The 90,227-nt window shown below is 40.4% G+C and carries 86 protein-coding genes, 1 tRNA gene and 1 pseudogene; 36 read left to right on the top strand and 52 right to left on the bottom strand.

Going from position 1 to position 90,227, the window contains the following annotated elements; translation table 11 throughout:
- Nucleotides 1-785: cellulose binding domain-containing protein (locus XEN7305_RS21725; RefSeq protein WP_006511676.1), on the bottom strand; the 785-nt coding region annotated here is incomplete at its 3' end.
- A 701-nt stretch (nt 786-1,486) separates the two neighbouring features.
- Here XEN7305_RS21725 and XEN7305_RS21720 point away from each other — a divergent pair.
- On the top strand, nt 1,487-2,863 hold the full coding sequence (locus XEN7305_RS21720; RefSeq protein WP_006511675.1) for an NAD-dependent malic enzyme: 1,377 nt from the start codon (nt 1,487-1,489) through the stop codon (nt 2,861-2,863).
- 56 nt (nt 2,864-2,919) lie between these two features.
- A complete protein-coding gene (locus XEN7305_RS21715) occupies nt 2,920-3,744 on the top strand; it encodes a D-alanyl-D-alanine carboxypeptidase family protein (protein ID WP_006511674.1) in 825 nt (274 codons plus the stop codon).
- 171 nt (nt 3,745-3,915) lie between these two features.
- Here XEN7305_RS21715 and XEN7305_RS21710 read toward each other — a convergent pair whose 3' ends face one another.
- The gene (locus tag XEN7305_RS21710; RefSeq protein WP_040899059.1) at nt 3,916-4,803 is read right to left on the bottom strand and encodes a DNA adenine methylase; all 888 of its coding nucleotides are present in this window, start codon (nt 4,801-4,803) and stop codon (nt 3,916-3,918) included.
- A 240-nt stretch (nt 4,804-5,043) separates the two neighbouring features.
- On the opposite strand from XEN7305_RS21710, the gene XEN7305_RS21705 reads away from it, so the two are divergent.
- Complete coding sequence (locus XEN7305_RS21705; RefSeq protein WP_006511672.1) at nt 5,044-5,658, top strand: triacylglycerol lipase; 615 nt, start codon at nt 5,044-5,046, stop codon at nt 5,656-5,658.
- A gap of 1 nt (nt 5,659) precedes the next feature.
- Here XEN7305_RS21705 and XEN7305_RS21700 read toward each other — a convergent pair whose 3' ends face one another.
- On the bottom strand, nt 5,660-6,601 hold the full coding sequence (locus XEN7305_RS21700; RefSeq protein WP_006511671.1) for a 1-acyl-sn-glycerol-3-phosphate acyltransferase: 942 nt from the start codon (nt 6,599-6,601) through the stop codon (nt 5,660-5,662).
- A gap of 90 nt (nt 6,602-6,691) precedes the next feature.
- Between XEN7305_RS21700 and XEN7305_RS21695 the strand changes: the two genes are divergently transcribed.
- On the top strand, nt 6,692-8,329 hold the full coding sequence (locus XEN7305_RS21695) for an ABC transporter substrate-binding protein (protein ID WP_040899054.1): 1,638 nt from the start codon (nt 6,692-6,694) through the stop codon (nt 8,327-8,329).
- A 94-nt stretch (nt 8,330-8,423) separates the two neighbouring features.
- On the opposite strand, the gene XEN7305_RS21690 is transcribed toward XEN7305_RS21695, so the two are convergent.
- Together XEN7305_RS21690 and XEN7305_RS21685 are read right to left on the bottom strand one after the other, a co-directional pair.
- Nucleotides 8,424-9,419: a phosphoribulokinase gene (locus XEN7305_RS21690; RefSeq protein ID WP_006511669.1), complete on the bottom strand. Its 996-nt coding sequence runs from the start codon at nt 9,417-9,419 to the stop codon at nt 8,424-8,426.
- A 275-nt stretch (nt 9,420-9,694) separates the two neighbouring features.
- Nucleotides 9,695-10,216 carry a DUF2656 domain-containing protein gene (locus XEN7305_RS21685; RefSeq protein WP_006511668.1) on the bottom strand — a complete coding sequence of 174 codons (522 nt, stop codon included), beginning with the start codon at nt 10,214-10,216 and terminating at the stop codon, nt 9,695-9,697.
- 162 nt (nt 10,217-10,378) lie between these two features.
- Here XEN7305_RS21685 and XEN7305_RS21680 point away from each other — a divergent pair, with 162 nt between their 5' ends.
- From XEN7305_RS21680 to XEN7305_RS21665, 4 genes are all read left to right on the top strand, one after another.
- A complete protein-coding gene (locus XEN7305_RS21680) occupies nt 10,379-11,713 on the top strand; it encodes an adenylosuccinate synthase (RefSeq protein WP_006511667.1) in 1,335 nt (444 codons plus the stop codon).
- A 47-nt stretch (nt 11,714-11,760) separates the two neighbouring features.
- Entirely contained in the window at nt 11,761-12,366 is a 606-nt protein-coding gene (locus tag XEN7305_RS21675; RefSeq protein WP_006511666.1) for a 50S ribosomal protein L25/general stress protein Ctc, read from the top strand.
- A gap of 202 nt (nt 12,367-12,568) precedes the next feature.
- A complete protein-coding gene (locus tag XEN7305_RS21670) occupies nt 12,569-12,988 on the top strand; it encodes a hypothetical protein (RefSeq protein WP_006511665.1) in 420 nt (139 codons plus the stop codon).
- Nucleotides 12,989-12,992: 4 nt separating this feature from the next.
- Nucleotides 12,993-14,237 (top strand): glutamate-5-semialdehyde dehydrogenase, encoded by a 1,245-nt coding sequence (locus XEN7305_RS21665; RefSeq protein ID WP_006511664.1) that lies wholly within the window; start codon nt 12,993-12,995, stop codon nt 14,235-14,237.
- Between the two features lie 15 nt (nt 14,238-14,252).
- Here XEN7305_RS21665 and XEN7305_RS21660 read toward each other — a convergent pair whose 3' ends face one another.
- The 4 genes from XEN7305_RS21660 to XEN7305_RS21645 all read right to left on the bottom strand — a co-directional run bounded on the left by XEN7305_RS21660 (nt 14,253) and on the right by XEN7305_RS21645 (nt 17,196).
- Entirely contained in the window at nt 14,253-14,477 is a 225-nt protein-coding gene (locus tag XEN7305_RS21660; protein ID WP_006511663.1) for a LapA family protein, read from the bottom strand.
- Between the two features lie 66 nt (nt 14,478-14,543).
- A complete protein-coding gene (locus XEN7305_RS21655) occupies nt 14,544-15,242 on the bottom strand; it encodes a hypothetical protein (RefSeq protein ID WP_006511662.1) in 699 nt (232 codons plus the stop codon).
- Nucleotides 15,243-15,279: 37 nt separating this feature from the next.
- The gene (locus XEN7305_RS21650) at nt 15,280-15,738 is read right to left on the bottom strand and encodes a hypothetical protein (protein WP_006511661.1); all 459 of its coding nucleotides are present in this window, start codon (nt 15,736-15,738) and stop codon (nt 15,280-15,282) included.
- A 60-nt stretch (nt 15,739-15,798) separates the two neighbouring features.
- The gene (locus tag XEN7305_RS21645; protein ID WP_040899052.1) at nt 15,799-17,196 is read right to left on the bottom strand and encodes a MotA/TolQ/ExbB proton channel family protein; all 1,398 of its coding nucleotides are present in this window, start codon (nt 17,194-17,196) and stop codon (nt 15,799-15,801) included.
- 341 nt (nt 17,197-17,537) lie between these two features.
- Between XEN7305_RS21645 and XEN7305_RS21640 the strand changes: the two genes are divergently transcribed.
- From XEN7305_RS21640 to XEN7305_RS21630, 3 genes are all read left to right on the top strand, one after another.
- Nucleotides 17,538-18,206, top strand: a complete 669-nt coding sequence (locus tag XEN7305_RS21640) for a pentapeptide repeat-containing protein (RefSeq protein ID WP_006511659.1) — start codon at nt 17,538-17,540, stop codon at nt 18,204-18,206.
- A 188-nt stretch (nt 18,207-18,394) separates the two neighbouring features.
- Nucleotides 18,395-19,540: a citrate synthase gene (locus XEN7305_RS21635; RefSeq protein WP_006511658.1), complete on the top strand. Its 1,146-nt coding sequence runs from the start codon at nt 18,395-18,397 to the stop codon at nt 19,538-19,540.
- Nucleotides 19,541-19,837: 297 nt separating this feature from the next.
- The gene (locus XEN7305_RS21630) at nt 19,838-21,898 is read left to right on the top strand and encodes a peroxidase family protein (RefSeq protein ID WP_006511657.1); all 2,061 of its coding nucleotides are present in this window, start codon (nt 19,838-19,840) and stop codon (nt 21,896-21,898) included.
- Nucleotides 21,899-21,952: 54 nt separating this feature from the next.
- Here XEN7305_RS21630 and XEN7305_RS21625 read toward each other — a convergent pair whose 3' ends face one another.
- The 4 genes from XEN7305_RS21625 to XEN7305_RS21610 all read right to left on the bottom strand — a co-directional run bounded on the left by XEN7305_RS21625 (nt 21,953) and on the right by XEN7305_RS21610 (nt 26,163).
- Entirely contained in the window at nt 21,953-22,390 is a 438-nt protein-coding gene (locus XEN7305_RS21625) for a PIN domain-containing protein (RefSeq protein WP_006511656.1), read from the bottom strand.
- A complete protein-coding gene (locus XEN7305_RS21620) occupies nt 22,387-22,641 on the bottom strand; it encodes an AbrB/MazE/SpoVT family DNA-binding domain-containing protein (RefSeq protein ID WP_006511655.1) in 255 nt (84 codons plus the stop codon). The genes XEN7305_RS21625 and XEN7305_RS21620 overlap by 4 nt, the downstream gene beginning before the upstream one ends.
- A gap of 75 nt (nt 22,642-22,716) precedes the next feature.
- Complete coding sequence (locus tag XEN7305_RS21615; RefSeq protein ID WP_006511654.1) at nt 22,717-24,843, bottom strand: pentapeptide repeat-containing protein; 2,127 nt, start codon at nt 24,841-24,843, stop codon at nt 22,717-22,719.
- A 15-nt stretch (nt 24,844-24,858) separates the two neighbouring features.
- A complete protein-coding gene (locus XEN7305_RS21610; protein WP_006511653.1) occupies nt 24,859-26,163 on the bottom strand; it encodes an ABC transporter substrate-binding protein in 1,305 nt (434 codons plus the stop codon).
- A gap of 221 nt (nt 26,164-26,384) precedes the next feature.
- Here XEN7305_RS21610 and glcD point away from each other — a divergent pair, with 221 nt between their 5' ends.
- Nucleotides 26,385-27,866, top strand: a complete 1,482-nt coding sequence (gene glcD / locus XEN7305_RS21605) for a glycolate oxidase subunit GlcD (protein WP_006511652.1) — start codon at nt 26,385-26,387, stop codon at nt 27,864-27,866.
- A gap of 25 nt (nt 27,867-27,891) precedes the next feature.
- Here the strand turns inward: glcD and XEN7305_RS21600 are convergent, their stop codons facing one another.
- The 3 genes from XEN7305_RS21600 to XEN7305_RS21590 all read right to left on the bottom strand — a co-directional run bounded on the left by XEN7305_RS21600 (nt 27,892) and on the right by XEN7305_RS21590 (nt 30,557).
- A complete protein-coding gene (locus XEN7305_RS21600) occupies nt 27,892-28,317 on the bottom strand; it encodes a DUF6691 family protein (protein ID WP_006511651.1) in 426 nt (141 codons plus the stop codon).
- Complete coding sequence (locus XEN7305_RS21595; protein ID WP_006511650.1) at nt 28,314-28,736, bottom strand: YeeE/YedE family protein; 423 nt, start codon at nt 28,734-28,736, stop codon at nt 28,314-28,316. The genes XEN7305_RS21600 and XEN7305_RS21595 overlap by 4 nt, the downstream gene beginning before the upstream one ends.
- Nucleotides 28,737-28,835: 99 nt before the next feature.
- The gene (locus XEN7305_RS21590) at nt 28,836-30,557 is read right to left on the bottom strand and encodes a hypothetical protein (protein WP_006511649.1); all 1,722 of its coding nucleotides are present in this window, start codon (nt 30,555-30,557) and stop codon (nt 28,836-28,838) included.
- A 248-nt stretch (nt 30,558-30,805) separates the two neighbouring features.
- Between XEN7305_RS21590 and XEN7305_RS21585 the strand changes: the two genes are divergently transcribed.
- Together XEN7305_RS21585 and XEN7305_RS21580 are read left to right on the top strand one after the other, a co-directional pair.
- Entirely contained in the window at nt 30,806-32,164 is a 1,359-nt protein-coding gene (locus XEN7305_RS21585) for a hypothetical protein (protein WP_006511648.1), read from the top strand.
- Between the two features lie 19 nt (nt 32,165-32,183).
- Entirely contained in the window at nt 32,184-32,678 is a 495-nt protein-coding gene (locus tag XEN7305_RS21580) for a DUF427 domain-containing protein (RefSeq protein WP_040899011.1), read from the top strand.
- A gap of 112 nt (nt 32,679-32,790) precedes the next feature.
- Here the strand turns inward: XEN7305_RS21580 and XEN7305_RS21575 are convergent, their stop codons facing one another.
- Nucleotides 32,791-34,299, bottom strand: a complete 1,509-nt coding sequence (locus XEN7305_RS21575; RefSeq protein ID WP_006511646.1) for a UbiD family decarboxylase — start codon at nt 34,297-34,299, stop codon at nt 32,791-32,793.
- 206 nt (nt 34,300-34,505) lie between these two features.
- On the opposite strand from XEN7305_RS21575, the gene XEN7305_RS21570 reads away from it, so the two are divergent.
- Nucleotides 34,506-35,531, top strand: a complete 1,026-nt coding sequence (locus tag XEN7305_RS21570) for an AI-2E family transporter (protein ID WP_006511645.1) — start codon at nt 34,506-34,508, stop codon at nt 35,529-35,531.
- An 88-nt stretch (nt 35,532-35,619) separates the two neighbouring features.
- Here the strand turns inward: XEN7305_RS21570 and rsmA are convergent, their stop codons facing one another.
- Together rsmA and XEN7305_RS21560 are read right to left on the bottom strand one after the other, a co-directional pair.
- On the bottom strand, nt 35,620-36,468 hold the full coding sequence (gene rsmA / locus XEN7305_RS21565) for a 16S rRNA (adenine(1518)-N(6)/adenine(1519)-N(6))-dimethyltransferase RsmA (protein WP_006511644.1): 849 nt from the start codon (nt 36,466-36,468) through the stop codon (nt 35,620-35,622).
- Nucleotides 36,461-37,360, bottom strand: coding sequence for an alpha/beta fold hydrolase (locus tag XEN7305_RS21560; RefSeq protein ID WP_006511643.1), 900 nt, complete (start codon nt 37,358-37,360; stop codon nt 36,461-36,463). The genes rsmA and XEN7305_RS21560 overlap by 8 nt, the downstream gene beginning before the upstream one ends.
- Nucleotides 37,361-37,620: 260 nt before the next feature.
- Between XEN7305_RS21560 and XEN7305_RS30080 the strand changes: the two genes are divergently transcribed.
- On the top strand, nt 37,621-37,743 hold the full coding sequence (locus tag XEN7305_RS30080; protein WP_255325076.1) for a hypothetical protein: 123 nt from the start codon (nt 37,621-37,623) through the stop codon (nt 37,741-37,743).
- 186 nt (nt 37,744-37,929) lie between these two features.
- Here the strand turns inward: XEN7305_RS30080 and XEN7305_RS21555 are convergent, their stop codons facing one another.
- The 3 genes from XEN7305_RS21555 to XEN7305_RS21545 form a co-directional block, all read right to left on the bottom strand.
- The gene (locus tag XEN7305_RS21555; protein WP_006511642.1) at nt 37,930-38,160 is read right to left on the bottom strand and encodes a DUF433 domain-containing protein; all 231 of its coding nucleotides are present in this window, start codon (nt 38,158-38,160) and stop codon (nt 37,930-37,932) included.
- 33 nt (nt 38,161-38,193) lie between these two features.
- A complete protein-coding gene (locus tag XEN7305_RS21550) occupies nt 38,194-38,649 on the bottom strand; it encodes a hypothetical protein (protein ID WP_006511641.1) in 456 nt (151 codons plus the stop codon).
- A 191-nt stretch (nt 38,650-38,840) separates the two neighbouring features.
- Nucleotides 38,841-39,050 carry an NblA/ycf18 family protein gene (locus tag XEN7305_RS21545; RefSeq protein ID WP_006511640.1) on the bottom strand — a complete coding sequence of 70 codons (210 nt, stop codon included), beginning with the start codon at nt 39,048-39,050 and terminating at the stop codon, nt 38,841-38,843.
- 447 nt (nt 39,051-39,497) lie between these two features.
- On the opposite strand from XEN7305_RS21545, the gene XEN7305_RS21540 reads away from it, so the two are divergent.
- Complete coding sequence (locus XEN7305_RS21540; RefSeq protein WP_006511639.1) at nt 39,498-41,189, top strand: SulP family inorganic anion transporter; 1,692 nt, start codon at nt 39,498-39,500, stop codon at nt 41,187-41,189.
- Nucleotides 41,190-41,265: 76 nt separating this feature from the next.
- On the opposite strand, the gene nadA is transcribed toward XEN7305_RS21540, so the two are convergent.
- From nadA to XEN7305_RS21510, 7 genes are all read right to left on the bottom strand, one after another.
- The gene (nadA, locus tag XEN7305_RS21535; RefSeq protein ID WP_006511638.1) at nt 41,266-42,225 is read right to left on the bottom strand and encodes a quinolinate synthase NadA; all 960 of its coding nucleotides are present in this window, start codon (nt 42,223-42,225) and stop codon (nt 41,266-41,268) included.
- Nucleotides 42,226-42,373: 148 nt separating this feature from the next.
- On the bottom strand, nt 42,374-44,404 hold the full coding sequence (locus XEN7305_RS27895; RefSeq protein WP_006511637.1) for a YegS/Rv2252/BmrU family lipid kinase: 2,031 nt from the start codon (nt 44,402-44,404) through the stop codon (nt 42,374-42,376).
- Between the two features lie 229 nt (nt 44,405-44,633).
- A complete protein-coding gene (locus XEN7305_RS29385; RefSeq protein WP_006511636.1) occupies nt 44,634-44,789 on the bottom strand; it encodes a hypothetical protein in 156 nt (51 codons plus the stop codon).
- 484 nt (nt 44,790-45,273) lie between these two features.
- Nucleotides 45,274-45,612 carry a hypothetical protein gene (locus XEN7305_RS21525; protein ID WP_006511635.1) on the bottom strand — a complete coding sequence of 113 codons (339 nt, stop codon included), beginning with the start codon at nt 45,610-45,612 and terminating at the stop codon, nt 45,274-45,276.
- Nucleotides 45,613-45,684: 72 nt separating this feature from the next.
- On the bottom strand, nt 45,685-46,299 hold the full coding sequence (ureG, locus tag XEN7305_RS21520) for an urease accessory protein UreG (protein ID WP_006511634.1): 615 nt from the start codon (nt 46,297-46,299) through the stop codon (nt 45,685-45,687).
- A gap of 118 nt (nt 46,300-46,417) precedes the next feature.
- Entirely contained in the window at nt 46,418-47,089 is a 672-nt protein-coding gene (gene trmD, locus XEN7305_RS21515; RefSeq protein ID WP_006511633.1) for a tRNA (guanosine(37)-N1)-methyltransferase TrmD, read from the bottom strand.
- Nucleotides 47,090-47,100: 11 nt separating this feature from the next.
- A complete protein-coding gene (locus tag XEN7305_RS21510; RefSeq protein ID WP_006511632.1) occupies nt 47,101-47,406 on the bottom strand; it encodes a Uma2 family endonuclease in 306 nt (101 codons plus the stop codon).
- Between the two features lie 84 nt (nt 47,407-47,490).
- On the opposite strand from XEN7305_RS21510, the gene XEN7305_RS21505 reads away from it, so the two are divergent.
- From XEN7305_RS21505 to XEN7305_RS28285, 3 genes are all read left to right on the top strand, one after another.
- Complete coding sequence (locus XEN7305_RS21505; RefSeq protein ID WP_006511631.1) at nt 47,491-48,351, top strand: cyanophycinase; 861 nt, start codon at nt 47,491-47,493, stop codon at nt 48,349-48,351.
- Nucleotides 48,352-48,495: 144 nt separating this feature from the next.
- Entirely contained in the window at nt 48,496-51,132 is a 2,637-nt protein-coding gene (gene cphA / locus XEN7305_RS21500; RefSeq protein WP_006511630.1) for a cyanophycin synthetase, read from the top strand.
- Nucleotides 51,133-51,151: 19 nt separating this feature from the next.
- Complete coding sequence (locus XEN7305_RS28285) at nt 51,152-53,077, top strand: Neurotransmitter-gated ion-channel ligand binding domain protein (protein WP_006511629.1); 1,926 nt, start codon at nt 51,152-51,154, stop codon at nt 53,075-53,077.
- Nucleotides 53,078-53,154: 77 nt separating this feature from the next.
- Here the strand turns inward: XEN7305_RS28285 and XEN7305_RS21490 are convergent, their stop codons facing one another.
- The 5 genes from XEN7305_RS21490 to rsmI all read right to left on the bottom strand — a co-directional run bounded on the left by XEN7305_RS21490 (nt 53,155) and on the right by rsmI (nt 57,508).
- Nucleotides 53,155-53,916 carry a DUF3887 domain-containing protein gene (locus tag XEN7305_RS21490; RefSeq protein WP_006511628.1) on the bottom strand — a complete coding sequence of 254 codons (762 nt, stop codon included), beginning with the start codon at nt 53,914-53,916 and terminating at the stop codon, nt 53,155-53,157.
- A gap of 325 nt (nt 53,917-54,241) precedes the next feature.
- Nucleotides 54,242-55,090 (bottom strand): globin family protein, encoded by an 849-nt coding sequence (locus tag XEN7305_RS27000; protein WP_006511627.1) that lies wholly within the window; start codon nt 55,088-55,090, stop codon nt 54,242-54,244.
- A 169-nt stretch (nt 55,091-55,259) separates the two neighbouring features.
- Nucleotides 55,260-55,553 (bottom strand): cupin domain-containing protein, encoded by a 294-nt coding sequence (locus XEN7305_RS21480; protein ID WP_006511626.1) that lies wholly within the window; start codon nt 55,551-55,553, stop codon nt 55,260-55,262.
- 75 nt (nt 55,554-55,628) lie between these two features.
- The gene (locus tag XEN7305_RS21475) at nt 55,629-56,621 is read right to left on the bottom strand and encodes a glutathione S-transferase family protein (RefSeq protein WP_006511625.1); all 993 of its coding nucleotides are present in this window, start codon (nt 56,619-56,621) and stop codon (nt 55,629-55,631) included.
- A gap of 38 nt (nt 56,622-56,659) precedes the next feature.
- Complete coding sequence (gene rsmI / locus XEN7305_RS21470) at nt 56,660-57,508, bottom strand: 16S rRNA (cytidine(1402)-2'-O)-methyltransferase (protein ID WP_006511624.1); 849 nt, start codon at nt 57,506-57,508, stop codon at nt 56,660-56,662.
- A gap of 144 nt (nt 57,509-57,652) precedes the next feature.
- Here rsmI and XEN7305_RS21465 point away from each other — a divergent pair, with 144 nt between their 5' ends.
- Together XEN7305_RS21465 and XEN7305_RS21460 are read left to right on the top strand one after the other, a co-directional pair.
- The gene (locus XEN7305_RS21465; protein WP_006511623.1) at nt 57,653-58,417 is read left to right on the top strand and encodes a hypothetical protein; all 765 of its coding nucleotides are present in this window, start codon (nt 57,653-57,655) and stop codon (nt 58,415-58,417) included.
- 135 nt (nt 58,418-58,552) lie between these two features.
- A complete protein-coding gene (locus XEN7305_RS21460; RefSeq protein ID WP_006511622.1) occupies nt 58,553-59,038 on the top strand; it encodes a hypothetical protein in 486 nt (161 codons plus the stop codon).
- Nucleotides 59,039-59,083: 45 nt separating this feature from the next.
- Here XEN7305_RS21460 and tmk read toward each other — a convergent pair whose 3' ends face one another.
- Nucleotides 59,084-59,704, bottom strand: a complete 621-nt coding sequence (tmk, locus tag XEN7305_RS21455) for a dTMP kinase (protein ID WP_006511621.1) — start codon at nt 59,702-59,704, stop codon at nt 59,084-59,086.
- A gap of 3 nt (nt 59,705-59,707) precedes the next feature.
- Nucleotides 59,708-60,265 carry a hypothetical protein gene (locus tag XEN7305_RS21450; RefSeq protein WP_006511620.1) on the bottom strand — a complete coding sequence of 186 codons (558 nt, stop codon included), beginning with the start codon at nt 60,263-60,265 and terminating at the stop codon, nt 59,708-59,710.
- Between the two features lie 162 nt (nt 60,266-60,427).
- Between XEN7305_RS21450 and XEN7305_RS21445 the strand changes: the two genes are divergently transcribed.
- Nucleotides 60,428-61,198 (top strand): SDR family oxidoreductase, encoded by a 771-nt coding sequence (locus XEN7305_RS21445; protein WP_006511619.1) that lies wholly within the window; start codon nt 60,428-60,430, stop codon nt 61,196-61,198.
- A 1-nt stretch (nt 61,199) separates the two neighbouring features.
- Here the strand turns inward: XEN7305_RS21445 and XEN7305_RS21440 are convergent, their stop codons facing one another.
- Nucleotides 61,200-62,000: a creatininase family protein gene (locus tag XEN7305_RS21440; protein WP_006511618.1), complete on the bottom strand. Its 801-nt coding sequence runs from the start codon at nt 61,998-62,000 to the stop codon at nt 61,200-61,202.
- A 346-nt stretch (nt 62,001-62,346) separates the two neighbouring features.
- Here XEN7305_RS21440 and XEN7305_RS21435 point away from each other — a divergent pair, with 346 nt between their 5' ends.
- The 4 genes from XEN7305_RS21435 to XEN7305_RS21420 all read left to right on the top strand — a co-directional run bounded on the left by XEN7305_RS21435 (nt 62,347) and on the right by XEN7305_RS21420 (nt 65,855).
- Entirely contained in the window at nt 62,347-62,943 is a 597-nt protein-coding gene (locus XEN7305_RS21435) for a COP23 domain-containing protein (RefSeq protein ID WP_052035220.1), read from the top strand.
- A gap of 139 nt (nt 62,944-63,082) precedes the next feature.
- Nucleotides 63,083-63,847, top strand: a complete 765-nt coding sequence (locus XEN7305_RS21430) for a serine protease (RefSeq protein WP_006511616.1) — start codon at nt 63,083-63,085, stop codon at nt 63,845-63,847.
- A 34-nt stretch (nt 63,848-63,881) separates the two neighbouring features.
- Nucleotides 63,882-64,829: a serine protease gene (locus XEN7305_RS21425; protein WP_006511615.1), complete on the top strand. Its 948-nt coding sequence runs from the start codon at nt 63,882-63,884 to the stop codon at nt 64,827-64,829.
- 138 nt (nt 64,830-64,967) lie between these two features.
- Nucleotides 64,968-65,855: a DUF4344 domain-containing metallopeptidase gene (locus XEN7305_RS21420; protein ID WP_006511614.1), complete on the top strand. Its 888-nt coding sequence runs from the start codon at nt 64,968-64,970 to the stop codon at nt 65,853-65,855.
- A gap of 47 nt (nt 65,856-65,902) precedes the next feature.
- On the opposite strand, the gene XEN7305_RS21415 is transcribed toward XEN7305_RS21420, so the two are convergent.
- The 6 genes from XEN7305_RS21415 to XEN7305_RS21390 form a co-directional block, all read right to left on the bottom strand.
- Complete coding sequence (locus tag XEN7305_RS21415) at nt 65,903-66,208, bottom strand: DUF2499 domain-containing protein (RefSeq protein WP_006511613.1); 306 nt, start codon at nt 66,206-66,208, stop codon at nt 65,903-65,905.
- Between the two features lie 51 nt (nt 66,209-66,259).
- Entirely contained in the window at nt 66,260-67,699 is a 1,440-nt protein-coding gene (locus XEN7305_RS21410; protein WP_158500430.1) for a DUF4335 domain-containing protein, read from the bottom strand.
- Between the two features lie 76 nt (nt 67,700-67,775).
- The gene (locus XEN7305_RS21405) at nt 67,776-68,357 is read right to left on the bottom strand and encodes a DUF3038 domain-containing protein (RefSeq protein ID WP_006511611.1); all 582 of its coding nucleotides are present in this window, start codon (nt 68,355-68,357) and stop codon (nt 67,776-67,778) included.
- A 30-nt stretch (nt 68,358-68,387) separates the two neighbouring features.
- On the bottom strand, nt 68,388-68,873 hold the full coding sequence (locus XEN7305_RS21400; protein WP_006511610.1) for a hypothetical protein: 486 nt from the start codon (nt 68,871-68,873) through the stop codon (nt 68,388-68,390).
- Nucleotides 68,874-69,022: 149 nt separating this feature from the next.
- Nucleotides 69,023-69,286, bottom strand: coding sequence for a cell division protein SepF (locus tag XEN7305_RS21395; RefSeq protein WP_006511609.1), 264 nt, complete (start codon nt 69,284-69,286; stop codon nt 69,023-69,025).
- Nucleotides 69,287-69,532: 246 nt separating this feature from the next.
- Nucleotides 69,533-70,663, bottom strand: a complete 1,131-nt coding sequence (locus XEN7305_RS21390; protein WP_006511608.1) for a 5-(carboxyamino)imidazole ribonucleotide synthase — start codon at nt 70,661-70,663, stop codon at nt 69,533-69,535.
- Between the two features lie 198 nt (nt 70,664-70,861).
- On the opposite strand from XEN7305_RS21390, the gene XEN7305_RS21385 reads away from it, so the two are divergent.
- The 3 genes from XEN7305_RS21385 (at nt 70,862) to XEN7305_RS21375 (ending at nt 74,684) form a co-directional block, all read left to right on the top strand.
- Nucleotides 70,862-70,935 (top strand) — tRNA-Pro (locus tag XEN7305_RS21385).
- 472 nt (nt 70,936-71,407) lie between these two features.
- Nucleotides 71,408-73,486 carry a mechanosensitive ion channel family protein gene (locus XEN7305_RS21380; protein ID WP_006511607.1) on the top strand — a complete coding sequence of 693 codons (2,079 nt, stop codon included), beginning with the start codon at nt 71,408-71,410 and terminating at the stop codon, nt 73,484-73,486.
- Between the two features lie 127 nt (nt 73,487-73,613).
- Nucleotides 73,614-74,684 (top strand): transporter substrate-binding domain-containing protein, encoded by a 1,071-nt coding sequence (locus XEN7305_RS21375; protein ID WP_006511606.1) that lies wholly within the window; start codon nt 73,614-73,616, stop codon nt 74,682-74,684.
- 89 nt (nt 74,685-74,773) lie between these two features.
- On the opposite strand, the gene XEN7305_RS21370 is transcribed toward XEN7305_RS21375, so the two are convergent.
- Together XEN7305_RS21370 and sds are read right to left on the bottom strand one after the other, a co-directional pair.
- Entirely contained in the window at nt 74,774-75,235 is a 462-nt protein-coding gene (locus tag XEN7305_RS21370) for a hypothetical protein (RefSeq protein WP_006511605.1), read from the bottom strand.
- A 208-nt stretch (nt 75,236-75,443) separates the two neighbouring features.
- The gene (gene sds, locus XEN7305_RS21365) at nt 75,444-76,415 is read right to left on the bottom strand and encodes a solanesyl diphosphate synthase (protein ID WP_006511604.1); all 972 of its coding nucleotides are present in this window, start codon (nt 76,413-76,415) and stop codon (nt 75,444-75,446) included.
- An 845-nt stretch (nt 76,416-77,260) separates the two neighbouring features.
- Between sds and XEN7305_RS21360 the strand changes: the two genes are divergently transcribed.
- Nucleotides 77,261-78,178, top strand: a complete 918-nt coding sequence (locus tag XEN7305_RS21360; protein WP_006511603.1) for a histone deacetylase — start codon at nt 77,261-77,263, stop codon at nt 78,176-78,178.
- Nucleotides 78,179-78,226: 48 nt separating this feature from the next.
- On the opposite strand, the gene gyrA is transcribed toward XEN7305_RS21360, so the two are convergent.
- Both gyrA and XEN7305_RS21350 read right to left on the bottom strand, forming a co-directional pair.
- Nucleotides 78,227-80,791, bottom strand: a complete 2,565-nt coding sequence (gene gyrA, locus XEN7305_RS21355) for a DNA gyrase subunit A (protein ID WP_006511602.1) — start codon at nt 80,789-80,791, stop codon at nt 78,227-78,229.
- Between the two features lie 195 nt (nt 80,792-80,986).
- Nucleotides 80,987-83,281, bottom strand: a complete 2,295-nt coding sequence (locus tag XEN7305_RS21350; RefSeq protein ID WP_006511601.1) for an IMS domain-containing protein — start codon at nt 83,279-83,281, stop codon at nt 80,987-80,989.
- A gap of 285 nt (nt 83,282-83,566) precedes the next feature.
- Here XEN7305_RS21350 and XEN7305_RS21345 point away from each other — a divergent pair, with 285 nt between their 5' ends.
- The 3 genes from XEN7305_RS21345 (at nt 83,567) to XEN7305_RS21335 (ending at nt 87,539) form a co-directional block, all read left to right on the top strand.
- Nucleotides 83,567-84,910, top strand: coding sequence for a four-carbon acid sugar kinase family protein (locus XEN7305_RS21345; protein WP_006511600.1), 1,344 nt, complete (start codon nt 83,567-83,569; stop codon nt 84,908-84,910).
- A gap of 275 nt (nt 84,911-85,185) precedes the next feature.
- The gene (gene ftsH3, locus XEN7305_RS21340) at nt 85,186-87,036 is read left to right on the top strand and encodes an ATP-dependent zinc metalloprotease FtsH3 (RefSeq protein WP_006511599.1); all 1,851 of its coding nucleotides are present in this window, start codon (nt 85,186-85,188) and stop codon (nt 87,034-87,036) included.
- Nucleotides 87,037-87,377: 341 nt separating this feature from the next.
- Nucleotides 87,378-87,539, top strand: coding sequence for a hypothetical protein (locus XEN7305_RS21335; protein WP_006511598.1), 162 nt, complete (start codon nt 87,378-87,380; stop codon nt 87,537-87,539).
- Nucleotides 87,540-87,561: 22 nt separating this feature from the next.
- Here the strand turns inward: XEN7305_RS21335 and XEN7305_RS21330 are convergent, their stop codons facing one another.
- Entirely contained in the window at nt 87,562-87,933 is a 372-nt protein-coding gene (locus tag XEN7305_RS21330; RefSeq protein ID WP_006511597.1) for a type II toxin-antitoxin system VapC family toxin, read from the bottom strand.
- On the bottom strand, nt 87,923-88,189 hold the full coding sequence (locus tag XEN7305_RS21325) for a hypothetical protein (protein ID WP_006511596.1): 267 nt from the start codon (nt 88,187-88,189) through the stop codon (nt 87,923-87,925). Before XEN7305_RS21325 ends, XEN7305_RS21330 begins: the two co-directional genes overlap by 11 nt.
- A gap of 211 nt (nt 88,190-88,400) precedes the next feature.
- Between XEN7305_RS21325 and XEN7305_RS21320 the strand changes: the two genes are divergently transcribed.
- Together XEN7305_RS21320 and XEN7305_RS21315 are read left to right on the top strand one after the other, a co-directional pair.
- Complete coding sequence (locus tag XEN7305_RS21320) at nt 88,401-88,838, top strand: hypothetical protein (protein ID WP_006511595.1); 438 nt, start codon at nt 88,401-88,403, stop codon at nt 88,836-88,838.
- Complete coding sequence (locus XEN7305_RS21315) at nt 88,839-89,459, top strand: NB-ARC domain-containing protein (protein ID WP_202951313.1); 621 nt, start codon at nt 88,839-88,841, stop codon at nt 89,457-89,459.
- Here the strand turns inward: XEN7305_RS21315 and XEN7305_RS30405 are convergent.
- The 3 genes and pseudogenes from XEN7305_RS30405 to XEN7305_RS21310 form a co-directional block, all read right to left on the bottom strand.
- Nucleotides 89,456-89,656 (bottom strand): KTSC domain-containing protein, encoded by a 201-nt coding sequence (locus tag XEN7305_RS30405; protein WP_006511593.1) that lies wholly within the window; start codon nt 89,654-89,656, stop codon nt 89,456-89,458. The genes XEN7305_RS21315 and XEN7305_RS30405 overlap by 4 nt on opposite strands.
- A 234-nt stretch (nt 89,657-89,890) precedes the next feature.
- Nucleotides 89,891-90,019, bottom strand: coding sequence for a hypothetical protein (locus tag XEN7305_RS30075; protein ID WP_255325074.1), 129 nt, complete (start codon nt 90,017-90,019; stop codon nt 89,891-89,893).
- A gap of 47 nt (nt 90,020-90,066) precedes the next feature.
- Nucleotides 90,067-90,227: pseudogene (locus XEN7305_RS21310) on the bottom strand (IS982 family transposase); the annotation flags it as partial.

Below are 90,227 nucleotides of genomic sequence, written 5' to 3'. Positions count from 1 at the left end.
ACTGGAGGTTCAACAACTGGAGGTTCAACAACTGGAGGAGTAGGTGGTGCCGAGCCATCATTCAAAGTAATATATTCAAATTCAGGAGTAGCATCTAAAGTATTAAAGCCGAAGGAATGTTTTTCTCCAGGAGCTAGATCCTCATTCCAATCCAAATCCAGCACATACTCATATTGTCCGTCGATGGGAGTTTCACTAATAATTCGGGCACTCCAAATATCAGTATCTAAGTCTTTAATGGCAAAATCAGATCTAAACTTAATTTCAGCACCGGAGATTTCTGATTCTCCTACATTTTCTACTTCTAGATGCACAGTAGCACCAGAGTTATGAGACCAGGGATCGATTTTGATATCAACCTCAATTTCGCCATCACTTGTCGGCTCTACGGGAGGTTCTACGGGAGGTTCTACGGGAGGCTCTACCGGAGGCTCGACTACTGGTTCTTCTGGAATACTAAAAATAATACTATTAAATTCGGGAATTTCTTCTGCATCCCAAGCAGCATTAAAGGTAATAAAAACAGATTCTTTATTGTCTAAAGCTGCATTATAGTCAAGGGGTTCAACAATATAGCGGTAGGTACCATCAGCGAGAACTTCTTCACTAATTATTTCAGCTCCCAGGATTTCATAGTCTCCATCTTGCTGATTAATCGCATATTCCGATTCCAAGACAGCTTGCCATGAATCGACAGCTTTTCCTTTATTTCTTACCTTTAGAATGCCTGTAAATCCATTTTCCCAAGATCTAGTTTGGAATGTGTATTTTATCTTATTTGTCATGATTTTTGCTTTTGCTTACAAAGAAAACTGTTGAAAGAATATTTTGATGCTTAAAAAATATTTGCTTTTGTTCTCAACTTCATTCCCTTTATAATTTGCTTATAATACATAAGTCTTGGGAGCAAATGCTGAATTATAAAATACTTTTTCTTGCTCTATTAGTGTTTAAAACTAGATGAATCGCGATCAAGGATCTCAATCATGATTGATGATGTTTTAGATCACAAGTGAATCTATACAATCACTGTCTAATTGTGATTTTGATCTCTAATAAACAAGGATCTCAAGATATCAATTACTAAGAAAAAATAAAGAGCAATTAATGTTTTGCAAATAAATTAAGATTTTCTCTAGAAATACTCAATATTTCAAGAGGTATTTGTAATATCTTAACTTTGTGATCGCGCTTCTGAGGAGAAAAAGTTGACAATAGTTTTTGATTGGCAAAAATGCCCGTAACTACACTACAAAATTTTTAAAGGAAAGATGAAAATTCGGGATTTACTAGGTTGTAAATACTTGATTGTGACTCTTGAATATTAAGGAGAGATATAGTTCCCGTAATCATGTGGAGAGCAAAAAAGACGAATTTTTCAATAATTATCTTACAAAGACATTACATGAAGGAAATGATCTATGAAGAAAAATCAGTTTAAGATAAAGATTGTTGTTGTTTCCCTATCAAATTACTCGATTGTGGCATGGTAAGTTTAAATCCTAGTTCGAGCTTTAGTTTAAAAATTCAGATTGAAATTCCCAATCGACCTGGGACTTTAGCCTCAGTTATGAGTGCGATCGCATCTAAAGGGGGAAGTTTAGGCGATATTTCCCTGTTACAGCGAAATCACAAATACACGCAACGAGAACTTACAGTAGATGCTTCTAGTGATGAGAATGCCGAAGCAATTATTCTGGCGCTAGAAAGCCTGCCCAAAGTTAAGGTAATCAGCTATAGTGATCGCACATTTGCCATTCACCAGGGAGGAAAAATCAGTATTGAGAGTAAACTACCCCTCAAATCTCAATCAGATCTGGCTATGGCCTATACTCCTGGGGTGGGCAGAATCTGTCGCGCGATCGCATCTGAGCCCGAACAGGTTTTTGCCTTAACAATCAAGAGTAATACAATCGCAGTTATAACTGATGGTAGTGCAGTATTGGGGCTAGGAAATTTGGGACCCGAAGCGGCATTGCCCGTCATGGAAGGCAAAGCTTTATTATTTAAAGAGTTCGCCGGATTAGATGCTTTTCCCATTTGCCTGGATACCCAGGATACAGAAACTATTATTGAGACCATCAAAAATATTGCGCCAGTTTTCGGGGGGATTAATATTGAGGATATCGCCGCACCTCGTTGTTTTGAAATTGAGAAAAGACTCAAAGAAGAACTAAATATTCCCGTATTTCACGATGATCAACATGGGACGGCGATCGTGGTTTTAGCTGCCTTGTATAATGCTCTAAAACTAGTAGGCAAGGATCTAGAAGAGATTAGGATCGTGATTAATGGTGCCGGGGCAGCAGGGATTGCGGTAGCTCGATTATTAAAAAAAGCAGGAGCCAAAACCATTGCCCTTTGCGACTCCAAAGGGATTATTTCTCAAGAACGCGAAGATCTTAATCCACAAAAAAAAGAATTTGCTACCGCTAAAGCTGGCAATTTGGCTAATGCTTTGGATGGTGCTGATGTTTTCTTGGGGCTGAGTGCACCAGGAGTTGTTAATCCAGAGATGATCTATTCTATGTCCAGAGATGCGATCGTGTTTGCCATGGCCAATCCCATTCCTGAGATTCAGCCAGAGCTGATTTATGATGATGTGGCAGTTATGGCAACAGGACGCAGTGATTATCCCAATCAAATCAATAATGTTTTAGCTTTTCCGGGAATATTCCGTGGTGCTCTCGATTGCCGAGCGACAGAAATTACGATTAATATGTATCTGGAAGCATCCAAGGCGATCGCAGCTTTAGTTGACGACAAGGATTTGGATCGAGAACATATTATTCCTTCGGTCTTCGATCCTAGGGTTTCTAAGGCTGTGGCTAATGCAGTCTCTTCGGTTATCCACCAGCAGTAAACTTTATCAGTTATCAGTTATCAGTTATCAGTAAACAGTTATGAGTCGTTAGAATAATGCTCGATGATACTCCAGATATCCCAGACATTCCAGATATTCCTGAAGCAACCAGGGAAACTATTGCTACCCAAAGTTCTTCACGGTTTCCTTTGCTATGGCTGGGTCTGGGGGGAGTTGTCCTGGCTGCGATCGCAGGGTTGCTGTTTTTTGTAGTTCGCTCTGACAACCCAATAGTTGAGTCTATTTCCGAGGAAGTCGTGACTCCTGAATCTATTCCCGACGAGCCAATAACCTCAGAATCTAATTCAGAAGTGTCAGAACCAGAGGTTGCAGAAGTCGCCCAAGTGGATAATATTTTAGGACATTTGCCCTATGAACAGGTTGCTGAATCAGAATTATCACCGGTCACCGCTGATGGCAGTGTTCGCTTGCATAAAGCAGCCGCCGCTAAATTCCAGCAAATGCAGGCAGCGGCCAGAAATCAGGGCATAATTTTGACTGCTATCTCGGGATTTCGCTCGGTAGAGGATCAAGACTATTTATTTTTTAATATCAAAGAACAAAGAGTCCAGGATGCTACCAAGAGAGCAGAAGTGAGTGCGCCTCCTGGTTATAGCGAACATCATACCGGTTACGCGATCGATATTGGAGATGGCAAGGTTCCTGCGGTTAATGTTAGTCCCAAATTTGCCAATACTGCTGCTTTTCGTTGGTTAGAACAAAATGCGGCTCGTTATAGTTTTGAATTATCTTTTCCCCCCGATAATCCCCAAGGAATTAGTTATGAACCTTGGCATTGGCGGTTTGTTGGCGATCGCACAAGCCTGGAAACTTTTTATAAGGCACGGAAATTGGAATTGAAAATTGACGAGCGACCCTGATGCCCTAAAGGATACACCTTCGGATAAGTTTCACACATCTTTCACTCATCTAAGGAACGGCGCGAGTTTGAAAATTGCAAACAAGACTTAGTAATCTATAGTCTAGTCAAGACTGGTGTTGGGTTTTAGGTGGTAGGTTTTAGGTTGAAAAAAATTATATTTTAAGCCCAGTCAATTTGTAATCAAAAGTTCGCTTAATTGTCCTCGTTGAGAAGCCTTGGAGTTAATACTTCTGCGAGCAAGAACCCTATTTATCTGATAGCTTTGGTACAATTCATCAAAAAAATTATCTTCAGGATTTTTTCCTTTAACATCAGAATTACTTAGCATCCACTTAGATTTCAACAAATCCAGTTGATCGCAAAACTTCTTAAGTCTTATTTGTTCATCATCATTAAACCTAGTCTTGGCATAGGAATTAAAGTTTGATGTGTTGCTTAAGGGTTTATAGGGCGGGTCAAAATAAAAGAAACTATTTTCTGTTGCGTAAATAAGAGTTTTTGCAAAATCACCATGCAATATTTCAACATTCCTTAAAGCTTTACTGACTGCTATTAGATTATTTTTGTCACAAATCAATGGTTTTGTATAACTGCCGATAGGTACATTGAATTCATTCTTTTTATTAACTCGATACAATCCATTAAAGCAGGTTTTATTCAAAAAAATAAACAATGCTGTTTGTTCAATTTCTCGACATATTCTTTGATTAAATAGTGCTCTTTTGGCGTAATAATATTCTTTTTTTAACTTTTGCTTACTAGAAAAAGCATGATATTCTGCTTGCCATTTCTCTAAAATATCAATGAGAACTTTAATATTTGTCTTAATTGTCTGATAAGCATTGGTTAAATCAATATTGATATCATTAATAATGACTTTCTCCAAATTAGGATAGTTATTTAAAACCCAAAATAAGACAGCTCCACTGCCGACAAATGGTTCAACATAAATAAATTGATCATTATTTTTATAATAAAATTCAGAGCCAATAACTGTTAATAATTGCGTTTTGCCTCCAGCCCATTTCAAAAATGGTTTTGCTTGTTGATCCGGCATTTTATAAATATCTTCGTGAAAAGCGAAATGTTGTGAGTACAAAAATTCTGGTCCTGTGGGGACCACAAAGCGGATCTCTTCGAGATCGCAAGCCAACTAAGACATTAGTCTAATAGTTTAATTATACTCATCTCATGTTACTTCACTATTTTATCTAGAGAGAACTGAACACTCAAAAGTCAAAATTAATTATTAAAAATTAACCTCATACAATATAGATAGAAACCTTAAAGAATAGTGATGAAGATATTGTTAATTCATGGACTTAGTAGAACACCCTTATCACTGCTCAGTCTTGAATGGTATTTACAACAAAAAACGGGATGGAAAACTGAACAGTTTAGCTATCTAGCTTTTTCGGAAACTTTTGATCGTATAGTTGTGCGATTACGAATGCGCCTCCAAGAACTGGCCAACCAAGGACCTTATGGGATTATCGCCCATTCTCTCGGCGGCTTATTGACGCGGGCAGCTCTCGGCTCAGATGCTATTGCAAAGCCTCATCACATTGTTATGCTGGGCACCCCAAATCAATTACCTCGTTTGGCAACTCAGGCTTGGCGAATAGCGCCTTTTAGATGGTGGACAGGTCAATGTGGGTTTAACTTAACTGATCCAGCTTTTTTTGCCTCTCTTCCAGGCATTGAATCGACCTACACAATAATAGCAGGGACGGTTGGTCCCAGAGGTATCTGGAGTCCCTTTGGAGATGAACTCAATGATGGGATTGTCTCGCTCAGTGAAACTCGCCTATCAGCTCAGGATCATATAGTCAAACTACCAGTCATGCACAGTTTCATGATGAATAACTCTAGAGTTCAAAAGACAGTACTGAAGGCTTTTAGTGGATTTTAATTTAAGGCCAACATGTTTTGCCGCTAGACTTATTTGTTTCTTCTTGAACCAATCGATCTAGTTCTCGTTGCATCTGTTCACAAACGAGATCGTAGCAATGATTAACATATTTGCGATCGCGAGCTGCCTCTTCCCCAGAGCGCTCGAAGGTGATCTCAGGGCAGACCCGAGTATGCAATGGCACAGGCAAAGGAATATTCGGCAAGGGTCCAAAGGCAACCAGCCAAGGCAAGCCCAAGTAAATCGGAAATACCCCAGGATCGATATCCCCCAACCAGGGCATCCCCAACTTATGTAATTGTTTCAATTGGGGATAAATATCTGCCAGGACAATCAAGGTAGAATGAGCTCCATAGGAAATAAACGGAATAATTGAAGCTTCCTCTTGCAAGGCTAGTTTGATAAATCCTTTATGACCGTGGAAATAGATTTTGTTGCGCATAGAATAGGGTCGAAATACATCTTTTGCTCCACCGGGATAGATTAAAACAGCAGCACCTCGACGTAGTGCCGCCCTGGCCAGCTTAGGATGGGGTTGAATTGTGCCAACTTGGGTTGCCAAGCGAGCCAAACCCGGTAGTACTTGCCAAATTTTGGGTTCCATTAAAGCGTAGGCCAAGCGATCCGTGCCAAATTTTTGGAACAAATCATAAGTCATCATAACGGTATCAGGAGCTGCCAATCCTCCATTATGGGAGCCTATCAGTAGTACTTTGCCTGTTTTGGGAATATTTTCCCAGCCATCGGTTTGCACTCGAAAATAATTTTTATATATCCAGTCAAAAAAAGGTATTAATTTTTCAATTATCTGAGGATCTCGATCATCCAACGACCAACCAGTGAGTGTGTTGGCGCTCGAATAGTAAGCTTTGAGATATAACTCTGCACAAATTATCGCAGATTGGATCATAGAGATTAGAGTGGGGAGTTGTCGATTGTTCATCAAGGGAAGAGCAAGAAAACCTGGCATCTTGATAATATAGCTCCGTGCTATACCTGAACAGAAGCAATGCGCTATGACAGAATTCAAAATATGAGCCACAATCGACTTTTCCGAATCCTTCTCCAATTTAGTAAATATATTAGTTTATTTCTACTTTGCATTACTTTAGCGATCGCCTGTAATAGCAATCAACCCCAGTCAACAAATCCCACCACTGTCGATAATAATCGTATTTCCATTGGGACAACGCTCAAACCAAGAACTCTTGATCCCGCAGATAGCTACGAACTCTCAGGATTAAATATTATTTATAACGTGGGGGAAAGTCTTTATACTTACAAATTAGGCACCACAGAAATTGAACCCTTACTCGCGACGGCTATGCCGACAATTAGCGAGGATGGCAAAACTTATACAATCCCTTTGCGTCAGGGAGTGACCTTTCAAGATGACGCACCCTTCAATGCCGAGGCTATGGCGTTTTCCCTCAATCGTTTTATCAGTAATGGCGGTAAACCTGCTTTTTTACTTTCAGATGTGATCGATAAAGTGACCGCTACGGGAGAATATGAACTCACGATTACTTTAAAACAACCTTTTGCCGCTTTTCCTGCTCTACTAGCTTTTCCTGGTGCCTGTGCGGTATCTCCCCAAGCCTATGAAATTGGCTCGGGAAAATTTAACCCCAACACTTTAATTGGCACAGGAAAATATAAATTGAAAGAGTTCAGTAGCGATTCTATTAGTTTAGATATCAACGAAAATTACTGGGGAGATCAACCGTCCAACGAAGGGATTAACCTCCAAATTTATGCAGGGAATTCAGCAAACTTATTTAATAGTTTTCGTACTCGGGAGATTGATGTTGCTTATCAGTCTCTAGATCCCAATCAAATAACCAATTTACTCGCTGGAGCAGAAAAACAACAATGGCAGGCGATCGAAGGTTCGGGAACAGTTGTTAATTATCTAGTCTTAAATCTTAATCAAGAACCCTTAAATAAACCAGAAGTTCGGCAGGCGATCGCGGCAATAATAGATCGCGGATTAATTAACCAAAGAGTTTTGCAGGGACAGGCTGAACCATTGTATAGTTTGGTCCCCACGACCTTTGATGTTTATCAACCTACGCTACAAACTCTTTATGGTGACGCTAATACTACTAAAGCGAAAGAATTATTAATCCAAGCGGGATATTCAGCTAGCAACCCCGCAATTATTGAAATTTGGCATCCTTCGGGATCAATCACAAGAGGAATTGTCGCTGAGACCTTAAAAGCCTTAGTAGAACAAGAATTAGATGGTTTAATGCAATTTGTGCCTAGTAATGTAGAGTCGGCTTCTTTCTTTAGCAATCTCAGCAAAGGAGTCTATCCTGCGGCGTTAGTAGACTGGTACCCTGATTTTCTCGATGCTGATAACTATATTCAACCTTTTCTTAGTTGTAGTCAAGGATCACAAGCGACAGGTTGCCAAGCAGGAGCTGCTGAGAGTAGAGGTTCTTTTTATTATAGCGATCGCGTTAATCAATTAATTAATCAACAACGTCAAGCAACCGACCCCGAAATCCGTAAAGAAATCTTTGCTCAGTTGCAAAAAACTCTAGCTGAAGATGTTCCTTATATTCCTCTATGGCAAACTAAAGATTATGCTTTTGCCCAAAATAATCTTAATGGCGTCGTTATCAATCCCAGTCAGAATTTCCCTTTCTGGACCATTAATCAGTGATCGCTTAGCAGTTAGCAGTAAAAAAATACGAGAGCCTAACTGCAGCTCTCGCAAATTCTTATCTGTGTTTCTAAAACCCTAGAAACCGAACCCTCTATGCAGTTACAGCTTCTTTAGCTACAGTTAGTTTGTCATAGGTTTCACGCATTTTAAGTCCCACCAAAACTTGGAATAAACCAGTTCCATTATTGGAACCTGGGTAATCTTTATGCTTGAGCAACAACTCAGTCATTTCACCGTAATGCTTAGTTCCGGTTTTACTAAGATGGCTTTCGATGTAAATCATCTCTTCAAGATTGTCAAATTGACCATCTACTTCTAAAACAGAAACTTCATTACCAAAGATATTATCAGGGCCATAGTACATTTTGATACCAGGATAAGCACAAGTTAGCTTACGACCACAGGGTCTCCAATCAATAGTAGAACCTTCATCAAACAGATAAGCAGTCTCGAAGTTTTCGATTCCTTCTTTCTGAACCAAACGAACTCTTAGTAAATCGCTCTCTTTATCATCAGTCAACTGAGTGGGTAGTACTTGAATTACTACATCAGCAAATGCTCTTTGTACTTCGATGTAAGCTGAGAAATCAGGTTTTCTAGCTTCAATAGAAGCCAAAATATCTTCATAGGTATGGCCTCTTTCTGCCATATCTCTTTGAATTTTCCATTGGATTTTCACTTCATCGCTAATATCCAAATAAACACTGAAATCAATTAGCTCGCGAACTCTTGCATCATATAAGGGATGAAGACCTTCAATGACAACTACTTTATTGGGTTCGACTTTTTCTGGGGGATCAAGTTCGCCAGTTTCATGATTATAAATTGGCTTATCAATCGCGTTACCTTCTTTGAGAGCTTTAATTTGCTCATACATCAAGTCAAAATTATTGGCTTTAGGATTTAATGCGGTAACACCTGCTGCTTTTCTTCCCTTGCGGTCTAGACTATGATAGTCATCCAAGCAAATAACAGTCATGAACTCTTCGCCAAATAGGTCAGTTAAGCGACGAAGAAATGTTGATTTACCACACCCGGAGTCTCCCGCAACTCCTATAAGTACCACGCGGTCAAGATCGGCAGACATAGTTTTCCTCTATTACAAAAAATGATTAACCTATTATTTATTAAGTTAGCTCAGGTTGGCAGCATTTAAACAAATCTATCTGCGACCAATCAACTCTGCTTGTGGTATACATAAGGAGAGAATATGAATCAGGACGTTTAGATTATTTAAATTAGTTAAACTCAACTTTGAGCTATTTTTACGTAAGTATTTGATACTGACTATTAACTTTCTTTGACAAATATTACCAGATGCTACCGACCTCTACAAGAGATAGGAGAGGCTTTAATTTCCATTTAATTTCCATTTAGTAGCTCAATTTTAAATATATTTTCTACTGCCCGAGTATAAATGCGTTCCTCCCAGCGAATAGCAGTTAAAAAAGTTGATACCGAAGCAGTTTCAACCACATCGACACCCCATTCCCCTGGTTGTAAGGAAGTGGGAGCATTATTAATGGGTGGGGTGGTTTTTTTCCCTGCTAAAATTAGGATGTTAGGGATCGTTGCCGTTTCAGTTTTCTCCTGTAGACGTTTCTTTTTCAGCGCTTGGGCGCATAGTTCGCCAATCTTTTGTGGGGTAAATTCACTCATAGAGAACCGAATTTCCACATTCCAATGAGGATTATCGATAAAACCAACCTCAATCTGTTCTTTGCTGTTTAGTTCATCAATAAATACTTGGGCAAATTCTTCCCCAGTTAATTCTTCAAATACTTGGTCATATAAATCGAAGTTGTGGGAGAGTAACATTCTCCCTGCCATATATTCACCCACGGTAATCGCCCAATATAAAAAATAATTTTGCTTTCTCTTCACAAGGCAGCTAAAACACAATAATTAAAGATACTAACGGAAAATTAGCTCGAAGGACTCAGCGTTCTGACGGGTTTGCGCTGGCGGCCCTTATTTTAAACTTGACATGAAATCCCTAAAAGAACGATAATCAGAGTTTGTGTAAACTGTAATTTTAATAAACCCTTGGCTAACGTTATCGTTATCGGAGCCCAGTGGGGTGACGAAGGAAAAGGAAAAATAACCGATTTACTAAGTCGCTCGGCGGATGTTGTAGTGCGCTCTCAAGGAGGCGTAAACGCAGGACATACGGTTGTCGTTTCTGGGCAAACGTTCAAACTGCATTTAATTCCTTCGGGTATTTTATACCCAGATACGCAGTGTATCATCGGTTCGGGCACAGTAATCGACCCAGAAGTTCTGATTGAAGAGATGGAGCAACTCAAAGCTCTAGATGTTACGACAGATAATCTTCATATCTCTCAAACTGCCCATGTAACTATGCCATATCATCGTTCGATTGACATGGCATCAGAGGAGAGACGAGGAGACTACAAGATCGGCACCACAGGAAGGGGTATTGGTCCCACCTATGCTGATAAATCAGAAAGAACGGGGATTCGAGTTCTAGATTTGATGGATTCGAAACGCCTCCACGAAAAACTTACTTGGACAATAAACTATAAAAACGTAATTTTAGAAAAACTATATAATTTACCTCCTCTGGATGAGAAGGAAGTGATAGAAGAATATCTGAAATACGCAGATTATTTACGTCCTTATGTCATAGATAGCTCTCTAGAAATATATCAAGCAGTACAAAAGAAAAAAAATATTCTGTTTGAAGGTGCTCAAGGAACATTACTGGATTTAGATCACGGGACATATCCTTATGTCACCTCTTCTAATCCGATCGCTGGTGGAGCTTGTGTCGGTTCAGGAATTGGCCCGACTATTATTGATCGAGTAATTGGGGTTGCTAAAGCCTATACAACTCGGGTGGGAGAAGGACCATTTCCTACAGAATTGTCAGGAGATGTTGGTGAGCAGTTGGGCAATCGCGGAGCTGAATTTGGAACAACCACTGGGCGGAAGCGTCGTTGTGGTTGGTTTGATGCCGTGATTGGTCGTTATGCAGTACGTATTAACGGCCTAGACTGTCTAGCAATTACCAAGCTGGATGTTCTAGATGAACTTGCAGAGATTAAAGTTTGTACTGCCTATGAAATTAATGGGGAAACTTGCAATCATTTTCCCAGCAATGCTAGTGATTTTGCTGATTGTCAACCTGTTTATCAAACTCTTCCAGGATGGCAACAAGATACGACCCATTGTCAGTCTCTAGAGGAACTGCCTCCCCAAGCTTTAAACTATCTTAAGTTTTTAGCCGAGTTGATGGAAGTCCCCATCGCCATTGTTTCTTTAGGCCCTGGTCGTAATCAGACCATTATTGTCGAAGATCCCATTCATGGCCCCAAAAGAGCTTTGCTCGGCGCGGACGGTGTACCAGTAAGCGCTTAAACTATAAAACCCAAAACCTAATTCAATAACCACTGAGTAAAAAAATTATGTCTCTTACTGTTGAATGTAAAACAAGAACGGTCGGTAGTAAATCTAGGGCTTTACGTCGCGAAGGCCTAATTCCTGCTGCTTTATACGGCCACAAAGGAGCAGAATCTATCTCCTTGACGATGAATGCTAAAGAAGCTCAAACTTTACTAAAAAAAGCAGCTGTTAACAACACATTGGTTGATCTAAACATTCCTGATATCCCTTGGAGTGGCAAAGCGATTATTCGTGAAGTTCAAGCTCATCCTTGGAAAAGAACTCTTTATCACCTTAGCTTTTTCTCAGCAGCTGGCGATAAAAAATTAAACTTAGTTGTGCCTATTAAGTTACTAGGAGAAGCTAAAGGCATTAAGCAAGGTGGCATTTTAGAGCAGATCTTTACTGAATTACACATTAGCTGTGCGGCAAATAAGATTCCCGAACATATTGATGTTGATGTTAGTAACTTCGAGATCGGCACCAATCTTACGGTAGGAGATGTCGTGCTGCCTGAAGGTGTTACTGTGCTTGATGATGCGGAACAAACATTATTTTCAATTGTAGCTCCTGCCAAACTTTCTCTTTCCGATGAGGGTGAGACAGAAGAAATGACAACAGAAGAGTAAGCCAAAGTGAAACCCACTACGGGCAAAATTCTCAATTGCCTTCAGAAAATAGGGGGATAGAATAAAATACGTCCCCCTAACTATAGATTAATCAAAAGGCCGAGAGTCAAAAAAGAGTAACCAAGCTAACATAAATAATTCACATCAAGCGTATATTAGTATTAGTATATTTAAATCCTGGATTTTTATTCAATTATATTAAGTGCTACCTCGCAGAATACGTAAAATTGATCTACAAAAAAATTACCCTTGCCCTTCTTGTCGGAAAGGTTCTTTAAATCTTATTTTCTTAACAGAAGCCCTGGGTTGCGATCGCTGCCAGAAAATTTTTGTAGTTAAAGATAACTATCAAATAATCGAACAATTATCTTCTTTTGAACATACAAAAGCTTGGTATTGGAATGGTTCTAGTTGGTCTAATCTTTATAAAGGACTAACCCCAAATACTCTATCTGCTTTATTGATTACAATGGTTTTGTTCCCGATGCTGATGGCAATATTTTTGTCCCTATTGTTGCAGCGAGTTCCTTTGACTAGTATGATGCTAGGCGTAATAGTCTGCTTTGTACTAATGATATTCGTGGGATTAATGCTTTGGATAGCCTATCGACATAGAACATAAAAAGATGGATAGTTCTTCAAACTTGATATTAACTGCTCTCCAACAAACAAGAGGAGCTGCTCATCAGTTGGCTATGGCTTCTGGTTCAACCCGCAGAAGGGTTATCATGCTACTAGCACAGATGCTAGAAACTAGTTTTGATCAAGTATTGGAAGCCAACACTTTAGATCTTGAGATTAGTCGCGAAATGGCAGTTTCCGAATTGGTAGTGGAATGGCTAAAGCTAACACCCGAACGCTTGGAAGCAACAGTTGGGTTGTTAAAGCAACTAACTCAGTCGGCAGATCCCACGAAAAAACTTATCAAAGCAACTTATCAGTTAGAACCCTGTCAAACCTATAGTCAATTAAGACCATTGGGGACGATCGCCTTAGTTTATGAGGCTTTTCCCGAGTTGGCGTTAATCGCAGCAGGAATGTGTATTGCCACAGGAAATGGTCTGATACTGAGAGGCAGTAGCACTGCTGCTAATTCCAATCAGGCTACAACTAACATAATTCATCATGCCTTAGCTGAGCTCGATTTACCTCCTGATTGTATCAATAATATTTCCCCTGATGGCGAATCTTCGATTCAAGAATTAGTGACACAAGACCGTTATTTAGATTTGATTATTCCCTATGGTCGTCCCAGCCTAGTTCGCAAGGTCACAGAACAAGCTACCGCTCCAGTATTGCGGACTGCTATTGGTAATTGTTATCTCTATTGGTCATCGACAGCTGATTTGGAGCTAGTGCGCCAGATGATTATTGATAGCCATCGAGGAGAACCAGATGCTGTCAATGCGATCGAAAAAGTTTTAGTTCATAAGAATGTTAAGTCTTCATTATTAACATCTCTTTTCAGTAGTCTTCAGGAGCAAAATTTTCAACTACGAGGAGAAGCACAATTGGTTGAAGATTTTCCTGAATATTTACAACCTATGAAATCTGCTGAGTGGCGACAGTTTTATCTGAAGCGAGTAGTTGCTTTTAAATATATAGATACTTTGCCAAATGCAATCTCTTGGATTAATCGCTACAGCAGTGGTCATGCAAATTGTTTGGCCACCGAATCTTATGAGGAAAGTCGTAAGTTTGCGCAAAATATCGACGGTGCTCTAATTTACGTTAATACTTCTCCCCGTTTTTGTCGTAATCCTAATTGTGGTGAAGGAGTTTTCTTAGGCATGTCCAACCAAAAGGGATATCGTCAAGGATTAATTGGTTTAGAGACTTTTACGACAGTAAAACAAATTGTTCAAGGCTGATTTCAAATTATTACACTAATAATCGACTTTATTTCTTGGCCATAATAAAGGCAAGAAAGCCCCTAAAATCATTCCAATGCCTGCACAAATAGCGAGTAATACCCCCACCGGAATTTGGATTGATTGCCAAAAAACGAATTTAACTGACACTAATTGAATGTTCTGGATCGAAAAAATCGCGATCGCACTTACCCAGATAGCCGAGATCAAAGAACTAACGAAATTAGCAAATACCCTCATGACTTGTTACTTATTACTTGTTACTTATTACTTGTTACTTATTACTTATTACTTATTACTCAATCTCTACTGTACTCCGATCGCTCTTCCTCCAGAACCAAAAACAATAGGAGCTTCTGTTTTATGAGGTTCCCAGCCCACCTGAAAATTTTGGCCCCAAGCTTGTTCCCTCGCCGCTCGGAAGGAAGAAAAACTGTCAGGACGAACGATAAAAGCCAAATAATCCTTCTGGGGATCTAACTCGGCCAATACCTGATTGAATTTGGAATCAGCAAGATTAAATTCTTCGGGATTTTCCCCTAATTTATTAGGAATCGGGTCGTAACGCATTGTGAAACTTCGGGCGTCTACCATTGTTACATCATAAAATTCCGTCTGCGTGCGAAAATTGATGAGACGATTGGCTCGGTTTTGCACACAAGACTTATAGAATTGCATTCCTGACAAATATGATGCGCTCTCTGTGTCGAGATCAAAATCGGGTTTGTTACAAGAAGGTAAATTTCCCACCACCGTATCCATTGCTTCTCCCACCTGCTGATCATTCAGGTAAGTAACTTTATTCTCGCGAATTTCAAAAAAGCGAGCTGTCTTTTTAGTTTCTGAAGCTAAAGGAGTTTTGACAATAGAGTCAGCTTCTACAGCAATGAGAGTTACAAAGAGGCTAATAAACATTAACACCCCAACTGTATTAGTCAAAATATCCAGAAAAGAATCTAAATTTTGGCCGGGCTTGGAATTATGACGTCTTCTTCTAGTTCTCATGATTCTTCATCTCAAACATTAAAAATTAATTATCAAATTACTCAGGAACTTTTAGTTGCCAATTCGCATCAATGGGTTCATACCCAATATCAATTTTTGCCCCTTCTACAAGGTTTCTTACCAGATTGAACGTATCAATACCATTAGATCTGACAGCAACAATCAGATATTCGCGATCGCGATTCTCCTGAACTTGAGCAATCAGTTTAGTCATGGCGGAATTGGGATTATTTAACTGCGACTGAGGGACGAATTCTTCTCCAGGATAAAGGACAACCCCATCAGCTTTGCATTCAATATATCGGGGATTTTTACTTTTATTAACTCCATTTTCTCCTTCAGTTGTAGCAACAATCGTTACTTCTTGTTTATTTAAAGCTTGCGTTGTCAAGACAATAATTAAAAGAATTAGAGTACCAATAGTACAAGCCAATATAGAAAGAAAGGGAAATAACTCGACTTCTGTTGTTTGTCGAGAAACACTACGCCTACGCATCAGTTTACTTCTTTAAATAATTTTTATGGGTCAAATAAACGAACTATCTACTCATCACATTCATGAGTTGCCATTTCTACTTCCCTGAATCTGTTCTTTCTCCAATAGAGCAAGTCGCTGTTGAATGCCTTCTAGAACTTTTGTTAACTCTGAAGGACTATCTGAGGTAAGCAAACTGTTATTTGTTCCTGATGGTGATTTTTGAGAACTGACAATTTTACTCGCAGTTTTATCTAAAGACACAATATTTTTTTCGAAAGCTTGGGCAGCTTTTTCCAGCTTTTCAGTTATTGCTTTGGCCTGAGCATTAAGGCCATTAGACATCGCATAATTTTTATTTTTAATCTCCTCGACAACTGTTTTTATTTGTGTAATTGCCTGTTGGTTTACCTGTTGCTGTTGAGCGAAAAACGTCATGAATTCTTGACGATCTTTATTTGCCAGGGCTCTCACTTCGTCCACTTGGGAGATGACTTGCGAACTCACATCTTGCACTTTGCCAATTTCTTTTAAAAATCCTTCCGCTAAAGAATTCGCTGCTCTTTCAGCATAGGAATGAGCTGGCGCGATTAATTTTTCAGGATTGGGAAAATGTTGGTTAATAGCTTCACCCACCATATGAGAAATCATCTCTTCGTTAACATTTTGATTCTTTTCTCTTAATCTGGGCAGCAGCTTATCGTTGATAAAAATATCAATACCCAGTAATAAACGAGATTCGTAACGTTCGATTAATACAAGAGGAATCATCACTAAAACACTAAGCAATAAAGCCAAAAGAGTAGTGTCAAATGCCACAGCCAAGCCACCTGTAACGGTCCCAATTCCCTCTTTAATTTGTTCAACATCCCCCGCATCTTGAAGAAATCCAGAAAAACCATTAACAGCTTTACTAATACCAACTACTGTTCCAATAAAACCTAATAAAGGAATTGCCCAAACTAAAATTCTTGGCACTGAATAAGACGATTCGGACGCGCTTTGATAAAAAGATGAGTCATCAAGGGCAAATTCCGTAGCTTTATTGCGATCGCCAGATTTGATATAAGAGTCCAACACACGACTACAACGAGTTGCAATCAAACTGCCATCAGCTGCCAATCTCTCTTGAAGATTGAGGACTTCTGGCGCCCCAGGATTTTCTAAGGGAATATGTTCAGCAATCCAAAGTTTAGTTAGGGAGCGATATTCCGGCTTCAATTTCAGAAATTTTAAGACCGTTGTGGCGACTACCATTGCCGCGAGAATCATAACAATGATTTGCGTAAATCCTCGCTCATATAATAAAGTCCCAATAGTTGATTCGCGAAAAGGGATTAAAATGCCATAAGCTATTGCCACTATCACAGCTGCGATCGCCGAAACTAGGAAAAAACCCACTTCTAGCTCTTGGCGTTTCGAGCTACGATGACGGGGTTGGCCTTGAAATTTATGAACTTTTTTAGTAAATTTTTGCATTTTTATGAAATTTAAGGGGACTAAGAGATTGCTTTTTCTATTGTTTTTTATTACCTCAATCTTTCCAGGCATTACTCTTTAATGAAAGCCTAGACTCATAGTGTTTGATTCTTTTTTTTTATAACCTATAGTTTAAAATTTTCAATTAAGGCTTATGCAAAGTATAGTACGAAGATTTTGTTATGTAAATTTATCGATACAATCTTCAAGTAAATATTATAAAGACCCAAAACTTGATGAAGCCTTTATAAAAACATCGGTATTTTAAACAGCTATTGGTTCTGAGCTCTAAGCTCAATAGCCTGGGTTTTGCGATCGCTTTAAGTTGGTCAAGGATAATTATGACAAAACTTGGCAAAATTAAGGGAAATGTTGGAAACAAGTTGTCCAGATTGGATCTTCAGCAAATCCCAAAAAACGATAACCCCAACGATGATAGACGCCCTAAAGTTATAAAATGCTTTATAACTCTAGCATTCTTCAATATTATGGACGGTGACATGATGGGCAATAAATTGCTGAAATTAGGATTAACTCTGATGCTATTTTTAGTTGTCAGTATCGGGACTCTAGGAATCGCAAAACCAGCTATTGCCCAGGATAATTCGGTAAATTACACTTATAGTGAACTGAGAAATGAAGATTTATCCCATCGGGATTTCTCGGGGGGAGTATTTGCTGCGGCGGATGTTCGGGGAAGTAATTTTGAAGGTTCTGATTTAAGCAATTCTATCTTGACCAAGGCAATTTTTACTGATACAAATCTGTCAGGAGTCGATTTAACTAACTCTTTTATGGATAGGGTTGATTTGAGTAACTCAAATTTGTCTAATGCGATTTTGCAGGATATAATCGCTACTAGTACCAACTTCTACAATACAGATATTACCGGGGCTGATTTTTCTGGAGCAATTATTGATCGCTATCAAACCTATGTTCTTTGCCAAAGAGCCGCAGGAGTGAATCCCGTGACGGGAGTGTCCACAAGATACAGTCTTGGATGCCAATAAGATCTAAGATTGACGTTAAAATATCCCAGGGCTGTTTTGTCCCCAGAAAAACTCTAAAATAATGGGTAATTAGGGAGATTGGAAATTAGGGAGATGGGGCATTAGGGAGATAGGGCATTAGGGAAAATCAAATGCAAAAAAATAGACCAAATAAATACAATACTTTTGCGTGAGAATAGAAAATACTTATGACAACGACGTTTTTTTGTGAATATAAACCTGGTTTAGAAGGGATTCCTGCGACAAAATCTAGCATTTCTCATGTAGATGGTAATCGCGGCATCCTGGAATATCGCGGTATTAGAATAGAAGAGCTTACTGCTAAGGGGTCTTTTTTAGAAACTGCATACCTATTGATTTGGGGGAGATTACCTAATCAAGAAGAACTAAAAGGATTTCAAAAAGAGATTTTATATCATCGTCGGATTAAATATCGGATTCGAGATATGATGAAATGCTTTCCCGAGACTGGACATCCTATGGATGCTTTGCAAACCTCCGCTGCAGCTTTGGGATTATTTTATTCTCGTCGTGCTCTTGATGACCCGGCATATATTAGAAAGGCAGTAGTTCGGATTCTGGCTAAAATTCCCACAATGGTTGCCGCATTTAATCAAATGAGGAAAGGGAATGATCCGATTCAACCTAATGATGAACTTGATTACGCGTCCAATTTCCTTTATATGCTGACCGAACGAGTTCCTGATCCTTTGGCTGCAAGGATTTTTGATGTATGTCTAACTTTGCATGCCGAGCATACGATTAATGCTTCTACTTTCTCTGCCATGGTAACAGCTTCTACCTTAACCGATCCCTATGCGGTGATTGCTTCTGCGGTTGGTACTCTAGCGGGGCCGCTTCATGGAGGAGCAAATGAAGAAGTGTTGGTGATGTTAGAAGAAATTGGTGCAGTGGAAAATGTTCGTTCCTATGTAGAAGAGAGGATCGCAAATAAGCAAAAGATTATGGGTTTTGGCCATCGTGTGTACAAGGTCAAAGATCCTCGGGCAACTACCTTGCAAGAACTAGCCGAAGAATTATTTAAAGACACTGAGAGCGATCGCTACTATGAAATTGCTTTAGAACTAGAAAAAGTAGTAGAAGGTGAATTGGGAGCCAAAGGAATTTATCCTAATGTGGACTTCTATTCTGGGTTAGTGTATCGCAAGCTAGGTATTCCCAGCGATTTATTTACTCCTATTTTTGCTATCTCCCGGGTCGCTGGTTGGTTGGCCCATTGGAAAGAACAAATAGGAGTAAACCGTATTTTTCGTCCAACTCAAGTTTACACAGGAGAACATAATGCTCTTTATGTTCCCATGGAGGAAAGATAATAAATAAAGCTTTTTAGGTTTTAATTAATTAAAATGTAAATTTTTAATGGCTACAATATAAAAATTGCTTGGGTTCAGAAGTTTAAGGATAGCTTCTGAACTTTTTTCGGTTATGGTCGTAAATATATTATAAATCGACTAAATACTCAAGATTCTTATTATCTCTTCCGAAACACAAAAAATATTTAAATATTTTTATATTAGTTGGAAAACTTAAAACAAGACAGTTTAAAAAATGGAGGAAGTCAATAAGATAATAACTTTCTTGGAGAATTTATAATCTAAAAAGAAAATATTATGACTAATAACCTTATTGATAATAATCCGTTTGACTCAGAAAATTTTGTAGTTCGCTCCATCGATGGGATAGGGAATAATCTACAACATTTTGATTATGGTTCTGCGGGAACTCCCCTTTTAGATATTGCAAATACCGACTATAGCAATGGTTATTCTACTCCATCAGGTGGCGATCGCCCCAATCCTCGCACTATTAGTAATGCGGTTGCCTTACAAGTAGGTGATGTCGCGAGCGATCGCAACTTGAGCAACTTTATTTGGGCTTTTGGCCAATTTGTCGATCATGACTTGGACTTAGTCCCAGAGGGCTCCAACGAAGAACTAGAAGCCGCAGGAATTGCTGTCAATATTCCCGTCTCCCCAGGAGATCCTTGGCTCGATCCTCAAGAAACCGGAACCGTCATCATACCCATAACAGATTCGGCATTTATTCCCGGTACGGGAACTTCTCCCGACAACTATCGCCTTTTGCCTAACAATATTACTTCTTGGATTGATGGCTCTAATATTTATGGTTCGGATACTCACAGAGCTAATTTTTTAAGAACCTTTGAGAACGGAGAGCTTAAAGTAAGCGAAGGTGATTTATTACCCTTCAATGACGGTTCGATTGACAATGATGACCCTAGAGGTGGCGATCCCACAAGTTTATTTGTCGCTGGGGATATCCGTTCTAATGAAAACTCTGTTCTTGTTGCGATGCATACTCTGTTTGTGAGAGAGCATAATCGCTTAGCAGAGCTTTTAGATGATGCTCATCCCGACTGGAATGACGAACAAATCTACCAAAGAGCGCGCAGCATTAATATTGCCCAATACCAGTCTGTTATTTACAACGAATACTTACCATCTTTACTGGGAGAAGATGCCGTTCCTGACTATAGCGGCTATGACTCTAGCATCAATCCTAATATTAGTCGGACTTTTGCCTCTGCTGCTTTTCGTTTTGGACATAGTCAACTTAGTACAGTAATTCCTCGCTTGGATACCCAAGGAGAGGTTATCGAAGCAGGTAATCTTACCCTCTCAGAAGTCTTTTTCCGTTCTGCAGATGTTGTTCAAGAAGCAGGAATCGATCCTATTCTTCGTGGTGTGGCCTCTTCTGTGAGTCAGAACGTGGATACTCAAATCATTGACGATGTCCGTAATTTACTATTCCGTTTTGGCCCCGATGCGATCGGGAGAGATTTATTTGCCATTAATTTGCAAAGAGGTAGACTACATGGTCTCGCTGACTATAATACGATTCGGGAGGCTTTTGGGCTGGAGCCAGTTCATAGTTTTGATGAGATTACCTCCAATGAAGAACTGCAACATCAATTAGAATCTCTCTATACAGATATTGATAATATCGATGCTTTTGTCGGATTATTGGCCGAGGATCATCTTCCTGGTTCGTCAGTGGGAGAAACTATACAGACTGTATTATTACAACAGTTTATTGCTTTGCGAGAAGGCGATCGCTTTTACTATGAAAATCAGTTTTCTGCTACGGAAATAACCGAGATTGAGGAGACTAGTCTTTCAGATATCATTCTCAGGAATACTGACACAACAGTTATTCAAGATAATGTCTTCTTTTTGCCTGAAGAATCTGCCCCTGATTTTGATACTGATATTTTCCGTTTTCGCCAAACTGTTGATGGTCAATCCTCTTATTTATATGTAGGAAACACCGAATCCGAGAATCTCCGCGAGAATTATGCCGATACTTTTGTCGAAGAAGGTTATGCTTTCAAGGTATCTGACGAACCCCATGAGGATTTGATTGATTTATATCGTTTCCGTAGCGATCGCGGAATCTATCTTTATGTAGGCGAAGCCGAGCGTCATAGCATTAATGATGATCCCAATTTGGCAAATGTCTTTACCTATGAAGGTTGGGCTTTCTCTGTCTATGGTGTTGGAGCAGGAGCCGGGACAGAATTTTACCGTTTCCGCGATCTCAATAGTCCTAATAATTATCTTTATGCCACAGGCACAGAGGCGGAGGTCATTCGGACTGAATATGCTAATACTTATCTTGAAGAAGGAGTCGCCTTTGAAGCTCTAATTTAACTTTCATTGTTGAACGGATAACAACTACAAGCTACCAGCTTAATCAATTTAATTTTATGTTGGGACTTTCACTAATTGTGATATTTCTTCTCCAAGACGCATGAAATGTTTAGGATTTAAAGTGAATAACTGATCTATCTCTGCTTTAAAAACAACTTGAGTGATCAAAGCATCATAAATCGCTCCTCCTGTTAAATTCAAAGTTACCATTTTATTAATGACAGTTTGATAATCTTCAGCAGAGAGAGAAATCACTTCAAATTCTGCCAAATTTTCTCTTATTAATTGTTGTGCAAGTTGGGGCGAAACAGTAGTTTTTAGAGGAAGGCGTGTCAAAACGGAATAGAGCTCTGCTAAAGTGTGAGTGCAAATTATTCCCTTAAGATTTCCAGATTTAACTTTTTTCAATAGTGAAAGACAAGCTGAATGTTTGGGGTGATTAGTCCATAGTGCAGCGACTAAAACACTCGTATCAAATAAAGTCTTTATCACGATGTTAATTCGTTAGTTCTTTCTGTTCTTAACTCATCAATGATTGTTGTTGCATTGCCTATTGGTTCAGCTTTGAAGACTAGTATTCCATCTTCATAGTAGGTTTCTAGTTCTGATTTTAAGGGCTTAATAATAAGTTGACCATTCTCCACTTTTAAGGACAACTTGGTTTCATGGTTAATCCCCAATTGTTGACGTATTTTTTCAGGAATTTCGACACAACCAAATTGATCGAGGGTGATTTGTTCCATCTATAGTATTTTTTTCTAATCTCGTTTTAGTATAGCAAATGGGTTGATGCTTTGCATTTTATTAATACTTTTAATTTAAAGGCTACCAGCTTCATTCAGAAGTTGCCGTACCTGTTCTGTATCATCCTGAGTAAGCAGCCTATGTTCAACTATATGTTCCTCGTAGACCTCACCGGCTATTTCTCCACGTAAAACAGCGATCGCTCTTTCCGTGGCCTGTTTGCCCGTCTGAACTCCCGATTGATCAATAATCGACTGGAGGGGGTTGCTTGAATCCAACAGCCGCTCCGCCTGTTCTCGGGAAAGATCGAGAATGCCAAATACGGCAACTTCCTCCTCAAGACCAAGTATTTCTACTGCTTCAACTGCCACTCTGGTTGCTAGATTAGAGCCTCCCCACAAAATTTGGATGTCGGGATAGGCCTCCAAAATCTCTATGACCTTGTCCGTATCATAGTGATCTGTGACCCCCACTGAAGCTAGGGTTTTCCAGGATAAACCGGATTTATCTATGGCGGCTAAAATCCCCTGAAGATAGGGATAGTTGCGATCATAAACAGCCCCATCTACTAGTGCGATATGAATTGGTTCTGCTTTGGAAGTTTGCCGAGGGACGATATTCTTTTGCACCCATTTAGTCAAATAGATGCCAGAATCATAGCCCATCTTTTCACTATCTGTATCAAAACAGGCGATCGCCACATCTTCTGCTACTTCTCGCTCTAGACAAGAGTCAACAGTGATAATTACCAGCCCAGCTTCGCTGGCTTTTTTAAGAGCAGGCAAAGAACCGACCGGATCATTGGGACGAAGGATCACCGCATCCATTCCTAGCTCAATCATCTGGTCAATAGTTGCCGCTTCCCCCGCAACACCTTCTTGAGAATCAAAGCCCCAAATATCGACTCGTCGATTGGCAGCTCGACGCATCCCCAGCTCATAAGCTTTAAATAAGCTACTCTTTTCCCGAGGCTTAATTAAACCAATGCGTAATGCGGCTAGCATTCCCAAGGTTACTTTTTTCTCCCATTTAGGAGCTAATATCGTTGATTGCCAGTCTTGACCTCGCTTAATTTGAAAGATATTCTCCCATTGCGCTCCCCAAAAATCAGCACCTCCCAACTGGGCCCCCAGAAACCTCGTACGACCCTGCAAGTCTGTAAAACGTAGGGAGGCATCTTCAAGATTGACCTTATAAAAATCCGCATTATTCAGACTTGCTCGATTAAAATTAGCTTTTTTCAGACTTGCTCGATAAAAATTGGCTCCTTCAAAATGACTCCAGAGAGCTTTGGCATTGACTAAACTTGTCTTGGCAAAGTTTGCTTGGGATGCTGTAACACCATAGAGATTAGCGTTATCTAAGACAGCACCTTCTAAATCTGCATTGACGAGATTCGCCCGAGACAAATCCGCATCTGTAAGGTTAGCTCCTCGAAGGTTAACGCCGCTGAGATTTGCCTTATTTAAATTTATGCCCCGCAGATCACTACCTTCAAGATTAGCGCCAGATAGCTGAGCGTTACTAAGATTGGCTCCTGTTAAAACAGAATAAGATAGATCCATCGGTTCCCAAGAACGGAAAGAATCTTGATTAAATAGATTGCGAAGAGACCAGCGATGACAGCCGAGAATTTCTAGGTTGGCTAAATGGGCATTGGGTGCAACCAAGCCGGGATTTCCTGCACATTGAGCATCAAGGGCATTAAGAGCCGTAATCCGTGAGTCGTCATATTCTCGATCGCTAGATTGGAGGAGAATTTCCCGAGCTTTCTGAACTCTTTGTTGTTGACGTATGGGTATAGTCACAATGTAAGACACCATGGCAAATAGCAGCGCACTTTCACCCAAAACAGTTGCTAATTTTACCAGGGAAACTTCTTTGAGTGAATCTACAAAATCTGAGACCTTAGCATCTAAAAGAGAAACTGGCTTTAGCAAAGGAGATACCGACGCTGGAGGAGCAGACACGGTTTCTTCCGCAGTGAGATCTGCTTTACTGCGAAGATAATTCTGCAACTGTTTCTGATAAGAGGTCTCAGATAGTTTAAATGCCACAGAAGCCTCGCGAATTTTCTGCTGGCGGACTTCTTCTTCTGCTAAAGCGGCAATTATCTCAAAGCTCTGGAATAGTTGCTCCATATTCCGAGAAGAACTTTCAAAATGCTCAGATTGGTCAGAGGACTTAGATGGAGAGGTCATAGGCGAATCGGTAAATTACTGGAGAATGGAGGTAAAATCGGCGAGACTCATGGCAGAAAATCCTTCCGATGTGAGTTTGCAGACGATCACTAGATCAGATCCCTGGTTATCTCCGTCGGTGAAGTCAATGGTAATTCCTCCCAGATCGAATTTTGACTGGGACACCTCAGCGAGAAAATTTTCACGGGTTATTTCTCCAGGAACATTTCTCATAATTTTCAGGAGCATTTTGCCTAGGACATAACCTTCTAAAGAAATCACCCCAAACTCTTCTTTGAGGGCAGTTTTGGCCTCCTCAACAATGGGTAAGTTGGCGCTTAATAAGGGAACAACTTGAGTTAAGATCACACCATCGAGTAAATTATATTCTTCGAGATCCCAGCGCAGTTCATCGGCACCGGTAAATGAAAGAGCAGAAATCAGCCAATTTTCACCTTCGGAGCGAGCCATTCCCACAAAGTAAGACAAATTGCGATAAGTAGCTGCGGTTATTACAAGTTTACAATCGACTCCACCCTCAGATTCCCATTTTTTTAAGGAGTCATATCCTGGCCTGCTATAGGGAGTATTGCGAGTGTAAACCCCAACAGGCCCCAGGTTATTGCGATCGCCATTACTTGACAAAATCTTTTCGTAGCGCTTGATAATATCCTGACTGGCTCCGAGCTTGGTCAGAATTTGCTTGAGATTTTCGAGGGCATCGAGTCCGTAACCATCGTTTTGGACATAGGCACAAATTTCAGCAGGAGTCACACCTGCGGCGATCGCCATTTCGACAACAGCCGCGATTTCCTGACCATAGCCAGCTCGATAATTTACAATAGGCCCTCTTGCATCTTCTCGTAATAGTTTGGCCCCAGTAAAAAAACCCACAGCAGGAATATTTTGCTGTGCCAAAATTGGTAGTGTTACCTGGGCAGTTGGTGTGCCGACATTGCCGAGGGCAATAAAAATATCTTGGGCTTCGAGTAATTCTTCCGTTGCTTTGCGAGCACTAGCTGGTTCGTAATAATCATTTTTGAAGGTAATTTCTAGCGATCGCCCCTGCACTTTTTCCCCCACCAGAGCAGATTCGAGTCCCAGACGCATCCCATTGCCAAGGGCTTCATCTTGTCCCTGAAGCACTAATACCGAACCTAAGCGAATCGTATTTGGGGTAACACCAGGGGTGGATGAAGAGGCATTGCCCCGACAGCCAGTGAGGAGACAAGCTGATGCTAGTAAGTACCAAGCCGTTAGCAGTCTCGCCTTAAAAAAAATCTTACGAGATCGTAAAAAATTACATTGTTTGAGATCAAGGAATGAAAGCAAAAACCTCATGAAGTTGATTGGCTCATTCGATAGAATAACCCTATCTAATGTCTATAGATTTACAATCATTCAAGGCTATTCGCTATTTACTAGTAATGTCCATAATACAGTCGTAAAGTATTACTTATTGTTACTTCTTAGAGCCTTGAATTTCAGAAAATAACTGAGGAGCAAAAGAAATATCAATAAAAATTGTAGAATCGAAGAAGGCAACCTCTACTAATAAGTAAATGATTCTTCGCAACCTCCTCTCTCCTAAAACCGATAAATTGCAACCGATTATCAAGCAATTGGAAACTGCCATTGGGAAAGATGGGGTAGTTCGTCGTAAACAAGAATTACTGACCTATGAATGTGACGGTTTAGCTAGCTATCGTCAACGCCCAGGAGTTGCCGTCTTGCCCCGCACGACAGAAGAAGTGGCCGCAGTAGTCAAAATTTGTCACGACAATGATATTCCCTGGGTAGCTAGAGGCGCAGGAACCGGTCTTTCTGGTGGAGCACTACCGATAGAAGATTGTGTTTTGATTGTGACAGCGAGGATGAAACAGGTTCTCGATATTGATCTGGAAAATCATCGTATTACTGTACAACCAGGAATTATTAACAATTGGGTGACTCAAACCGTCAGTGGTGCCGGATTTTATTATGCTCCCGATCCTTCCAGTCAGATTATCTGTTCCATTGGGGGTAATGTCGCCGAGAATTCAGGGGGAGTTCACTGTCTTAAATATGGGGTCACGACCAATCATGTTTTAGGTCTAAAACTAGTAGTAGCAGATGGCTCTATTATCGATGTTGGGGGCATGGTTCCCGAAATGCCGGGATATGATCTGACGGGGGTTTTTGTGGGTTCCGAAGGAACTTTGGGTATTGCGACCGAAGTCACTCTCAAGATTCTGAAACGACCGGAAGCAGTCTGTACCGTACTAGCAGATTTTCCCAGCATCGAAGAATCTGGGGCGGCAGTGGCCGGAATTATTAGTGCGGGAATTATCCCGGCAGGCATGGAAATTATGGATAATTTCACGATTAATGCTGTGGAAAAAACTGTCAAGACTGGTTGTTACCCTACTGATGCAGCAGCTATCTTGCTAATTGAATTGGATGGGTTGGCCGTAGAAGTAAAATCCAATAAACATAAAGCCGCTCAAATTTGTCGCGATAATGGGGCAAGGAATATTACTTGGGCCAATGATGAAGCGACGCGGATGAAACTTTGGAAGGGCAGAAAATCAGCTTTTGCCGCCGCAGGAAATATTAGTCCCGATTATTTTGTCCAGGATGGGGTGATTCCCCGCACCAAGTTGGCTTCGGTGTTGCAACAAATTAATGTCTTAGGCGATCGCTATGGCTTTAAAATAGCAAATGTCTTCCACGCCGGGGATGGCAACCTCCATCCTTTGATTCTTTATGACAATAAAATAGCAGGGCAATTTGCCAAGGTAGAAGAGCTGGGAGGAGAAATCCTCAAATTATGTGTGGAATCGGGCGGCAGTCTTTCGGGAGAACATGGTATTGGGTCAGATAAAAATTGCTATATGCCCTATATGTTCAACGAAATTGATCTCGAAACTATGGGTTATATTCGCAATGCTTTCAACAGCAAAGGACTGGCTAACCCTGGCAAAATGTTCCCAACTCCCCGCACTTGTGGGGAAAGAGCTAACGCCCAAAAAACAGCAAATGTTAAAGGTGCACAGTTGTATTGAAGCTGTACTAAAAATAGTATAAAAGCTACTTATGCTTGTCTAACAGACTTATCCTGTCACTAAGAAAAGAGCCGATAATCAGAGCCGCTAAAAAAAGAGCTGGATTGGCTGGATCGATCACCAAGGCAGTAATTGCCGGGCCGGGGCAGTATCCAGCAATTCCCCAACCGATCCCAAATATGGCAGCGCCGATAATTAGAGCTCGATCAACAGTGGTATTAGTTGGCAAATAAAATTTTTCTGACCCAATGGGCTGGCGTAAACGCAAAACAAAACGAAAAGTTATCACCGTAACGCCAACCGCACCACCTAAGACAAATAATAAGGTCGAGTCCCAATTCCCCGCAATGTCTAAAAACCCCAAAATGCGATCGCGATCAATCATCTGGGAGAGACTTAACCCCAAACCAAAAAGCAGACCGCAAAATAGGGCAACCAAATTTTGTTTCATAACCCTAATAAGTGATGAGTAATCCAGACTGTAATGATAGCTGTAGCCATAAAAGTGATAACTGCAATCAAGGAGCGGAAAGATAATCGACCTAGACCACATACTCCATGACCACTAGTACAACCATTTCCCATTCTGGTGCCAAAGCCAACTAATAAACCTCCCAGCAGCATTGGCCAGGGAGTCAAAGATGATGACATTGCCAATTCAGGAAATAGGACAGTTTTATAAAATAAACCACCTAGTAGCATCCCCAAAATAAAGAACCAACGCCAAGGAACTGGCTGTTTAAATCGAATTGCTCCATTGACAATGCCACTGATCCCCGCAATCCGACCAGTAAAAGCAAGTAAAACAGTGGCACTCAGGCCAATCAATATCCCACCAGTCAAAGCTACTATCCAATTAAACTCTGTCATCACAATTACATTGCAAATTATTTTAGTAATTGAAGGTCCAAAACTCACTCATGAAAGATATTCATGGAGCAAGTTTTACCATCATAGACCAACCCATCTCTATTTTTTGCGCACTGATGCACCATGTATGTCACTATGTTCACTCCCTGTATATTCGTGACCTCCTGGTGCGCTCATTGGCGAATTGTCAACAATATTTGTAGTTCGCAGCACACCCACCAAACGTCCAGAGGCTCCGCCATCGAGAAGCTCGATAATGCCAACACCAGGGCAACTGCCTTGGGCTGCATGGGCAACGGAGACAGGAATTGGCCCGCGTAAGGCAACTACAAGATATTTTCCATCTGGGGTGTTCTCGATTAGATCTGGCGCTGGATCATTTTGGGGCAGGTTAGGGTCATCTGTAACTGAAGCTTGAGCGCAGGGGCCCACTCCGTTACCCTGACCATCTGCCGAGGTTAAGTCATAGGTAGTGCGTGTCAGGGTCTTGGTATCAAAAACCTCGACATTATTTTGGATGCGATCGACATTATGGATATGGGAACCAGACAAAGTGCGTGCCATACCATGGGCATCACGACGAGTAGTGGTACCTGGTAGCTGTCCAGTCAGATTCTCGTTCGAGTTGCCATCATCGTTACCAATGGTTGTCGTATTCGTCGAATCCTTGAAAATCACCGTGGGACTAGGCGTGTTGAGAGCATTGGCGGTTTTGCCCAACTGAGAATCGTCAATGCTGTACATGGTAAAGGTTGACTGAGTAGCACCTGCTTTAGAGGCAGAAACTCCTGCATTTAACCACATTTCATTGCCAACTTGAACTCCACCACAGCCGGCACCGTTAATGGTTTTGTTATCATATTCGGCAATAATCTGCATCGGAGTGGTTTTAATATCTGCAATCAAAAGACCACCACCACCAAAGGTAATATAAGCATGGTCATTATTGGAAGTAATCGGACAGATAATAAGGTTATTCGCCCGACCAGCAGGTGTCTCGTTAGAATTATCAGTGCATTCGTTTTCTTTGCAGATACCGTTGGGTGTCAAGTTGCCAAAATCAGCTTCTTCATAACTACCTGAGATATTTCCCAGCATAGGGTTTCCCTGACCATTGGTCCCCAGATAAACCTTTGCTTCATCGGTAATCGTCATTTCCTTGCCCACTCCTAAGGATGCCGACTGATTGAACGTGGCGCTGGTGATTTTGCCATTGCCATCCCGTTCGATGTCAATACGTTCGAGCACTTTTCCATGAAGATTGGCAACTAATAAGGCACTGCCATCACTATTCCAGAAGGACATATGCACTGAACGACCAATATTGGTTCCTGTCACCCTAAATAAAGCTACTGCTTCTTTTGTTTCGCCATCGATAATCCCAATATAACCACCATCAGGGGCAAATATATTGACGTTCATATAGAGGTTTTGGGGATCGCTCAACATTCCATGGAGACGTCCAAATCCCGACAGTTCACTTAGACTCTTACCAGTGGGGCCACTAGAACTATTTTCCATTAGGGTTGAAGGGAAAACATCGTAAAGATTGCAAGGCCCTTCTCCAGCAATGTTCTTTCCATCACAACCTATAGGTTCGGCCGCTTCCCCATCTTTAAGCTGTGTCTCAACATCTTTGCTGTCCCAGATCCAGAGCCAACTACCGCTCACGCCCCGTGAATCGACATTAGAAACCGAGTTTGATTGGTCAGAACCCCAGATCTCATAGCCATCGCTTTCGGCAACCGTCGAACTAATGGAGAACATACTCGCCAGCATTGCGATCGCAACTGCCTGAGTTTTAAATTTAAAATTTTTCATTGATTTCCCCTCCACTTAAACCAATCAAAGATTAAGCTAGACAAATAAAACTCTTTAATTTATTATTTGATCAGACTATTGAGGGTATTTTACAGATATTTTGTGTTGCGAATCAGTTGCATAACATAATTGTTTACATTCGCATGTATTAAGTATTAACTATTATTTTTGTGAGTAGTGAGAAACCTCTTCCAACTTCCCGCCTTCTGCCTTTCAACTCCTGCCTCCATTTGACCAAGCTAAGAATAATGAAGATTGAAACTATTATAATTAATCAATTAACCATTCATGAACATCATTTAGATATTATTTATGGTGTAGATAACTTCAACTTTTCTACTAAAGTTTTTTACCATGATGTATCTTTTAGTTTACTTACCACCAAGTATTCTGAAACTGTAATTAATCAAATCGCTGCCTATATTGCCTTCTTCGAGGGCATGAAACTATGTTCTCTATTTCCCAAATACTATGATATTAGTATTATCGCAGAACACTTAAGTGATTCAGCTTTAGAGTTATTTGCCAATATATATCAAGGAGTGTTTGCTCAACATTGGTATGAAAATAACGTAACTGAATACATTGGACCTGAAATTGTCTATCCAGGAGTTAGTTTAAGAGCAAGTAACCCCATCTACCTAGCTCAAGATAACTCTACCGTACTTGCTGGCTGTGGTGGGGGAAAAGATAGTATTGTAGCCCTGAAAATGCTTGAAGAAGCAAATCTTCCCTTTGCCTCAATACAATACTCCCATAGTATTTATGGGAAGGCAGATTTCCAACATAATTTGATTTCTGAAGTATTAGAATATGTGAATCCTGTTAAGAAACATCAAATTTCTATTTACGATGACTTTATTGACTATCCTTTACTGGGGTTATATTTTCCCAAAAATTCAGGAATCACAGTTCCAGAAACACCAGTTTCTATCTTTGAATGCTTGCCTATAATGCTAAATGAGGGCTACAGATATTTAAGTTTGGCTCATGAAAAGAGTGCTAATAGAGGAAATTTTTTCTGGGAAAAACTTGGCAAAGAAGTAAATCATCAATGGGGAAAAAGTCATGAAGCAGAAAAGTTATTAAATGATTTTATTCAAAATAATATTTTAGCCAATTTTACTTATTTTAGTATCTTACAGCCGATTTATGACTTTCGCATCTTCAAAAATCTTAGTCAATATCCAGAAGTATTACCGAAAATTCATTCTTGCAATATCAAAAAACCTTGGTGTAAAAAATGCCCTAAATGTGCTTATGTATGGTTAGGTTTAATGGCAGCTTTTGAGCCTCAATCTGTAAATGTAGTATTTGAGAAAAATTTATTTGACGATGAAGATTTAATACCAATTTTTAGACAAATGCTAGGTTTAGCTAAGCATACTCCTTTTGAATGTATTGGCGAAGTTGATGAAAGTCGATTGGCGATGAAAAAATGTTTAGAAAAGGGCTTATCGGGAAAAGCTCTAAATATCTTTAAACAGGAGATATTATCTGATCATTCTATTAATTGGCAAGAAATAGAACAAAAATATGATCGAGTTTATATAACTGAACATGCTATTCCCGATTGGATATTTAGTAAAATTAAAGAGCAATTATAGAAGTCTAATATTATAAACAATGAAGCCTACTCCTATGCCACCACAACCAGGTCAAGAATCCGTTTGGGATTATCCTCGTCCTGCCGTTTTAGAAGATACAGATAAACATCTTCGAGTTATTTTTAATGATGTTGTTATTGCCGACACTAAACAAGGTAAGCGAGTTTTAGAAACGAGTCATCCTCCTACCTATTACTTTCCTCCTGAAGATATCAAATTAGAATATCTAATTCCAACAGCTCGTAAAACTTTTTGCGAATGGAAGGGTTGGTGTGGTTATTATAATATTAATCTGGGTGAGCGACAGGTTACTCATGGTGCTTGGCGTTTTTTCGAGCCTAGTTCTAACTTCATTCCGATTAAAGAATACTATGGTTTTTATGCCAGTCTGATGGATGCTTGTTACGTTAACGATGAATTAGTAACACCCCAACCTGGAGATTATTATGGAGGCTGGATCACCAAAGATATTGTCGGACCATTTAAAGGCGAACCTGGAACGCGCTGGTGGTAATGATACTTAACTACATCTATATCATTTGTAGATGCTCTTTACTCACGGCTTAAGCCGTTTAAGCGGCTTTTCCTCCCCGCGCTAAAGCGACGGGGTTACCAAGCAACACACCTCATGTCATGTCGTAGCCAAATAAATTAGCATTCACCTCTGATAAATCAATATCTCCCAAGCCATATTCTTTCCAGCGTCGAGAAACCATCTCTGCGGTTCCAGGATCAGATTCTAACGGTTCCCCCCATTCATGGGTTGTCTCCGGAGTCATCTTGGTGGTGGCATCAATGCCCATTCTTCCCCCCAAACCAATTTTGGCACTGGCAAAATCGAGGGTATCAAAAGGAGTATCGGGGAGAATAAAGACATCACGAGCGGGATCAACCTTAGACGAAATTGCCCAAACTACCTGACGAGGATCGCGAATATTAATCTCCTTATCCACCACAATGACAAATTTAGTATAGGTAAACTGGGGTAGAGCACTCCAAAAAGCGAGGGCAGCTCTTCTGGCCTGTCCAGGATAGGCTTTATCAATCGAGATAATAGCTGCTTTGTAACTTAGGGCTTCCATGGGCAGGAAGAAATCGACAATTTCTGAGACTTGCTGTCGCAAAATGGGTGTATAAATCCGGTTAAGCGCGATCGCCATCATCGCTTCTTCTTTGGGCGGACGACCGCTAAAAGTTGTCAGATACACAGGTTTTTTGCGATGTGTCATGCAATGGAAACGCACTAAAGGAGAATCTTCGACGCCGCCATAATATCCCATATGATCACCAAACGGCCCATCCGGCAATACTTCCCCTGGGGTGATTGTGCCTTCTAAAACGAATTCCGAATCCGCCGGAACTTCCAAATCTACTGTTTTACATTTGGCAAGTTTCACTCCACTGCCACCATACAAGCCAGCAAATAACCATTCCGACAAATCCACAGGAATTGGGGTTGCTGCCGCCATGATTATTAGGGGATCAACTCCCAGTGCGATCGCGATTTCTAATTTTTTCCCGGCTTCAGCAGCTTTGCGCAGATGTCTCGCCCCACCTCTGACCGATAACCAATGAACAGTCATGGTAGTCTTCGATTGCAACTGTAAACGATAGACCCCCACATTCGGAGTACCAGTTTCACAATCTTTGGTAATCACTAATCCCAGAGTAATAATTTTCCCCGCATCCCCCCCATAGGGACGAATCATGGGAATTTTGTTTAAATTTAAATCCTCTTCTTCAATCATTACTTGTTGGCAGGCTGGAAAAAAATCTCTTCCTGGTTTGGCTTTGACTACATCAAAAAGAACTTTCCCGAAATCTACAGCTTGGGAAATTTTCTTGGGTGGTTTGGGTTGTTGCAGCATAGCGAGCTTACTGCCCAACTCTTCCAGCTCTTGGGGTTGCTGCATATTCATTGCCCAACAAATTCGTTCTACAGTACCCATCAAGTTCACTGCGACAGGAAAAGGTGAGCCTTTAACATTCTCAAATAACAATCCAGGGCCCCCGGCTTGGAGCATGCGATTAGAAATCTCTGCTATTTCCAAATCCCCATCTACTAAAGCATTGATGCGTTTGAGTTGTCCCCTCTCTTCTAAGATTTCAATAAATCCCCGTAAGTCCCTGGCCATAAGTTAAGAAATATAAAGTTCACTTTCTTCATTATGAACCGATCGCGCTTGCTTGGGAAAGGGGCCAGAAATATTCTCTGTTTAAAAACTAATTTTGCTGACCTTTATTCAGTCAGAGACTGTATTCTAGTAAATATAATTCTTTTTCTGAATCATGCTCAGTCAGGCGAAGCCTCGTACTGCGTAATCGCAAAACCCAGTTAAAAATGAATCTTGGTCAGTGGTTTGGTTTTGTTTGTTTAATTCTTTCCCTATATGTTCTCTGGCAAATTCATGCCCTACTGCTATTAGTTTTTACTGCTGTGGTTTTAGCTACGGCACTGAATCGCTTAGTCAAATGGTTGCAAAGGAAAGGACTACCTCGTCAATTGGCTCTTTTTTGCGCTATCAGCTCTGTTCTAATTTTTCTCACTTTGTTCATCTGGTTGGTAGTTCCACCCTTCAGTCAACAGTTACAAAGACTGATTGAACAATTGCCGAGGGTTTGGAGCAAAATCAATTTTCAATTAACCATACTCGAAGCTAAACTGCCTGATTATTTTCCCAATTTCCCGACAATAAAAGAATTATTAGCTCAACTGCCTGCATTACACGAATTGCTAAGCGGGTTTTTCGATGTCTTTTCCGATTCTTTGACAGTTTTTTTGCAATTATTTTTGGTAATTGTTTTAACTATCATGATGTTGCTTAGCCCACAAAGATATCGGAATGCTTTTTTGATTCTGTTTCCTTCTTTTTACCGTAAACGTGCTGATGATATTTTGTCCAAGTCGGAAGCGGCATTAGGCAATTGGCTGCGGGGTATTTCCATAAATTGTCTATTTATTGGAATTTCTAGCGGAATTGGGTTGGCTCTTTTGCAAGTCAAGTTAGTTTTAGTTCACGCATTAATTGCCGGGGTACTCAACTTTATTCCCAATATTGGCCCAGCTACTAGTGTTATTTTTCCCTTATCGATCGCGATTTTAGAAGAACCTTGGAAAATTATTGGCGTATTGGTTTGGTATTTTATAATTCAGAATCTTGAAACTTATTGGCTATCTCCTACGGTCATGGCTAGACAGGTTTCTCTGCTTCCTGCTGTTACCTTAACAGCACAAATTTTCTTTGCCAGAACCTTTGGCCTTATGGGTTTAATCCTTGCTTTGCCCCTAACGGTGGTTAGTAAAATCTGGCTGGAGGAGGCTATTTTTAAAGATATTCTGGATACATGGAAGGAAAGGAAAAGATGAGTCAAAAGTCCCTGACGGGGTGAAGGCAGAGGGCAGAGGGCAGAGGGCAGAAGGAAAAAATACCTCGAAAATAAAGACTAGAAACTAATTACTTATTACTTATTACTTCCGCACAGGGAAAGCTATTGCTTAAGCTAATCCAATTTTCTAAGCTTAAATCTTCAGCTCGACTTTGAGGATTTATATCTAATTTTTCTAGTAGATTATTTAAGTCATCAACTTCAATCACACTTTTCAAATTATTGCGCAACATTTTACGACGACTAGAAAATCCCAATTTCACCAAAGTCTCTAGCTGACGAACATTTTCTGCGGGATTACTCAGCGTATGTGGCCGCAATCTTACCACTACCGAATCTACTTTTGGTGGTGGATAAAAGGCTTTTGCTGGCACATCACAAATTTTCTCGCAACTCGCTAAATATTGAATTCTGACAGATAAAGCACCGTATTCTTTAGTACTGGGATTTGCTGTTAGGCGATCTCCAACTTCTTTTTGAATCAATAAAACAATAGACTCGTAGTCTTTGGTATTAGGCTGAGAAATACTGCCCAATAATTTCTCTAATATCAATCCCGTAATATTGTAGGGAATATTGGCAACAATTTTAGTTTGCTTCTGAAACAAAGGAAAAGGCTTCACCAATTCTGGAATATCTAAAGCCAGAAAATCGCCTTGTAACAGCAAAAAATTTTGATATTCTTGAAATTTTTTGGTTAACTTTTTACATAAATATTTATCTATTTCTACAGCTAAGACCGAATCGACAGAGCCAAGTAACCGACGAGTTAAAACTCCTGTTCCTGGGCCAATTTCCAAAATGCGATCGCTACTATTCAACTCAGCAGCATTAGCAATTTGGTCTAACACACGATCACTTTGTAACCAATGTTGACCAAAACGCTTTTTTGTTCGAGAACTATACTGTTTATCCATTAATGGTTTCTGCTAAGACCCAAGACTTGATCAATTTATTAATCTCCTCAGGAATTTCATCATGGGGGCAATGACCAGCTTGAAGATAATATTCTGTGAGCTGGGGATAATATTGACGGAATTTCGCGCCTTTTTCCCTGGTATTCATCCAAGGATCTCCTTCTCCCCACAACATTAACAGAGGACAGCTCATCTGATTCAGCAAAATATCAATCTTATTGCCTTGGGGCGATTTGAACACCGCTGCAAATACTTGTCGAGCTCCTTTGTCGCAGGAAGGACGATAAATATCTTCTACCAGGCGATCGCTAACTGCATTATGATCCAGATAAACTTGCTTGAGAGTTTTGCGAATTACAGAACGACGCCGCACATACTGAAACAACAAGTAACTGGGCAAAGGCTGTAATAAAACTCGGCGAGTTACTTTCCCAATGATATTTTTAATTCCCTTGGGCTCAACTTTGGGTTCTTGGTCGCTAAAAGGCCCCGCACTATTAAGTAAAATTAGCCCCGCAGCCGATTGAGGTTTTTCTGCCGCGACACAAAGAGCCGCATAACCACCTAAAGAATTGCCAGCGAGAACTGTTGGTTGCCCAATCACTTCGGTAATAAACTCATGAAGTTGCTCGCACCAGAGTTGCCCACTATATTCTTGATTGGGTTTTGCCGATCGCCCGAAGCCAAGTAAATCAATTGCCCAAACTTGAAACTCTTCTTGAAGTTGCGCGATATTTTTGCGCCAATGGTCAGTCGAGGCACCAAACCCGTGAACTAGGAGTAAAGGCGGTCGATTTGTCTTTTTTTCTCCTGCCTGCACATAGTAAATTGAGTTTCCTCGCCATTGCCAATAGTTGCCTTCAATAGCGGGCGCAGTTTCCAATAGTTGCATTTCGTATATTGTTAAGTTAAGTAAAGTTTTTTCTTTTTAGTTTACATTAAACGAAGGCAGAAGGCAGCGGTGCGACCCCTCGCCTTTACAGGCGGTTGGAACCCGCGGAATTTTTAATCCGCAAGGGAACGCCGACCGAGCTAGGGAACGCGCACCAAGAGAGAGGGCAGAGGGCAGAAGTTTAATAGCGAATAATCAGGTATTATCTAAGAATTCACTAAAACTACTCTAATTCTGTAAGCTTGAACCTCTTTGAGATCATGGAAAAGATAACTAATTCATTGGGGTGGGGAATTTCATTGATGATTTGGTTGCTGTCTGGTGAAGAGGCGATCGCCATTGTCAACCCCTTCTTTACTAAAGGAAACACTGAGAAAAATTAAATGTTAAAATCCTTTTCTCAACTAATGCAACTCCAAACAATGAAGATTAGGATTATTTAAAAGTTCTTGAATTGCCTCTTTTCCAGAGCGAATTATCACTTCAACTTGTTTAGTAGGGGCATTTCCACAACGCAGCTAAACTACCTTTTGTCAACTTACGACTTAAATTCTGGTCGAAAAGTAATTTCAAACGACACCTACCGAAGCAACTAAACGATGTTCGCGATCAGCAGCAAATTCCAAACAAGCCCGAATATCTTCTTCTGTCAATTCAGGAAAATCATCTAAAATTTCCTCATGAGACATACCCGCAGCTAACCGACCCAAAACATCATAAACAGTGATTCGCATCCGGCGAATACAGGGTTTCCCACCTCGCTTATCTGGTTCAATGGTAATGCGATCGCGATAGCTCATAATTATTCAATAGATTAAATCGTTATTTCCTCTTCAAAGTTTGCCGCTTCTAGCGTACCAGCCAACAATCGCTGCAATGATAATAAATGCTATCTGTCGCCAATTCTTTAACTCTCCAAATTTCTCAGTGATTTCTGGTATTTTCTGAACTGAAGTTTCGATAGTTTTAATTCGAGCATCAATGGTTTTCACATCGCCTCTAACCTCAGCTATTTCTTGTTTTATATCGCCTTTAACCTCAGATATTTCTTGTTTTATATCGCCTCTAACCTCAGATATTTCTTGTTTTATATCGCCTTTAACCTCAGCTATTTCTTGTTTTATCTCTCCCTTAAACTCAGCCATTTCTTGTTTTATTTCAGCCTTAACCGAATCAATTTTTCTATCCAACTCATTAAACTTATTGTCAATTTTCCTATCTAATTGACTAAAACTATCCTTGATAAGTTCTTTAAGTTGTTGAATATCTGTGTCAGATATGGCTGTCATGATTTATGATATGACCAGAATTTTTGAATTTTGGGAAACCACGTTCTTTGTCGGAAAGGGTTTCCTTTTTTATTCTATATCCTTGTCGAGAGCCTTTGGCTGATCGCGAAGAATGGGCAAACCTCTCGTCTATTTCCCAGCTTTGCCTGCTTGTGGAAAATATTATAAAACTTGATTAACTTTAAGAAAAATTACTTGTTTGACCCAAACAAAGAGTCCACAATATCTTTTTCTTGGCTCAAAAATAGTTCTCTATAGAGATTATCTTTAATCAACATCTGTTGGTGCATCTGCACTAGCAAGTCTTGAGCCTGTTTTTGGGATAAGTCTTGTACGCGATCGCTAAATACCCTGTGGCTGAACTTTTGCTCTACAGAAAGATTGCTTATTAACTGATCCATAATTACTACTTTTGATTACTTCACCTACATTGTAAACAAATATTAAAAAAACTTGACTCCACCAAGGGTAGTATTTTCCGAAAACTAGTAGCTTGGATAATGGAATCAGCTGCTGGTAGCTGCTATTAGACTATACTCAACCTCAATGCTGGCACCAATTCTGCAACTAGTGAACGCGGGCGTAAATAAGCTATCTATCAAGACTTATTACTCATTACTTATTACTTATTACTTCCGCGAAGCGACACTAGTTCGAAGCATAAGATTTTGTTTATGATCATTAGTCTTTTTCCCAAGCAAAATGTACTTTTTTATACATAATATTCTCAAGTTGGGGATTTAAACTAATTTGGGACTTTGCAATTCTATTTACTATCTTAATTGCTATAATGACTGAGCAATTAATTTGATATTGCATCGGCTCAATCCCTTTGTCACTGAGATATTATGCAACTTGTTGGCCGCTTACAGTTTAATAATCTGAGGGGAGATCTATTCGGGGGTCTAACCGCTGCCATAGTGGCTTTACCCTTAGCTTTAGCATTTGGCGTTGCTTCAGGGGCAGGTGCGATCGCAGGTCTTTATGGAGCTGTCTTTACAGGCTTCTTTGCTGCTTTGTTCGGTGGCACACCATCTCAGGTGTCTGGGCCAACCGGCCCGATGACTGTGGTCATGGCAACTGTGTTTAGCAAGTTAATCGCTGAGAATCCTGAAAGTGGTATCGCAATGGCATTTACCGCTGTGATGCTCAGTGGTGCATTCCAAATTTTATTCGGGATGTTGCGCTTAGGGCAGTTCATTACCCTGATGCCCTATACCGTGATTTCTGGCTTTATGTCGGGGATTGGGGTCATCATTGTGGCGCTGCAACTTGCCCCTTTATTAGGTCATCCAGGCCAAAGCAGTGTGATTGCGGGACTACAGCAATTACCCGAAGCCTTAGCTAATCCTCATCCAGTAGCCGCTGGGCTAGGCATTTTAACTCTATCAATTGTGTTCGGTTGGTCGGGAAAACTATCGAAAATTGTACCCTCACCACTGGTCGCGCTGATTGTTTGCACCTTAATTTCAGTTTTAGTATTTCCCGATAGTGATATTGCCCGCATTGGCGAGATTCCCCAGGGCTTTCCCCAATTACAATTGCCCCGACTGAATCTCAATCAGATGAGAGATATCGTTAGCTATAGTCTGATGCTAGCAACTTTAGGGGCGATAGATTCTTTATTAACCTCTTTGGTTGCCGATAATATCACCCGTACTCGCCATGACTCCGAACAAGAGTTAATTGGTCAAGGAATCGGCAATCTATTATCTGGATTGTTTGGTGGCCTGCCCGGTGCGGGGGCAACTATGCGTACGGTAATCAATGTGCAAGCAGGAGGACGCACAGCCCTATCAGGAATGTTTCATGCCCTAATTTTGTTGTGTATCGTGCTATGGGCAGGAGAAACCACAGCGCAAATTCCCCATGCGGTGTTAGCTGGTATTTTAATTCAAGTAGGTATTAAAATCATCGACTGGGGCTTCTTGTGGCGAGTATGTCAGGTATCTATGCGAGCGGCCCTGGTCACCTATGGTGTTCTTTTCCTCACTGTATTTGTAGATTTAGTGACAGCAGTTGTCGTCGGAGCCTTTGTGGCCAATATTTTGACAATTCATCGTCTAACCAGCATTCAAGTTGCCCAGGTTAGAGCCGTTACTCATCCTGATGAAGATCCCAAAATCTTATTGACACCTCAAGAGCGACAACTTTTCCTGCAATGCCAAGATCTAGGGCAAGTAATCTTAGTTCAGATGAGTGGCCCCATGAGCTATGGTGCGGCAAGAACTATCGCTTTTCACATGGGGCAAAATTATGACGCTTTAATTCTAGATTTGAGTGATGTGCCGTTGGTCGGAGTAACTGCTGCAATGACGATTGAAGCTGAAATCAAAACAGCTCGTCGCCAAGGGCAGGGCGAGATTTTCATTGTGGGAGCTCAAGGCCAAGTAAAAGAGAGGTTAAGGAGATTTCGGGTGCAGAAAACGCTGCCAAAGGAGAATTTCTTACCTAGTTGCTATTCTGCTTTGAATGTGATCTCGATGTTCTTTGACCCTAACGGTTCGGAAGTAGAGCTGTTGCCATTGGAGCAAAATTAACGAAGTAATAGGCTTTTCCCCAAATCCCCAAATCCCCAAATCCTTATTCAGAACTTACTCATCGAACTCATGTTTCTCAGGACATTTCCAACATTCTTTGAATGGGCTCAAAGGCAGCAACGCGGATATCCTCTGGTAAGGTAATTTCTGGAGTTTTGTTTTTCATTGCCAGATATAGCTTTTCCAAAGTGTTTAAGCGCATATGAGGACATTCATTACAAGCACAGTTATTGATTGGTGGAGCGGGAATAAAATGCTTGTTTGGTGCCGCTTTTTCCATCTGATGAATGATTCCTGGCTCTGTGGCAACGATGAAATCTTTAATATCGCTATTTTGAGAATATTTTAGTAGGGCAGTGGTCGAACCAATATAGCTGGCATGACGCAGCACAGAAGATTCGCATTCGGGATGGGCAATAACTTCAGCTTCAGGATTTTCTACTTGTAGTTGGACAATTTTCTTTTCGGAAAAGGTTTCATGTACCATGCAGCTCCCCTGCCACAATACTAAATCTCTGCCTGTTTGCTCCATGACGTAGCGACCTAAATTCTGATCTGGGGCAAAGATAATTGGTTGATCTTCAGGAATTTGTTTAACTATTTTAACGGCGTTGGAACTGGTGCAGATAATATCGCTCATGGCTTTGATCTCGGCAGTACAGTTGACATAGGAAACAACTATATGACCAGGATGAGCTTCTTTGAAGGCTTTAAATTCTGCGGGAGGACAGCTATCGGCGAGGGAACAGCCAGCGTCTAAATCGGGTAGTAATACTAGTTTGTGAGGGTTAAGAATCTTTGCGGTTTCTGCCATGAAATGCACCCCAGCAAACACAATTACATCGGCATCGGTACTAGATGCTTGTTGAGACAAACCGAGAGAATCCCCAATATAGTCAGCAATATCCTGAATATCAGAGTCTTGATAGTAGTGAGCTAGTACAACGGCGTTTAGTTCTTTTTTTAGCTCGGATATTGCTTTGAACAAGTCGCGGGGAAGGTTGTTTTGGGGTTTGGGAGGGGCAGAGAGAAACACGATCGCAAATGGTCCTGATTGTTAACAGTTGTTAAATTATAGTTACTTTTACCATAAATATTGTAGCCCATTTTACCAGTAACTAGCTATTAGTCAACTTCAGTTTGAAAACAAATTGTGGTTTTCTTGATAGTTTTTCTCTCCATAATTACCTCTGAATAATCATTGTTTTTTGGCGTTGTTTAACTGAGCTACGAATGTTTTTCAATCGCAGTAAAATAATACAAATGCTTAGCCACAGAAAACCTCCACTCCAACCAGCTAAAACATCCAGGGGCCACTGGATACCTAAAGATATGCGACTCAGACCAATTGCTCCAACGAGAAGTATTGCGCCACTGTAAATCCAGTGGGTAACTTGCGGAAAACGCAGAGTTAATAAATAGGCGATCGCCCCGTAGAGCACTGTTCCCTGAAGAAAATTGTTACTGAGAATATTTGCGGCGCCATCACTTGTAAACAATGGTCTTAAATAGGGTCGAGTCTGCTTAAAAAGTAAGATCAACTCATGATTAATAATCCAAGCCCCGAAAAAAGCTAGGAGCAACATTCCAGTCTTCCAGTAGTTGCGTTGCCACAAAAGCAAGCTAATCAGAATAAAAAAGCCTGGTATTACTACCTCTCCATTGCCGAGAATGCTAATGGAAATAATTACTTGTTCTAAAAAAGGAGGAATCCACTGCTGGATGTACCAAATAATTTGGTTCTCGATCGCTTCAGTGTTAGCAGGTAGTAGAGTTGTTGCGATTCCTATAATGCCCCAGAGAGAGAGCGGAACTCCCAAGATTCCTCCTAATCCTAAAGTAGCAATCAGGGCTGATAAACTCGGAGATACCTTCCTAACCCAGAGACTAGCTATATTTTCTAGCTTAGAAGGATCATGCTTCGCAGGAGCAAAAACAGTCAATGCATTTGGGAGACAGCTCACTTCTAGGGGAGTAGTGCCAACCATTTCCCCATCTACCACGATTTTTTGTGGGGATGAAGTGGTCAGCTTTAAGCTTTTTGCCCTGAAGTGATAAAGGTTGGGCAACTCGGCTTTAGTCCTGATGAGGGCCGAGCCGTATAAATTCATTAAATATCTGGCTGTTTGTAGCTTACTGGTAATAGTCGGTTGTAGAGCTTGTTTGGCCGTGATGATCGTAATATCCAACAAACCATCATCAAAAACTACTTCTCCAACCCCCTGGGCCAGAACTGACGTGGGAGGCGCGCTATTGGCCACCGTAATCGCAAAGGCTTGAAATTGATAAAGTTTTTCCTCAATCTCTAGCTCAGTAGTAATTAATTCTTGCTGTCCCATTTGCTTCCAGCCTGCTATCAGATAAGCCAATACTCCCCATTGGTTTTTCAGTTCTCGGGTAGCTTTTCCGACAGTTTCTGCCTCAAAACCGATTCCTGCCAATAAAGTCATCAGATGCTGATTACAATGGGCTGCATCCAAGCGACGAGTTGTCCCAGCTATAATTAGTTGGCATGCTCCCTCTATCGTTGTGTGAATTCCCAGGGCCAGGGATAGGGCATTTGCCGTCCCCCGAGGAATGATTCCTAACGGAATGCTAGAGCCTATCATCTGACTCGCAACGAGGGACACCGTACCATCACCCCCAGAGGCAATAATTAGGTCTGGCTGAGCTGTGATCGCCTGTTGTGCCAATTGGTCAGCATCCAGCTCTCGGGTTGTCAGATGGACGTGAAGATGTAACCAGGGAGCGAGAATTTGCCGGATTTTCAATAAATCTTCTGTGGCATTGCGTTGTCCAGCGATCGGATTAAAAATAAGATGAGCCACCCGAGTTGGGACTAAAGATCTGATAATGGGATGGGCTGTTGCTAGATTGCTGGCGAAAGGAATGTTGCGAGAGCTACAAATGCGAGACAAGTCCGTGACATCTGGAATTGAAAGATCGTTCTGGGTTGGGTCGATGAGAAAGATCACCGCTAGCATATTTTCCGATTCTACTTCGGCTTCAAGCTGATTAAGCTCAAGGGGCTGAATCGATAACTTGAGTTTTTGAGGTAGTCGGCTAGCAATTTGAGCTGGGACTACCAGATGATAACGGCAGAGTATGTTTTCATATTCTTGGACTAATTTCAGCAGTTTTGATGTTTGACTTTCGTGGGCCAGGAGCAGGATCTTGGCCCAGATATGATTTTTCTCGAAAGATAATCTCTGCATCTTAATATTGCTTGCTGGTAGGTTTTGTAATTGCTAGGTTGGCTCAGAGCTTGCTTTTTGGTGAGGTGCTAATATTCTAGGGCAAGAAGATTTTTTGATGTGCTTTCCGACCCGAAGGTGGGAGTATTTTGGGGTTAGGGTGCATTGAACAAGAAAAGAAACAAAAAAAATCAGCAGTTTCAACTTACTTCCACCACTGATTTATCTATATAATTTTTTATTAAAAAGTTTAAAAAGTACCCATTAAAACTAATCCAGTAAAAGCACATATTGCAATCAACATTATGCTTGCAATCACTGCATAGGGTGCGTGATTAGTACTATCGAGATATTGATTAACTTTTTGATCTCCCTCTTCAGGATGCCAAACCATTCCGCCTCTCATAATTCAACCCTCCAAACTTATATTTTCGTTGTTGTAAAGATAAACTGAAAAGTTCAACTAGCAATTCCAGGCCCAAATAAGCGAGGAGTTAGTAATAATTAAACAAATCTACAAATCAATAAACACCACATATTACTTACCACTTATTTCGCACTATAGACACTAGTTCAACTATTGTTAACTATGCATTTGCTGTGTCATAGAAACCTATGAGGTGATTGTAACAAGCAAGATGAGAATAATTTCTCTTAATATTAGAAAATAGAATATTCTTTAAAACTAAGCAGTAAAAGTTGATATATCTTTATTAATTGTAGTTACTTATCTTAATTAAGAAATGTTTTAGAATAAAATTGTTATAGCGCTTGTCTAATTAGTGGGATACATAAGGATATGCTTTAGGGAATCGGGAATCGGGAATCGGGAATCGGGAATAGGTAACAGCAAAATGTATCTTATGAACATGAGAAACGCGATCACGTTTTTACTCGTCGTTGAATGATACTTTGCCTTCTAGCCAATCGGTCAATAAGGTCGGTAAGTTCTTTTTTACCCAGCGCAAAGCTACCGCTCTTAAGACAGGTTTCGACAGCCGGGCGATCGCTTTGAGGAAACGATTTGTTGGTCTATTCTGATATTTTTTATTGATAATATTGATCGTCCCTACATCATAAAGACAGTCAATAATTAGCTTTAGGGTAATTTCTTCTCGTTCGACTAATTGTTGCAATAACAATAAAACATCGCGTAGTCGCTCTTGCTTTTTGCGTTCTTCTTGGGCAGCTTTTTCGAGTTGAGCGGATTCTTTGGAATAGGTTAGCATCAAAATTGCAGGTGAAATTTTAGACTTAAAATAAATGCTCTAGATATTTCTTGTAAAAGTCATCGTAGTATTTTAGCTTACAAATAATAGCTTTTCTAAAATAAAACGCATTACGCTGTCTAAACCTTCTCCAGTTTTGCAATTGGTATAGGCGATCGCTTTTCCTTGACGATAAAGCGGGGCTTCTCGACGAATTAATTCTAAATCTGCTCCAACATAAGGTGCAATGTCAATCTTATTGATTACAGCTAAATCTGACTGGACAAAACCAGGGCCATTTTTGCGAGGAATATCATCTCCTGCCCCAACATCAAGCACAAAAATATAAGCATCTACCAAGTCGTAACTAAAGGTCGATGCTAAATTATCGCCACCACTTTCGATCGCGATTAGATCTAGTTGCGGGTAAAGTATTTCTAGATCCTGAATTGCCAGTAAGTTCATACTAGGATCTTCGCGAATTGCCGTATGGGGACAGCTTCCCGTCTCGACGCCAATAATTCTTTCTGGAGGTAAGATTCCTTTATTCTTGAGGCGATCGGCATCTTCTGTTGTCAATAGATCGTTGGTGACGATCGCAACTTCCAATCCCTCTTTAATTAGCAAAGGAACCAGACATTCTAGTAACGCCGTCTTGCCACTGCCTACAGGGCCACCAATACCCAATCTCGCTGCTGATTTTTTCATCAAATTTGAACAGATTAAGTTCCCAATTTTTTTCTATTATTTCCCGAAAGTAGGGCTTTAAGCTAGGACTTTCCCCATTTACCCAACACCCAACACCTAACACCTAACACCTAAAACCTCATAAAAGATCTGGTCGGCGATCGCGTGTTCTTTGTAATTGTTGTTGTTGTCGCCATTTGGCAATTAATTGATGATTTCCCGATCGCAAAACAGCAGGCACTTCCCAATCGCGGAATTTAGCAGGTCTTGTATATTGAGGATAATCCAATAAATTAGTTTCAAAACTTTCTTTTTTCAGAGACTCTACTTTGCCAACAGTGCCTGGTAATAATCGCACCACCCCATTAATCAAGGTTAAAGCAGGAATTTCGCCACAGGTCAAAACAAAATCGCCCAAGGATATTTCCTTGGTCACTAAATGGCTGCGGATGCGCTCATCTACGCCTTCGTAATGTCCACAAATGATCACTAATTGATCATAATTAACCGCAAAGTCTTGTAGCAATGATTGCTTGAGAGGTTCACCTTGGGGTGTCACTAGAATCACTTCTCGCCGAGGCGCGATCGCCAAAGATTCTACCGCAGCAAAAATTGGCTCGGGTTTAAGTAACATCCCCACACCACCACCATAGGGTTCATCATCAACTCGGTGATGTTTATCTATCGTAAAATCGCGAGGATTAACTAAATTTACAGTGGCAATTTGATTAGTTAAAGCTCTGCCAAGTAAACTTGATTGAAGAGGAGAAGTAAAAAAATCTGGAAACAGAGTAACAATATCAAAATGCATGCTTTTTAAATTTAACTTAGTCTAATATCTTCGCAAATCATTAAGGGATTTGTAACGGTGTCATTACGATTATCCTGCAAAACCAGTTTGTTTTTAACTACCATAATATCTGGATGGGTATAAACGTTATATCGAGGAATCTGGAGGCGTAAATCAGTCATAAAAACCCTATGGTCCTTGCCCCGTAAAACTAATTTGAGGAAAGTGTAAAAATTACCTGAGATCAGATTATGATTGGGAGTTCCTCTTATTCTCATCATAAATAAATTATTGCCATCTGCCATCTGCCATCTGCCCCCTGCCCTCTGCCTTCCCATGTTTGACAAAGATAAGCCAATTTGGGAAGATTAAAAGCTAAACAAAACCTTAAAACAACCACACTAAGCATCTATAATATCCCGATGATAGTAAGCCAAGCTATGCTCAAGATTGACAACCAGATTGAAGCCACTGCCCCTCCACAAGCAACTAAAACAGCGATTCTTGTAATTGGTGGAGCAGAAGACAAAGTACATGGAAAAGAAATTCTCCAAACATTTTGTGACCGTTCTGGTGGCCCTGAGGCCAAGATTGGAATTATTCCCTCAGCATCTCGCGAGCCAGCTATTATCGGTGAACGTTATTTCCAGATTTTTCAGTCTATGGGAGTAAAAGATATTCAAGTTTTAGATGTGCGCGATCGCGATCGCGGTAGTGACAGCAGATATCTAGAATTTGTCGAAGAATGCACTGGTATTTTCATGACTGGTGGAGATCAACTAAGGCTCTGTGGCTTGTTGGCAGAAACTCCTCTGATGAATCTCATTATCGAGCGAGTGAAAAAGAAAGAAATTGCTTTGGCCGGAACTAGTGCTGGCGCTGCGGTTATGGGTTCACAAATGATTTCTGGTGGTGGCAGTGGAGAATGCCCCAATCGTGCCTTGGTGGATATGGCAATTGGTTTTGGTATCATTCCCGAAGTTTTAGTCGATCAGCATTTTCACAATCGGAATCGCCTGGCAAGGCTTTTGAGTGCGATTTCTGCCCATCCCAATTTATTGGGTGTGGGGATAGATGAGGATACTTGCGCCATGTTCGAAAGTGACGGCACTATTAGGGTTTTAGGTTGTGGGACAGTTACTATTGTTGATGCAACTCAGGTGTCTGGCAATAATCGTGACCAAGTTCAAGGGACAGAACCCATTGGCATGCATAATATTAGATTGCACTTATTGCATTACGGCGATCGCTACGATTTACTAAACAATCAGCCAATCAGTTAGCAGTTAGTAGTTAGCAGTTAAAAGTTGACCATAACAATTGCAAAATGTTCTTGGTGAACAGTTTCCTCTATCCAAGCAACGAGAGACTGATATATTAAACATTGCCTTTTTGCTCCTGTTATAACCTGTAAAAATCAAGATAAGATGAAAATACTCAAAACCCAAACATTAAGAGGGCCCAATTACTGGAGTATTAAACGGAATAAACTCATTGTAATGAGACTAGATCTCGAAGAGTTAACAGAAGTAACTTCCAATGAAATTCCTGGCTTTTATGATGGCTTAATTAAGACGCTACCAAGTTTGATTGAGCATTATTGTTCTCCTGGGCATCGAGGTGGCTTTCTCGAAAGAGTTCAGGAAGGAACCCTCATGGGACATATTGTTGAGCATGTCGCCCTGGAATTACAGGAACTAGCAGGAATGTTGGTTGGTTTTGGCCGCACTAGAGAAACCGCAGAAGTCGGGGTGTTTAATGTCGTCTATGAATATATAGAAGAACAAGCCGGTCGTTACGCAGGTCGCGCAGCGGTGAGGCTTTGCAACTCCATTGTCGAGACTGGCAGCTATTCCCCTGATGAGTTGGCGCAAGATATCAGCGATCTCAAAGAGTTACGTGCTAGTACTGCTTTGGGCCCTTCTACCGAGACTATTATCAAAGAAGTCGAAACCCGTAAAATTCCTTGGATGTGGCTCAGTACCCGTGCGATGTTGCAACTAGGCTATGGGGTCAGACAAAAACGTATCCAGGCAACTTTAACAGGTAATACTAGCATCTTAGGCGTGGAATTGGCCTGTGATAAAGAAGGCACAAAAACTATCCTAGGCGATTCTGGTATTCCCGTTCCCCAAGGCGAAGTAATTCAGTATTTGGATGAATTAGAAGAGGCGATCGCTAGGTTGGGAGGTTATCCCATTGTAATTAAGCCTCTAGATGGTAATCACGGGCGAGGCATCACGATAGATATCAATAGCTGGTCAGAGGCAGAGGCCGCCTACGATTTGGCAAGTGATGCTTCCAAAACTCGTTCTGTAATTGTCGAACATTATTATCTGGGCAACGATCACCGCATATTAGTCGTGAATGGCAAGGTGATTGCGGTGGCAGAAAGAATTCCGGCTCATGTCGTTGGTGATGGGGCGACCACGATCGCCGAATTGATTAAGATCACCAATAATGATCCCAGAAGAGGCGATGGTCACGATAATATTCTGACAAAAATTATTGTTGATCAAACTTCTCTGGGGGTTTTAGAAAAGCAGGGTTATCAATTAACAACTGTGTTGCCCAAAGGTGATATTGCCTATTTAAGGGCAACAGCGAATCTGAGTACAGGCGGTATCGCCATAGATCGCACCGATGAGATTCATCCCGAAAATGTTTGGATCGCCCAACGAGTTGCCAAGATAATTGGTTTGGATATTGCAGGCATTGATGTGGTCACTCCCGATATTAGTAAACCCCTAAGAGAAGCTAATGGGGTGGTCGTCGAAGTTAATGCCGCACCAGGTTTTCGGATGCATGCGGCCCCCAGCCAGGGATTACCCCGTAATGTTGGCGCGTCGGTTCTCGATATGCTCTTTCCTCCCAACACGCCTTCTCGCATCCCAATTGTTGCGATCACAGGGACCAATGGTAAAACAACCACCACTCGCCTGACGGCGCATATTTATCGCCAAACAGGAAAAACAGTTGGGTTCACCAGCACAGATGGGGTTTACATCGGGGACTATTTAGCTGAGAAAGGAGATAATACCGGGCCCTATAGTGCCAGCATGATTCTTAAAGATCCTACAGTCGAAGTCGCAATTTTAGAATCTGCTAGAGGTGGGATTCTGCGATCGGGCTTAGCCTTTGATTCTTGTGATATTGGAGTGGTGCTCAATGTCGCGGCCGACCATTTGGGGCTAGGTGATATTAATACCATTGAGCAAATGGCCAAGGTCAAAGGGGTTATCGCAGAAACGGTCAAAGCTGATGGCTATGCGGTTTTGAATGCTGATGATCCTTTGGTTGCGGCAATGGCGGAGAAGCTTAATTGTAAAATTGCCTATTTTTCCATGAATCCTGATAATCCGATTATTGTCGAACATACTCGGCGCAAGGGATTAGCTGCGGTATATGAAAATGGTTATATTTCCATTTTAGAGGGTGATTGGACTATCAGAGTAGAAAAAGCTGTCAACTGTCCAGTAACCATGGCAGGCATGGCAGACTTTATGATTGCTAATGCCTTAGCTGCTTGTTTGGCTAGTTTTGCCCAGGGAGTTGATATTGAGACTATTCGGAGGGGAGTTAGAACCTTTAATCCCTCGGCTCAACAAACTCCTGGGAGAATGAATCTCTTTGATGTGGGTGATTATAAAGTTTTACTAGATTATGCCCATAATCCTCACGGTTACAGAGCTGTTGGTAGTTTTGTCCAGAATTGGCAAGGACGGAGAATCGGCATTATCGGCGGTCCTGGCGATCGCAGAAATGAAGATTTAATCTTACTCGGAGAAATCGCGGCTCAAGTATTTGATCAAATCATTATTAAAGAAGATTATGATAAACGCGATCGCGAGCCTGGGGAAGTAGCCGATCTAATTTCTAAAGGGGTTCTTCAGGAAAATCCCAATCTCTCCTATGAAACTATTCTTGATGAAGCTGAAGCGATGCAAACAGCATTTAAAAATGCCGAAACGGGAAATTTAGTGGTAATTTTCCCTGAGTCTGTTGCCAGCGCGATCGCGATAATTGAGAAAGAAATGAATCATGGGACAATGAGCAATAATTAAAACTCGAATCTGTAAACATGTGGTTTTTATCCAAGGAATAACTCGAATTTTATATCGGCTCCGCCAGAAAATTCCCTATAGCTTCTGTTCGGTCTTGTTTTTGTTGGGGTTAGCTTTGAGCTTGCTTCTAAATTCGGCTACGGCTCAGGCCCCCTCATCAGCGGCAGTTCAGAGTTTAACAGGTTCTCTTGATGCTGGGGAAACTGACGTTTATACAATTGCCGATCTGCAACCAGGAGAAACTTTTTATGCCTACATAAAGGGCGTATCAGGCAATTTAGACCCCATAATTGCACTCTCAAACCAGCGTTCAGACTGGTCAAATCTCAGAACTGATTTTAGGAAGCAAAAAGAGCAAGCAGTTGCCAAGGGTCAAGATCCCCTGGAGATGTTTTCTAATTTTGCCAATGCTACTTTTTTGACTTGGGATGATGATAGCGGCGAAGGCTATGATGCAGCCTTTGAGTTCCAAGTTCGGGAAGTTGGGGACTATCAACTAATAGTTTCCAGCTCAGTTTACACAAGAACATTTGGTGAATACAATTTACTGCTAGGGATTGACCAACCCGAAGTTCTTACAGGAGAAGCCGAATCCACAGACGCGCAAATTGCTAGTCTAGAAACAATTCTTGCTGACCCCAATCTTTCGGTAGAAACCGTTTCGGGTTCTTTGAGTGCCGACAACCCCTCAAGGACTTTGAGCCTCAAAGATTTCAAAGCTGGTGATAATCTATATGTTTGGGTTGAAGCCATATCTGGAGATCTCAAACCGATTATTGAGCTGCGAGATTATGGTAATAAATTATTGAGAAGGGACAACTCTTTAGGAGAACAAACTCAAGCAAAGTTTGAATACGAATTTCAGGATCGGCAAAATTCCGATTTCCAATTAAAAATTCTCAGTAACCCAGAAAATAAACCTCCCACAAATGGAGAGTATCGTCTGCTAATTGGGATTAATCGACCTGAAGTTTTAACGGGTGAGGCCGAACCAATTGGCCCCCCAATTTTGCAACAACCGACTCCTGTGCAGATCGGGCTCAAGCTACAACAAATTACAGGTATCAATCAAAAAGAAGAGAATTTTGGTATTGTTGCTAGTCTTCGTATGGAATATGAAGATTCTAATTTGGCCTTTAGTCCCGATACCTGTCAATGTCGTTTTAAGCAATTTAGAAGTGATAATTTTGCTCGTTTTGTAACCGAACAAGGCTTAACACTTCCTACATTTACGATTTTTAATCAGCAAGGTAAGCGTTTTTCCCAAAACACTCTGGCGGTCGTCTTGTCCGATGGAAGAGTGTTTTATTTCGAGCGATTTACCACAACATTACAAGCTCCAGATTTCGATTTCAGACAGTATCCTCTCGATAAACAAGACTTTTACATTCATATCGACTCAATTTTACCCGAGAGATTTTATATTTACGAAGAATTGGAAGGGTTTAGTGAAGTCGGTCAACAACTTGGGGAGGAAGAGTGGGTTGTTACTAGTTCTGGGGTTACAATATCTCGCCAAAATCTTAACACAGGGGATTTTAGTAGCCGCTTTTCCTTTCATTTTCAGGCGAAACGGCATCTCAACTACTATGTTCTGCGTTTGTTTATCCCTATTTTTGTGATTATTATTGTCTCTTGGCTGCCTTTTTTCCTCCGAGATTATGGCAAACGAGTTGACATTGCCAGTGGAAACTTATTGCTTTTTATTGCCTTCAACTTCACCTTATCTGACGAATTACCTCGTCTCGGCTATGTCACATTTCTCGACGAAATTTTAATTGCGATGTTTCTCATCAGCGGGGTAATTGTACTGCTTAATGTATATTTAAGACGTTTGGAGATTTCTGGCGAAGCAGAAAAGGCCGAGGAACTTGACCAGTTTACTATCTGGGGCTATCCAGTGCTGTATTTAATAGTTTTTGCTCTAGTTTTAATCATCTCCTAGGCGTAGGCGGAATAAACGTACTTATTACTAATTACTTCCGCCCAGCATCACTAGTGCCTTGTTTGAAAAGATTATTACTACTCTTCCTCCTCGGGGAAATCTACCCCCACAATTTGTTTGAGAGGATTGAAAATAATCATTAAGCTGCGGTTCTCTCGCTCAAACTCAAGATTGACAAGCACCAGATCGGAACCAGAACTTTCCACTCTTTTTGACTCGGAACGACCTTTAAACGAACCGGCTTCTGCTAAAACCTCTTGCCATCCTTGTTCTAAATCTTCAGGTAAAAAGTTCTCTTTTAGCTTGGGAGCAAAGAGGCTTCTGGCTGTCGCATAATTGCCATCTGCTAAAGCATCAACAAAATTCTCAGCATTTTCTTGAATATTGCCAATCCAAAGAAAATCTACGGAAGTAATTTGTCGCTCACTGTCTAAGGTGACGGCAAAATCAGTGATGATACTTTCAAATCTAGCACTTACCAGAACAGTGTAGTCATCGAAAACAGTCGTGGGGCGAATCTTCTTATATTCGACAAAAGCACCCATGTTGTCCAGGATTTTTTGCCATTGCTGTTCAATCTGGGCAGCAGTTGTATATTCCTTGATGCTGGGGCTAAGATATCCTCTAGCCTGCTCAAACTCTCCAGCAATTAGAGCATCAAACATTCCGATGGTGGCTTCTCCAGCCTTAGCTAACTTATCCTCTTTGGTTTCTTGTGCCTGGGCGATCTGTGCGATCGCTTTGGTTGAGGGAGAATTTACCGTGGCCCCACTGAAGATACTGGCGAATAATACTATACATAAAGATAAATTAGATAATGTCGTTATTTTATATTTCATATTAGAATTAATAAGATCAAGAGCTGATATACAATTTAAACCTTAAGTCGCTTAACGTCTACAGGAAAAATCATTTTCGGATTTGCGATTTACCTAGTGCTGCTACAGGGAAGTCAAAAGCCCCTGACGGGGTGAAGGCAGAGGGCAGAGGGCAGAAGGAAAAAATACCCCGAAATAAAGGCTAGAAACTAATGATAGCAAGACTTTTAGTCAATTTTGTTGATTTTTTAGTTTCTGAAAAGTCAACAAAAATCCCCCAATGGAAGTGGCCGTGATATCGTTCACTATCTTAGTCATTCATTTAGTTTGGGAAGAATGTTCAAGTCTATAGCAACATCATTAGCAAAATAACTCCAATTGCCCCGGCAACGCCACCACTAACTAGTAACCTTTTCTTGGACTGATCCTTCGACTCACTAAATTGGCTTTCTGATTGATCTTGATTGGGCTGTTCGGTAATAATTGGCTTGATTTGGGTGGCTGTAGCCGTTGCTGCTATTGTTGCCGACTGGTATCCTGGCGTAGATTGAGGATTAGTTGTTTCTACCTTTACAGTCTTCGATGCAGTTTGACTAGAAGCTTTTGAATTGTCGAGTTCGATTTTTATTTTCTCTTTCTTTTGGGGATGAAACCAATCCAAAGTTTTTTCTAAATGACTTTTAGAGGTCGCTAAGACGTTTGCTGCTGGAGAAGTTTTAGACTTTCTAAATCTTACGTCCTTATGCTCTGAGGAGGTATCAGGGGTTTTGCTCGCTATTTGCTGACGAGCTCTTTCCGCGCCTTCTTGCATCAAATCATGGAAATAAGTATAGGCATTTTTCCAAGCTTGTTCCAATTCAGAATTCCATTCATTTCCCAAAAATTGTTTAAATGTTGCGAGGAAAGCTTTTTTTACTAAAGGATAATGCTTGGGCAATAATCCATGGGTAAACAATCTTGCACCCAATCCCTGAAGAGTATTATTTAAAAGATTAGGATGCCGAATATTTTCCATAATCAAGACTAAAGTATCCCAAATTCGATTTTTTTGAATTTGGGACTCAACTCCCATAAATAAAGATTTGATTTCTGGATTAGTTTGAAATAGGTTTTCGTGAAAGCTACTAACAAACAGCTTGCCATAGGGTCTAATACAATTGAAACTTTGCTCTAATAATCCTATTTGTAAAGACATTTTATGCTCCTAATATTTCGACTGCATTGACCTCTCGTACATCAATCAAAATATCATTAAAATACTTCACAAGAGGTTATGACAGCAGAAAGTATGTAATATTACTTCGTTTTTAATTGAAACATTTATTGTTCCACTCGAAGTTTAAGAATTAAGAACATAGGCCCTATTAGATCTCCCCAAAATTGTAATGTTTTTGTACTGGACTATTAATTTTCCAAGTACAAGACATGCCACTAGGAAAAGTAACTAAATCTCCTTTCCCCATAGTGACAGGCTCCCCTCTCTCAGGAGTTACAATTACATCTCCTGCTAAAAAATAACAAGTTTCTGCCTCATCATAAGTCCAAGGAAACTCCGATACTTCCTTGGTCCAAATAGACCATTGAAAAACGCCCAACTCATCTAGAGTTGCTTGGCTTGGTTGATGTTGAATTGTGATATTCTTTGTGCAGGAAGCCATATGAAAAATGATAAATAGTTTTCCAGTAAGTATATAACAGATGTGATTTGCCGTGAAACATGAAAGGTGTTTAATTTATTCAAGACTATCTCGATGATGAGGTTCCAGAAGATAATTCAAATCTCCCCCTAAAGGAATAATTCCTCCTGGGTTAAGGGGAAATAAATTACCGTAATAATCTTTTTTGACCTGTTCGAGATCGCAAGTATCAGCAACGCCAGGTAATTGATAAATATCACGCAGGTAACCTGCTAAATTTTTGTAATCTTGAATGCGACTACGATTACATTTAAATAATCCGTAATAGGCGATATCAAATCTAAATAAAGTGGTAAACAACCTGATATCGGCTAGGGTCAATTGTTGGCCACATAGATAACGATTTGTTTCTAAGACAGCATCAATCTCATCTAAAACAGTAAATAATTCATGACAAGCTGACTCATAAGCAGTTTGGGTTTGGGCAAAACCACAACGATAGACCCCATTATTTATTGCAGGATAAATTTTGCGATTCCAGTCATTTATCTGCTCTTGTAAAGCTTCGGAATAGAGATCTAGGCTGGGGTTAGTAGCGAACTCATTAAACTGTGCATTGAGAATTTCGATAATTTCGGCACTTTCATTATTCACAATAGTTTTAGTTTCATCGTCCCAGAGGATTGGAACGGTGGATCTGCCTTGATATCCGGGTTGGGCTAGTTTATATAATTCGGGAACCGTATTGCAGCCATATTCTGTTTCTTGGAGTAGCCAAATTCCTGAGTCGGTTGAAGGGTAAACTATCGATGTTGCGATCGCATTTTCTAATCCTTTCAAGGCTCTAACCACCAAAGTACGATGTGCCCAAGGACAACTCATCCCGACATATAACCGGTAACGCTTTTGGGCAACAGGATAAGGACTATTTTCTGTTGTAGAAACGCTAACGCTATTTCTAAATTGACTTTCTGGGCGCACATAGGAGCCAGCTTTATCACTAGGAGCAAGTTGCGACATCATAATTTGCCACATTGTTGTCCAGGTAAACTTTCCTAGCTTGACTATATATTTAGAAGGGAGAGACATTAGGTAATTGAAAATTGAAAATTAAGAATTTATAACAGTTAATTGTTAACTGATAATTGATAGATTTGTCTTCTAGAGAAGGAGGTTTGTTCGGCTAGATAGCGACAGGCTTGCGATCGCGTCATGCCTTGCTCTAGAAGTTGTGTCAATTCTGCTTTGATCTGCTCCTCTGACAATATCAGATTCGATTCTACTTGGGAACCTGCGATTACTAGAGTGTATTCTCCTTTTGGTTGAACTTTTTCTGTATACAGTGCGATCGCTCCTTGAAGATCACCGCGCCAAAACTCTTCATGGATTTTAGTTAATTCTCGACCCAAAACAAGCGATCGCTCCTGCCCTAAAACTTTGGCCAAATCCTTTAAGCTCGTCAACAACCGATGGGGAGCTTCATATAATACGATGGTTCGGACTTCATTTTGTAATCCTTGTAAACGTTCTTTTCTGAGTTTCCCTTGAGTTGGCAAAAAACCCTCAAACACAAATCGCTCTGTAGCCAACCCAGAACTTACCAAAGCCGTGATACTAGCACTAACTCCAGGAATGGGGATGATCAAAATGCCAGCTGCGATCGCAGAAGCAATCAACTCCGCTCCAGGATCGCTAATCCCCGGCATTCCCGCATCACTAACCAAGGCAATATTAGTTCCTTGTTCTAGCTTGGAGACCAACTCCTGACCTCGCAAACGACTATTATGTTCGTGATAACTGATTTGCGGGGTTTTGACTTCGAAATGTTTTAATAATTTTCCCGTATGACGAGTATCTTCTGCTGCGATTAAATCAACCTCCTTGAGGACTCTAATTCCTCTCAAAGTCATGTCTTCAAGATTTCCGATGGGAGTCGCTACTATATATAATTTTCCCAAAGTCAAAAAGGTTTCCATTATTGCTAAGTGAAGGTTAAACTGAGGCGATGGTGAACTCCAGTCGCATTTTTTTATAAGATAAAATGCTTATTTTTATCTTTTATTTGCCTGATATCCAGTTTTCTTATAATCTCTATTCGCTTGTAATACCTAGCTTTTTTCATGTCTAGTCAGCTAATAAAAGACTTAGCATCTTTTAAAGAAGAAAAATTTACAGGTGTTGTCACTATAACATCCTTAAGAAATCGCCAATGGAAAGTTTATTTTTACCTTGGGATGTTGTTATGGGTAGAAGGTGGCTCTCATACATTTCGCTTTTGGCAAAGACATTTTCAGGCTATTTGTTCTGAGGCGACGATGAAATATTTTGATCAAAATAATATTTATTCTCAATATTCCTGTGACTACCATTTTATTGAAATTCTCTTAAAAAATCAGTTAGCTCGTAGAGAATCGATTACAAGTTTAATAGAGCAGAGAGTTAGAGAGAGTTTTTTTGACATTTTACAAGAGAAATATGTGCAGCAAGAACATCGAGCATCACTAAAAATTTCTAGTCAGAACATCTCCGCTCATGTGCTATTAAAATCTGGTTTCCATCTTTCACTATCTTCTCTAGAGACTCTGGATGTCTTGTCTACAGCGGAAAAAGATTGGGGAATTTGGCTGGGTAAGGGACTCGCTTCCTGTTCTCCAAATAGAGCGCCTGTACTTAAAGATTATGAGGAATTAAAAGCCCAAGTGCCCTCGATTATTTTTCAAAATATGGTGAGATTGCTTGATGGGGAACATACCCTGCGGGATTTGGCCATCAAAATGAACAAAAGCGTTTTTGAGGTTACCTGCGGTCTCATACCCTATTTTTTTAAAGGTTATATCAAACTAGTAGAAATCCCAGATTTGCCAGGGCTGTTGATTCCAACTTGAGACGAAGGCAGAGGGCAGAGGGCAGAGGGCAGAAGGCAGAGGTCCGAAGGGATTGACGGTTTGTCTTTTGACTATTAAAACTGCCTTTTGCAATAATCCCTAACTGTCATCATTATATTTAGGGATAGCCCATCGATGAATAAACCCTTGTTAATTACTTTATCTACTGTTTGTTCGATTCTGGTTTTCGGTAATTCCATTGGCGCTAATGAGGATAAAAACAAAGACCATCATCAACATAATCATCAGGAGTTTTCTCTAGACGAATCTACTGATATGCATCATCATGGGATAGTGGTGATAGATGAAGGTCAACCAGTTCCCAATGTGGATTTAGTTGTTTATGAAGATACAGTCAAAGGCTGGAATTTGGAAATAAAACTGGAGAACTTTCAATTAACGCCTCAAGACGTTAACAGTGAAAACAAATTGAATCAAGGTCATGCCCATCTGTTTGTCAATGGAAACAAAGTTACTCGTCTTTACGGGAACTGGTACTATCTAGATAACTTACCCACTGGCTCTAACGAAGTCAAAGTTAGTCTAAATGCCAATAGTCATGAATCATTGATGCATCAGGGGAAAATGATTGAAGATGTGGAAATTATTGAAGTTAAGTAATGGGTAATGGGGGATAAGAGAGAATTGTGTGTTTTTAATGTCTTACTAAAGATTTGGTAGCGCACTGATGATTTTTCTGTTGATTTGTGTTTTGTCTTCGGTGCCGTCAATAATCAGTAACTTATCTGGATAATCAGCAAATATTTTCTGATAGTTTTTCCTGACTTTGCTTAACTTGGTTTTCGTTTCGTAAACTTCTTTCAAAGAACGATCTTGAATTCTGGCTAAAGATACTTCGGCAGGAATATCTAAATAAATTGCTAGATCTGGGTTAGGAAATTTGTGGTTTAGATTACTAACAAAATTAAATTCTTCTGGAGTTTGGCAATTGTAAGCTAAAGAAGAAAAGTAGTATCTGGTACTAATAACATGAAAGCCATCATTAATTAGCTTAAAGACTCCATCTACATCGTTATATAAGTGATCATGGCGGTCTGCGGCAAAAAGATAAGCCATTTGCTCATCGAACAAATCAGTATCCTGTGTAAATAAAATTCTCTTTTTTAGGGCTTGTCTAATCAAATTACCAATGATGCCACTAGAAGGTTCCGGGCTAATTACAGCTTTTTCTCCTTGGGCTATAAAATAATCCTTTAGTAGATCTGATTGAGTGGACGAGCCAGAGCCATCAATTCCTTCTAAAACAATGAAAAGTTTTTGATTCATTAATTAATTCGACACTTCTGCCATTTCAATAGTGCGTTGTTCAATATCTTTAACTAAAAAATTCAGTGGTCTGTCTCGACGTATCTTGTATTTTAAACGTCGAGATTGTATTTTTAGTAAAACTTCTTCTAGGCAATCACGATCAAAACAAACATGGCGTTGGCGATCGCTATTTCCTCTGCTAGCACCAGAAATCACATGAAGTTGCGTATTCTTCTTCAGCTGATACCATAAACCATCATTGCTTTCAAAGCCAGGATTGCGGGGCGTACCAGCTAAATACATTTGATCTAAACTGCCTGCTCCCATTGCCTGTTCGTAATTGTAATAATAATGAAGAGGAACATCGGCAGCAGATAAATTGAGCAAACCTTCATAAAATTCCCGAGCAACTTGGAGATCGGAAACCATGATGGTGTAGACCTTGGGCGCACTAGAAAGAAACATCCACATTGCCCCTCCATAGGCTACCAAAAGCATCACCATAATTCCTTGGGTGGAAAATAGGCTATCTAAAGAAATTGGCGGGAGAAATGCACCCAAAAAGTTAGGTATAATCACGGCTATTTTTATCGATCAATAATATTGTGGATCTTTATGACTCTTAAATTATAGGAAATTGAGGCTCGGAAATTACTGCCAACACAACTTGATAATTTATTTACTCATCAAGATAGGTGTTAGGTTTTAGGTGATAGGTTTTAGGTTTAAAAGAATTATATAATGACAAAACGAGTATTAGTCACAGGTGCGACTGGTAGAACGGGAGCATTAGTTTTGAAGCAACTACGCCAGCAGAGTGATCAGTTTCAAGGAATTGGCTTTGCCAGATCCAGCTCAAAAGTCGAAGAAATATTCGGCTCTACGGAGAGTTTTTTCTTGGGAGATATTACGGAGCAATCTAGCTTGGAAACTGCTTTGCAAGGTTGCTCGTCTCTCGTTATTTTGACCAGTGCCGGGGTTAAAATGAAAGCCTCATCTACTCCGGGCGCACCTCCTCAATTTGAGTACGAACCAGGCGGGATGCCAGAAACAGTTGACTATTATGGTCAGAAAAATCAAATCGATGCGGCTCGAAAATTGGGTGTAGAACATATTGTACTAGTAGGTTCGATGGGAGGGACAAATCCCAATCATCCTCTTAATCAAATGGGCAATGGCAAAATACTTATTTGGAAACGCAAAGCGGAACAATATTTGATTGATTCGGGCATCGATTACACGATTATTCGTGCTGGGGGTCTAATTGATCTTGAGGGTGGAGTTAGAGAATTACTAGTGGGCAAAAATGATACTCTCCTTACCAATCCTCCTGATGGAATTGCTACTTCTATTCCCAGAGCTGATGTCGCTTCTGTGGTCGTTCAGGCATTACAAGAACCCGATGCTCGCAACAAAGCTTTTGATGTGATCTCCAAGCCACAAGATGCTCCTGATGCCATAGTTACCAGGGATTTTGCTATGTTATTTCAACAAACCACTCCAGGAATTTAATTTAATTTAAGGGCTGGAATTTGTAAACATCTTCAATTACTTGTACCCAACCATCGGCGACAGAGTCTAATATGCGATCGCCTTTTTCGGGAGTTGCTGCGATCGCATCCCCCATGACTCCAGTTTTGCTTAATTCTCTGGTTAACCAAGCAAAGGGCAATTTTCCTTCCATACTGAGCAGGCTATCCTGGGGCAAAGGAGCAGGATATTCGGTAACAGCATGTTCCATTTTTACTTGTTCTGGCAACAGAGCCAGCATAATGCTTGTTTCGGCATCTCCCGCATGAATCCCATAGGCCAATTCTTGAGGAGTTAATAATTCCCCAGCGATATTGGGAACGCGCCAAGTAAATAGAGGAAAAACGGCAAAATCAGGATTTTCTTGATGGAGATCCCGCGCGGCAATTTCCATAATTTGCGGTTGTCCACCATGGGAATTCATCAAGACTAATTTGCGAAATCCAGCTTGGTAAATGCTAGCTGCCATTTCTTTGATGACAGACAATAAAGTCTCTGCTTTGAGAGTAATAGTTCCAGGAAAACCCCAATGCTCATTGGATTTGCCATAGTATAAACAAGGTAGAGCATAGGCGGGAATGGCAGGGTCCAATTTGCCTAAAGCTTTGCCCAAAACTCCTAGGCTAATAGCCGAGTCAACTGCGATCGGTAGATGGGGGCCATGTTGTTCGATCGCCCCAATTGGTTGAATGATGACAATATTTTCCTTATCTGGCAGTTCCTCAATTTCTGTCCAAGTTAAATAGGGAAAGTAACGCTCTGGAGGAATAAAACCGTGCATCATATTGCGTACTGATAATAATAGAAATTTTCAAGGCTTTGTAGAGAGATTTTACTATTTTAGGCAATTGCACATACTTTCGCGATCGCAGGACGAATACAGTTAGCTCCTAAAGTCATAGCAAATTAGGTTATGACAAAAGAAAAATTAATTATGATTAGGGTTTTCTCTTTACTTTTGCCTGTTGCCTGTTCCCCATTCCCCAGCGCGTAGCGCCAAAAGTAAAGCTTTATGAAGCTAAATAGTTAAATTTTTTCACTTTTGTTTCTCTGAGAAAAACTAGTACTAATATAAATTTATCAGCTTACATAAACTCAAACAAAGCGAGAAGTCGAATTCATTAATGTCTATGAGAAAGTTTATTGGGGTCTTATTTACTTCTACTGCTGTTATCACTTCAGCAATAATGATCAATCAACCCAGTCGGGCTCAATCTATGACCTTCAGATGTCAGCCAGACAATAGCGCCAATTCTATTCCCACAACCTATGCGGTTACTCCTGATGGGACAAAACCCGTCATCAAGTGGAAGTCAGACTATTTTGAGCAATCAGCATACACTCCAATGAGACGATGCAATGAAGTAACAGAAAGATTCAACAATTTTTACAGTCAAGGAATGTTGCAAGATTTGACTCCTGGGTGGGTCAACAAACAGCCTGTTGTTTGTGCAACTTTAAGCTGTACTGAGGATACTCTTCTATTCACTCTTAGACCAGATCAAGATCCTGACCAGGTTCTTCAAGAATTATTCGCCAATCGCCAAGGAGCAAGTACCCCAACATTTCAATGTAGTACTTGTTCACCCTCCTATAATCTACAGGACTATTTAGATAAAACTCCAGTTGAAACACCTGGCAGTTCAACCAACTCGGTGCCTTCTGAACCCTTGCCTTCCAAGCCCACAGGCAATACCACTACTGGGAATGGTAATGGTACTTGGTAAGAATGCTCGCCCTAATTAAGATTGTTTTTTACTTCTAGAATCCTTTAGATTCGCTTGTGGCTTTTTTTATTTCATGAAATGGCTCCTCCCAATTTTGCTTACAGTCGTAAATACACTATTTTCGACTTTTACAATAACCATGGTTTATTTAGATCATGGTGATTTGCCAAAGAAACTAGCTTTGCCTGCCAATTTTGTGCCTCTTAAAAAGGAGAAAACTATTTTCTCCCGAGAGCAACTAGAACAAAAAGCCAAATCTATAACTGTCAAAGTTCTCTCAGGCGAAGGATGGGGTTCGGGCATCATAATCAGTCAAGCAAACAATGTCTATACGGTGATAACCAACTATCATGTTTTGATTTTTTCCCACGACAAGACATATCAAATTCAAACTCCTGATGGGCAGGTTTATCGCGGAGATGTTTTGAACACAGTCGATTTTGGTGATTATGATTTAGCTTTGCTGCAATTTAGTAGCGATCGCGAGTATGAAGTGGCATCTCTTTCTCCTATAGATTTCAATCCCTTAGTCTCAGAGAAGGCAGAAGTCTTTTCTGGGGGTTTTCCTCTAGAAATAGAAAATCAACAGCAAGCAAAAGGATTCTATTTTAATAATGGACATCTAGTCAGATTTAGCGATCTCAATTTTGGAGGAGGTTATCAGATTGGTTATACCAATAGCATCAAAAAAGGCATGAGTGGCGGACCTTTGCTCAACAAGAGAGGTGAAATAATCGGAATTAATGGCGTGCATAAATATCCTCTGTGGGGAAACCCCTATCTTTTTAGTGATGGTTCTTTAGCATCCGAAGCCCAGCAAGAAGATATGAGTCAATTCAGTTGGGCGATTACCGTCAACAGTTTCTTGGAATTGGCACCCCAGTTTTTAGTACCAAATAATTAGCAAACTTTAATTTATTACAAAAGGTGATGAGAGCGTGAATTTTAAAAATGGACTAATAGCAGCTTTAACAGGAACAGCAATCACTACATCAATTGTGATTACTAGACCATTAATATCTGTAGCATTCGATGGTCAGGAGCTGAGCACAACCACCAGAGAAATTACTGTTTTAATTAACAGCAGTAATGGCAGTAATGGTTCGGGAGTAATCATCTCCAAAAAAGGCAATACTTACTATGTTCTTACGGCTAATCACGTTACAAGTAAACGAGGAGATAAGAACGGAGACATCGAATATACAGTGATCGCCCATGACAAAAAACCTTATCCAATTGACCCCGACACGATCAAGCCCGTAGCCAATGATTTGGACATGGCAATTTTCGAGTTTCAGAGTGTTCGAGAATATCCAGTAGCAACAATTTCTAGTTCTGAGCTTGTAGAAACGACCCCGGTATTTGTGTCGGGATGGCAAAGACCAGGTACGGTTAATAGCACCACAGTCACACGACAAATCACATCTTCTAGAATAACTACTATTCTAGAGGAAGACGTTCATGGAGGATACCAAATCGGTTATGACAATACGACTCTTGGTGGCATGAGTGGTGGCCCCGTCGTCGATGCAGAAGGACGGTTAGTTGGGGTTCATGGTTTAGCTGATAGTGATACTCCAGAAACTATCGGTTTTGAAAATGATAGTGCTGATGCGCGAACAATTAGCGAATTGTTAAAAACCGGCTTCAACTATGGAATACCCATTCGCACCTTTCTCTCCGAAGCTGCCCAGTCTGGAATATATCTAAATTTGGATGTCGAGAATAGCCCCCCCGAGGAATTAACTGATACTCCGGTGATAGAAACCGATCCGGAAAAAGATCAAATAGATGATATCAATAGTGTTCTAGATGATGTTGAAAGAGTGAGAGATGTCATAGAAAGATTTCCCGATGTAATACCAAGATTACCTTCTGGTCTATAACAAATATTTATTCTTTTTTTGGGGATAATTGTGAAGAGAAAAGTAGGGGTCATTCGCGAATCGCCCCTGCTTAGTAAATTATCTCTTTCGATAAAAAAAATTAGTGTTTCGGCAAAATTTATTTGAGAATTGACTTTTATGATCTCGGAATCGCGCAAAAAAATAAATATTTTTGGTGCCATAGCATTGCCACTTCTGCTTAACATTGCTGCTATACCAGCCACATCACAATCATTACAATCATTATCCCTTAATGATCGCAACCATGACACGGGAGAAATTTACAATCAACAATTGGCATCTGCAAATGTTGGGAAGTTTCAACTGATTTACGAGCCAAATACTCAACACAACTCTACAAAACAACTTTTGCAAAATAGTGGTCTATTTGAGAGGGTAGTAAACAATCTCAATAGCCAAAATTTGAATCTTCCTGTGGATATTCCCGTGGTTTTTAGTGATTGCGGGAGAGCTAATGCTTTTTATATTCCCCTCAAAAAAGAGATCGTAATGTGCTACGAACTTTTCCCTCGTGTTGCTCAAACATTAACTGAAACATATTCTACGCAAGAAGAAGTTGAATTAAACTCAATGCTGGTTTTAGTCTTTGTTTTATATCATGAAGCAGGTCATGCTCTGACTGATGTATTACAACTTGCCGTGACTGGGAAAGAGGAAGATGCAGTGGACGATTTTGCTTCTATTCTCTTATTGAACGAAAATGATTCTATCGCCGACAGAATTATTTTAAACTCAAGTATTTTCTTTTTCGCCAATTCAGCTGATATTTATTGGGATGAACATTCTTTTGGCAAGCAAAGATTCTACAACATGATCTGTCTGCTTTACGGAAAATCTCCTGACAAGTATGCGAGTTTAAAGTCTGATTTGGAGGGTAGAGCTGATAGATGTCACAATGAATATCAACAAAAACTGTCGAGCTGGCAGCGACTGCTAGCACCCCATTCTCTTAATGATAGTCCGAGCAGTCAGACTTCAGGCTCACATGATGGCATAAGATGGTGAATTGTGGTATCTATTCTATACAATTACTAGTCAAGATTGAGTACTAGTCAAGATTGAGTTTTGGAGCGATTGCGATAGATCCACCAACCGGCAAGGCAAAGAGTAACATTTCCCGCTACAGTCATTAATGCTTGGACGGTAACTAACCATTCAAGGTATTCCACGTTATCAAAAAAATGCCAAGTGCAGGCACACATAGCACTAACTAAAGCGGGTAACATGGCAAAAGATAAGACCCACCAATCGCGATCGCGTGTGACTTCACCATAGCGCCAAATAAACCAAATCGCAGCAATCCATTCGATGACACTAGAAACATGAACAATCCAAGTAGGAATTGAAAGAGCGTGCATTTTTGTCAGTGATCCCCATTCGAGGACAAGTCAGTTATCAGTTATCAGTTATTATTCCAGAAAGGTGTTGACATCGCCATCAGGCCCTAGTATTAAGCGGATTGTGACCTGCTCTGCATTTTGTAAGGGGGAAACAAATGCTTCTCCTCTTAAGGGAAGATTGGTGCGATCGATATACACCTCTGATGCTTTACCAATAGGCATAATTCTTTTTATTGAGCCATTTTTATTTAAAACTAGACGATATTCGAGAGTTCTGGTTAATTCTGCTGGTGGTTGCCATTTTTGTTCAAAATAACCCTTGACTTCTTTGAGTTGGGAAATATCGGAAATATTAGTACTCGATTTTTTTGCCGTGAGATCTACATTGTTATTGCTATTGCTTTCTTCTACTCTCGAACTTGCTGCATTCTCTCTCGATAAGCGATCGCGAATATAATCGTCAATAGTTTTTTCCGGGTTTAGGGCAATCTGTTCTTTCTTGGGAGTCTCAACTTCTGGTGCAGCGGCATCAAGTCCGGGAATCTCTAACTCTTTTGATTCAGTATCTTCCTCGGCGACTATAATATTTGATTCTACTTGGGGTGGTTTTGATGCTGATTCACTAGTAGTCGTTGGTTGCTCCAACGGTGGTGGTTTGAGATCGGGAAATGAGGCGATTTCGGGGGCGACTGTTCTTCCCACTTCGGGTAAGGGATAGTTTTCTGGATTGGGAATATCTGGTGGTGGTTTGGGTAGGTCGATCGCGGGGGGAGGGGGCAAGGTATTGGCTGAAGAGAGGGGTTCAGTTATCTTCGGCTCAGGATTGGGTTTAATAACTTCGGTTTCTGGTACTTGAGGGGGAATGACATCGAGCTCATCGGGTACGGGTTGTGATGTTTGCGGCTCTTCTTGCAAAGAAATTGCAGACTCGGGAATTGTTGGTTCTTTGCCGAGTTGGAATGCCACATTAGTGAGTCCCACCGCTAGAATCAATCCTGCCGCTATTTTTGTCCATAATGGTAGAACAGCTTTTCTCGGAGCTTTTTCTAATTCTGCGATCGTCGCCAGATGAGTTTTATATTCTTCTAAAGCAGCAACCAAATCGAAAAGTTGCAGAGCACTAAGTTTAATTTTTTTGGGGACAGAATTTTTTTTGACGATATCTTCAAAAGAGAATTCATGACTGGCGAGTTCTGGCAGGTTAAAAGAAAAATTATTGGCGGTAGTTGCGACATTCGAAACAACTGAGGAAGCTAAAGATTGAGGGTTGAAAGATTGTTTTAAAAATTCCTCTGTATAGTTGAGAACCAAACTATATATCTGTTCTAATTGTTCGCGATCGCCTGATATGGTTAATTGTTCCTCTTCTGGAGTTCTGGGATCATCAAAACTTAGTTGGAAACCCAAGTTTTTTATGACTTTTTGTTTTGTCCAACGAGACAAAGGAGAATTCTTACCCCAAATCTCTAAGGTACAAGTAGGTGGTGTAAAACGACGAATTATCTGCATAGGGATAATAATTGAAAATTGAAAATTGAAAATTTTTAACTGACTATGTCCTCGGATGGGCATAACCGATCACTGATCACTGATTCAAAATTGCTAACCATAACAAGCGATGACCATTATTTCCGCTATAAAATAACAAATCAACAAGTAATTTCAAGGCCAGATTTGATAATTTTTCAGGAGTTATTTCCTGTTGGAGCTCCATTCTTTCTTGGTATAGATTAATAAATTTATCTAAATAGTCTCCTAATAACGCAGTCTGATGGGGAGGCTTGTTTTGTGAGGCTATTTGTTCTAAAAGACTCACTGCACGACGCAGTAACTCTTGTTCTTGTTGGGCCAAATAACAAATGATTAAGACCAAAGAACGAGCTTCTTCTACATCCAACTTTTTACGGCCCCCTGAACTGTTGCGCAGTGGATTCGATTGACGCAATCGCCATAAGGCAACTCTATCGGAGATTATAGATTCTAAATCTAGCTTCTGGGCTGCATTTAGTATGCTGTCGGAAGTAATGTTTGCGATCGCTTCTAACGCTAAAATTACCAAATCAAGATGAGACTTAATATTGTCTAACTGATTGACTGTTGGCGTCTTGAGTCGATGGAAATCCTGCCATATTGCCAGGGATGGAGTGCGATCAGAATGCGAACCCATATTTTAGAGTTGAAGTAGAACTTATGAAACCTATTTTATGCTTTTATAACCTAATTCTTGATTCTCATCTCTTAATGCCATCGGGCAAATTCCCTTGTGATCTTCGATAAAATTAGTCTGAGAGAGTAGTCCCAGCTCTTCTGGAGGAGCAAACCGAGAAACTATGCATTGAGGATAAATTCGTTTAATCTCTCTTTGTAAGCGCTCTATAAGCAGTTTTCTGATGCGATTTTGATTGGGAAAATCGGGGTCAACAACTAAATCCCAAATTGAAGCATGAAAAACGCCATCTCCAGTGGCCCTGATAAAACCCACAGTGGACTTGTCTTGAAAAGATTTGGCACTAAAGCAGAATAGAGAATTTTGCAAGGCAAGTTGGATTTTTTGAGGATTGCGGGCAGGATGTCCTGTTTTAATCAGAAGTTTATTTAATGTCTCAGCAAGTCCTTGTTTGTCGTTACTAATATAAATTTTCGGCGACTTTTCTTTGGGGGATGCAGAGTAATTTGCAGACATATATTAAGATAATAATTAAATTTAATCCGATTAAAGAATTAACTTTTAATCTCTATCTAGTATCTTATCTGTTTCTGTGCGAGTCCGTAAGCTCAATAAGCTCAATTACTTACCGCCTATCAGTAATAACCCCCGATAAATAATTAACTTCAATTCAAGTTTCTGGTAACTCTAATGTTATGGGGCGTAAAAAGATAAGTTTTTTCATCAATCCAAGTACTTTTGCCATCGGTAGCACAACTGCAACCGGACAACATATCTGCTGCTTGCCTAGCATGATTGGGTTGTAAACTAGCTAGATTTAAAATTACAGTTTGACGATCTTTGAGTGTTTTTAATGCGGGGATAATATCTTCTTTGGATTGAGGCTCTAGGACAAAGATCGAGGTTTTTGTGGGGGTAGCTAAACTCATGAAATTATGGGGGTGTAGATTTTAATTTTACCTGGTGTCAGACAAACTCAAAGCAACGTGACATTCTTCTTTAAGCTGTAATTAATGACAACTTCTCATCGGAGGAAGAAATGTGAACCTGCATTTTTTCACCATGAATGAACATGGAACCTAACCAGGAAATGCTTACCTAACAAGGAAATGCGCAAGTTGTGACCATACGCTAACATAATTTTTTGCAAATGCAATACTTTTAATTATTCGTAATTATTCGTACCAAATTGATTCAATCTTTTGTGCGATCGCTGTTGCCTGAGCTAATTCCTCTTCTTTTAGTAAGACTGTGACATGACCAAGTTTTCTTCCTAAACGGGATTCACTTTTGCCATACCAATGCACAAAGGTCTGGGGTAGGTCGGCCAGGCGATCGCGTTTTGCTTGGTAATCAGAGTTGGAGTTTTCATAACCTAATAAATTCACCATCACCGCACCAGGAGTTTTGAACTGGGGAGTCGCGATCTCCAAATCAGCGACAGTTCGCAGTTGCATTTCAAATTGAGAAATATCACAAGCATCAAGGGTGTAATGTCCTGAGTTATGGGTACGAGGAGCAATCTCATTAACCAAAATAGTTTCTTGAGGAGTTAAAAATAATTCAATACCGAAAATCCCCACAACTTGTAACTCATCAACCAAAGTACGAGCAATTTGCTCAATCTCTTGCTTTACTTTTACTGAAATCGCCGCCGGAGCAATTACCCAACGACAAACTTGATTTTTCTGATGGGTCTCGACCACGGGATAAACAATGATTTTCCCCGCAGCATTACGAGCTACCATCACGGCCAACTCTTTAGTAAAGGGTACAAATTCTTCCAGCAACATGGGGGGACATTGGAATTTGTTCCAGATTGCGGTTAACTCTGCCTTGTCCTGGAGAATAAAAGTTCCTTGTCCATCGTATCCATGACGGCGTGCCTTAAGCACTATGGGAAACTCAGTGATAGTTTCGAGATCTTTAATCTCAGATAAAGACCTAAATTGCGGCACAGGTAACCCAATACTACTGAGATAAGAACGTTGCTCATATTTATCCAACAAAGGAGCCAAGGCATCAAGACTAGGACGAAAACAGACTCCTTGTTGAGCAAGAGAGCGTAAAGCATCTAGATCAATAAATTCATTTTCAAAAGTAATCCAATGACAACGACTAGCCAATTCTTTCGTTGCGATCGCATCGTCAACCCCAGCCAGGACTACATCTTTGGTGCAGATCACAGCAGGATCGTCTTGTTTTGGGGTTTGTACAATTAACTCTAGATCGAGTCGCGGAGCAATCTCTGCCATCATCCAGGCTAACTGTCCACCACCAATAACTCCTACTTGTTTACTTTTCATGTCCCATAATATGGTCGCAGACCATCTAACCAAAGTAACAATTGTACGTCAATCAGTTACCCTGCCCTATCGGGTAAAGTAATAAGTAAAACTGATATGGTCACATATGAAAAGTAGCGACAAACCCTTTGCCTAATGGTTTAAACAATTACTTGCACTATATGGGCGAAACAGTGTTATGATGAGAAACTGTGAAAACGGGGCGTAGCGCAGCTTGGTAGCGCACTACTTTGGGGTAGTAGGGGTCGTGGGTTCAAATCCCGCCGCTCCGATTTTATTGAGACTCCTAATTTTTGGTGCTTCTCGTGAATTGAGGCATGGGCTTTCCATTATGGTGAGGTTGTGCCTCAATTTGCTTTTAGTGCTGGAATGCGAATCACTCTAATTTTCTCGATAGGATTGGTCGTGCTCCAGCATATTGTTAAAAGCGACTCATTGGTTAAGTGATCTATAGAAATTACTTTTTTAGTTTTAACCTAGAATTTGGCATGACTGAAGTTTCTAACTTTCAATTGATATAAAGACAAATATCTTCAAAGCATTGATTATCACGAGCTAAAGACATAAGAAACAATAGTATTTGCAGCCAATAAAAATCAAGGATTTTCAGTTTATTTAAGCTAACCAATCTTGCCAAACTACTTAAAACTTTTGTTAACTAAAAAGTGGTTTGGGGGTTGCAGGGCTTAAAATCTTATTTCGTTTGGACTATATTTTGGAAAAACTAAATAAGTTTATTATCTCATGAGATTAAAGTTATATCGAATTACGGCTTTTGCCGCCACGAGTTTAGCCTGTGTTTTCATCTCTTGTGGTGTTTCGGTTTCTGCCCAGGAAGCTGAGGCCGAAGCAACTACGATTGAAACTACTATTGATAGCGAAGCAGTTCCTGGGGACGCCAAAACCACTGAAAATCTAGCAATTGAGATTGACGATTTGGAATTATTAGCCAAGCCTCTTACTTTAGAGGAGCTGCAAAACGAATCGGCAGCCTGGCTATTATTGCTCAAAAACAAAGTCCAGGAACTCAGTTATGCTGAAATTATAGTTAAGTACCAAAACCGCAAACTGGACGCTCAAAAAGAATCGATGCAACTGCTTGAAGATGCCAAGACAGAACTTTTGGCAGCCGAACAAGCTCAATCCCAGGCAACCCCAGATACCTCCGAATATCAAGAAGCAACTAAACAACTGGGAGCGGCAAGGGGAGAACTAAGAACAGCGGCAGCTTCTGTCGATCAATTGCTCGTAACTGAATCAGAATTACAAGAAAATGGAACGCTGCAAGAATCGCTAAAGCAAGGGAGAAAAGAAAGAGGAATTAAAGAAGCAAAAGAAATTTTAGAAACAGCCAAAGAAGTCCGCCGGAATATGGCTTCTGATTCACCTCAATATCAAGTAGTAATACAAGGCATTAGGGACTTACAAGGATCATTAAATAATTTCGAAAAAGCAGAAGCCGATTTAGACAGCACAATCCCTAATTCAGCAGAATATGACATAGCTAAAGCTGAAAGTGAAGCAGCTCGTGAAACAGTTAAAAAATCTAGATCTCAGCTGATGACGATCATGTCTGGATTAACCGGTCCAGCGATCGCAGACGTCGAGTTCCCAACTGAGAATTTGGCTCAAAAGTCCGCAAAAATTGAAGCAGAATTTGCTGAAGCCGCTTCAAGTTTCGAGAATAAGGTGGAAAATCTGAATCAGTTGACAGCTCAGGAAGTAGTTCCACAGATTGATCAGGTTACCAGCGCACTTAATAAGAAACTGGAGAAGGAAGAAGCATTAAAAACACAACTGGTCGTCAACGTAACAGATTTGGAAGCAGAACGGAATGCAATTATAAATCGCTTCATCGCTGTTTTAGATGCCTTAGATAACAAAGGTGGAGACAGCGCGTCTTACCGCAAATATATTGAAAATGTCAGTGTCGTCGACCTTGACCTAACAGACACTCAAGGTATCGGGGTTAGGGTTGTCCGTTGGCTTACCTCGCCAGATGGCGGTTTAAACTTATTGCTCAACATCATCAAATTTGGTGGTATTTTAATAGTCTCAGTGCTGATTGCGCCTCAAGCGGGTAAAATCTCGGGTAATCTCCTGAACCGAGTTGGTGGCATGTCCACTCTATTTCGAGGCTTTATCGTGATGATCATCAAGCGCGGAGTGGTAGTGCTGGGATTTTTGCTAGGATTGGCAGCCCTGGGAGTAAATTTAGGACCCATTTTAGCCTTAATTGGGGGTGCAAGTTTTATCTTGGCCTTTGCCCTCCAAAGTAACCTAGCCAATTTTGCCAGTGGCTTGATGCTGCTCATCAATAAGCCATTTGATGTAGGCGATGAGATCAAGGTCGCGGGTTACTGGGCTTATGTCGATTCGATTTCCATTGCTAGCACCAAAATTAAGGACTTTGGCGGTAATATAATTACCTTGCCCAATAACACAGTTTGGGGAAGTGACATTATTAATTACACCCATGCAGATGTTCGCAAGCTGGGTTTGGCCATTCATGTCAAGTTTGAACAGGATCTAGAGAAAATTTACAAAATGTGGATGGATATTACCGCTGCACATCCGAAGGTATTAGATGAGCCCGCACCTAGTTGGTTTCCTTGGAATGGCCATTATGACTACTATATTTATGTTAATTTAACTGCCTGGTCGAAGACTGATGACTATTGGTATGTCTATGTTGACTTGCTGAAGGAGTTGCAAAAGCAGGTTCAAGAATTGGGAATTGAGTTAACGGCACCACAGCAAGAAATCAAATTAGATAAGTTGCTCCCAAAAACCCTAGCTACTCAACAACCGCTATTGAAATAACAGTTTTTAAAAGTGAAAAAGATAAATTATGAATGATGAAATTGAGAACTGAATTTATAATTTGTCGTTTTTTAGGACAGGAGTATTGTCAAGTCAACAGCAAGTGAGATTATCAAGGTTTTGACATATGTTTAAGTTCAATCGTATTTTTTTGTCCATATTTCTATTTGCCATCACAATATCTTCAGAAACACTAGCCGAACCCCTAAGAGTGGGAGTTCCTGTTAAAGACTCTGAGCCTTTTGTGATTCAGCAAGATGACAAGCTCGAAGGAATGATGGTAGATATCTGGGAGAAAATTGCCCAAGAAAAAGCAATAGATTATGAATGGGTTCCCCAAGATAACTATGAAACTGCTATTGATGCGGTTAATCAAGGGGATCTAGACATTTTTCTTAATGCCAGTATCACACCTGAAAGATTAGAAAAAGTGGAATTTACCCTCCCAATTGGAGAGCTTGAGATTGTGGTAGTGACGCAATCCCAACCCCCTACATTATGGGATCGGATCAGACCATTTCTTGGTGTTGCGGCAATTTCTTCTCTCATCATATTAGTTATCTCAGTTTTTATTGTTGGCAACTTAATTTGGTTAGCCGAACGGAAAGCAAATTCCGAGCATTTCCCCCAAGATTATGGCCCTGGACTGAGAAATGGCATGTGGTTTGCCATGGTTACTCTCACCACAGTTGGATATGGAGATTTTGCTCCTGTTACAAATCTAGGACGTTTAGTATCTGCCGTTTGGATGTTGATTACATTATTGGCTTTATCCTCTATCACCGCAGGTTTAGCATCTGCTATTACTGTTTCTCTTTCCAATCAGTCTAAACCACGCTTCAGTGGGGTAGAAGATTTACAGGGAGCGAAAATTGCCACAGTTAGTGGATGGTCTAGTGCGATATGGGCAGATTATTATGGTGCAGATACTATTGAAGTAGCAACTTATGAAGAGGCTGTCAATTTGGTCGTTAAAAATAAGGCCGAGGGACTGATTGATAATGATGCTGACTTTATTTACCATCTAGGCCAAAATCCTGAATTAAATTTATCTATTGCTAACTTTTCTATAGCAACTGATTTGTATGGTTTTGCCTTACCCTTTGATAGTGAGTTAACTCATGAATTGGACGCTGTCATTATGCGCATGCGTCAGGATGGGGATATCAAGAAAATAGAAGCCAAATGGTTTCCTTAATAGCTTTTGGGAGATTAGCTAGACAAAAGACTTTAATTTAATACAAGTCTTTTGCCTACTGCAAAACGTTAGCTGCACTCTGATAATGCTTATTGTTTTAGACAATAATCGTTGATACTTTTGACTAAATTATTTTTCTTTTCCGCAACATCTTCGGCATCGTCACGAGCCGATCGCAAAGCCTGTAAATCTCTAGATTCTCTCGCTTTTACTGCACTATAGGTAGCTTGGGAATAACCTCGGTAAATATTTGCCAAACTACCTTGGTATTCTATTAATTGGGTATCTTTAATTTCTAAGTTTTCTATATCGCGGGCTGCTAGCTTCATAATTTCTGATGCTTCCAGCCAATTATTCAAATCTTGATCGCGATCGCTAGAACTCTCAGCAATGGTTTGGGTCTGCTCCGTAAAATCATTTGCCAAAGTAATCATTTGCTCACATTCAGTATATTTTTGAGGTTCACAAGCAACTATAAATACATTACTAATCCCCCCAAATATAATTAATAGATTACTCAGATTACTCTTCCCTAATAAGAAATTCTTCATGTAAACCAAATATGATTTTCTACTAAATATCCATTGTGCCTAGCTACTGAAGCATTAAAATAATGGAATGTGACGGACTTTAATTCCAAAGTAGAATCAAAATCCGTATGATTACAATAGTATTTATCTGGCTCTTCAAAACGCTCCACTTACTTGAATGTAAGTAGTATAATAAGGACTTGATAGCAGCTTAATGGATTAATTTAGTTTAGTACAATCTGCTTAAAACGTAATCAGTAAGTTCACCCAGAGCCAAAGCCGAGTCTGAAGGGGCAAGACAATCTAAATATTCCTTTGCTTGATGCGCGTGTTTTTTAGCAAGTTTTTTGGTTTTAGAAATCCCCTGGCTATCTTGTATCATTGCAAGAGCTTGTTCTAAATCATTTTCTTCGCTAAATTCTCGTTCAATGATAACTTCTAGATAGGGTTTTTCTTCCATAGCATAAATTACCGGTGCAGTTAGGTTGCCACTGACCAAATCAGAACCGGCAGGTTTTCCTAATACTTGAGTGGAGCCAGTAAAATCTAAAATGTCATCAACAATTTGAAAAGCCAAACCTAAATTTCGGCCATACTCATATAAGGCGACAGCTTTATCCTCATTTACTTCACTTAAAATCGCCGCTGCTTTAGCACTATTAGCGATCAAGGAAGCAGTTTTATAATAGCTTTTCTCAAGATATGCATCAAGGGAAATGCTCGTATCAAAGCGATTTAATCCCTGTAAAATTTCGCCCTCTGCAAAATCTCTAATGACTTCTGAAAGTAATTTGACCACTTCCAAATTGTCCAAATTAGCTAAGTACCAAGAAGATTGCGCAAATAAGAAATCCCCAGACAAAACAGCAATACGATTGTCAAATAGACTATTTACAGTAGGAACATTACGCCTTAGATCAGCTTCATCTAAGACATCATCATGAACTAAGCTTGCGGTATGAATCATTTCTGTGATTTCTGCCAGACGACGATGACGCTGAGTAATGTCTTCGCCTTGCACTGTTGCCCTAGCAACCAATAGGACAATGGCTGGTCTGATTCTTTTTCCCCCAGCATCGAAAAGATGCTCTGCGGCTGCTCTTAATATAGGATGACGGGCTCCTACCAACTGCTTCAGATTGTCAGTTAAGATATGGAGATCTCGTTCTACAGGTGCTAATAAAGAAGTAGTTGATATCATTTTTAAGCCAGACTTGGCAATTAATTTATTTAAGAAAGTTTACATTTCATTGTACTTATTTTAAGGGAAACTAACCTGAGAACCAAGATTAAAGAAAAAAATCCGTTATTATGTCTAAATTCTATTTTTTTGTGCTACAATCGCACGTAAGGATTTAAAAAATAAACATTGTAACGTAACGACTTATTTGCCCAGCATAATTGCCTAAAAGTCACACTGAAAATACTAGAGGTTTGGTTTTGTGCGCATTGTGGGCAGCAGGTCATGTTACTTGGTTCGTATGGGTAGCGCCGAAAGCTCCTGTTGAGTGTAGGTGGTTCCTATTAGCCTAGAGATTAGAACTATTTGCTAGTCTCCGGAGAAATTTTAAATTGAATAAGGTGTGGGGAAGGGTAAACAAAATAACGTTTTACCACTGTACCGAGTGGAATTGACTGCGATTTGCAGCGTCTTGATTTTTGCCGTAGCTGATTTCTTTGGTTTCTGCTTGGCTATCTTGGGTTGCAAAGCGACATTTTTGGTGCGTCTTGTATCTTTATCTTTTTGGCAAACTCATTTTTTCTTCTCATCTCATGCAATACGTAGACTTCCCATTGTTGATTTTGTTGTTGTCAGCTATATATTTAACAGCCATTTACGGCGCATTGAAGTTAGCAGAAAGGCATCCTCAAGAGGATAATTCATCTTCTGTATCGATCAATACCGAACAACAAGTATAAAGAAAAAAACATATAGAGAGAATATCTTGCTTGCCTATAATATTGGGCAGTAAGGATTCGCTCTTTTTGCACATACTACGAGGATAGATTCCTAGCGGTAAAAAATCCGATAAGGGCTCATTTGCTATGTTATCTGTTATCTATTCCGAGGAGTTTCTCCAACATAAAACAGGATTGTCTCATCCTGAATCTCCAGAACGTTTAATCGCAATAGTGAAAGCTTTGTCTGAGGTTCCATGGCAATCTCAGATTAGGTGGTGTCTACCTAGCCCCATCACAAAAAGGGATGTCCTTAGGTATATTCGGCAAGTTCATACCCCAGAACATATTGCTAGGATTGGGGAGATTGCCTCAACAGGTACAAAATATTTAACTCCTGATACCCCAGTATCCCAGCGTAGTTATGAAATTGCTTTGCTCGCCGTAAATGCCTGGCTAGATGGAGTTGACCTTGTGTGGGAAAACCAAGCTGCTGCATTCGTCTTAGCCCGTCCTCCTGGTCATCATGCCACTAAGGATCAGGCAATGGGTTTTTGTTTATTTTCCAATGCTGCGATCGCAGCAAACTATGCTTTAACCAAGCCAGGAATTGAGCGAGTAGCGATTGTCGATTGGGATGTCCATCATGGCAACGGCACAGAAGATATTGTGTGGGACAATCCTCAGTTAATTTATTGTTCGATGCATCAACATCCCTGTTATCCAGGCACCGGAGCTAGTAACGATCGCGGAAAGCATAATAATGTTTTAAATTTACCCATGGCTCCTGATAGCACAATAGATGATTATCGGCCAGTTTTTGAGTCTCAACTCATTCCTTTTCTTGAGAATTTTCAACCTGATTTATTGATAGTTAGTGCGGGTTACGATGCCAATCACCAAGATCCTTTGGCAAGCATTTCTTTGCAACCTCCTGACTATGGTTTTTTTACTAAATGTTTAACCAAGATCACCCCCAAAATTGTCTTGGGACTGGAAGGCGGCTATCACCTGCAAGCTTTAGCCGATTCTGTGGTGGCAACTTTATCTAGCTTAATCCCTTGAGAAGAAGAGTCACTGTAAGCTATAAGCTTACAGTTTTGAAATTATAGATTATTCCTCTTCATCCCCTTCTTCCCCTTCACCATCAGCAGCTGGGGGTACTAATGCCACAGCGGCGATCGCATCATCATTATCCAGTCTTTGGACTCGAACTCCTGTAGCACTTCGCGATTGCAAGGAAATAGCATCCACCACTTGACGAATAATAATGCCTCGATTGGTGACAATCATAAATTCATCGGCGGGGTTAACGACATGAATCGCCGCTAAGCGATCGCTTTGGGACTTAAACTTAATGGCTCGGACGCCCATTCCTGCACGATTTTGCAGGCGAAATTTGGAAACGGAAACCCTTTTTCCATAACCATTAGTGGTAATTGCTAGTAACCAAGGTGCTAAGGTCGCTTCCTCTGAGATGATTTCTTCGGTCTCATCATCCTCATCATCATCCTGGCTAGCATCAAGGCTTGCGGCCACTTGAGAAGGGAGAATATCCATGCTGATCAGCTCATCATCCCCCTTCAATTTCATAGACTTAACTCCTTTGGTCGCTCTGCCCAAGGGACGTAATTGCTGATGGTCAACTTTAAAATGAATCGCCATGCCATTATGAGTCCCAATGATAATGCTGTCTTCTGGCTTAGCGAGTCTGACCCATCTCAGTTGGTCGCCTTCTTCGAGAGATATAGCAATTAAACCATTAGAACGAATAGATTTAAATGCTGAAAGGGCAGTTTTCTTAATATTACCCTTGCGAGTCAACATTACAAGATATTCTTCTTCGGTAAACTCGACCACCGAAACGACAGAAGTAATTTTTTCTTCCTGGGAAATGGGCAACATTTGCAACAAAGGTGTGCCCCGAGAAGTTCGAGAGGCAGTGGGGATTTGGTAGGCAGGAAGGGAATAGACAACCCCACGATCGCTAAAAAATAGGAGCGTATTATGATCACAACAGGTAATAAAATGCTCGATCGCATCATCCTCTTTAATTTTTGCCCCGGCTTTACCCCTAGTGGCTCGGTTCTGGGCATCAAAAGTGCTCACCGGCATTCTTTTGACATAACCGTGCTCTGTAAGCAAAATCACAGCTTGTTCGTTGGCAATTAGGTCAATATCAAGGAGCTCACCTTCTCCTTGAATAATTTCGGTACGACGAGGAGTGGCATGGGCGTTTTTGACATTAGTAACTTCTTCGACAATAATCGCTTCAATCCGTTCTCTTTTAGCTAAGATGTCCTGAAAATCAGTGATTTGCAGTTGTAAATCCTCATGCTCACCCTGAATTTTCTCAGCTTCCAAGGCTGTTAAGCGCCGTAGTTGCATTTGTAAAATAGCATCGGCCTGCACAACAGATAGTTCTAATTGCCCCATCAATTCTTCTTTGGCGGTGGCAGTGTCTGCTGCATGACGAATCAATTCAATTACCCGATCAATGCTCTGTAGGGCAATCAATAAGCCCTGGAGGAGATGATCTCTTTCTTCCGCTTTGCGTAACAGATATTGGGTGCGTCGGGTAATAGTTTCAATGCGGAATTGAATAAAAACTTCCAAGAACTTTTTGATCGATAGGAGTTGGGGTTCACCTCCTACCAAGGCCAACATATTGGCCCCAAAATTCGATTGCACAGGGGTTTGTTTGAAAAGATTGTTGAGCACCACCCGAGGATAAGCATCTCGTTTCAATTCAATCACAATTCGCATGCCATTGCGATCGCTTTCATCTCGGATATCAGAAATCCCGTCAATCCTTTTATCATTAACTAAATCAGCAATTTTCTCGATGAGAGAAGCCTTATTAGTTTGATAGGGCAGCTGGGTTATGATAATCGCTTCTTTTTCCTGTCTACCCTTGGGATGAATCGTTTCAATGTCGGCGACCCCGCGCATTGTGATCGAACCGCGCCCGGTAGTGTAAGCTTCTTTAATTCCAGAGCGCCCCAAAATTTGTCCTCCTGTGGGGAAATCGGGGCCTGGGATATATTGCATCAATTCCAAGTCGGTAATCTCAGGATTGGTAATCAGGGCGATCGCACCATCGATTAATTCTCCCAAATTATGGGGAGGAATATTGGTCGCCATGCCCACGGCAATCCCCGAAGAACCATTCAGTAGTAGTTGAGGAATCCTCGCTGGCAAAACAACAGGCTCTTGTTGTGAACCATCAAAGTTATCGGCAAAACCAACTGTGTCCGACTCGATGTCTCGCAAAAGTGCATCTGTGGCCAAAGATTGTAAGCGACATTCGGTATAACGCATTGCCGCCGGAGGATCGTTATCAATCGAGCCGAAGTTACCATGCCCATTAATTAGAGGGCTGCGCATCGAAAAATCCTGCGCCATCCGGACCAAAGCATCATAAACTGCTGTATCACCATGGGGATGATATTTACCCAATACTTCCCCCACAACTCTGGCACATTTACGAAACGGACGTTCTGGTGTCAGTCCCAACTCGTACATAGCGTAGAGAATACGACGGTGGACTGGCTTCAAACCATCCCGAGCATCAGGTAAAGCTCGCCCCACAATGACACTCATTGCATACTCAAGATAAGAGCGAGACATTTCGTTACTCAGATCCGTAGGAATGATCCGTTCCTGGGAAGATGTCATAGAATAAAAAACTCCAAAAACAGGCAAAAATTAGATTTATTAGCCAAAAATCAGTTTTTAATGATTAACTTGATCGGTAATTTTCTTTATAATGGCTTTTAATCTCTAAATTCTACCATAAATAACCATCATATTAAGAACAGAGAAACGAAGTACTGCTCCTGGTTCCTCATTGCTAATTCATGGTTCCTGGGTTTAGAGTGTTTTCAAAACCTGGCTAGTTTGAATCAACCAATTATCACCTTTTTTAATCAATTGGTAACGCACTAGAAGATTATCGTCATAGGATTGGGAGGAGTTTAGTTTTGAACCTTGATAATGCTGGGCAACTTCTTGAACCTCAGCTTCTACTGTTGCCAGGTTAGGTTTTTTGGGGTCGAAGACTACTGAGCTGATTTTTAGATTATGTTGGTAATTGCGATAAGTATTAGTTTGTTGATAGTAGCGAGCTGTATTACTCCATTTCGTCAGCAAATCAGGGGCCAAGATACCATTGAGCTTATCTATTTGATGGGATTTACCTAATGCGGCCGATTTACTATCAAGCCATTTTTGAATTACTTGTTGTGCTGAGGCATCATCAAAAACTGGAAGAGCTGGCTTTGCTTGGGCAATCTCAGGGTTTGTCAGGCCAGATGAGTTTGTTTCGGCAATTGTGCTCTCCGCTGGTGCTGAATTAAGAGTTGTCTCGGCAATTTCAGGCGAATCGCGGTTAATGGTTTGTCTGGTGATGAGAAAACCCAAAGCACCCAGGCCAAAGATTAGACCCATGAGCAGCATGCCACTTTTGAGAAGGATGAGCCATAAAGGTGATTTATATCTAGTTTGAGATCTCTGTTGGAATCCCTTCGGCGGCGAAGTTGCCTGCCCAGGAGGATAGTTTCCCTTCTGGGCCGCTAAAGTATGAGAGCGTTGCCCATTGTTTGAAGGATGACGTTCTAGAGTTGCGGTTGAAGTCTGATTAACATTCGAAGAATGCTCTGATATTGTGTTTGCTCCTTGTAGTTGTGCTTTTTCTGCCAATTGCTTGGGTTTTCCCCAGGAGAAAAAGTTGCGACTTTGTTTGGTCTTTGCTCTGGTTTTTTCCTTTGCTATCAGAGTTTTTTGAGACTCTTTCACCATCATAGGGGTGATCGGTGCTAATTGTTCTAAGTACTCTTGGACTTGGAGATTGCTGAAATAGTCATCGAGAGTGAGCTCCTGTTTTTTTAAATCCCAAAATTGCGATACCACATCTTCTTGTAGCCATTTTTCCCCATAGAAGCAGATTCCCGTCAATATATCAGGACTGTCTTGGGAACGTTGCTTGATGGCTGTGACTATTTTTGATTCTGGACTGTTTTCGACCGCAGCGATCGCCTGTTCGGTTTGACCTAATAATAAGTGACAGATCGATTGTTCCCAGGAGATATCTTGAGTTTGACTTAAGGGGTTTAATAATTGTTGTGCTTCCAAAATCAATTGGGGTTTTTGATGAATATAGCCTCTAGCTATCAGGGCATAAACAGCTAGAAAGCCTGCCACACCTGAACCTCTTTTAGCTTCGGCAACAAATAATTTTTGTTGTTCTTGGGCTGTCAGATGGCCTCTCAACTGTTGAATGAAATGGAGAAACTCTTCTAAGGTAAGTCCGGAATAGTCATTCCCTTTGCCCTCAATGCCTTGCCTTTGACGAATCATTTCTTGGAGTAGTTGCAATCCCCTAAGTCTTTCTGGGGAATTACTGGGACTTTTGGCCAATAACTCCAGGATACGGTAGGGTTTGAGCTTATGAACATCCATTTCAATTTCAGCTTTGAGTGTGGGAAATAATTGTTCGGTTTCTAAAAGATTGATGCCCATTTGACCAGAAATCGCGGCATTTTCATATTTATTACGACGCCATTGTTCTCGACTCAATTCTAGATAAGACAATACAACCGAAAGAATGATATCTTCCTTTTCCGGGTTATTTTCTGTTTGGTCTTCTTCGACTTTTTCAATTGTGCTTTCTGTGGCGATCGCAGGCTCGGAGTAAATAGTGTTATTTAGATAATCTACCCCTAATCTCAATATGAGTTCATATTCGGCTAACTCATAATAAATTAATAATGCTCCAGCAAATAATGCGGTTGGTATTTCTATAGAAGGGCTAATCGCAGTAGTTGCTTCTTCGGGAATTGTCGAAAGTTGAACTTGAGGGGAGGGCTTTTCGGTTGAAGATTCGAGCTCACTATCAGGGTTGTCCTGGAGCTCTCCATTGTCCCCATTTTCTTCATCGCTTTCACTGATTGTGGTGAAGAATTTTGCATCATAGGCTGCTCTTTGAGATTCATCGGAAAGAACTTGATGAGCTTTTTCGAGCAACTTCTGACGAGCTGCGATCGCAAATTGGCTATATTCTCGACGAGGTTCTTGTTGAGCGCGATCGGCAAAAGACTTGTCAACTTGCTCTTGAGTGGCTTTAATAGGTACACTGAGTATTCTGTAATAATCTAAAGTAATCTGCACAGTTCGATTTCTCCGTCCCCGATTAATCTATTTTTACCTGTAAAAAATTCTAAAATTGCTTCCCGACTCGCTATAAACCCCTAAGCTGGTCAAATATCCCTGCAACTAGCTAATCTCGTAATTCTCACCTACTAATTTGAAATTTTTTTACGACATTTTCACAATGATGTCCAAGATTCTAACTAAGTAATTTTAAGTTGTGCAAAATACTTAGCAATAATTTAAGAAAAAGATACATTGGGGATGAGGGATGAGGGATGAGGGATGAGGAAAGATTTGTAAGATATGGAAAGTGATCAATTAAAGATTATTGTTTTGGATGATGATCCGACGGGTTCACAAACTGTTCATGGTTGCCTGTTATTGATGAAATGGGATGTCGAAACTTTAAGATTGGGCTTGCGAGATGAAGTGCCAATTTTCTTTGTTTTAACCAATACTAGAGCGATCGCGCCTAGTCAGGCAGCCATTGTCACGCAAGAAGTTTGCTGTAATCTGAAAGCTGCTCTAGAAGCCGAAAACATGACTAATTTTCTCGTTATTAGTCGTTCTGATTCCACTTTAAGGGGACATTACCCCCTAGAGACTGATGTGATAGCTCAGGAATTAGGGGATTTCGATGCTCATTTTCTAACTCCTGCTTTTTTTGAAGGTGGCAGGGTAACGCTTAATAGTACTCATTATGTATTAGTAGATGGTAAAAAAATTCCAGTAAGCGAGACTGAGTTTGCTCGCGATTCCCGATTTAGTTTTAGTCATAGCTATTTGCCTGATTATGTCGCCGAGAAAACCCGCGGAAAAATTGCCCCAGAAGAAGTAATCACGATCCAAAGAGAAGATATATATTCAGAAGAGCTCATTACTCAACTACTGACTCTGCAAAATAACGCTTGTGTCGTTGTGGATGGAGAAACTCAAGAAGATTTTGAGCGATTTATAGCTGCTCTTAGTATCGCAACAAACCAAGGCAAACGCTTTCTATTTCGCTCTGCCGCTAGCCTAATTACATCCCTCGCTAAACTAGGTCAACAACCAGTAAGCGCTGAAGCAATGGCTGACTATAAAAAGCACCAAAACCCAGGAGTGGTTTTAGTCGGCTCTCATGTCCAGAAAACAACACAGCAATTGGAACAACTTTTAAAGCAATCCTCAACTGTGGGAATTGAAATTGAGGTAGAGCTTGTGCGAGATAATCCTGAAGCTAAAGCCATAATTTTGCAGAAAACTCTCGATCGGGTTTGGCAAGTCTGGCAACAAGGAAAAACCCCTGTAATTTTTACTAGCAGACAGGAGGTAATTCTGCCCGATTCTCAAGAAAATATCAATTTTGGCAAAACTATTTCTAATCTCTTGATGGATATTGTGGGCGGCTTACCTTCCGATATCGGATTTATCATTAGTAAAGGTGGGATCACATCCAATAACCTACTGAGTAAGGGCTTAGCCTTGACTACTGTGCGTTTGCTTGGTCAAATATTGCCTGGCTGTTGTGTAGTTCGCACTGCGGCTACCCATGAAAAGTTTTCCAGTTTGCCTGTAGTTTTATTTCCAGGAAATGTTGGCGATGAGCAAAGTTTAGTGACTGCATGGCAGAGAATTAACAAAAATAGTAGTCAGAGCAACATTTAAGACTAGTAGACGTGGGCGTAAATACAACACCAATGCAAAAAGCTTGAAATCCCTGTGATAAAAAACTTTTGACTTTTGACTTTTGACTTTTGACTTCCGCGTAGCGGCACTAGTTCAAAAATAATACTAGTCAAGAGTTCCTGAGAAACGTTAACATAAGTTAACAACTGTAATATTTTTAAGTAAAACTATCTGAGACCCTCATTAGAGCGGCTCGCTACAATAAAAATCGAGATTTAAATTCCTCATAACAAGCCAAAGGGAGGCTATAAAGCGTGAGCAAAAACAATAACAAAAAATGGCGGAATGCAGGGCTATATGTACTACTGGCGATCGTGGTCATAGCTTTGGGTACAGCCTTTTTAGATCAGAAACCTCAAAGTCAACAAAGATGGGCTTACAGTAAGCTAATTGATGAAGTTCAAAACAATAAGGTTGAGATAGTTCAAATTAGTGCAGACCGTACTAAGGCTAGAGTTACCGACCTTATGGGGAATCCGATCTTGGTTAATTTACCCAATGATCCTGAGCTAATTGATATCTTGATGAAAAATGATGTTGACATCGCTGTGTTACCTGAAAGTGACCAAGGCGCTTGGTTTGGTATCCTTAGCAGTCTCTTTTTCCCCATCTTGTTATTAGTCGGTTTATTTTTCCTACTCAGAAGAGCCCAAAGTGGCCCAGGATCTCAAGCAATGAATTTTGGGAAATCGAAAGCTAGAGTTCAGATGGAGCCAAAAACTCAAGTAACTTTTGGTGATGTAGCTGGAATTGAACAAGCGAAACTTGAGCTTACTGAAGTTGTTGATTTCCTTAAAAATGCTGATCGCTTTACTGCTATTGGAGCAAAAATTCCTAAGGGTGTTCTTTTAGTTGGCCCTCCAGGAACAGGTAAAACTCTTTTAGCTAAGGCTGTCGCTGGGGAAGCTGGGGTACCTTTTTTCAGCATTTCTGGTTCTGAATTTGTAGAAATGTTTGTTGGTGTGGGTGCTTCTCGGGTTCGTGATTTGTTTGAACAAGCCAAAACTAATGCTCCTTGTATCGTATTCATCGATGAGATTGACGCTGTTGGTCGTCAACGGGGTGCTGGTTTAGGTGGAGGTAATGATGAGAGAGAACAAACTCTTAACCAATTACTGACCGAAATGGATGGATTTGAAGGCAATACTGGTATTATCCTGATTGCGGCGACTAACCGTCCTGATGTCCTTGACGCTGCATTATTACGTCCTGGTCGTTTTGATCGCCAGGTAGTAGTAGACCGCCCTGATTATTCAGGTCGTACAGAAATTTTAAATGTTCATTCTCGTGGTAAAACTCTTTCTAAAGATGTTGACCTCGATAAAATAGCTCGTCGAACTCCTGGGTTTACTGGGGCTGATTTAGCTAACTTACTTAATGAAGCAGCAATCCTGGCCGCTCGTCGTAATTTGACGGAAATCTCTATGGACGAAGTTAATGATGCGATTGATCGCGTATTAGCAGGGCCAGAGAAGAAAAACCGTGTTATGAGCGAAAAACGCAAAGAACTAGTGGCTTACCATGAAGCTGGTCACGCTTTAGTTGGTGCCTTAATGCCTGATTATGATCCTGTGCAAAAAATCAGCATTATTCCCCGCGGCCGTGCTGGTGGTTTGACTTGGTTCACTCCTAGCGAAGATCGTATGGAATCTGGGTTGTATTCTCGTTCCTATCTGCAAAACCAAATGGCAGTTGCTTTAGGTGGTCGTTTGGCAGAAGAAATCATTTTTGGTGAAGAAGAAGTAACTACTGGGGCTTCTAATGACTTGCAACAAGTAACTAGAGTGGCTCGTCAAATGGTTACTCGCTTTGGGATGAGCGATCGCTTGGGGCCTGTAGCTTTGGGTCGTCAAAATGGCAATGTGTTCTTGGGTCGTGATATCGCTAGCGATCGCGATTTCTCCGATGAAACTGCTTCGGCGATCGATGAAGAGATTCGCAACTTAGTTGACCAAGCTTATCGTCGGGCTAAAGAAGTCCTAGTGGAAAATCGTTCTATTCTAGACAGATTAGCCGAAATGTTAGTTGACAAAGAAACTGTAGATTCTGATGAATTACAAGATCTTTTAGCTAGCAACGACGTGAAAATGGCAACGTTAGCTTAAATAGCTTTGCGATTAGCTTTAATATCTAAGCTCTAAGCTTTGTATCTTTGCTTTTCACTATATCAAAAGACTTTCAGCACATTCTTTTATTAGAGTGTGCTTTTTTGATGGATTATTTAGAGGAGGTAGGCGTAAAGTAAGCTATATAGCAACAAAGAGCAAAAAGCCGACATATCCATATCCCTTAGTGAGAGACAGACAGTTCTGCTTTCGAGAACGGTGAATAGGGAATAGGGAATAGGGAACACTCTCCGAAAATTAAAATGAGAAGAAATAAGATTATCATTGGCTGGGAGCTATGAGAGGGCTATTAAAAATGGAGATTTTACGGAGGTGAAATAATGAGAGAATCTATTGCAGAGTCAATTACTTCTACTGTTAAAGATCTGAATAAAAGTGGATTAGTAGATGAGATAACTATGAAAAATATAGAAAATCTCTGTTTGCCTGAAATTGAAGAATATCATTCCGAAAAAATTGTTAATATCAGGAAAAAGTTTTAAGTGTAAAGAATTGGGATTAATTTTAGATTATTGGGACAGAGTAAGTCTCAATTTCTGAAATATTTAAGAGTTTTTTATCATTGGTTAGTAAAGGTGATTTTAACCTCAGAGCGGTGGCAGCAATAATAGCATCTGGGACTTTGAGCTGGTATTTTTTCCGTAGTGCGATCGTTTCTTTTTTAATCGAATTTCTTAGTTCAATGACGGTTGTTTGAGCAATAAAATTTTCAAGAATTGTGATTTCATCGGCCTGGATTTTCGGATAAGAGAGTAATTCTATTTCTGTGATGATGGAGATCGCATACTGCTTCTTTTCTAAGGGCTTTTGTAAACGATTCCCTAGATGGTATAAAACCACATTAGTATCTAATACCAGAAAAGGATTACCATTCACTGCGAATATTTTCCTGAAAGGTTAAGGGGTCTTCAGTGAGGTTTAATTTTCCAGCATACTCTGCTAGATTGCTTGTGGGTTTAGCATTAGCAAGAATCTCTTGGAGTTCTTCATCTTGAGGTGATTTGGGTTTTGGGGTAGCAAATGAGACTTTAAGCTGGAGATCTTGATCTATTAAATCTGTGGGGATATCCAGATGTATCATGCCGTCCGAGTCAGTATGGACTTGAATTTGTATTTCTTGGTTTGGAGTCATGCGAGTTATTTTGCACTATATATCTTATTTTATCAGTGAAAATAATTGCGAAATTTCAGGTCATGCTCAGTCTAATGGCATAAAAGAACATTATAATTAATATCTAAACTAAAATTCTAAATTCTCCTATCATAAGATGTAAGAGAAAATTTTTGTGGCGATCGCCTGACAACTCTCAAATAATCGAAAGCACTCTTATTTGCACAAGCTTATGGAACCAATAACTCTATCAGCGGTGACAGCGATCGCGACTCTAGCTTTTCAAAAATATCTAGAAACTAGTTTCGATGAATTAAGTACTAAATTTAATTCAGTGGCGATCGATAAGATGGATCAACTCCGTAAAATGATTTGGCAAAAATTACGGGGTAATTCGGATGCAGAAAATGCTCTAAAAAATATTGAAGAAGGTACGGAACAAGATTTATCAGAAGTGGCGACTTATCTAAAAGCCGCTCTGAATAAAGATCCAGAATTTACTTCTCAAGTTCAAACAATTGCCCAAGAAATTAATGCTGGGAAACTTCAAGATAATAGCCCAATAACACAGAATATTTCTGACAATGGTACAGGCATAATTGCAACAGCTGAGGGAGAAAGTACCCAGTATATCGCTAAGGAGATGCATTTCCATGGCAAAGATAATTGACTGGAGTCGTCCGATTGGGAACGGACAAAGTTAAATCCCCCACAAAATATTCCTCGACGTAGTACTGATAAGTTTGTCGGTAGACAAGAAGAATTAATTCGTCTTAGTCAACAATTACAAGAAAAAAATCAGGTAACTATTGCCCATATTGAAGGTATGGGAGGAATTGGGAAAACTGAACTCGCGATCGTTTATTCTTTAACCAATTTGCAATGTAATACTTATCCAGGCGGGATTTGTTGGTTATTTTGCCGAGATCAAGATATTGGTTTACAAATAGTAAATTTTGCTCGTAATTATTTAGGTCTAACTCCTCCAGAAGATCTTGAGTTATTAGAGCAGGTTACTTGGTGTTGGCAGCGTTGGAACAAGGGAAATACATTAATAGTTCTGGATGATGTTACCGATTACGAAAAGATTGAATCCTATTTACCGCCACAATCATCACAATTTAAAGTTTTAGTTACTACAAGACTTAAGTTAGAGCTAGCTAATTCTCTGTATTTGCAAGTTCTATCGGAGTCGGAATCACTAGAATTACTTTCTGAATTAATTGGTTCAGAGAAGGTAAATTTGGAATTAGCTACGGCGAAGGAACTGTGTCAGCAGTTTTTTGTCTAACAATGATAACGATCTCGAATATATCGATTGTAGTATGTTCCTTTTGAGCTGGCGGAAAGAAATCCATCAAAGATACGTTGTGGCACTCGGCAAAATGTATAAGTACCGCTGTCGTGAAAATTAATTTGCATTCGACGAGTTAGTGAATCATAACCGATGGCACATATTGCCGATGAGCGAACTGGAATCATATTCATGCTAAAAAACTCCAAATTACTATTCTATTTCGCTTAAAGATTGTTGAGAAATTTCCTCTTGTCCGTAAACATCAATAATCTTTGGTCTTAAATAGACCTCTTGCATAATTAATTGAGCGTATTTCTATAAACCCCTGAGCATAATGTACATAGCGATTTTGCATAATCGCTGAAACGACGAAAATTCGTATTTTTGCAAGAGGTCTAATCAATTGAACATAGTTTCATTTCAAATTAGATTGCTAAATCTAAACCAGTGGACGCGGGTGTAAATAACCTGAGTTCGACAAGATGAAACCAAGACCATACGCGATCGCTAAAAAATAAATTGCGCTCAGCAAAGCTTGGCGCTTTGTGCGTCATGAGATTTAAAATGGATTAGGCTCTATCTTCTAGCTGCTGAATCAGGGTTAAAAAACAGTAGGAGGGAGAGCCGATAAAGCTTTGGGCTCTAGATCAAGAGAAGGTTTCTGCGGGAAATAAGAGTAAGCTACTAATCCAGCCAGAAGATTCACCAGAAAATTCCAGATACTCCTGTGTCTTGAATGCTCTATTTGAGAAATATTTTTGA

The organism is Xenococcus sp. PCC 7305, assembly GCF_000332055.1.
GTDB lineage: Bacteria > Cyanobacteriota > Cyanobacteriia > Cyanobacteriales > Xenococcaceae > Xenococcus.
Note: the sequence above shows the minus strand (reverse complement) of the source record. Positions and strands in the feature narration are given on the sequence as shown.

What these genes read in the sequence shown, in the direction of transcription:
- XEN7305_RS21360 (WP_006511603.1), top strand. Translation starts at nt 77,261, where the DNA reads ATGTTATCTGTTATCTATTCCGAGGAGTTTCTCCAACATAAAACAGGA.
- XEN7305_RS21345 (WP_006511600.1), top strand. Translation starts at nt 83,567, where the DNA reads ATGGAAAGTGATCAATTAAAGATTATTGTTTTGGATGATGATCCGACG.
- XEN7305_RS21585 (WP_006511648.1), top strand. Translation starts at nt 30,806, where the DNA reads ATGAAGATTGAAACTATTATAATTAATCAATTAACCATTCATGAACAT.
- rsmI (WP_006511624.1), bottom strand. Translation starts at nt 57,508, where the DNA reads ATGGAAACCTTTTTGACTTTGGGAAAATTATATATAGTAGCGACTCCC.
- XEN7305_RS21445 (WP_006511619.1), top strand. Translation starts at nt 60,428, where the DNA reads ATGACAAAACGAGTATTAGTCACAGGTGCGACTGGTAGAACGGGAGCA.
- XEN7305_RS29385 (WP_006511636.1), bottom strand. Translation starts at nt 44,789, where the DNA reads ATGAGAGGCGGAATGGTTTGGCATCCTGAAGAGGGAGATCAAAAAGTT.
- XEN7305_RS21700 (WP_006511671.1), bottom strand. Translation starts at nt 6,601, where the DNA reads ATGAACAATCGACAACTCCCCACTCTAATCTCTATGATCCAATCTGCG.
- gyrA (WP_006511602.1), bottom strand. Translation starts at nt 80,791, where the DNA reads ATGACATCTTCCCAGGAACGGATCATTCCTACGGATCTGAGTAACGAA.
- XEN7305_RS21595 (WP_006511650.1), bottom strand. Translation starts at nt 28,736, where the DNA reads ATGACAGAGTTTAATTGGATAGTAGCTTTGACTGGTGGGATATTGATT.
- glcD (WP_006511652.1), top strand. Translation starts at nt 26,385, where the DNA reads ATGATTCTTCGCAACCTCCTCTCTCCTAAAACCGATAAATTGCAACCG.
- XEN7305_RS30080 (WP_255325076.1), top strand. Translation starts at nt 37,621, where the DNA reads ATGGAAAAGATAACTAATTCATTGGGGTGGGGAATTTCATTGATGATT.
- XEN7305_RS21570 (WP_006511645.1), top strand. Translation starts at nt 34,506, where the DNA reads ATGAATCTTGGTCAGTGGTTTGGTTTTGTTTGTTTAATTCTTTCCCTA.
- XEN7305_RS21435 (WP_052035220.1), top strand. Translation starts at nt 62,347, where the DNA reads ATGAGAAAGTTTATTGGGGTCTTATTTACTTCTACTGCTGTTATCACT.
- XEN7305_RS21550 (WP_006511641.1), bottom strand. Translation starts at nt 38,649, where the DNA reads ATGACAGCCATATCTGACACAGATATTCAACAACTTAAAGAACTTATC.
- XEN7305_RS21335 (WP_006511598.1), top strand. Translation starts at nt 87,378, where the DNA reads ATGAGAGAATCTATTGCAGAGTCAATTACTTCTACTGTTAAAGATCTG.
- XEN7305_RS21325 (WP_006511596.1), bottom strand. Translation starts at nt 88,189, where the DNA reads ATGACTCCAAACCAAGAAATACAAATTCAAGTCCATACTGACTCGGAC.
- rsmA (WP_006511644.1), bottom strand. Translation starts at nt 36,468, where the DNA reads ATGGATAAACAGTATAGTTCTCGAACAAAAAAGCGTTTTGGTCAACAT.
- XEN7305_RS21615 (WP_006511654.1), bottom strand. Translation starts at nt 24,843, where the DNA reads ATGACCTCTCCATCTAAGTCCTCTGACCAATCTGAGCATTTTGAAAGT.
- XEN7305_RS21635 (WP_006511658.1), top strand. Translation starts at nt 18,395, where the DNA reads ATGACAACGACGTTTTTTTGTGAATATAAACCTGGTTTAGAAGGGATT.
- XEN7305_RS21710 (WP_040899059.1), bottom strand. Translation starts at nt 4,803, where the DNA reads ATGCCGGATCAACAAGCAAAACCATTTTTGAAATGGGCTGGAGGCAAA.
- XEN7305_RS30405 (WP_006511593.1), bottom strand. Translation starts at nt 89,656, where the DNA reads ATGAATATGATTCCAGTTCGCTCATCGGCAATATGTGCCATCGGTTAT.
- XEN7305_RS21580 (WP_040899011.1), top strand. Translation starts at nt 32,184, where the DNA reads ATGAAGCCTACTCCTATGCCACCACAACCAGGTCAAGAATCCGTTTGG.
- XEN7305_RS21540 (WP_006511639.1), top strand. Translation starts at nt 39,498, where the DNA reads ATGCAACTTGTTGGCCGCTTACAGTTTAATAATCTGAGGGGAGATCTA.
- XEN7305_RS21555 (WP_006511642.1), bottom strand. Translation starts at nt 38,160, where the DNA reads ATGAGCTATCGCGATCGCATTACCATTGAACCAGATAAGCGAGGTGGG.
- XEN7305_RS21390 (WP_006511608.1), bottom strand. Translation starts at nt 70,663, where the DNA reads ATGAAAAGTAAACAAGTAGGAGTTATTGGTGGTGGACAGTTAGCCTGG.
- XEN7305_RS21480 (WP_006511626.1), bottom strand. Translation starts at nt 55,553, where the DNA reads ATGGCTTCCTGCACAAAGAATATCACAATTCAACATCAACCAAGCCAA.
- XEN7305_RS21655 (WP_006511662.1), bottom strand. Translation starts at nt 15,242, where the DNA reads ATGAGAACTAGAAGAAGACGTCATAATTCCAAGCCCGGCCAAAATTTA.
- XEN7305_RS21400 (WP_006511610.1), bottom strand. Translation starts at nt 68,873, where the DNA reads ATGTCTGCAAATTACTCTGCATCCCCCAAAGAAAAGTCGCCGAAAATT.
- XEN7305_RS21415 (WP_006511613.1), bottom strand. Translation starts at nt 66,208, where the DNA reads ATGCACGCTCTTTCAATTCCTACTTGGATTGTTCATGTTTCTAGTGTC.
- XEN7305_RS21505 (WP_006511631.1), top strand. Translation starts at nt 47,491, where the DNA reads ATGATAGTAAGCCAAGCTATGCTCAAGATTGACAACCAGATTGAAGCC.
- XEN7305_RS21720 (WP_006511675.1), top strand. Translation starts at nt 1,487, where the DNA reads ATGGTAAGTTTAAATCCTAGTTCGAGCTTTAGTTTAAAAATTCAGATT.
- XEN7305_RS21660 (WP_006511663.1), bottom strand. Translation starts at nt 14,477, where the DNA reads ATGAGGGTATTTGCTAATTTCGTTAGTTCTTTGATCTCGGCTATCTGG.
- XEN7305_RS21510 (WP_006511632.1), bottom strand. Translation starts at nt 47,406, where the DNA reads ATGGGAAGGCAGAGGGCAGGGGGCAGATGGCAGATGGCAGATGGCAAT.
- XEN7305_RS21320 (WP_006511595.1), top strand. Translation starts at nt 88,401, where the DNA reads ATGGAACCAATAACTCTATCAGCGGTGACAGCGATCGCGACTCTAGCT.
- XEN7305_RS21410 (WP_158500430.1), bottom strand. Translation starts at nt 67,699, where the DNA reads ATGCAGATAATTCGTCGTTTTACACCACCTACTTGTACCTTAGAGATT.
- XEN7305_RS21600 (WP_006511651.1), bottom strand. Translation starts at nt 28,317, where the DNA reads ATGAAACAAAATTTGGTTGCCCTATTTTGCGGTCTGCTTTTTGGTTTG.
- XEN7305_RS21545 (WP_006511640.1), bottom strand. Translation starts at nt 39,050, where the DNA reads ATGGATCAGTTAATAAGCAATCTTTCTGTAGAGCAAAAGTTCAGCCAC.
- sds (WP_006511604.1), bottom strand. Translation starts at nt 76,415, where the DNA reads ATGATATCAACTACTTCTTTATTAGCACCTGTAGAACGAGATCTCCAT.
- XEN7305_RS21405 (WP_006511611.1), bottom strand. Translation starts at nt 68,357, where the DNA reads ATGGGTTCGCATTCTGATCGCACTCCATCCCTGGCAATATGGCAGGAT.
- XEN7305_RS21430 (WP_006511616.1), top strand. Translation starts at nt 63,083, where the DNA reads ATGGTTTATTTAGATCATGGTGATTTGCCAAAGAAACTAGCTTTGCCT.
- XEN7305_RS21690 (WP_006511669.1), bottom strand. Translation starts at nt 9,419, where the DNA reads ATGTCTGCCGATCTTGACCGCGTGGTACTTATAGGAGTTGCGGGAGAC.
- XEN7305_RS21475 (WP_006511625.1), bottom strand. Translation starts at nt 56,621, where the DNA reads ATGTCTCTCCCTTCTAAATATATAGTCAAGCTAGGAAAGTTTACCTGG.
- XEN7305_RS21380 (WP_006511607.1), top strand. Translation starts at nt 71,408, where the DNA reads ATGAGATTAAAGTTATATCGAATTACGGCTTTTGCCGCCACGAGTTTA.
- XEN7305_RS21640 (WP_006511659.1), top strand. Translation starts at nt 17,538, where the DNA reads ATGACAAAACTTGGCAAAATTAAGGGAAATGTTGGAAACAAGTTGTCC.
- XEN7305_RS21645 (WP_040899052.1), bottom strand. Translation starts at nt 17,196, where the DNA reads ATGCAAAAATTTACTAAAAAAGTTCATAAATTTCAAGGCCAACCCCGT.
- XEN7305_RS21440 (WP_006511618.1), bottom strand. Translation starts at nt 62,000, where the DNA reads ATGATGCACGGTTTTATTCCTCCAGAGCGTTACTTTCCCTATTTAACT.
- XEN7305_RS21675 (WP_006511666.1), top strand. Translation starts at nt 11,761, where the DNA reads ATGTCTCTTACTGTTGAATGTAAAACAAGAACGGTCGGTAGTAAATCT.
- XEN7305_RS21695 (WP_040899054.1), top strand. Translation starts at nt 6,692, where the DNA reads ATGAGCCACAATCGACTTTTCCGAATCCTTCTCCAATTTAGTAAATAT.
- cphA (WP_006511630.1), top strand. Translation starts at nt 48,496, where the DNA reads ATGAAAATACTCAAAACCCAAACATTAAGAGGGCCCAATTACTGGAGT.
- trmD (WP_006511633.1), bottom strand. Translation starts at nt 47,089, where the DNA reads ATGCATTTTGATATTGTTACTCTGTTTCCAGATTTTTTTACTTCTCCT.
- XEN7305_RS21575 (WP_006511646.1), bottom strand. Translation starts at nt 34,299, where the DNA reads ATGGCCAGGGACTTACGGGGATTTATTGAAATCTTAGAAGAGAGGGGA.
- XEN7305_RS27895 (WP_006511637.1), bottom strand. Translation starts at nt 44,404, where the DNA reads ATGCAGAGATTATCTTTCGAGAAAAATCATATCTGGGCCAAGATCCTG.
- ureG (WP_006511634.1), bottom strand. Translation starts at nt 46,299, where the DNA reads ATGAAAAAATCAGCAGCGAGATTGGGTATTGGTGGCCCTGTAGGCAGT.
- XEN7305_RS21375 (WP_006511606.1), top strand. Translation starts at nt 73,614, where the DNA reads ATGTTTAAGTTCAATCGTATTTTTTTGTCCATATTTCTATTTGCCATC.
- XEN7305_RS21465 (WP_006511623.1), top strand. Translation starts at nt 57,653, where the DNA reads ATGTCTAGTCAGCTAATAAAAGACTTAGCATCTTTTAAAGAAGAAAAA.
- XEN7305_RS21395 (WP_006511609.1), bottom strand. Translation starts at nt 69,286, where the DNA reads ATGAGTTTAGCTACCCCCACAAAAACCTCGATCTTTGTCCTAGAGCCT.
- XEN7305_RS21370 (WP_006511605.1), bottom strand. Translation starts at nt 75,235, where the DNA reads ATGAAGAATTTCTTATTAGGGAAGAGTAATCTGAGTAATCTATTAATT.
- tmk (WP_006511621.1), bottom strand. Translation starts at nt 59,704, where the DNA reads ATGAATCAAAAACTTTTCATTGTTTTAGAAGGAATTGATGGCTCTGGC.
- XEN7305_RS21715 (WP_006511674.1), top strand. Translation starts at nt 2,920, where the DNA reads ATGCTCGATGATACTCCAGATATCCCAGACATTCCAGATATTCCTGAA.
- XEN7305_RS21650 (WP_006511661.1), bottom strand. Translation starts at nt 15,738, where the DNA reads ATGCGTAGGCGTAGTGTTTCTCGACAAACAACAGAAGTCGAGTTATTT.
- XEN7305_RS21620 (WP_006511655.1), bottom strand. Translation starts at nt 22,641, where the DNA reads ATGGAACAAATCACCCTCGATCAATTTGGTTGTGTCGAAATTCCTGAA.
- XEN7305_RS21665 (WP_006511664.1), top strand. Translation starts at nt 12,993, where the DNA reads ATGGATAGTTCTTCAAACTTGATATTAACTGCTCTCCAACAAACAAGA.
- XEN7305_RS21420 (WP_006511614.1), top strand. Translation starts at nt 64,968, where the DNA reads ATGATCTCGGAATCGCGCAAAAAAATAAATATTTTTGGTGCCATAGCA.
- XEN7305_RS21560 (WP_006511643.1), bottom strand. Translation starts at nt 37,360, where the DNA reads ATGCAACTATTGGAAACTGCGCCCGCTATTGAAGGCAACTATTGGCAA.
- XEN7305_RS21460 (WP_006511622.1), top strand. Translation starts at nt 58,553, where the DNA reads ATGAATAAACCCTTGTTAATTACTTTATCTACTGTTTGTTCGATTCTG.
- XEN7305_RS21610 (WP_006511653.1), bottom strand. Translation starts at nt 26,163, where the DNA reads ATGAGGTTTTTGCTTTCATTCCTTGATCTCAAACAATGTAATTTTTTA.
- XEN7305_RS21490 (WP_006511628.1), bottom strand. Translation starts at nt 53,916, where the DNA reads ATGAAATATAAAATAACGACATTATCTAATTTATCTTTATGTATAGTA.
- XEN7305_RS27000 (WP_006511627.1), bottom strand. Translation starts at nt 55,090, where the DNA reads ATGTCTTTACAAATAGGATTATTAGAGCAAAGTTTCAATTGTATTAGA.
- XEN7305_RS21525 (WP_006511635.1), bottom strand. Translation starts at nt 45,612, where the DNA reads ATGCTAACCTATTCCAAAGAATCCGCTCAACTCGAAAAAGCTGCCCAA.
- XEN7305_RS21705 (WP_006511672.1), top strand. Translation starts at nt 5,044, where the DNA reads ATGAAGATATTGTTAATTCATGGACTTAGTAGAACACCCTTATCACTG.
- XEN7305_RS21630 (WP_006511657.1), top strand. Translation starts at nt 19,838, where the DNA reads ATGACTAATAACCTTATTGATAATAATCCGTTTGACTCAGAAAATTTT.
- XEN7305_RS21590 (WP_006511649.1), bottom strand. Translation starts at nt 30,557, where the DNA reads ATGAAAAATTTTAAATTTAAAACTCAGGCAGTTGCGATCGCAATGCTG.
- XEN7305_RS30075 (WP_255325074.1), bottom strand. Translation starts at nt 90,019, where the DNA reads ATGACGCACAAAGCGCCAAGCTTTGCTGAGCGCAATTTATTTTTTAGC.